Raw genomic sequence first — 115,343 nt, 5'->3', positions numbered from 1 at the left:
TATTCTGTATTGTCAATATTCTCGACAATTCCGGTTAAGTATCCTTCTGCAGAGTAAGAAAATTGATAAATACGATTTTGTGAAGACAAACTGTATACACATTGACTGGCATAGCCTTCGCTATTTAATGTATATACTAAAGTGGGATAGTCAGTGGTAACTGTTACCTGATTATCAGAGTAGCTCAAGTTTACTTCGTTGCTGATTTCTTCTTCGAAATAACGTTGTTTTATAATATGTTGAATCAGGCGCTCACCATCGAACATAAATTTCTCTGTCTTATCTACAGGGTTTGAATCGTTCTTGACGGATTCATTGAAAATCATAGCCCATTGCCCTTTATTCTCTACTGTGCCCTTTTCGTCATCATCCGAACAACTGAATATCAGTATTGCCAGCAATAAAATAGCTATTTTTTTCATCCTTTCTTATTTTAATCGTAATCCGTTACTACTAAAACGTCTACTTGCCGGACTTATTACGCTTTTCTCTATTTTGAATTGCGCTTTTGTGGTCTCTTCGGTTTCTTCATCCTTTGGTGGATAACTTCCGTCAATAACACCGATGGCTACTTTTAACATTCTTTCGTTAGGATCACCGAATGGTAAAAATTCACTATAATTAGTAACTCCATCAATAGTAGTTTCACTGATTTTAAGATCTGTTGCAGGGGAGATAGCTCCTCCGGCATCGTGGTTGGAATCATAGACAGTGCATACTACCGGGTTGATTGACCACAGAAATTCTTCATTAATGAATTGTTCTGTTGCTACATTTTGTCCTTTAGTGACACCACCGATGGTTACGACAGGATAACTGTCTTTCAGTGAAAGACTCCTAATTAACATTTCCGGTGCTCCGGCTGTTGTACTGCTTGTAATAGCAAACAGAGCGGGCAGGTCTAAATTAACACCGCTCTTTAATATCTCACTATCAAAGTTGATGGTAGCATCCTTGTCTCTGTTTTTATTATTATATTCCAGATAGGCCATCGGCTTATTTAATCGTGCCTCTGAAGTCAGAATTGTACCTAATAACTGAACACAATCCAATGAACCACCGGTGTTGTAACGTAGGTCAAGTATAACATATTTCACGCCAGCTGTCTTGAACTCTTGTGAGATTTGTCGCAGTTCGTTATTGTATTTGTCCGGATCACTATTGGTTCCGGCTGTGAAGCTATTGTACATGAGATACCCTACTTTAATATCTCTATTGTTTTCTTTTACCGTAAGTATTTTGGTCTTATGCACTGGATTATCCTCAACGGATCGTGCCGCAGGTAGTTTTAATGTTATGTCATTAGGTACTACCTTGTATACAAATTCTTCTTCTCCTTCTTCCCCTTCTTCCGGCTCAACAGGAACTTCTTTCCATACTCCCATCACCAAATCCCGGGCTTGGGTTCCTTGCAGTAATTGAGTCTCGTATTTCTTGCTGATGTAAGAAGTATCGACTTTCATAATCCAGTTTCCACGTTCCAGTCCGGCTGCTTCTGCCGGTGAACCGGGGATGACGTAAGTAATTAATGCATTATATGCTGTATCGATATCCGCACTTCGAACCAGTGAATAATCAAATCCATAGGTAGGCAGCGGAGTCTCCATCACAGAGTCCACAAACGAATAGCTGTCGTTTTTTGATTTTACTTTAGATAAAAACGAGGCAGGTTCCAGAAACAGATTCACATCATCGTAGGAAGGTAGATCTTGATACCACAGATAGTTCTGCTGCATGATGTCGTACATCCATGTATCCAGTGCGGTCTGATGGGCATACTCCGGCCAGCGGTCGACACCACAGGAGAAAAAGCCACTGATAAATACGATGCTCAGGGCAGGTATGAGGATTATCTTTCTTAATTTCGTCATCATAAAAAGCTTTTTACTGTGCAAATGTAGGAAATACTTTGCTTATCTACCACATTTATGGTATAAAAATGCCTTCAATATGTGATTGGCTGTTAGAGATTCTTGCCTTATCTTTGTAGCATAGAATTTTTTAATAGGTATTAGCTTACATATAGAACGTTATTAATAGACGAATCATTATTCATGGATATAGCTGCATTATTATCAGGAGGTGTCGACAGTTCGGTTGTTGTACATCTCCTTTGTGAGCAAGGATATAAGCCCACTCTTTTTTATATTAAGATAGGCATGGACGGAGCGGAATATATGGACTGTTCGGCAGAGGAAGATATTGAATTATCTACTGCTACGGCACGTAAGTACGGTCTGTCTTTGGAGGTAGTGGATTTGCATCAGGAGTATTGGGAGAATGTAGCGGCCTATGCCATTGATAAAATCCGGCAGGGGCTGACGCCTAATCCGGATGTGATGTGTAATAAGCTTATCAAATTCGGTTGCTTTGAACAGCGTGTAGGGAAAGACTTCGACTTTACGGCAACCGGTCATTATGCCACCACCTTGCAACGCAACGGTAAAACTTGGTTGGGCACAGCGAAAGACCCTGTGAAAGACCAGACGGACTTTCTCGCACAGATTGATTACCTGCAAGTTTCCAAACTCATGTTTCCCATTGGAGGTTTGATGAAGCAGGAAGTGCGTGAGATTGCCAATAAAGCCGGATTGCCGAGTGCCAGAAGGAAAGATAGTCAGGGTATCTGTTTTCTCGGGAAGATAAACTACAATGATTTTGTCCGTCGCTTTTTAGGAGAAAAGGAAGGGGCGATTATTGAATTGGAAACCGAAAAGAAATTGGGTACACATCGCGGCTATTGGTTTCATACAATCGGCCAGCGCAAAGGGCTTGGATTGAGTGGTGGACCCTGGTTCGTAGTCAAGAAGGATATTGAAGAAAATACAATTTATGTGTCCCGCGGTTACGGTGTGGAAACACAGTACGGCAATGAATTCCGGATGCATGATTTCCATTTCATTACTGATAATCCCTGGAAAGGGCAGGAGAAGGAGATAGACATCACTTTCAAGATTCGTCACACTCCCGACTTTACCAAAGGAAAACTGATACAGGAAGGGGAGAAGCAATTCCACATTTTGTCCTCTGAAAAGCTGCAAGGCATTGCTCCGGGGCAGTTTGGGGTGATTTATGATGAAGAGGCGAAAGTTTGTGTGGGAAGCGGAGAAATTATCTGTTAAATAGTTCCCTTAGAGGGGTAGAGGTTAGTGAATAGCGGTGTCAGATATAGTATTCGGCTAAATCCACAATCCCTGCCCTCATCGCATATTTAGTAGCCTCGTGCACATTATTCACTCCCAATTTGCGAAAGATATTCTTACGATGGCTGTTGATCGTATGGAAACTAAGATTTTTCTCTGCGGCAATCTCTTTCGTTGTTTTCCCTAATGCAATTTCTTTTAGGATATTCTTTTCTGTCTGCGTCAGCAAATGGTCGTCCATGCTTGACGCTGCCAGCGGAGAAGAAGTTCCCGAAAGCAGCAGATTGCTGACATGATTGCAAATATACCGTTGTTTGCGGGTGGCGCATTGAATGGCAGTCATGATTTCTTCTTTTGAGTTATCTTTCATCACTACCCCGAAAGCCATGCTGCTGAATAATACTTGGCGGAGAAAGTTCAGGCTTAGTTCGTCAGAGAATAGAATCCAGTCGGCTTCCTTGAATCTTTCCTGCAGGACAATCAATTCATCTGCCCCCGCAAAATTGAACAAGGTGTAATCCAGGATAATCACTGCTTGCGGATACAATCGTAGCTGCTGAATCAGTTCAGCCTTGTTGTCAGCTTCTAAAAGGAGGGATACCTCCTTTTGTTTACTCAACAGGAACATCATTCCTGCCTTACTGATATCCTGATTGTCTGCAATGATAAATTCTCTCATAAGCCATACTGAATAAAAAAACTCCGCTACAAATGTACGCATTTTGCGCGATTTGTAGCGGAGTTATGATAAGATTCTTGTATCCGGATTACCAGGAACGTCCCTTGAAGATATTTGACTGGTCAAGCGGAACGATATTTCCGTTCAATGTCAGGTTGTTGTTGCTGAAGTTCGGGCTGATACTAACCGAAGCTGTATTGTTTCCACTGCTCATATTAATAAATACTTGAGCGGAGATGCCGATACCCTGAACACTGAATGAACAGTTCACATTTCCTTTTTTGTCGATATTCATCTTCATATCCGAAGAATTACCATCTACTGTCACACCACCGATTCCGTTAGGACCTGGGTAAGGAGTGTTGAAAGCAGTCTGTACGGTAGCTCTGTTGCCGTTCATCAGGACGAAGTTGGTGTTTGAAGTAACAAAAGCACTCATACCGTTGCGGAAGACAACCTGATTAGCTTCCAATACAAATTGCTTGTTTTTCAAAGCCTGTACAGCTTGTTGATAGGCTGCCATGTCCTGCACCTCTTCTTCGGCACGGAGTTTCGCTCTCTCTGCATCTCTTTGAGCTTTTCTTTCTGCGCGGCGTGCTGCTGCGTTACTTTCTTGTGCATACATCATTGTGCTTGCACTCACTAATACTAATGCTACTAATGCAATAAACTTTTTCATAACTTTTTTTTGTTTAGGTTTAATATGTTGTTCGTTTATTGCAAAAACAAAGTGTATGCCAGATTGTTCACGAACGTCGTGCAATTTTATATCCGATGGCTGCCACGGTGATACTCATTAAGGGACTGATAATGTTGAAAAAACAATAAGGGAGATACACAAGTGTGGGTACACTCAAGATAGTGGCTTGAGTCATTCCACAGCTGTTCCACGGGATCAATACGGATGTAACGGTTACTGCATCTTCCGTGGTACGGCTTAGTAAGCAACTTTCATACCCTTTCTTGGCATAAATATCGCGAAACATATTTCCCGTCAGAATAATACTGATATATTGATCGGCAGTGGTCAGATTAAGAAACAGACCGGAACAAACCGTCGCACTGACCACGCTGACTGTTTTCTTCATAAAGCGCACAAAGATGGAAGTGATACTTCCCACCATGCCGCTTGCTGTCATTGCTCCGCCGAAACACATGGCACATAGTATCAACCAAATCGTATTCATCATTCCTGACATGCCACGTGTGGCAATTAAATCTGTCAGAACGGCATTATCCGTGTGTAAATTTGTCTCTCCGTAGATAGTCATCATTAGTCCTTTAAACAGTGAATCGAATCCGGAAGCGGCAATTCCTGAAATTTCTTCCAACAAATCCGGCTGAAAGATCAAAGCAAAAACAGCAGCCAGCAGGGTAGACAGGAACAGCGTAACGATAGACGGCACTTTCTTCGCTATCAATATCCCGGTTGCTACGGGAACTATCAGTAGCCACGGAGTGATATGAAACTTTTCATTCAGAGCTGTTGCCACTTCTGCGATGTGTTGTGTATTGTTGGCATCATGAGAGAATCCTGCTACGGTGAAAATAATTAGCGTAATGACAAGAGATGGAACCGTAGTAATCATCATATAACGGATGTGACGGAACAAGGGAGTGTCTGTGATAGAAGAGGCCAGGATGGTGGTTTCGGATAAAGGAGATATTTTATCTCCGAAGTATGCTCCTGAAATAATGGCTCCGGCAATCCAGCCGTCTTCGAAACCTTGTGCTTTTCCGATACCCATCAGGGCGATACCGATGGTAGCAATGGTAGTCCACGAACTTCCGGTCATAACAGAAATCAATGCGCAGATGATGCAGGTAGATGCCAGGAAGAAACTGGGATGGATAATTTGCATCCCGTAGTAGATTAGCGTAGGCACTACTCCACTAATCATCCAGATCCCGCTCAACGCACCGATTATCAATAGAATAATAATGGCTGTTGCCACTCCGGCAATATTGTTGGTGATGGCGAGCTCATAATCTTTCCAGGGAATTTTATAGAACACCATACCGATAAGGATACAAATAGCTGTAGTGGTGAGTAGTGACACTTGGCTTCCGCCGCTTAGGGCATCACTGCCAAATGTGCGGATAGTGGCAAACAATAATAACACCAGTACAATGATCGGTATCAATGATACAATGGGAGAGGGGGCTTTCTTCATGTTGATTCTTATAACCTTTTATTTGTTTTCCGGCTACTGTTTTGTTTATAGCCGCGCAAAGATACAACAAAAAAGAATGAAATCTTTTGCTTCAAAACGTCAGGCAATAAAAATTATTATAAGTTTGTATTTGATTGGAATATGTATAAGACCGGCTCAATTAGCGAAAGTCTTACGCCTTATCCACCAGTAACGGATGAAAAGTACCCCTGTCAGGATGAGGGCAATGGATAATCCGGTATAGAAAACAGAAATGAACGTTTCGGGCAGAAGATGGAAGCTACGTATGGTAATTCCCAGAGAAATCATGAAGATCATTGTAATCCAACTTTTCACATCGAAAAAGGAGAACGGGCAATTTTTGTGTTCTTTCTTTTGTTCGATTCGCTGGGTATGTTTATAATAAAGCCTTCTGAACACCAGAACGAAGAATAACAAGAAAACGACGGTAGCTTCTCCTATTTTGAACATCCAATCTTGGGAGGTGTTTAACCAGGTTACAATTCCTATTCGCAGAATATTCGCACCGGCTATAATCCAGACGGTGCCGGCTGTGATAAGTAAGATTTGTCTGTTAACTCCGTATTTCATTGGCTTTTTTATTGTAATAAACGGTTTGACCGTCCGTTTTGTTGACTCACTTCTTGTAGAAAGTCGTAATTAATAAAGAAATTCCGGTTAAAACGACTCCGGTACCGATAACTCCGTGCCAACCATACAGTTGCCAAAAGCTGCCCGCCAGAAATGTTCCCATTGAACCGCCAATAAAGTAAGTAGTCATGAAAACTGTATTGATACGGTTCGAAGCGCGCGGGTCTAGTTCGAAGATACTTGTTTGGTTGCTAAGTTGGATGCATTGCATCCCTATGTCAATGATGATGATTCCGGCAATGATACCAATAAAAGTGTTTTCACCGATGAAGAACAGTAACCAGGCAAAGAGAATCAATCCGCAACCGATAAAGTTAAAGTGGCGTACACCTACTTGCTTTACGTATCTTCCTACGAAAGAAGCAGTCAATGCTCCGGCCACTCCGCAAAGTCCTAGCATACCGATTACGTCGCTGTTGGCGAAGAACGGGGCTTGTCCCATTTTAAAAGCCAGACAGGACCACATGGCGAGGAGGGAACCGAAATTCAGTGCCGCCCGGATCGAATAAATGCGCAGTTGCGGGTATTCTTTCACTAAGGCTAACAGAGATTTCATCAGGCCGCTATACTTTCCCTGAAAGTTGGTCTGAATGTCAGGAAGGACTTTTAATACAACGATTGCGCAGATAAACATCATGCCTGCAGCGATGTGATACATTTCCCGCCAGCCAATCAGTTCACCGATAAATCCGCTGACGACACGTGAAGCCAGAATGCCGGTCAATAGTCCTGATAAGACAATCCCTACATTCCTGCCTTTATTTTCCGGACGGGAGAACTGGGCGGCTATCGGAATGAATATTTGTGGAATCATCGAACAAACTCCCGTGAGGAATGAAGCGATAAGTATCAAATGAAAATTGTGCGTCAGGGCGATAGTCAATAGGGAGAATATCAGAACGGTGAAGTTGACCAGGATGATTTTCTTACGCTGATATAAATCTCCCAGAGGGGTGATAAACAACAATCCTGCCGCATAGCCTATTTGCGTGACCATGGCAATCAGGTTAGTTCTGAACTCTGATATGCCAAGTTCATGGCGTATCATATTTAATAGAGGTTGAATATAATAGATGTTGGCTACCGAGACACCGGCCACAATAGCAAGTGTCCAGAGGATAGATGCCGGTAGTCCACCGTTTTCTTTTAATGGCTGTTTCATGCGGCAAAGATAATAAAATAAGATGTTTATTCGATGAAGAAAGTGGTGGAAACTGTGTTACCTTCTCCGTCTACTGCCGTCAGGGAATGTTTGCCGGGAGCAGGTTGCAGGGAAATTTTGTGGAAATCCTGTGTCTGTGTCTGATAGGTGTCGTCGAGATGCCAGAAGATAGTGGCATTGGGATTGCTGTGTGCCAGTTCCACCGTGATAAAGCCTTTGCTGCCGTCCAATTGCTTGGGCAGCTTGATGTGGGCGTTCATCGGAGGGTAGATGAACTGCATGGGTTGGAAAGAATCTTCTCCGCAGCCGGCTTTGAAAGGTGGCAGCGGTTTATATTCCGGATGATGCTGTTTATAGTACCATTCCCATACGGGCGGCAGGGCAAACCATGATTTCTGAATGGTAGGTTCCGTGTTTGCACAGTTTTCATAGATGCGGTGGCTTTCGTCGGCGGATAGTGTGACGAGATGATGGTAAGGACAAGCCTCTGTCCGTAATCCGACGGGAAGGATCAGTACGGTGTCGGTTTCTTCACAGAAACGTCCTTTCAGATGACCGGATTGACGGCATATTTCTGCATCAACGAAAATTCCTGTGGGACGTTCGAACCAGGGTGAAGATGGGAGATAATTGAATATATCGAATAATACGGGACCGGCTGTCTGTGCACCGACCAATCCGGGTTTTCCTTCTCCGGTTGCATTTCCTACCCATACGCCTACTGCATAGCGGGGAGTCACGCCAACGGCCCAGGCGTCACGGAATCCGTAACTCGTTCCGGTCTTCCATGCGATAGTCTGCATTGAGGGGATTGATTTCCAGTCAATTTCTTCAGGGCGGTTGACTTCTGTTAAGGCGGAAAGGGTGAGCCAGGCCGCTCCTGCAGAAATGACTCCTTCTGAAATAACTCCTTCTAATATATCCTTTCTCGAAGTTGTTTTTCTTGAAATGGTCTTTCCTGAAGTAACTTTTCTTGAACCATCTCTTTCCGAAACTGTCTTTTCTTCTGTTCCCAGTAGTATCTGCACTTCCTTTTCTTGGGGAAGGTCGTTGGAATGACTGTTGGAGAGGCTTCGTCCCATTTGTGCATAAGCATTCGTCACATCCCATAAAGTAGCTTCGGCACCTCCTAAAATGAGTGATAATCCATAATGGGAGGCTGATCGGTTGATAGTCTTGAACCCCATTTGTTGCAGCATGTGATGAAATTTGGGTACTCCATATCTTTGTAACATGGTGACAGCCGGGATATTCAATGAGCGGGCAAGAGCTTCGGAAGCGGGGACGGCTCCTTCAAACTGCAGGCTGAAGTTTTGTGGAGTAAAGCCGTTGATATTAACGGGTACGTCCGGTAACAGCATTTGCGGTAATAGACTTCCCTCCTGTAGCATGGCACCATAGAGAAAGGGTTTTAAAATACTGCCTGTACTTCTGGGAGCTTGAATCACGTCTACTTGATTCCCCCCTTGCTTACGGTCGAAATGTACATTTCCGCAGTATGCTACCACTTGATTGGTGGGAATGTCTATAATTAGGATAGCCAGGTTACGGATATCACTTCGATTAAATTCATTGCTCCACCGTTCCGCCAAACTCTCTATATGGGTTTGTATTCCTTTATCGATGGTTGAGCGGGTATATAATCCGTTTCTTTCTTGATAAAAGCGGGTAACCAGGTGGGGGGCTATTTGAGGAAGAGGATGTGGTTCGTCGGGTAACGGTTCGCTGATAGCCAATTCATAGGTGGACGCATCAATAATCTCTTCTTCAAAAAGTTGTTTTAATAAACGGTTGCGTTTGGAAAGTAGTATTTTTCGTCCTTTGGATAGATGAATCATGGCGGGGGCATTGGGCAGGACGGCCAGCATGGCTGATTCCGCCCATGATAAATCTTCGGCAGAATGACCGAAGTAGCGCCAGGCAGCAGCATCCAGTCCTACTACATTTCCTCCGAATGGTGCATGGGAGACATACATGGATAAGATTTCCTCTTTGGAAGTCCGAAACTCCAAACGGGTAGCCCAGATCATTTCGATGACTTTCTCTCCGATAGTTCTGGGTTTGTTCCGGGCGAGACGGATGGTCTGCATGGTAAGGGTACTGCCTCCGCTTACAACACGTTTATTCTTTAAATTCTGATAGAGTGCTCTTCCGGTAGATAGCGGATTAACTCCCCAATGGTGGTAAAAGTGTTTATCTTCAAAGGTAATAAGACATTGCTTGATTTTTTCAGGTGTTGTCTTTCGGGGAGGAAACCGCCATTGACCATCCGAAGCGATACGTGCTCCCAGTAATTCTTCGTTTCGATCAGTCACAACGGTGGAGTAGGGTACATGAAACAGTTGCCGGGGAAGGCAAAAGATGTATCCTATCATCAAAAGAGCAATGCTTATTGTCATTACTTTCTTAGTAACAGATAATCGTTTGAAGAATTTATATATAGGATTCATTTAAATGTTAAAAGCTATCGACTGACAGTTGTTCTTCCCGCTTTGCTGCGTGCCTGTACGTTTACATCATACATTGCTTCACATTGAACGGCAGGAAGAATAAAGTTACCTGCATAAGTTGCTTGTAGTCTGACAGTGAATACTTTTGTTTCACCACGACGCAAATTGAAATAAGTTAATACCCTGTCATCGCGTATATCCAGATAATTATATTTGCTGACGGATTTACCGGAACCGTCGGCTGCTACGCTTTCCGTTTCGGGGGCAACCATTCTTTCGTTGTATATTTCCCAACCGGACGGTATGATATGCGTCAGTGCCAGATTGGTGTAATCGGAAGTTCCGCTAATATTGGATATGGAGGTGATAGCCATAAAGTCAGTTCCCTGTATAATATCATTGACAGAGATCGGTGTACCGTTCAGGTTGGCATATCTTATATCCATGCGAAGATTGTCGCTGATGGCCGGTAATGTATCGTTCAACAACTGTGTGCGTGTGATAAGGTCTACGCTAAGCGCTCCTTTTCCTTGATTCTTCACAGCAATCATACCGGATTTGGGAGTGGTGGCGATTTCCTTTTCAAACACAGCTTTAGCCGATTTCACGGCAGGTTGTTGTTTGTCGTTCCATGTCCATACGAAATCCAATGTGCCTGACAGCTTTTCAGCCAGACGTCCCATTGCCATAAGAGCAAAAGCGGTGGATTGTGTACTGAACCACTCCTCTTGTGACAGATTCTTTGAAACGACTTTTGCCTGCTGTAAAGCATCCCGTTCCCGGTTCATCAGGATCAGTGTTTCCAGAATCATAGCTTCATCACGGTCGGAGGAACCGTAAATCTGATTCATGGAAGAGTAGGGGCTTACTGTTGTTTCCGCATTATACACCAGTTCTTCAGCCGGTTTCATCTTTCCGGTCAGTGCATAGGTTGCTGCCAGTCTCCATTTAGCCTGAATGGATAATCCTGCCTGTTCTTTCATCCGGTTCATGGCCCCATATTCCGGTGCTCCTGCCAATGCAAGCGTATATAAACGGAAAGCCTGTTGCAATTCCGACTGCCATTGTTGCCAGCCGCTTGCATCCTGCGGCATCCGCCAGTTCTGTGCGGCAGCACGTTGGAAACGCTTCCACTTGTTCAATACGTTCGAATGAACGGCGTATCCTTTTTCTTGTGCCAGTGTCAGGAACATTCCTGCATAAGAACTGATCCATTCGTCGGCAACAGCATTTCCCGGCCAATATACAAATCCGCCATTGGGGAGTTGACGACCATAAATCTGCCGGATAGCTTCCTGTACATTTGTCTTTATCTTTTCGGCTTCTATCTTATCTATTGTTTTGAATTGGCCGACAAACAGAAGAGGCAAAGCCTTGGAAGTCAACTGTTCCGTACAATGGTGCTGATAGTTGTATAAGAAGTCGAACCGGCGGCTGATATCAACCGAAGGTATGCGTGATACTTCCAGCTTTATCTGGTTATTTGCAGAAGAACTGCTTAGATTGTATGAAAGTTCTTTGCTTTGTCCGGCTTCTGCCCATTGACTGTTGCGCAGGGTTACTATCGGATTCGGGTTGCGTACTTCTATTTCAATGGTTTCTTTAGTTTGTTGTCCGCCACCATTGGCTGTCAGATGGATGGTAGCCTTTCCTGTTTTACTACTTGTTTTTAAAGTAAAGGACACAAGCTGGTCACCCGGTTGGCTAAATTTGAGCGACTGTTGGTTAGCCCCTACAATCTGTACTCCTCCACCGGACGCCTGAAGTGATACGGTTACATTCTTCACTTGATTTTCCATCGCAAAGATATTTACCGGAACGGTGATTTCTTCCTGAATACTAAGCACACGGGGCAAGGTGGACAACATCATTAACGGAGTCCGTACGAAAGCCGTTTTTTCCGCATTGCCGTACGCTCCCTCTTGTCCGGCAACTACCATGGCACGTACCGAACCTACATACATCGGAAGTTTCAGCGTATGCGTCTGGCTCTTACCTTTTCCCAGATAGAAAGGACCTATAAACTTGACTACCGGTTTGAAGCGGTTTGCTTTTGCATCGGCAGGTTTTAATGTGGCGTCTCCACCCGTACTGAAAAGTGAACTGTAACTTCCGGCGGAAGCTCCCAATACATTATCATACATATCCCATGTCCGGATGCCGAGTGCTTCGCGTGAATAGAAATCATTCCATGGATCCGGGGTCTTGAAATTGGTAAGATCCAGCAAACCGTCGTCTACAATAGCTAATGTATAAGTCATCGGTTTTCCGGTTTTTTCGCTGACGGTCACATTGAAGTTGGTTTCCGGGCGTAACACTTCCGGCATCTGTATCTGCGGTTGCAACACCGTCTGACTGTTAGTGACAAACACCGGAACAACGCCGTACATACGGATAGGCAGGTCATTGACTGTTTGCGCGTGAGACTGTAACAGACTGATATGCAGATATACATTCGGAGTCATCTCCGGTGTAATCTTGAATGTATATTTCGTATCTCCTCCGTTGGAAACCTCTATCCATTCTTGTCGTAATACGGTAGAACCGTTTTCTATGGATACCAGTGCACGTCCTCCCGCTGCTGCAGGAATGATTGCTGTGGCTGTTTCTCCTATTTCATAAGAATCTTTGTTCAGCGAGAAAGCAAGCATTTTGATACCGCTAGGATCAGTCTTGCTCGAACGTCCCCGCCATTCCGGCCAGTCAACATAAACTGTACCTCCGGTGGCATGTCCACTCTCTTTATCTTTCACGTAAACCAGGTAGCGTCCCCATGACGGATAATCGATACGGAATTTGAAAGATGCTTTTCCGCCTCTTGTCTGTAAATTGCCGCTGGCAACAGGAGTGATGGAACTGTTGTTGATATACGTTCCGAAAGATTCACCACTGTTTTCCCACCACCAACTCCAGCCGATGCGGTATATTTTGTATTCCAGATTAGAACTGTTCACTAACTGTCCCTGCGTGTTTACAGTTACAATATCGAATACATGATCTTTGTCAGTTTCAATATATTTGCCTTTTGGCTGGTTCAGATTGATACCGACATAAGAGGTGAATGGTGAGAATGGAATTGTTTGAGTGTAGATGCTGGCATCTCCTCCCGGTTCGAACACGCGGGTGGTGAAAGTGGCGTTCAGCATACCCGGCGCTTCCGTTGCGGTCGGAACTTTCAGCATGACATTTGCTTTTCCTTCTGCATCCAGTGTGCCGTCAAATATATCTGTTTTGATAGTCGTGAAATCCGTAGCCGGATTGTTAAAGATATATTGTCCGTAATTCTTAAACTGTGTATTCACTTTCGATAAAGACATTTCTACTTTGGCTTTCAGTTTGGAGGCAGTTGCTCCTGTCAGCCAGGTTGAAGTGAGTGGGGCATAGAAATTCTTGTCCGTGGCTTGAAGCACCTTCGGCAATGCCAGATTTATTTTCAAGCGGTTGGGCTTTATGGTTTCGATACGCAGACCTTTGTGGAAGGTGGTTCCTCCCACCTTAATATACGCATTCCAAAGTCCGGTCGGGTCTGTTGCCTGTGTCGGAACGTCGAATGTATAGAATCCGTTCATTCCTTGTGTTGAAATCATTTTTGTGTAGAACTGTCCTCTCGGATTGTAAATCTCCAGTGCTACGGGATGCTTGTCGGGGATTCTCTTTTCGCGGTCTTCCAATATAAAGGAAATGTGCAGCGTGTCTCCCGGGCGCCATACTCCTCTTTCGCCATATATAAATCCTTTCAGTCCCTTTTGAATATCTTTTCCTCCCACGTCGAATCTGCTGACGGACTGTTCTTCACCGTCCACAACGCGGACGTACGCTTTTTGCTTGTCCGATTCTGCCACGATAATGAAAGGCACACCGTTCGGAGTGATTTCAACGAATCCTTCTCCATTGGTTTCTCCTTTCCCTATGGGTTGTAACTGGAAATTATACGCTGTTACCTGTGCTTTCCCTATCGGTTTTGTATCCAAAATATTACTAACGGCAATCCACAGTTTATTCAGTGAGTTCCGTTTTACAATCATTCCCAGGTTGGAAGCAAAAACGTTGCAGGCAGCTGCCCGGTCTGAATCCATATAATAAGACGGATGGCAGGGGTTGTCGCGTTCCGTCCATCGGTACACACTCCAGTCCATTGTTCCGCCATTGTAATAATAGTAGGCTTCGGGGGTATTCCAGATTGCTTCATCTTCTTCGGACAAAACACTTCCACTTACTTTGGTCAGCCCGTCGGAGGTGCTGCTGTCGGCGAATTTCATATCCTGATTCTCGCCTCCTCCACAAGGATAAGCGGAGTATTCCTGACGAAATGAAAGTATGACACGATAGATGGCACCCGGTTCCTGGTGGATTAATCCGGCAAGGTCTATCGAGTAATCTCCCCAATGATGAATGTCTTTGGAAGCATCTTTGGCAAGCCATAATGTTTTCTTGTAAACCAGTCTTCCAGAACGGCGTAGCTCATTGCCCGAGGCCAGTGAATTGGTTTGCATAAACATCAATACATTGTTCTCGAAAATGCGGATCACGCTCAAATCCACAGCGTATAGGTTGACAGCCCTGAAAGGAATAATCAAACTTTTCGAATCGGGCAGGATAGCGGCGGTAGTAGACATTTCCACTTGTGGTTTCAGACTTACTTCACTGAATGAGATCGTATGAGAAGTTCCCAATGCTTTACCTTGACTGTCTTTGACTCCTTCATGGATATTCAACGTAAGTTTGTTCTGTGTGTTTGCTTCGAAATATATAAAAACTCTGTTCTCACTGATTTGGAAGATCGATGAGGAGATTTCCGGGATCTCAATCAGTCCTTTTAAATCTTGAGTAGTGGATAAGGGAGCGGAGAAAACAATCTCGATTCCATTTTCCGGTTGGTCGATGCGTTCGGCAGACATAAAACGAAAACAATCTTTCGCTGGTATCAGCACTTCTTCACTTTGTTTACGGTCGATGCCGGCTGCGTTGCCGTTGGCTGTGATAGTCAAGGGGTAATCATCTGCTTCTCTGGGGATTTGTCTGATACTAAACAAATACCGGGTATGATTGTCGGTTGCGGTGACTTCCACCGGATAACTCTTTTTTCCGTCACTGGCAGTCAGCATCTTTTCTACCTCTTCCTTTTTCACTACGTCGCTGAAACGTATCTCTCCTTTAATATTTATTTCATTCGGTTGGGTAGCTGTAATCGGCAATGATTCCAGTTGCAGGGTGAAGTTACGTTCCTGTACACGGAATGAGAAGTTGAACTCTTTCAGCTTTTTGTCCACTTCGATGAAGTCTCCGAGCCGGAAAGTTCCTTCGTAAAGTGTTCCCGGTTTCAGCGCTCCTTCTTCGGGCACAAATTCAATGGTATTGTTGCTAACCCAATATGCTTTTCCTTTTAATGAAGGTGAGAAACTGAACGGATTGCTTTTTAACTCATTGTTCATATCCACCATGGGTTGGTCGTGGGTCAGTTCTATACGTATGGTCGAATTTTGCGAGATGACTCCTCCCGTATACGCATTTACATACGGTGCATAATCGGCAGAAGGAATGATGTCTTTTTGAGTGCGTGTGCATGAATATAGGCCCACAGTCATCATGATAAGTAAGAATAGTCCGGTAGCACTGATGCTACGTGTAGTCTTTGTTTGTCCCATAGTGAGAAGTTTTTTATAGTTCAACAAACAAATATACAGTTTTTATGCTAAATCCTTTGTTATTCTGATTATTTTTGCAAGTTCTTAATCAATTTATTTATGGGGAAAAAGAAAGAATACAAAGAGGCCAATCGGCGATTTTTGAAAAAACTATCTTTTCAGGAAGGTGTTTTCGCGTTGCCGTGTGGAATCTATTACAAAGTTTTGGAAACTGGCGAAAGTACGATTTCTCCGGGTGCACGGAGCATTGTTACCGTGCATTACAAAGGAAGTCTGATTGATGGCCAGGTGTTTGATAATTCTTATGAGCGTACTTGTCCCGATGCCCTACGTCTTAGTGATGTAATAGAAGGGTGGCAGGTGGCACTTCAGAAAATGCATGTTGGTGATAAATGGATTATTTATATTCCTTATGCAATGGGATACGGTATCAAATCTTTTGATTCTATTCCTGCCTACTCGACATTGATCTTCGAAGTGGAATTGCTTGGTGTTGCATAGAGCATAAAGATGAGCTATACACAATCAGATACATGGATATTTTTCTTTTAGCTTTTTCATAAAAGACTTGCTTACTTGTAAAAGTTCCATCTCATTAAATGGAGGAAGCAATATGCAATTGTTGTCTTCAATCGAAACCAGATAGCTTATATTGATAATGTGTGACTGGCTAATCTGGATAAGATAGGGATGCAGACTCAATATCTTTTGTGAGTTTGTATTTCTTTTGAGTGCCAGGGTATGATTATTATTTAATACAGCTTCCCATAGTTTACTCTTGGAGTTATACCGGAAATAGCCAATCTGTTCTAAATGGATTAGTTGCAAGTTTCCAGTAATGGTAGTATATAAAAAGATCTTTTCTTCTTGATGTTTTTCTGTGTTGGTGTGATTACAATTGTCAATATTCATATTCTATTTATCTTAGTATTCGATTAATCTGTTGATGATGCCAACGTCGTAGTTTTATTTTGCATCAAAAGTAACGGATTGCTTTTAGCTATAAAAATAAAAAGTGTCTCATTTCTGAAATGAGACACTTTTTACTATTAAAAATTGTGCTTTTAAAAAAGGAAATTATTGTTCTACTCTTTGATTCTCAATGAATTTACTGGGTGATACACCATACTTTTCTGAAAAGTTACGATAGAAAGTTGCCCGGGAGGTGAAACCGCATGCAAACATCAGTTCTTTTACATTACTCTTTGGATTTTCGGCGGCTAACTGTCTGAAATATTCCAGTCGAAGATAATTAATGTATTCCCGGAAACCTGTAAAGCCCTGACTTTTGATTGCTGCTGAAATATCATGTTCCTGTTTATTCAGGGACTTGGCTAAAAGTTCTATATTATACCGTTGATCGGTATAGGGATGCTGTTCCTGAAGATAGGCTTCAATCGTTGAGAAGAGCGGGAGAGTAGGAGATGGCTTTCCAGCTTGTAGCATTATAGTGCTTTCCGTATTCTTTGCATTATGAATCATGTTTATATGGTTTGAAAACGGATTCTCATAACGTAAATATTGTATGGAGAATAAGACCGTAAAAACGATTGCCATAATGCCGAACAGATTGAAAACAAATTCATTGATATTTAGAGTGAACAAAATGTATATCCCTAAAAATACGAATAGAAAACCGATGAATAGATACATGTTATTATTTATCCTGCGGTAGGTCTTGTTATTCATCATCGGATAAATAAGAAGAACGAGTGGGGTAAAAACGGATAACAGGAATATGCAAGCCCTAAGCTTGACATCTATTTGATGGATATTCGGAATAATTTCATCTATGGAGTGGATGGGAGTGATATTCCCATTGAAACCTAAATAACTGATTCCTACAGTTATCGTAATGATGGGTAATAATAGAAAAGTAAATATTCTGAAATGGTTCAGATAGCCCGGTGATAAAGAAGCGATAGGGAACAGGGCTACAATATTTGCTAAAGCATACCATTTGAGCATTTTCTCAATGTTGAGCAATTCTGTGAAGTTGTATTCCGGAGTGTCTGTGACAATTGTCAGCCATCCGATATTTTCCCATGAAAACATAATACCGATGCCAGTTGCTATAATTCCCCAATATAATTTCGGATAATTGTCTTTAGCACGTATAATAAGGATGATTCCTATAATTAACGCAATCAGATCAAGTGTAAGCTCAATAGATAGATGTGTAATTCCCATTTTTTTGACGTGTTTCTATTCCTTGCCAGTCAGTGTGTAAATGTTTCCCGTACAAAGGTAGGCAAAATAGAAATATCAGGCAATAAAAAAGATATGGCTTTGGAGAAACTTAGTTGTGCGGCGATATGCTATATTTCTTTCGCTGAATCATTTTCGGCCAATTCTTTGATCTCTTTATTCAAAAATACAGAAAGCACAGTTCTTACTACAACCACTCCACCCAGGATTGCCAATTCGTCCAACGTTGGATCAACCACAGTTTTTAGTATGTCGGAAGCAATTAGAAATTCCAATCCAAGCAAAAGGTAAGTGCCAAAATCCGCCCTCAACTGCCGTATATTGTTAACCGTATATGTTCCGTTGAATCGTTTTATTTCATTGCGTAAAAAGGCGATGAAGCAGACTAATACTCCGTAAGTGACAATTAGCAGACTAATAACACTGATAATAGTGGCAAGTGTATTTAAGAATGTGAGTAGCATTGTTGTATAATGTTTTAGTATCTGTTATGTAAACAGGCGAAGTCATACAAAAGTTCTCGAATTAGCTACATTATTTGCTCTTACAGGTTTATATTTGTATATTCAAGTTAAAAGCTACCTATTTGTCCAGTTTAAATAGTGTCTGGAGGGTATTCAAAGTGGGTTGAAAGTGGATGTAAATCAAACACTGATTGGTACAAAGGAGAAAGAAAAGATGATATGGTTTATATGAAGTAATACATTTCTGAATAAATTTATCCATATCAAATTATTACAAATAAAAAGAACTCCTGTAATCTTAACGATTACAGGAGTTCTTTATCTATATAAAGTAACCTGAATTACTTACCTAAAGCCTGAGCAACATCAACCGCACAAGCTACTGTACATCCTACCATCGGGTTGTTACCAATTCCTAGGAATCCCATCATTTCTACGTGAGCAGGAACTGATGAAGAACCAGCGAACTGTGCATCAGAGTGCATACGACCCATCGTATCCGTCATACCATAAGAAGCAGGACCGGCAGCCATGTTATCCGGGTGAAGAGTACGACCTGTACCACCACCAGAAGCAACAGAGAAATAAGGTTTGCCAGCAAGAACACGTTCTTTCTTGTAAGTACCAGCAACTGGGTGTTGGAAACGAGTCGGGTTAGTAGAGTTACCTGTGATAGATACGTCTACACCTTCTTTCCACATGATAGCTACACCTTCGCGAACGTCGTCAGCACCATAACATTTTACTTTTGCACGAGGGCCGTCAGAGTAAGCGATTTCGCGAACAACTTTCAGTTCACCTGTGAAATAATCGAATTGAGTCTGAACATAAGTAAAGCCGTTGATACGAGAGATGATCTGAGCAGCGTCTTTTCCAAGACCGTTCAGGATGCAACGCAACGGTTCTTTACGTACTTTGTCTGCTTTTGCAGCGATTTTGATAGCACCTTCAGCAGCAGCGAAAGATTCGTGACCTGCCAGGAAAGCGAAACATTTAGTTTCTTCGCGCAGCAACATAGCAGCGAGGTTACCATGGCCGATACCAACCTTACGGTCGTCAGCTACAGAACCCGGGATGCAGAAAGCTTGCAGACCGATACCGATAGCTTCAGCAGCTTCAGCAGCGTTTGTGCAACCTTTCTTGATAGCGATTGCACTACCTACCACATACGCCCATTTTGCATTTTCAAAACAGATAGGTTGAGTTTCTTCACACGTTTTATAAGGATCAAGTCCATGAGCTTCACAGATAGCGTTAGCTTCTTCGATATCTTTGATGCCGTTAGCGTTCAAGGCAGCGATAATCTGTTTGATACGACGGTCTTGGCTTTCGAATTTTACTTCTCTAATCATAGTTTCTTTCCTCCTTATATTATTCGTGACGTGGATCAATAGATTTAACTGCTCCCTGTTCTGCTGTTACGCGTCCATAAGTACCTGTAACTTTCTTCAAAGCTTCGTTAGCATCAGTACCTTTCTTGATTTCGTCCATGAACTTACCCATGTGTACGAATTCGTATCCGCAGATTTCGTCGTTCTTGTCCAAGAAGATTTGTTTGATATAACCTTCTGCCATTTCAAGGTAACGAGGACCTTTAGCCAAAGTACCATAAAGAGTACCTACCTGGCTACGCAGACCTTTACCCAAGTCTTCCAAACCTGCACCGATAATCAAACCACCTTCAGAGAAAGCTGATTGAGTACGTCCGTATACGATTTGCAAGAAAAGTTCGCGCATTGCAGTATTGATAGCGTCGCAAACAAGGTCAGTGTTTAATGCTTCAAGAACTGTTTTACCCGGAAGGATTTCAGAAGCCATAGCAGCTGAGTGAGTCATACCAGAGCAACCGATTGTCTCGATCAAGGCTTCCTGGATGATACCTTCTTTAACGTTCAGTGTCAGTTTACAAGCACCTTGTTGAGGAGCGCACCAACCGATACCGTGTGTCAAACCAGAAATATCAACGATTTCTTTAGATTTTACCCATTTGCCTTCTTCGGGTATGGGAGCCGGTCCATGGTTAGGACCCTTCTTTACAACACACATGTGTTCCACTTCGTGTGAATAAGTCATAATTAGCTCTTTTTTTAAGTGATATAATTAAAAATACGTAGTCACGATTCTCTAAATCGCCCACAAAGGTAGTCGATTTATTTGTTTCTGCAAATCGCCTTTTATTACTTTTTTGTGAAAAGTGACAAATCTGTTTACGTTTTTTTGTCGTTTGTAAAGTCGGGATTGCATTTGTGAAAGATTGAGACCGGGAGAACTATCTATTCTTTGCTTTGTTGTTATTAGAAAAAGAAAATTTATGGAACTGAATCAAGTAGATATACATTATTTAATAGCGGCAATTTGCGTTATTTCATCTGCACTTATTTTTTATACGATAGGTGTTTGGGGAGAACGTCTTCAAAGGAAATTAAAGTTTTGGCATCTCATTTTCTTTCTTCTCGGGTTGTTGGCTGATACGGTGGGTACAAGCCTGATGGAGCATATTGCCGAACTGACTCATCTGCATGACGAAATGCATACGGTGACAGGGGCAATTGCTATTCTTCTGATGTTTGTACATGCGTTATGGGCGATATGGACCTATGTGAAGGGAACGCCTATAGAAAAGAGACATTTTAATCGTTTCAGCATTGTAGTTTGGTGCATTTGGCTTATACCTTATTTAATAGGGGTTTATTTGGGGATGCGATTACACGTATAGGATTAGGCAGCAGATAAATAGGGGAGAGGGATTATTCCGCTAAAAGCTTACGTTATTTAGTTCAAAAGGATACAAAAATGAGGGTGTTCGGAGAGGGGTGTACAAAGCGCTGAAACGCCCACCAGTAAAGGGGGAAAAGCCAATGAAAACCAGTAGAGTAGAGAAGAGAAGAGTAAAGAAGAGTAAGTAAAAGTATTATTTCTGTTATAAACAACAGCAATAATACTGGGCAGAGAAGATGGCTTTGGATGCTGCCGTTGTCGGTTCGGATCACTTCGTCGGTACCGTTTCTGTTCCCGTGTCCCTCATGAACTGTTCGTCCGGCAGATGACCGACTTTTGTCTGGTAGGTTGTTGATGCTCGCCCGGTAGGTAACGGACATTCACACGGTAGATAACCTACGTTTGTACGTTAGGTAAATTCTATATTATTTCACGGGCTACCGTTTCAATACTTGTTTGCTAAAGTATCATTTGCTTCAAAACCGTACCGGAAGGAATGAAACGGATTGATAATTGTTTTTAGTAAGATTGTAGGCGTATCATTATTAGATATGGGATTAAAGTTGTAACTTTGTTGCTTCAAATATTAAATGAAGATATGATCGAAGTTTTAGAGTCTGCTTTACAGAAGGCTGCGGGTGAAGGAATGGATGAATTTATCCAAGCGTTTACAGATAAATATAAAGAGATTGTCGGTGGCGAACTAACTGCCGAAACAATGCCTCTGCTGACAGGAGAACAACATTCTTTGCTGGCATATCAGATTTTTCGTGATGAAATAATGGTTGGTGGATTTTGCCAATTAATTCAGAATGGCTATGGTGGCTATATCTTTGATAATCCGTTTGCGAAAGTGATGCGTTTGTGGGGAGCGGAAGAATTCTCTAAATTAGTTTATAAGGCTAAGAAAATCTTTGATTCCAACCGGAAAGACTTGGAAAAGGAACGGACGAATGATGAATTTATGGCTATGTATGAGCAATATGAAGCTTTTGATGAATTGGAAGAGACTTATTTGGAGACAGAAGAGCAAGTAACAGCATTGATTGCGAGTTACGTAGATGAACATTTGGAACTTTTTGCAAAAATAATAAAGTAAAGGATGCAGTATTTTTTAAGTACTTGCATTTATTAATTATGAATTAGAATTTATATCTTTGCAAAATCTAAAAAATATGTTTATGAAACAGATGAAATTTTTCTTGGTGGCTTTGATGGCTGTGGTTATGGGTGTGTCGGTTACTTCATGTATGAATGGAGATGATAATAGTGGACCACGAACTTTGAGTGTCATTGCAAAACTGGATTCTTATGGTAGTAATTTTAAAATGATAGATGGGACTAAGTTGGTTCCTACTGATCCGACTAGCATTATGCTTTTGAATTCAGGAATGTACATTGTTAATGGTCAGTATAATGTAGAAGATGTGAATGTTAATGCAGCTTCTATAACTTTTACATTGACTTCAACTCCTACCAATATTGATGGACCGAGCGTAACTTCTACACCGGATGATGCCGATGCAACAATGTATGCTTTGAATTATGAGAATACATATTATCCTTATTTCTTTGATAAGAATACATTAATTCTTCCTGCAATGTTTCATTTTAAAAACTCATCAGTATCAACTGAATTAGAAGCAGAGTTGAAGAAACATAAATTTATTCTTTCATATGATGCGGAAAAAGTCGCTGAAGGTGGTGAAACATTAGATTTGTATGTGAATCATATTATTACTGAAGATAAAGATGAAACTCGTACATCTTACACAGTAAGCTATCAGGCTTATGATTTGTCATCAGTATTACATCAATTTACAAATCTGAAAAAGATTATAGTGCATGCTCAAGTAAATACTTCGTCTAATAAATTGGATAATTCTAGTACAAGAGAAGAGAAATTTGAAATAGATTATTCAAAGATTTCACAATAACATTGAACTACAAAGAACTATTTAACATAGCAATGAAATTGATTTCCTCTCCGGCCAAGGCCTGGGAGGAAATTTCTATGGAAGAGGATAGGCGAAAAGTATATATAGCTTTTGTCTATCCTATGATTGGTTTATGCGGTCTGTCCGTATTCGTCGGTTCGTTATTGACGAATGGATGGGGAGGTCCGCAAAGTTTCCAGATAGCTATGACCAATTGTTGTGCCGTAGCTGTAGCCCTGTTCGGTGGCTATTTTCTGGCAGCTTATGCCATTAATGAAATGGGAACAAGAATGTTTGGTATGCATAGTAATATGCCGTTGACACAACAGTTTGCAGGATATGCATTGGTTGTGCCTTTCCTGCTTCAGATAGTAACCGGACTGTTACCTGATTTTAGAATTATTGCTTGGTTGCTGCAGTTCTACATCGTCTATGTGGTATGGGAGGGAGTTCCTGTACTGATGGGAGTAGAAGAAAAACAACGATTAAAATACACCCTTTTGTCGTCTGTATTGTTAATACTATGTCCGGCGGTGATACAGATCGTGTTTAATAGACTGACGGCTATACTTAATTAATGAGTAAAGATGAAACAACCTCCTGTAAATATAAAGAATAAACGGGCTACGTTTGATTACGAGTTGATAGATACCTACACAGCAGGTATCGTATTGACCGGTACGGAAATAAAATCCATTCGTTTGGGAAAAGCCAGTCTGGTAGATACGTTTTGCTATTTTACGAAAGGCGAATTGTGGGTGAAGAATATGCACATCGCCGAATATTTCTATGGATCGTACAATAATCATACGGCACGTAGAGAGAGGAAGTTGTTGCTTAATAAAAAAGAATTGGAAAAACTTCAGCGGGAGATGAAAAATCCCGGCTTTACGATTGTCCCTGTACGCTTGTTTATCAATGAGAAAGGTTTGGCGAAACTGGTCATAGCTTTGGCGAAAGGTAAGAAAGAGTATGATAAACGGGAATCCATTAAGGAGAAAGACGACCGTAGAGATATGGCAAGAATGTTCAAGCGGTAAGTAAAAAACGCTATAAGATAAAACGCCGGACTACGAGAGGTCTGGCAGATGTTGGCAGAGTGGTAATTAGGTATTAATGTGATAGGGTAATGAAAAAGACAATTTCTCAGATCGTATCCGAACGCATCCTTATTCTGGATGGGGCAATGGGTACAATGATTCAACAATATAATCTCAAAGAAGAAGATTTTCGTGGTGAACGTTTTGCGCATATTCCCGGACAGCTGAAAGGGAATAATGACTTGTTGTGTCTGACACGTCCCGACGTGATTCAGGATATTCATCGTAAATACCTGGAAGTGGGTGCGGATATCATCGAGACCAATACATTTAGCTCAACCACAGTTTCTATGGCTGATTATCACGTAGAAGAATACGTACGTGAGATGAATCTTGCAGCCGTAAAATTGGCTCGTGACCTTGCTGACGAGTATACAGCCAAGAATCCAGATAAACCACGTTTTGTGGCCGGCTCCGTAGGACCTACCAATAAAACCTGTTCTATGAGCCCGGACGTGAACAACCCGGCTTATCGTGCTTTGAGTTACGACGAACTGGCTGCATCCTATCAGCAACAAATGGAAGCAATGCTCGAAGGTGGGGTAGACGCCATTCTGATTGAGACAATCTTTGATACCCTAAATGCCAAAGCTGCAATTTTTGCTGCCGAACAAGCCATGAAAATGACAGGCATAGAAGTGCCGATCATGTTATCTGTAACAGTGTCTGATATTGGCGGACGAACATTGTCCGGACAAACATTGGATGCATTTCTGGCTTCTGTGCAACATGCCAATATATTTTCAGTCGGTTTGAATTGCTCATTCGGTGCCCGTCAGTTGAAGCCGTTCCTGGAACAGCTGGCATCCCGTGCACCTTATTATATTAGTGCCTATCCGAATGCCGGGTTACCGAATAATCTGGGTAAGTATGACCAGACACCTGCGGATATGGCTCATGAAGTGAGAGAATATATTGAAGAAGGATTAATCAATATTATTGGTGGCTGTTGTGGTACGACAGATGCTTATATTGCTGAATATCCCGCCCTTGTAGAAGGAGCTAAACCACACGTTCCTGCCTCTGCGCCGGATTGTATGTGGCTCTCCGGACTTGAACTGTTGGAGGTGAAGCCGGAAATAAACTTTGTGAATGTCGGCGAACGTTGCAACGTAGCCGGTTCGCGCAAGTTCCTTCGTCTCATCAATGAAAAAAAATACGATGAGGCTCTTTCTATCGCCCGCCAACAAGTGGAGGACGGTGCTTTAGTGGTCGATGTCAATATGGATGACGGATTGCTGGATGCAAAGACAGAGATGACTATTTTCCTGAATCTTATCATGTCCGAACCGGAAATAGCCCGTGTTCCGATTATGATCGATTCTTCCAAATGGGAAGTTATTGAAGCCGGACTGAAGTGTCTTCAGGGCAAATCAATCGTCAATTCTATTTCTTTGAAAGAGGGAGAGGAAGTTTTCCTTGAACATGCCCGAATCATCCGGCAATATGGAGCCGCTGCTGTGGTCATGGCGTTCGACGAGAAAGGACAGGCAGATACAGCCGCCCGTAAAATCGAAGTTTGCCAACGGGCTTACCGTCTTTTGGTTGACAAAATTGGTTTTAATCCTCACGATATTATTTTTGACCCCAATGTGCTTGCTGTAGCTACGGGGATTGAAGAACATAATAACTATGCTGTAGATTTTATTGAAGCTACCGCTTGGATAAAGAAAAATCTCCCTGGTGCACACATCAGCGGAGGAGTCAGCAACCTCTCTTTCTCTTTCCGTGGCAACAATTATATCCGTGAGGCCATGCATGCAGTGTTCCTTTATCACGCCATCCAACAAGGAATGGACATGGGGATTGTGAATCCGGGAACTTCCGTATTGTACACTGATATTCCGGCTGATGTCTTGGAAAAGATAGAAGATGTTGTCTTAAACCGTCGTCCGGATGCGGCGGAACGGCTTATCGAATTAGCGGAATCTCTGAAAGCAAACATGAGCGAAACTGCCGGACAACCGGCTGTCAAGCAAGATGCCTGGAGAGAAGGAACTGTTCAGGAACGTTTGAAGTATGCCTTGATGAAAGGAATCGGAGATTTTCTGGAACAGGACTTGGCAGAGGCATTGCCTCTTTATGATAAAGCAGTTGATGTAATTGAAGGACCGCTGATGGATGGAATGAACCATGTTGGTGAACTGTTTGGTGCCGGTAAGATGTTTCTTCCCCAGGTTGTGAAGACTGCCCGCACCATGAAGAAAGCCGTAGCTATCTTGCAACCGATCATTGAATCGGAAAAAGTGGAAGGAAGTGCTTCGGCAGGTAAAGTGCTACTGGCAACTGTAAAGGGGGATGTGCACGACATCGGAAAAAACATTGTAGCTGTAGTGATGGCCTGCAATGGTTATGATATTGTAGATTTAGGAGTAATGGTTCCTGCAGAAACCATCGTTCAGCGTGCTATTGAAGAAAAGGTAGATATGATCGGGTTGAGTGGACTGATTACTCCATCTTTGGAAGAAATGGCTCACGTGGCTGTTGAACTTGAAAAAGCAGGTTTGGATATTCCTCTTTTGATTGGTGGAGCCACTACATCGAAGATGCATACGGCATTAAAGATTGCTCCTGTTTATCATGCTCCGGTAGTACACCTGAAAGATGCTTCCCAAAATGCAAGTGTCGCTTCCAAATTGCTCAACCCGCAGGCAAAAGCCGAGCTGGTGAATGAATTGGAAACAGAATATGAAGCACTCCGTGAAAAGAGTGGGCTGATGAAGCGTGAAACTGTTTCGTTGGAAGAAGCACAGAAAAATAAGTTGAACCTGTTTTAAACATTGTCACAATGAAAAAGATTTTCTCTTTCTTATGTCTGATTGTAGCAGTCACTGCTATGACCTCCTGTTCTTCTGCAAAAGAAGAAAAAGGAACATCCGGAACCGGAAATGCTGTGTTGGATAATATTTTCGAGCGCAAAAGTGTGCGTGCTTATCTGAATAAAGGAGTAGAGAAAGAGAAAATCGACTTGATGCTTCGTGCCGGAATGGCTGCTCCTACGGGTAGGGATATCCGTCCATGGGAATTTGTGGTAGTATCTGATCGTGCCAAACTAGATTCAATGGCAGCAGCACTTCCTTATGCCAAAATGCTGACGCAGGCCCGTAACGCCATCATCGTCTGTGGAGATTCAGTACGCTCGTCATATTGGTATTTAGATTGTTCTGCAGCAGCACAGAATATTTTGTTGGCTGCTGAAAGTCTGGGATTGGGTGCTGTATGGACAGCGGCCTATCCTTATGAAGACCGTATGCAAGTAGTGCGTAAATATACTAACCTGCCCGATAATATTCTTCCGCTTTGTGTCATTCCTTTTGGCTATCCGGCTACAAAAGAGAACCCGAAACAGAAATTTGACGAGAAAAAGATACATTATAATCAGTATTAGTAAACAAAAGTTTTGTCTTTTCAATAATTTCCTTACATTTGCGTCTAAATTGATTAAAATCTGATACGCAAATGTTTGGAATAGACGACCCTTTTATTATTCTGCCTTACCTGCTTTCGGTGGTATGTGTGATTTTTGCTGCCTGGTTTGGGCTGAAATATTGGAATAAGGACGACGAAAAAGACGAAACCCGATGAATACATTTACTCTTGGACTAATTGTGGTAGCTTATCTGCTGTCACTGGCCTACCTCGGCTTTTTGGGATATAAGAAAACAACGAATACCAGTGACTATTTGGTAGGCGGACGTCAGATGAATCCTATCGTAATGGCACTTTCTTATGGTGCTACGTTTATTTCTGCATCTGCTATTGTAGGTTTTGGAGGAGTGGCGGCTGCTTTTGGAATGGGTATTCAGTGGCTCTGTTTCCTCAATATGTTTGTTGGGGTGGTTATAGCTTTTATCTTTTTCGGTTTGCGTACCCGGCGTATGGGGGCGAAGTTGAATGTGAGTACTTTCCCTCAATTATTAGGCCGTCATTTCCGTTCCCGTAATATACAGGTATTTATTGCTGCTGTTATTTTCATCGGAATGCCGCTTTATGCAGCGGTTGTAATGAAAGGTGGAGCCGTATTCATCGAACAAATCTTTCAGATTGATTTCAATGTTTCCTTATTGATATTTACCTTGGTTATTGCTGCTTATGTCATAGCAGGGGGAATGAAAGGAGTAATGTATACAGATGCTTTGCAAGGAGTTATCATGTTTGGCTGTATGTTATTTCTGTTGTTTTCTTTGTATCAGGTGCTTGATATGAACTTTATCGAAGCTAATAAAGAATTGACTGCCATTGCTCCGCTAGTTCCGGAAAAGTTTAAAGCGCTAGGACATCAAGGATGGACTGCAATGCCCATCACAGGTTCTCCACAATGGTATTCGCTGGTAACTTCTCTCATTTTAGGAGTAGGAATCGGCTGTCTTGCACAGCCGCAGTTAGTGGTTCGCTTTATGACCGTGGAGAGTAGCAAGCAGTTGAACCGCGGTGTATTTATCGGTTGTTTCTTTCTGATTATAACAGTAGGGGCTATCTATCATGCTGGAGCCTTGAGTAATCTTTTCTTCCTGAAAACAGAAGGAGCGGTTGCTACCGAAGTTGTGCAGGATATTGATAAGATAATTCCATATTTTATTAATAAAGCGATGCCCGACTGGTTTGCCGCACTCTTTATGTTGTGCATCCTTTCAGCTAGTATGTCTACGTTAAGTTCGCAGTTCCATACGATGGGTGCTTCGGTAGGCTCTGATATTTACGGAACTTATAAACCCCGTTCACGGAATAAACTTACCAATGTGATCCGTCTGGGCGTATTATTCTCTATCCTGGTCAGCTATATTATTTGTTATATGTTGCCTCATGATATTATAGCCCGCGGAACTTCTATCTTTATGGGAATTTGTGCAGCCGCTTTTCTTCCGGCCTATTTCTGTGCTTTATATTGGAAGAAAGCTACTAAACAAGGTGTCATGGCAAGTCTTTGGGTGGGAACAATCGGCAGTCTGTTTGCTCTTGTGTTTCTTCATCAGAAAGAATCTGAAGCATTAGGTATCTGTAAAGCGTTATTCGGACGGGATGTGTTGATTACCACTTATCCTTTCCCTGTGATTGACCCGATATTATTTGCCTTACCATTATCTGTATTGGCTATTGTCGTAATCAGTCTGATGACCTATAGGAAATAAGTATTAGGTATTACACCTAATACTTAATACTTTATCTCATGCTTTTATTTTCTTTTTGTAGGATTCGTAGCGCGACATAATATCTCGAACGAAATTGTAAGTCTCGATGCCACGGAAATATCCGTTTTTGCAGACAGGATCGTTGAAGTATTCTTGATTGCTTTTAAGCAAGATGAAGTTTTCTACATTATCTTTCCATACTAATTTGTTTTTCCCGTATTTTTCGGCTAGTGCCATTGCGTCATATATATGTCCCAAACCGGCATTGTAAGATGCCAGAATAAAATTGAGCCGTTCCTGCTTATCGGGAATCATGCTGAAACTCCGGTCGGTGGCAGTAATATATTTGATAGCCGCTTTCACACTTTCCTCCGGATTCTGCTCTTTGCCGGGAGGTACTCCCATTGCACGTGCTGTGGCAGGCATTAACTGCATGAGTCCTTTGGCACCTGCCCAAGATACAGCGGTAGTGTCAAAATTGGATTCTGTATACGCTAATGATGCAAGCATACGCCAGTCCCAACCGATGTCTTTGGAATACTTTTTGAATAAATGGTCATAATGAGATATCTTTCCTTCTTTTAAGGAGAGGATAGGAGAGTGCGGCATCATTTTACTATTCTCAAAATAACGTTTCATACTGGCTGTGTAAGCAGGAGAAGTCATGTTTTCCTGATGCCATTGGGTAGCGGCGGCTGCGAGCTCGGGGCTGTCTTTTCGTACCGCCCACGAAGAACGTTGATCGAAACTGATGGACAGGCCGATATTTAAATTGGGATAATAGGTCTTATTAAGTCTGGCTAAATCATTGTCGGCCACCGTATACAGAATTTTTCCTTGCGCTACTTGCGTAATCAAGTCCTCAATAGTGATACTGTCATTGGTGACTTCATGAATCCGGATACCTCCTCCTAATTCACTATTCAGATTGACGAGGCGGTCATAATATTTCCCTGGTTTTACGTATATATCTTTTCCTACCAGTTCGGTTACATCTTTCAACGGCTTCTGTTTTCCTCTTCCTTGCTGAACAATTACCTGGTGAGTAATTACATCTTCGCCACAATAAAGAAGACTGTCTTTCCACTCTTTGGTGATTGGCAGATTATAGGCAATCATGTCTCCTTCACCTGCCAATAATTTTTGGATCATTTCGTCGACGCTGTTGGCTACTTCAATCCTAAGTTTTAGTCCCAGGCTTTTGGCAAACTGTTCACTAAGTTCATATTGGAACCCCATTTCTTGTCCCCGGTAAATGAAATAGGAAGTAGAGCTATATAATGTCAATACAACGAGTTCGCCACTATCTTTTATTTGTGGAAGATCACGCGCTGTCTCATCCATCTTGTTATGATGCTTATTCCGGCATCCGAGCATACAACAAAATAGAATAAGAAATAAAGGAATACTCAGTGTCTTGACATTCATTTCTTAATTTTTAATTTTCAATTTTTAATTCTTAAGGTGCTTCTTGATGTACATAGTCAGTATATCAATAGCTACCCTATTACTGCCTCCTTCCGGTACAATAAGGTCGGCATATCGTTTGCAAGGTTCGATAAATTGCAGGTGCATAGGTTTTAAAACCCGTGTATAGCGTTCCATTACAGCTTCGGCAGTACGTCCGCGCTCAATGACATCTCTCTGAATGACACGAATCAGGCGTTCGTCGGGATCGGCATCAACAAATATTTTGAGGTCCATCATATTGCGCAGCTTTTTATCACATAAGGCAAGGATTCCTTCAATGATAACCACCTCACGAGGTTCGATATGAATGGTTTCGGGCTGGCGCGTGCATGTGAGATAAGAATAGGTGGGCTGTTCGATACTCTTCCCTTCTTTCAGCGTCATGACATGCTTGGATAGCAGACTCCATTCAAAAGCATCCGGATGGTCAAAATTGATATTCTGGCGTTCTTCAACCGGGACATGACTACTGTCTTTGTAGTATGAATCCTGTGGTAAGAGTACTACTTCTCCTGCGGGGAGGCTTTCTATAATTTTCCGTACGACGGTGGTCTTTCCGGAGCCCGTTCCGCCTGCTATTCCTATAATTAACATCTCTTTAAATGTATATTTGAACCAAATAGAGTATTTTTGCATTACTATTAATGTGGTAAACGCATTAACAAGACAAATATAGAAACAATTCATTAAAATAACAACGTAATGGTAAAACACATTGTATTATTTAAGTTAAAAGACGAAGTTCCTGCTGAAGAGAAACTGGAAGTCATGACTAAATTCAAGGAAGCGATAGAAGCTCTTCCTGCTAAAATTTCTGTAATTCGCAAAGTGGAGGTCGGATTGAATATGAATCCTGGTGAAACATGGAATATTGCGCTTTACAGTGAGTTTGATACACTAGAAGATGTTAAATTCTACGCAACACATCCCGATCACGTAGCTGCCGGAAAGATTCTGGCTGAAACGAAGGAGAGTCGTGCGTGCGTAGACTATGAATTATAAACCCCAAAAATAAAGATGAGAAAAATAATTTCTTTCCTGCTTTTAAGCTTTGTTGTATATGCATTGCAAGCGCAGATCAAAGATCCGGTAAAGTTTAAAACAGAGCTGACAGCTCTCTCCGATACGGAGGCAGAGGTGGTGTTTACAGCTACCATGGATAAAGGTTGGCATGTTTATTCTACCGATCTGGGAGATGGCGGCCCTATTTCCGCAACATTCAATGTTGATAATAAATCGGGTGTCGAGCTTGTAGGCAAACTGAAGCCTGTAGGCAAAGAAGTATCTACTTTCGATAAATTGTTCGAAATGAAGGTACGCTATTTCGAGAATACAGCAAAGTTTGTGCAGAAAGTAAAATTCACGGGTGGAGCTTACGCAATCGAAGGTTATCTGGAATATGGAGCTTGTGATGACGAGAGTTGTCTGCCTCCTACTCAGGTGCCGTTTAAGTATTCCGGAGTAGCAAAAGCCGGAAATGCCGCTGCAACAAAAACAGAGCAACCGGAACAAAAGGTAGTGGATAAGCAAAAAGAAGAACCCGTTCCTGCTGTTACGAAAGATTCTTCTGCGATGATGGAACTGGTGCCTGCAACTACAACCGAAGTTGCTACGGATATTCAGCCTGCTGTTGCATCGGGTGATCTTTGGAAACCGGTAATCAGTGATTTACAAGCTTTAGGAGAAGAACATGGTCAGGAAGATATGTCCTGGATATATATTTTCATTACTGGTTTTCTGGGTGGATTATTGGCATTGTTTACCCCTTGTGTATGGCCGATTATTCCGATGACAGTCAGTTTCTTCTTAAAACGTAGTAAAGACAAAAAGAAAGGAATTCGTGATGCGTGGACATACGGTGCATCTATTGTAGTGATTTATGTGGCATTGGGCTTGGCTATTACTTTGATTTTCGGAGCCAGTGCATTAAACGCTTTATCTACCAATGCTATTTTCAACATTCTCTTCTTCCTGATGCTGGTGATTTTTGCTGCTTCATTCTTTGGAGCGTTTGAAATCAGGCTGCCGTCGAAGTGGGGAAATGCAGTAGATAGCAAAGCTGAATCTACGACCGGATTGCTAAGTATTTTCCTGATGGCTTTCACGCTTTCATTGGTATCTTTCTCTTGTACAGGTCCGATTATCGGCTTCTTGCTGGTACAGGTATCTACAACAGGAAGCGTAGTTGCTCCGGCAATCGGTATGTTAGGATTTGCCATCGCTTTGGCATTGCCGTTCACACTCTTCGCCCTGTTCCCGTCTTGGCTGAAATCGATGCCAAAATCCGGCGGATGGATGAATGTTATCAAGGTTACGCTGGGTTTCCTCGAATTAGCATTTGCACTTAAATTCTTGTCAGTTGCTGATTTGGCTTATGGTTGGAGATTGCTTGACCGCGAAACATTCCTGGCTTTATGGATTGTCATCTTTGCTTTGCTTGGATTCTACCTGTTGGGCAAGATCAAATTCCCGCACGATGACGATGATAATAAGGTGGGAGTAACCCGCTTCTTTATGGCGTTAATCTCTTTAGCATTTGCCGTATATATGGTTCCCGGTTTGTGGGGAGCACCATTGAAAGCCGTATCTGCATTTGCTCCGCCTATGCAGACGCAAGATTTCAATCTGCATAAGAATGATGTACACGCGAAATTCGATGACTATGATTTAGGAATGGAATATGCCCGTCTGAACGGAAAACCGGTTATGCTCGACTTTACCGGATATGGTTGCGTAAACTGCCGTAAGATGGAAGCAGCGGTATGGACTGACCCGAAAGTGAGTGATTTGATTAATAACGACTACGTATTGATTACACTTTATGTAGATAATAAAACTCCGTTGACTGAACCTGTGAAGATTATCGAAAACGGTACAGAACGTACTTTGCGTACTGTCGGTGATAAATGGAGCTATCTGCAACGTGTGAAATTCGGAGCTAATGCCCAGCCTTTCTATGTATTGCTGGACAATCAGGGTAAACCGTTGAATAAGTCGTATGCTTATAACGAAGATATTCCTAAGTATATTGAATTCTTACAGACCGGATTGGAGAATTATAAGAAAGGAAAATAACGATTTCTCCGATAATGACCAATCTTGGACAATGAATAAAAAAGCGGTTTCATCTTTTCGATGAGGCCGCTTTTTGAATAGAATAAATTGAAATTTTAGCGAAAATTACATGGGTACTTCTATTAATAGAAGTTGGGTTCCTTTTAATATATGTATCGGGAATTCTTTTGTATCCCAAACACCGATACCATCACGTTTGGACAGCCGTTCTTCCGCCACTGTGATTTCTCCTTCAAGTACGAAGATATATACTCCGTTACCTTCCTGATGCATCTTATATTCGATTGTTTTTTCCGTATCGAAACTTCCCATAGAGAACCATGCATCTTGTTTGATAGAAGCTGGAGTCTTCCCGTTCGGAGACAGGATTAGCGCCAGTTCATTTGGTTTCAGGAGCGGACGAATATCGAAGTTGTTATACTCCGGTTTGGTGTTTTCAACTCGTGGAAATACCCATATCTGCAGGAATTCCAGTTGTTCTTTATCACTGCCATTGTATTCACTGTGATAAATGCCGCTGCCTGTACTCATAACCTGAATATCACCCGGAGTGATGGTTTTTGTGTTTTGTACACTGTCACCATGTTTCAGGTAACCTTTCAGAGGGATGGAAATCACTTCCATATTTTTATGCGGATGTGTATCGAATCCCATAGACGGGTCTACACTGTCATCGTTCAGCACTCGTAATGCTCCGAAATGAATTCTTTCCGGATTATAATAGTTGGCAAAACTGAATGTGTGATGGGTCTTGAGCCAGCCGTGATTGAAATAGCCTCTTGATGAAGCTCTGTCGATTACTTTTTTCATAATCTTCCTTTCTTTTTTAATAGAACTTTGGTGTGCGTCTTATTTGCACTTTACTATTACTAATAACAATGGAAAGGTAGATAAAGTTCTTAACGGGAGATTTAATAAGAAGGGAGCTTTATTTTTTTATTTCAGAAAAAATACATACGTTTGTAACATCATAACAATACCTTTGTGCCCAAAAATAAAGAAAATATGTACGCAACAGACACTCTAATGGATGAACGGGAAGTGGTTCTCCGTCTGATAGACGGAGATGAAGAGGCCTTTTGCGAACTTTATGCCGCTTATAAGAATCGTTTGCTCTACTTCGCCCTGAAATTCGTCAAGTCGCATGAATTTGCGGAGGATATATTTCAGGATGCGTTTACGGTAGTTTGGCAAACCCGTCGTTTCATCAATCCCGAAGCCTCTTTTTCTTCCTATCTTTATACTATTGTACGTAATCGTATTTTGAATCAGTTGCGGGATATGGCTAATGAAGATCAGCTGAAAGAGCAGATTCTTTCTCAAGCGATCGATTCAGCGAACGAAACGAATAATCATATTCTGCTCAATGATTTGAAAGAGATTATTGCCCGTGCATTGGAGCAATTAACGCCCCGCCAGCGTGAGGTATTTAAAATGAGCCGTGAACTACAGATGTCTCATAAAGAAATAGCCGAAGCATTGGGCGTTTCAGTTCATACAGTGCAAGAACATATTTCTCTTTCTCTAAAAGTGATTCGTTCCTATTTGACTAAATATTCAAGTACATCAGCCGATGTACTTTTGATTCTATTGTGCTTGAATTTATAATAAATGTTAATCACACCCTAGCTCTTTCTTACTTTTGTGTATTACTTATACAAAGGGAAGGAAATTAATATCCTTATATTGAATATATGATGAAAGATACTAAAACAGAAAAAGATAAATTGCATCGTTACCTGGATGATCTTTATACCCGGGATGATGCTTCACAGTTGTTGCAAAGTATTAAGGATTCAGAAAACCAAGATATATTGAACGAACTGGCAGCAGAGGTTTGGGAAGAATCCGGGAACCTGCAACCTGGTAATGATTTGGAGCGGGAAAAATATAAGAGAGAGGCACGCCAATTACTGAAGCGTATTGAACACAAAAAACGTACATGGTTCCGCCGGGCTTCTGTGGTGGCAGTCAGTACAGCGGCTGTAATAGCCATTATCATAGGGAGTGTCAACTTTTTCCGGTATATGAATGAACAACAGGTCACATTGGCTGAAATTACCACTTCCTTTGGTGAGAAAAGACAAGTGACTTTGCCGGACGGGACTCTTTTGGTTCTGAACTCTTGTTCGCAAGTGCGTTATCCGGATCGTTTTGTTGGAGATCTCCGTGAAGTGGAACTTGAAGGAGAGGGATATTTCCGTGTTGCCCGTAATGAAAAGATGCCATTTGTTGTGAGGACGAAGCGACTGGATGTTCAGGTGTTAGGTACCCGGTTTGATGTAAAATCCTATTCAACAGATGAAATAGTGTCTGTGAGTGTGGAGAGTGGTAAGGTGCAGGTCGATTTGCCGGAAGCGATGATGAGGTTGACTGCTAAAGAACAGGTGCTTATCAATACTGTTTCCGGAGAATATAGTAAGAAAACAGAGGATAGGGGAGTGGCTGTCTGGATGAAAGGTGGGTTACGCTTTTACAGTACACCTATCCGCGATGTGGCAAAAGAACTGGAACGGGTATATAATTGCCGGATTACTTTTGCTCCCGGTCAGGATTTCAACAACTTGATTACCGGCGAACATGATAACAAGAGTCTGGAAGCGGTACTTAAATCCATTGAATTTATCAGCGGTGATATCAAATATAAGAAAGAGGGCATCAATGTACTTCTTTATAAAGAATGAGATGAATAATAGATAATGTTCAACCTTTTAAAAAATAATAGATGAAAACAGCTCCTTCATGAACCTCCCCAAAATGATAGAAGCACTCCAAAGGAATGCCTCTATCCGCAATCCGGACGGATATTCATAAGCTTCGACCCAAATGAATAACGTATCGCGCATTGCTTGTTTTTAATAACTTTAGTCAATTACTAAAACGCACAAATTTATGAATAATCTTCTTATTTGTAAAGGGATAAGTAAAAATAGCTGTTCGTTTTTAGCTTTTTTACTATTCACCTTCATTTTAATAGCTCCGGCTGCTGCTCAGACATTGAAAGAGCATGATATTACGCTTCGTGTGCAAAACGAGCCGGTAGAGAGTGTTTTCAATAAAATCAGCAAACAGACTAATTTTAAGTTTCTCTATGATCAGGAGACGGTGAACAAGGCTCCGAGAGTTTCTTTCGACATTAAAAATGCTTCATTAAAACAGATTCTGGGAGAAATTACTTCCCAGGCCAAGCTTTATTTCAATAGGACCGATCATACAATTGCTGTCAGCAAACAGCCGCTTAAGAAAGAAGAAACTGCTCAACGTGCACGCACTATCCAGGGAATAGTTGCAGATGATAAAGGAGAACCGGTGATTGGTGCCAGTGTGCAGATTAAGGGAGAAGGCAGTGGTACGATTACCGATATTGACGGACGTTATTCATTAATGAATGTACCGGAGTCTGCAACATTGACTATTTCTTATATTGGATATAAAACGGTAAATATCTCTGCAAAGGATAAAAATACGGCGAAAATCACGTTGGTAGAAGATAGTAAGATGATTGATGAGGTAGTAGTGGTGGGATATGGAGTTCAGAGAAAAAGAGACGTCTCTACTTCTATTTCTTCCGTGAAAGCTGAACAAATTGCGGATGTTTCTGCTTCAGACTTTCGTCAGGCGTTGGCAGGTAAGATGCCGGGGGTACAGGTTACACAGCCAAGTGGTGATCCGGAGGGAAGTGTAAGTATCCGTGTTCGTGGTATCAGTACGGTTAATGCCGGTAGTGATCCTCTTTATATTATTGATGGCGTGCCGGTGGAACGTGGATTTGCCAATCTGAATAATAATGATGTCGAATCTGTGGAAGTTTTGAAAGATGCTTCGTCGGCAGCTATTTATGGTAGTCGCGGTTCCAACGGTGTAATTATTATCACGACCAAGCAGGGACAGTCGGAAAAGATGAAAGTGCAGTATGATGGATATTATGGTATCCAGAGTGTTTCGAAGAAACTTTCAATGATGAATGCATATCAGTTTGCCGAATTTGCAAAGGATGGTCATGACAACGCTTATCTGGATGCTAATCCCGGAGGTTCACCGGATGACCCGAATGGAATGCGCCCGAATTCATGGGAACGTATTCCTACCGAACTCTTTCCCTATCTGAATGGTGATAAGGGGTTGACGGATACGGATTGGCAAGATGCTATTTTTCGTACTGCTGCTACTACCAGCCACAATGTTTCTATTTCCGGCAGAGGAAAGACAGTCGGCTATTTCATTTCAGCCAACTATTATGATAAAGAAGGTATTATAATTAATTCCGACTTTAAGAAATATAGTATGCGTATGAATTTGGACGGGAAATATAAAAGACTGAAATTCGGTCTGAATTTCTCTCCTTCCTATTCTACTTCCAATCGGGTAGATGCTTCCGGATCTAATGGTATTGTGCAATCGGCATTGATGATGCCTCCGGTATGGCCGGTGTATAATGCGGATGGCAGCTATAATTATCAGGGAAATGGCTATTGGAGAATTGGGAATGACTATCAGCATAATGCCGTATTGAACCCGGTAGCCATGGCAAACTTACAATCGGATGTCGTAGACCGTATGGCGATTGTCGGAAAAGTTTTTGCTGAATTGGAGTTGTATAAGGGGCTTACTTATAACATTTCTTTTGGTGGCGATTATTATGGTTCGCATAATGACCAATATCGTTCTTCGGAACTTCCTTTATTGGGACAAAAGTATTATGATGTAAAGTCAAATCCGACAGCCTACAGTTCATCAGGTTTTTATTTCAACTGGTTGGTGGAGAATAAAATCAATTATAACACAACGATTAAAGATGCTCATTCTATCAATGTGGTCTTAGTACAGTCGGCTCAAAAAGAGACATATAAAGGAGATAATGTGACGGCGACCGATTTCCCGAACGACTATATACAAACAATTTCCGGAGGTACGGTGACGAAAGGTGCATCTGATAAAACCCAATGGACGATTGCTTCTTATCTGGCGCGTATGCAGTATAGCTATAAAGGTAAATATATGGCTTCGGCAGCTATTCGTGCAGACGGTTCTTCCCGTTTTGGCAAGAATAACCGGTGGGGATATTTTCCTTCAGCTTCTTTGGCGTGGAGAATAAGCGGAGAAGACTTCTTTATGAAGGCTAAGTGTCTGTCGTTTGTTGATGATTTGAAGTTAAGAGCGAGTTATGGAGTGACCGGTAACTTCCAGATTGGCAATTATGATCATTTGTCTCTGATGGCTTCCGATAACTATATACTCGGTACAGGCAATGGGCAGTTGGTGAATGGATATAAACCTAGTACCATAAAGAATGAGGATTTGAGTTGGGAAAAGAATGCGATGGTGAATGTGGGTGTTGATTTGCAGATGTTCAAAGGATTGCTGGGATTAACTGTGGATTATTATAATACCAATACCTCTAATATGTTGTTGAATGTACCAGTTCCCCACCTGACCGGATATAGCACTGCATTGATGAATATCGGTAAAGTGAATAATAGGGGATGGGAAGTTGCTTTGACCTCACAGAAGAATATAACTAAAGATTTCGGTTATTCGTTTAATGCTAATTATGCCACTAATACGAACGAAGTGAAGGCACTCGGTCCGGGTAATGCTCCTATCATATCTACCGGTAGCGTAGATCATGCTTATTACATAACGAAAGTCGGTGAACCCATCGGATGTTATTATCTGTTGGTGCAGGATGGAATTTTCTCCAATGAAGAAGAATTAAAAAAGTATCCTCATTTCAGCAATACCCAGCCGGGAGATTTCCGCTTTGTGGATGTAGACGGGGATGGAGTGATGGATTTGGATAAAGATCGTACAATCGTGGGTAACTATATGCCCGATTTTACCTATGGGTTTGGTGGTAAAGTCTGGTTTAAGGGATTTGACCTTGATTTTAATTTTCAAGGAGTATATGGCAATGAGATTCTGAATCTGAATCGTCGTTACATTGATAATCTGGAAGGTAATACCAATGGCACCACTATAGCCTTGAATCGTTGGAAAAGTCCGGAAGATCCGGGAAACGGTCAGGTGAACCGTGCCAATCGTAAGTCAAAGGGTTATAATGGTCGTACTTCAACTTGGCATCTTGAAGATGGTTCTTATCTGCGACTGCAGAATGTGACACTAGGATATACTTTGCCGAAGAACTTGACTCAATGCTTTTTCGTGGAAAAATTAAGAGTTTACGTTTCCGGACAAAATTTATGGACTTCGACTAATTATAGCGGATATAATCCGGAAGTAAATGCACGTCCGAGTAATTCTCTTTCACCGGGTGAGGATTATGGAACTTATCCATTAGCTAAAACATTCTTGTTTGGGCTAAACATAACACTTTAATCATCCTTTAAAATACACGTTATATGAAAAAATATAAACTAATACTATTCCTATCAACTGCCTTGTTATCAGTTGCTTGTACAGATAGTTTCTTCGATTTGGAACCGAGTAGCAGTGTGCCTACCGACAAGGTATATAAGACAGCGGAAGATTTTAATGTAGCTGTGATAGGATGTTACTCCAAATTGCAGACACAAGTTTCCTATTTTACAGAGTGTTGCGAATATCGGAGTGATAATTTGACATTGAGTGCGCCCACTGCCGGAACACAAGATCGTTATGATATCGATCAGTTTGCAGATAAAGCCTCTAACGGAATTTTGGAAGATGCCTGGGCGAACTTTAATAATGGAGTCTATCGTTGCAATCTTGTATTAGATAGAATTGATGAGGCCAACTTCGACGCAACTCTGAAAAAACAATATAAAGGCGAAGCTCTTTTTATCCGTGCCCTTACTTATTTTAATATGTATCGTTTATGGGGAGGGATACCGATGACTAATAAAGTGGTGACGGTGGCTGAAGCTCTTAAAATCGGGCGCAGTTCCGATCAACAGGTTTATGATTTTCTTGTCGGTGATTTGAATCAGGTTATTAATGAAAATATGTTGCCGTCTTCTTATATAAGTGCCGATATGGGACGAGTGACTTCCGGTGCTGCAATGGCATTGCTCGGCAAGATTTACCTGACTTTCCATAAATGGACGGAGGCTCGCAATGTGCTATCTCAACTAGTGGGTCGGTATTCTTTAATGACTACCCCCGAACAGGTGTTTGACGTGAACAATAAAATGAACGATGAGATTATTTTTGCTGTTCGCTTTAATAAGGATGTTGAAGGAGAAGGACATGGATATTGGTTCTCTATTATTAATCTGACTGATGATACCAATCAGACAAAGTCTCTGAAAGAGTGCTACAAAGATGGGGATAAGCGCAAGAATCTGATTACCTATGTAAAGGTGGAAGATAAAGTATGCGTGATGAATAAATTTAAGGATGTCAAAAGTGCGACCTATAATACAGTCGGTAATGACCAGATTATTCTCCGTTATGCCGATGTGCTGTTAATGTACGCTGAAGCTTTGAATGAAATCAGTTATAGTAATTTGCAGAATTCAGAAGCTATGGTTGCTTTGAATGCTGTGCATACTCGTGCCGGATTGTCTCCGCTTCAGATAACAGAGCTGCCCGATCAGGATAGCTTCCGTAAAGCGATTATGTTGGAACGTCAACAGGAGTTTCCTTATGAAGGACAGCGTTGGTTTGATTTGGTACGTATGGGAGGTGCTAAGGAGGCTATGAAAGCAGAAGGACATATTATTCAGGACTATCAATTCCTGTATCCTATTCCAAAAACAGAGTTGGAAAGAATAAACAACACAGAACTGTTGTGGCAGAATACGGGATATTAATAGGATTAAACTAAAAGAAATCAAACGATGAAAAAAATACTATATAGCTTGTTGTTTATTTTCACGGTAGTCTTTACTGCTTGTGAAGAAGATCTGCCAAAGGCAAGTTTCGATTTATATGAACTGAAGTCACTAACGGCAACAGCCGGAGATATGAATGTGACTCTTTCCTGGGAAGCATACGAGAATGCCCGTCCGAATGAATATTTGATTCTTTGGACTTCCGGATCATCAGAAGCGGAAGGAGGCGAGATGACTGTGGATGCAAAAACAATGACTGCCACTATCAATAATCTGGTGAACGATGTTGCTTACACTTTTTCTGTGCAACCTCGTTATGCGGGAGGATTGGCCAGTAAAACTACTGCTGCCTGTACACCGAAGAATGCAAGATATCCGATTTCTGATCTGACGGCAGCAGCCGGCAATGAAAGAGTGCGTTTGAGATGGACGAAACCTGCAAGTGAACGTTTCACTCGCTATCAGGTTACCGTGAATCCCGGTAATCAGATTATCAATCTGGATGATACTTCATTGGAAGAATACATCGTTGATGGTTTGACTAACGATCAGGAATATACATTCAATGTAGTCTGTGTTTATCCTACAGGCAATTCTATTGCGGTGGAAACTTCTGCTACTCCCGGATTGATCTATCCTATTCTCGCTAGTACGGAACTGGTTGTGTGGGAGCCTTCTACCTTTGCTTATAACGATATGTATTTCATGGCTGGTGAAGTGAAATCGGTAAGTTGGGATTTTGGTGATGGTACGACATCGGGAGAAAACAATCCGGTGCATGCTTTTACTACTACCGGTACTTATACAGTGGCTGTAACGGTGACTTATGTTAATAATACCACCGAGTCGGGCAGTCTGACTGTCACGGTCGGCAATTATAAATGGAATTCTGTCGATTTGAACTTCGGTGGACTTACCGGATATGTAAAGACCTCCAATCCGGTGTTCTCTCCGGATGGAAAAACAATGTATATCCCGACATCTACTCCTGCGGGTCATTTATTTGCTATTGACGTAGTGAGCGGTGAATTCAAGTGGGTGTTTGCTATCAGTCAGATAACTTATGGCGGAGGTGCGTTGGTGGCTCCTGATGGTACAATCTATCAGTGTGTAAGAAATGCCACTATTAATAATGTATATGCTATTAATCCGAACGGAACTCAAAAGTGGGCAGTAAAATTGGATGCTGCGATAGGAGCTTTCCCTGCATTGTCGGCCGATGGTGTTCTTTACTGTCTCACCAATAAGAGTACGTTGTATGCGCTGGATGCATCCAGTGGTGCTATTAAATGGCAACAATCGCTTGACGGAGCAACCGGTAGTGCTGTGGCTATTGATAAAGCCGGAAATGTTTATGCAGGTACAAGTGCAGCCATTTATTCTTTTAAACCGAATAAAGAGCAGAATTGGAAATTGGAAGAAGTGAATGTGACAGAACAGGCTACGTTTGCTTTGAAGGATCAGGTACTTTATGCGACTTTGAAAAACGGAGGACTCGTTGCTGTTGATATGACAAACGGAACAAAGAAATGGACGTATCCGACTACAAAAGGAGATGCTTATTTCCCGATTGCTGATAAAAATGGCAATGTCTATTTTACTGAAAAAGGATCGCAGACTGTTCATGCAGTAAATGCCAGCGGATCTAAAATCTGGGAGAAAAATGTGGGTAACAATTTGAACTACAGTGGAGGTGCTTTGAGTACGGATGGTATTCTTTATATAGGTACCCAATCGAATAACAAAGTGCTGGGACTTGACATCACTAATGGAAACATTGTTTTTGAAGAGACTGTGGGACAACAGGTCATGGCAGCTGTTAGCATTGGTCCGGACAGACGGCTTTATTGCGGAACGATCGGATCTAATAATATCGGTTCGATAAAGGCTTTTGCTGTCAATAAGACATTAGCAACAGACTCCTGGAGTATTCGTGGTGGTGATATTCAAGGTACAAACCGTCAAAAGTAAGCGATAATGAGAGTTCCTGTTTTTATCTTATTTATGGCGATGACAATGGGTTTATATGCACAGAAATATAAAGTAGGTACGACTACAGCTTTGTGGAAAGTACCTGCTTCCACAGACTTTTCTCAAGCTCGGTCTGTGGGGGTAGAGTATGTGGAAGTAGCATTTAACCAGTGTTATAGAGGAGTTCCGGCAGATGAAGTTGTTCCTCGTATCCGGGATATGAAAGCAAAAATTGATAGTGCCGGTATCAAGGTCTGGTCTATACATCTTCCTTTCTCACGCATGTTGGACATATCGGTGCTGGATGAAAAGAAAAGGAAAGAAAATGTAGATTTTATGGCGGAGATGATTGGACAGTGTGCTCAATTTCAGCCGAAATGTTTGGTATTGCATCCTAGTTCTGAGCCTATTACTGACAGTATTCGGGCACAAAGAATAACTAACGCTTCCAGGTCTATCGCTTATCTGAAAAAATATGCGGATCAAATAGGAGCACAGTTGTGCATCGAAAATCTGCCGAGAACTTGCCTGGGTAATACTCCTGAAGAGCTTTTGGAGATGATCAAAGATATTCCGGGTGTGAAGGTTTGTTTTGATACCAATCATTATACTAAAGGGACGACAGGGCATTTTGTAGAAACTGTTGGTGAACGTATAGGTACTATACACGCTTCGGACTTTGATTTTGTCAACGAGTGTCATTGGCTTCCTACACAAGGTGACATTCAATGGGGAAAGTTAATGCATGCACTCGAAGGAATCGGCTATGAAGGGGTTTTCATGTATGAAGCTACCAAAGACCATGAAAACGACAATACGCGTCCGACACCGGAACGGGTGGTTGAGACTTTCAATAAAATAATTAATGACTATAAAAATCAGAAATAAGATGGATATAATAAGAAAAATACAATATTTACTGTTTTGTCTTTTGGCAATAGGTTTTGTTGCTTGTGATGATGATGACAACAACAGTACCGAAACTGGTCATGAAGGAATTCTTACGCAATTGGCAGAGGAAGTAGATGCCACTGCACAACAGTTGTGGAGTTCTTCTCCTTTGATTGTCAATACCGGACGTACCACTACTTTGACCAAGATCCAGGGATATGCGGATAAGTGTAAAGATGATTATTTCATCAGTTATCTGAATGGCTTCGATCAGGCAAGTACGAGTATGGAAAAGTGTGATCCGATTATCTATTTTTATCGGAGTGCATTTGATCGTGTAATGGATGGAATTAAAAACTCAAAAGTAGAAAATGGTACGGCAGCGATCTGGTTACTCTATAATATGGGGTATGTGGTAAAAACTCCGTCAGGATGTTTTGCTATTGACATTTCTCATCGTTGGGCGAAAGAGCTGGCACCTTATATTGATTTTCTCTGTGTTACACACAAGCACTCCGATCATTATAGTAATGATCTTATCCAGGCTATGTTTGATTTAGGTAAACCGGTGTTATCCAACTATTTGAAAGACACGACATATCCTTATACTGCAAAGGGGGATAAAGATTATGAAATTGGAAAATTCAAGATTAAAACCTGTATCACTGACCATAACAATGCCGGGTTATCTAATTTTGTGACTGTGTTTTCAATCGATTGTGGGGAAGATACCGGTAATTTCGTTTTTATGCATGTAGGAGACTCTAACTATAAACCGGAACAATATACGAATCTGGCTTCTCATGTGAATGTTTTGATACCGCGTTATGCTCCCAATGCTCTGACCGAAAATAATATTCTGGGTTCAGGTGCGGGACAGGTGGAGCCCGATTATGTCTTGTTATCACATATCTTGGAACTGGCTCATGCAGGTGTTGATGAATCAAGATGGTCATTGGATATGGCACTCGAACGGGCTTCGAAGATTAACTGTGAACAGACTTATGTACCAATGTGGGGAGAAAAACTAGTCTGGAAAAACAATAAACTGAATTAAAATTCTTAATGCTTGAACTTATGAAACGGATATGTAACTTCATACTTCTTCTGTGTTTGGTGCAACTGGCTGTTGCTCAAAATAGAATAGCTGAAATCAGAGAAAATCTGCTGGGAAATCATCCAGATAAAATATTGGTTGTATCCCACCGGGCTGACTGGCGTAATGCCCCGGAAAACTCATTGCAAGGTATACAGAATTGCATTGATATGGGTGTCGATATGGTGGAGATCGATTTGAAACGAACCAAAGACGGACATTTAGTAGTGATGCATGATAAAACGATCAATCGTACCATGTCTGGAAAAGGACTGGTGGAAGATTATACATTGGCCGAATTGAAAGCAATGCGTCTTAAAAATGGAGTAGCTTGTAAGACAAGACATCAGATTCCTACATTGGAAGAAGTGATGTTGCTCTGCAAAGGTAAGATCATGGTAAATATTGATAAGGGGTATGATTATTTTCAGGAAGCTTATATTGTACTCGAAAAGACGGGAACGGTTGACCAGTGTGTTATCAAAGCCGGCCTTCCTTATGAACAAGTGAAAGCCGAAAACGGTGCTGTATTGGATAAAGTGATTTTTATGCCTATTGTACAGTTGCATAAAAAAGGAGCCGAAGCTATTATTGACAGTTACAAGATTCACATGAAGCCTGCTGCTTATGAGTTAGTGTTTGATAATGATAGTCCTGAGGTGCTTAACCTGATAAAAAAAGTGCGTGATACGGGTTCTAAGTTGTTTATAAACTCTCTTTGGCCCGAATTATGTGGTGGTCATGATGACGACCGTGCAGTAGAACTTCATCAACCGGATGAAAGCTGGGGATGGATCATTAATCAGGGAGCCAAATTAATTCAAACTGACCGTCCTGCCCTCTTATTGGAGTATCTGCGCAAAAAGAAACTTCACGACTAAATAGACTTTTTCATGTTGAAACAACTTATAAACTTTTACAAGGTCTCTTCACCGAGACCTTGTAACGGGGAAGCTTTGTCTTCATCCGGCTCACAACATCTTCATTCCGATGCCCGTCGTCTGAAATACCTGAAATGGTCTACTTTTCTTTCAGCCACTTTCGGTTACGGCATGTACTATGTTTGTCGTCTTAGCCTGAATGTCGTGAAGAAGCCCATCGTAGATGAAGGAATTTTCTCCGAAACAGAACTGGGAATTATCGGTTCGGTATTGTTCTTTACTTACGCCCTTGGAAAATTTACGAATGGTTTTCTGGCCGACCGTAGCAATATCAACCGCTTTATGACTACCGGTTTACTGGTAACTGCTTTAGTGAACCTGTGCCTGGGTTTTACCCATTCTTTTATTCTGTTTGCTCTCCTTTGGGGGATTAGTGGCTGGTTTCAGTCTATGGGTGCTGCTTCTTGTGTAGTGGGACTTTCCCGTTGGTTCACGGACAAAGAACGAGGTTCCTATTACGGATTTTGGTCTGCCAGCCACAATATCGGTGAGGCGTTGACCTTCCTAATTGTTGCGTCTATCGTTAGTGTATTGGGGTGGAGATACGGTTTCTTCGGTGCCGGTATTGTTGGTTTGCTTGGTGCTTTAATTGTGTGGAAGTTCTTCCATGACACTCCCGAGAGTCAGGGCTTTCCTCCTGTAAATGTTCCCAAACAGAAAGAGGAGATGAGTGTGGTGGAAACGACAGACTTTAATAAAGCCCAACGCCAGGTATTGATGATGCCTGCCATCTGGATACTGGCTCTTTCGAGTGCTTTTATGTATATCAGTCGCTATGCTATCAATAGCTGGGGTGTTTTTTATCTAGAAGCGCAAAAAGGATATTCCACGTTGGATGCCAGCTTCATTATTTCCATTTGTCCAGTCTGTGGTATCGTAGGTACCATATTTTCGGGTGTTATTTCTGACAAGTTATTTGGCGGTTGTCGAAATGTTCCCGCCCTGATTTTCGGATTGATGAATGTTCTTGCACTTAGCCTGTTCTTGTTGGTTCCCGGCGTACACTTCTGGATAGATGTGTTGGCCATGGTTCTTTTCGGTTTGGGTATCGGAGTTCTCATTTGTTTTTTAGGTGGCCTGATGGCAGTCGATATTGCTCCTCGCAATGCGTCGGGAGCAGCATTGGGGGTAGTCGGCATTGCCAGTTATATTGGGGCCGGATTACAGGATGTAATGAGTGGTGTTCTGATAGAGGGGCAGAAGACGGTTCAGAATGGAGTCGATGTTTATGATTTCACTTATATCAATTGGTTCTGGATAGGAGCGGCTCTGCTGTCGGTATTCTTTGCATTATTGGTTTGGAATGCAAAATCAAAAGAGTCAGATTAGTTTCAGGTATATTAGGTTAGATTGAAAAACACTTGTTTCCAAAAGAGGATAACAAGTGTTTATTTTCAATGGTATCGGTTTTTATTTCGGGAAGTTCGTAGCTACGATTCTTCCCGAAATGTTTTATCATATTTACCTCGTCTCTACCAGCCAACGATTGATATTGCGAGTTTCCGCACTAAATTCCACTCCGATTTTTATTATTTCCCGATGGTCTTTCTGATAAGGAATCAGATATCCTTTCTCGTCAATTTGCTTCATCGCTTCTTCTGCTGTTCCATTTAATTTGAACTCAAACACATAGACATATTTCGGCGTTTTAACCATAGCATCGGCACGTCCACGGGTGCTGCGCACTTCCGCTTCCGTGAATTGTCCCATCAATTTGAATACGAGATAGAAGATAACCTGATAGTGGCGTTCAGTCTGGTCATTCAATTCATACGGAATATCGGCAAAGAAAGCTTCCAGACGGGTGAGGAAAGATTCGTAATCACCTTTCTCCAATTCATCAATGAATTTTCCAATATAAAATCCCTGATCATTGTTCTTCATCGGAGTGTAGAATGGCACAAGAAAGTTAATGAATCCGTAACGTACCTCATCGTTAGGAAAGTCAAGTAAATAATTATTAAACCGTCTGTCGTAATCCTTAATAGTCAAATATCCACTTTGATAAATCAGCGGTACGGGATTATTAGCATCCATTCTGTATTCTGCAAAAGAAGATGTAGGTGCTTCTATGCCATTTAATAAAGTACGGAGATCATACTCACTTTTTTGCAGTAGTTCAACCAAAAATGTCGGTGTGCCAGTCTGGAACCAATAGCTACCCAACTCCAGTTTGCTGAAAGCATTCAACACACTGAACGGATTGAATACTCCTGCACCATCCGGATGAAAATGATAGCCGTCATAGTTGCGTTCCATTGCTGTGACTACCTCTTCTGGAGTCTGATGATTTTTGTGCCCGAAAACTTCAATTTCGGGTTCGAAAGTACTCTTTAGTTCTTCACGGGTGATGCCGCAAAGTGTGGCGTAAGAATAGTCGAGACTAATATCATTCAACTGATTCAAATCGCTGAATACGCTGACTTGTGAGAACTTCGTAACTCCGGTCAGGAAAACAAAACGGAGATATGCGTCGGCGCTTTTTAGTACTCCATAAAAGGCTTTTAATGTCTGACGATAGTCTTCGAATAATTTCGGACGGGTAATAGCCTGCAAAAGCGGTTTGTCGTATTCGTCCACCAATACGACGACACCTTTTCCTGTTTTCAAGGAAGCTTGTTCGATTACATAACTAAAGCGCTCCTCAGGGCTACGGTCTTTTTTCTCATTGCCGTAAATAGCTTCCCATTTTTCTAAATATTGGTTTAGCATTGCAATTAAATCTGCTGCCGTTTCATATTTTTTGGCATTCAGATCAAGATGTAAAACAGGATGTTGTTCCCATTTCGTCTCCAGTTGTTCAATAGCCAAACCATCGAATAGCTCTTTTTTTCCTTGAAAATAAGCATCGAATGTAGAAATTAATAAGCTTTTACCAAAGCGACGCGGCCTGCTTAGAAAATATGGCTTTCCTAGGTTAGCCATACGCCATATAAGTGCTGTTTTATCCACATAAAGATAATTATCCTTCCGTATCCCTTCGAATGTCTGTATTCCAATAGGAAGTTTACGCATCAAGTTGTCCATATCCGATGATTTTAGAGTTTCTTAGGCAAAGATACAATATGCAAATGAGAATTTAGGCAGAAGACGAACATAATCTTTTCAGAATAAATTCAGTATTGTGCCTTTCTTTTGCCGGAGATAATTTGTTATCTTTGTAACTTTAACCCGAAAATCAATGAGTAGAATATTATTAAATACTAAGACTTGGCTATTATTTGTGCTGTTGCTTGGAATATCACTTTCTGCATGGGCACAAAGTGACGATTTTAATACATGGACTAAATTCAAGGTAAACCATAAGATAGATTCCCGGTTTTCAGTTTCAGGTGATTTGGAATTGCGCATGAAAGATGATGTGAGTAAATTGGATCGTTGGGGGCTGACTGTTGGCGGAAGTTACCGACCCTATTCATTTTTGAATCTGGGGGTTGGCTATGAAACCCATCTTCGGAATTTGGGTGACTCGGACTGGAAGTTCAGGCATCGCTATCATATAACTGCTACTGTCAGTTTTCGTTATCAATGGTTGAAAGTAGCTGTAAGGGAAAGATTTCAGCAGACTTTTGATCGTGGCAACTCTGAAACTCGTTTGCGTTCCCGCTTGAAATTATCTTATGCTCCTACAAAAGGAATTGTTTCTCCCTATTTCTCTGTTGAAATCTATCAGAGTTTGGATGACGTTTCTTTTTGGAGAGCCGATCGTATGCGTTATCGTCCCGGAGTAGAAATAGCTTTGGCCAAACGTTGGTCGTTGGATGCATTCTATTGTTATCAATATGCATCTTCGCAAGGCAGACACATTGCCGGAATAGAAGTGGGATATTCTTTCTGAAATTAGCAGGCTCTTAATATAATAATGTGAGAGTTTAATTCTTTGTTCCTGACTAGTCGTTTGTAACTTGTTGATTGTTTGCGTTATAGATGAAAATGTGAAATTTTCCTATAGAAACTATACTCCGACTTAATATAATTATATACTTTTGCTTTCAAGACATCAAAATGATATCTTGAAATTGATGATTCCTCAGTACAACAGACGTGTTGTTCAGTATCCCATAACCGAAAGCGAATACTTCCTCTTATGCTATTCTTTCTGTTCAATCAAAAGTTTCTATTGGAAAATTAAAAAATAAATATGATGAAACTATTTTATAACCTACAAAGGGGCGTGGGTTTACTTGTTTTTTGTACTATCTTGCTTAGTGCTTGTGTGAACCATATTTCGGAGGAAGAGGAGGATAGTGTTAATAATGGAGATATTCCATTGAAATTTATTGCCGATATTCGTGAATCAGTTGGTACCCGTATGGCAAATAATAACTTTGCTGAAGGGGATGAAGTCGGTCTGTTTGCTCTTGCCGGAACCACTACAATGCAAGAAGAACGTTATGTGGATAATCTTCATTTCATACGTTCATCCAATGGTGAGTTTGAATCTAACGAGTCGGTATACTATCCGGATGATGGAGTTACATTGAATTTAATCAGTTATTATCCTTATCAAAAGAGTGGCGTGGGGATAGGGGAGAGCACCATGCAGGTGGCGGTTTCAACGACTCAAAATATTCCTGACGATTATTCACATTCTGATTTCCTAATTGCTTCTAAAGAAGAGGTCTTAGCCAGTAAGGAGGCGGTCGCTCTGACCTATAATCATCAGTTTTTTCGTCTGAAAATTGTTCTTATTCCTGGAGAGGGGGAGAATTTGGAAGATATGTTATCCGTTAAGCCTACGCTTTCGGTGAGTGGCTTTTATACTAAAACAAGTTATGATTTTCAGAAAAAGACTTTCTCTGGTTATTCCGAAGAGAAAGATATTATTCCTGCAGGAGAATGGGAGATAAAAGACGGACGACTGATAGGAAAGGAATTTATTTTGATACCGCAGGAGGCGACTCCGGGATACCAATACATAACGTTGGAAGCTGCAGGAAAGCTATATATAAGCCCATTACCATCTACTTTACAATTAAAAAGTGGAAAGCAGCGCGAATTGGAAATAAAGTTTGTATCAGCCGAAGATGTATTAATGAGCAAAGTGAATGGGGAAATCGGAGATTGGGACGGAACCGAAATAGATCATACAGAATCAGTCACGCTTCATAAATACATAGATGTTTCGAAGTTAACTTTTGAAAAGTCGAATGTGTATAAAGTGTTACATTCGGGAAAGCAAGTAGCTGAAATATGTAAGGAGTATCTTGTTACTCCGGAATTTTCTTCGCAGGCAATCGTTGCCTATCCGATGAAAAAAGATGGTAGTGTGGACTTATCTCAAGGTGTTGTAGCACAGTTGCTAGGGAAATCCGGAAAAGTGAATGGAGGAAGCGTATCATGGAATATGGAAGATTACTCATTGGCCTATGTTGACGGAATTTTGCCGATTCGTAATAATGTATATGTGATGGCAAACGGAACCGTTTCTTTATCTGTTACGACAGCAGATGACGTACTATCTGTTTTGGCTTTGGAAGATATCGTTCGTGATGTACGTGGAGGAATCATTCATAATTATCCGTTAGTGAAGATTGGAACACAATATTGGATGCGGGATAATCTGGAGGCATCTTCGTATGTTGGCGGTGAAGCACTTCCCAGACTGGATGCAGTGACAGCGAATGTTGTCGGATATCTGCAATCTACTACGGAACACTATTTTTATACAGCTAATGTAGTACTTTCTAATAAAATTCTGCCTGCTCATTGGAGTATACCGGATTGGAAAGACTGGAACATTTTAAAAGACTATCTGAATGGAGAGGCTTCTTTGCTGAAATCAGGTACTTGGTTACCTTTGAAAGCGGGAGAACAGGTACAGCCTGCAACTAATTTATCCGGTTTTAATGGAATACCTGTAGGAATGTATGTGGGGGCTTTTCAAACTGATTACGAGAAAAAACATCTGGCATATTGGACACTGGATAATGCAAATGCCGCTATCGATATCAAGGTTTTCTATCTGAAAAGTGATACGGATATCATTGAAGAATCTAATGCAGGTGTTGATACAAAAGCCTTTGCCATTCGTTGCATCAGAAAGTAAATCGACGAAAAAGGCTTCTCTTTTCCATAAATTGCTTATATTTGGGAAGTAAAACTAACTAAAAGAGAGAACTATGAAGAAGATAATAAATCCCTGGAAAGGTTTGGAAGGGTACAACTGCTTTGGTTGTGCTTCCAATAATGAAGCCGGATTAAAAATGGAATTTTACGAAGATGGTGACGAAGTGGTAAGCATTTGGAAACCACGTCCCGAATATCAAGGCTGGATTGATACCTTGCATGGCGGTATTCAAGCTGTCTTGATGGATGAAATCTGTGCCTGGGTTATACTTCGTAAACTACAAACCACGGGGGTGACGTCGAAGATGGAAACTCGTTACCGAAAATCGATTGATACCAAAGATTCTCATATCGTATTACGCGCGTCTATTAAAGAGGTAAAGCGGAACATCGTTATTGTTGAAGCAAAGTTATATAATAAGGATGGAGAAGTCTGTACAGAATCAGTTTGTACTTACTTTACTTTCTCGAAAGAAAAGTCGAAAGATGAAATGCATTTTTCGAAATGTGATGTAGAATCGGAAGAGATATTACCATTAATTTGAAATAAAAACTTAAGTTTTTGTGATAAATGTTTGGTAGTATCAAACAAATACTTTACTTTTGTCGCAGTTAATAAAAGAAATATGAAATATACAGCTACACATCATCATCATCATTTTCCTAACGAATAATCGGTGGGCGTGGATGATATTGTGTATAACTATATAAACGATAACGAAGGCTTACCGAATGCGGTAAGCCTTTTTTGTTTTTCAACGCAGATTGTATTTGTAATTAATAATTAGTAATTAAATAAAGTCATGTTAAGAATCGCAGTACAAGCCAAAGGACGTCTCTTCGAAGAGACAATGGCACTTTTAGAAGAGTCAGATATCAAGTTAAGCACTACTAAACGTACCTTGTTGGTACAGTCTTCTAACTTTCCTATCGAAGTTCTATTTCTTCGTGATGATGATATTCCGCAAACGGTAGCTACCGGGGTAGCTGATTTGGGAATTGTTGGTGAGAACGAGTTTATGGAAAAGGAGGAAGATGCGGAAATTGTCAAACGTCTGGGATTCAGCAAATGTCGTCTGTCACTGGCTATGCCGAAGGATATTGAATATCCCGGTTTGTCATGGTTTGAAGGCAAGAAGATTGCTACCTCTTATCCGGTTATTCTTCGTAACTTCCTGAAAAAAAATAGCGTAAATGCCGAAATACATGTGATAACCGGTTCGGTAGAGGTGTCTCCGGGTATTGGATTGGCTGATGCCATTTTTGATATTGTAAGTTCCGGTTCTACTTTGGTCAGCAACCGCTTGAAAGAAGTGGAAGTTGTAATGAAGTCGGAAGCATTGTTGATTGGCAACAAGAACATGAGCGAAGAGAAAAAAGAAGTGCTCGAAGAATTGCTGTTCCGTATGAACGCAGTAAAAACAGCTGAAGATAAAAAATATGTATTGATGAATGCTCCAAAAGACAAACTGGAAGAAATCATAGCTGTATTGCCCGGTATGAAGAGTCCTACAGTGATGCCATTGGCACAGGAAGGCTGGTGTTCTGTTCATACAGTACTTGATGAAAAACGTTTTTGGGAAATTATCGGAAAATTGAAAGGACTGGGAGCAGAAGGTATTTTGGTACTGCCGATTGAAAAGATGATTGTATAAATAGATAGGAACGAAAATTCGTTCCTGATAAAATATGAACCATGAAATTGATTAAATATCCCTCAAAAGAGCAATGGACAGAACTTTTGAAACGTCCGGCACTAAATACGGAAAGTTTGTTCGATACTGTTCGTTCTATTATAAATAAGGTAAGGACAGAAGGCGATAAAGCAGTATTGGAATATGAGGCTGCTTTTGATAAAGTAACCTTGTCCGCACTTGCTGTGACTCCTGAAGAGGTTCAAGCCGCCGGGACATTAGTAAACGATGAACTAAAGGCTGCCATTTCTTTAGCTAAACAAAACATTGAAACATTCCACTCTTCCCAGCGTTTTGTCGGGAAGAAGGTAGAGACAATGAATGGGGTAACTTGCTGGCAAAAATCAGTGGGAATCGAAAAGGTCGGCTTATATATTCCGGGTGGAACAGCACCGCTTTTCTCAACTGTATTAATGTTGGCTGTTCCGGCTAAAATTGCAGGATGCAAGGAAATCGTACTTTGTACGCCTCCCGATAAAAATGGAAATATTCATCCGGCTATCCTTTTTGCTGCGCAATTGGCAGGTGTCAGCAAAATATTCAAGGCTGGTGGTGTGCAGGCTATTGCCGCTATGGCCTATGGAACGGAGAGTGTCCCCAAAGTATATAAGATATTTGGCCCCGGCAATCAATATGTGACAGCTGCCAAACAGTTGGTAAGCCTGCGTGATGTAGCTATTGATATGCCTGCCGGTCCTTCAGAAGTGGAAGTCTTGGCTGATGCATCTGCCAATCCGGTTTTTGTAGCAGCAGATCTTTTGTCACAGGCAGAACACGGAATAGATAGCCAGGCTATATTGATTACCACTTCCGAGAAACTTCAAACAGAGGTGATGGAAGAAGTGGAGCGTCAATTAGCAGAACTTCCCCGTCGTGAAATTGCGGCGAAATCACTGGAGAATAGTAAATTGATTTTAGTGAAGGATCTGGATGAAGCATTGGAACTGACTAACGCGTATGCTCCGGAACATCTAATCATAGAAACGGAGAACTATATGGAAGTGGCCGAACGTGTGATAAATGCAGGTTCTGTCTTCTTAGGTTCATTAACTCCCGAGAGTGCCGGCGACTATGCTTCCGGAACGAATCACACCCTGCCGACCAACGGTTATGCCAAAGCCTATAGCGGTGTAAGTCTGGATAGTTTTATCCGTAAGATTACATTTCAGGAAATCCTCCCGGAAGGAATAAAAGCTATCGGTCCTGCTATTGAAGAGATGGCGGCTAATGAACAGCTGGATGCACATAAAAATGCCGTCACAGTTCGTCTCAAAGCAATTCAAAATTCATAATTTAAAACTTAAAGAAGTGAAAACGTTACAAGAACTAACCCGACCGAATATCTGGAAATTAAAACCCTACTCTTCGGCACGAGATGAATATAAAGGAGTTACAGCCTCTGTTTTCCTGGATGCAAACGAAAACCCTTACAATACGCCTCATAATCGCTATCCGGATCCTATGCAGTGCGAACTGAAGACGTTGTTGTCGAAAATCAAAAAAGTATCTCCCAAGCATATTTTTCTTGGAAACGGTAGCGATGAAGCCATCGACTTGGTTTTTCGTGCATTCTGCGAACCGGGAAAAGATAATGTCGTAGCCATCGACCCTACTTATGGTATGTATCAGGTTTGTGCCGATGTGAACGATGTGGAATACCGGAAAGTATTACTGGATGATGACTTCCAGTTCTCTGCCGATAAACTGCTGTCGGCTACCGACGAACACACCAAATTGATTTTCCTTTGCTCGCCTAATAATCCAACAGGAAATGACTTGCTCCGTTCTGAAATTGTAAAGGTACTTTGTCAGTTCGAAGGATTGGTGATGTTGGATGAGGCTTACAATGATTTTTCCCAGGCTCCGTCTTTCCTCGAAGAGCTGGATAAATATCCCAACCTTGTCGTATTCCAAACATTCTCCAAGGCTTGGGGATGTGCTGCAATTCGCTTGGGAATGGCTTTTGCTTCCAAAGAAATTATAGACATTCTTAGTAAAATCAAATATCCCTATAATGTCAATCAGTTGACTCAACAACAAGCTATTTCTATGTTGCATAAGCACTATGAGATAGAACGTTGGGTGAAAACGTTGAAGGAAGAGCGTGATTATCTGGAAGCGGAATTTGAAAAACTTCCATGTACCATTAAACTGTTCCCGTCCGATGCGAATTTCTTTTTGGCAAAAGTGACGGATGCCGTGAAAATCTATAATTATTTGGTAGGGGAAGGAATAATAGTGCGTAATCGCCATAACATTTCACTTTGCTGCAACTGTTTGCGTGTGACTGTCGGTACTCGTGTCGAAAATAATACCCTATTGGCAGCTCTTAAAAACTATCAAGGATAATTTATGAAGAAGAAAGTATTATTTATAGATAGAGACGGCACGTTGGTGATCGAACCTCCTGTAGATTACCAACTCGACTCATTGGAAAAACTGGAATTCTATCCGAAAGTATTCCGTAATTTGGGCTTTATCCGCAGTAAGCTCGATTTTGAATTTGTGATGGTCACTAACCAGGATGGATTGGGTACACCTTCTTTTCCGGAAGAAACATTCTGGCCTGCCCATAACTTGATGCTTAAAACATTGGAAGGGGAGGGGATTACTTTTGATGAGATTCTGATAGACCGTAGTTTTCCTGAAGATAATGCGCCCACCCGCAAACCGCGTACCGGAATGTTGACGAAGTATCTGGATAATCCGGAATACGATCTTGCCGGAAGTTTTGTAATAGGCGATCGTCCCACAGATGTGGAACTTGCCAAAAATATCGGTTGCCGGGCAATTTATTTGCAAGACTCGACCGAAGCTCTGAAAGAAAAAGGATTAGAAGAAGTCTGTGTTCTTGCAACTACTGATTGGGATCGGATAGCCGAATTCCTTTTTGCCGGAGAACGGAAAGCGGAAGTACGTCGTACTACAAAAGAAACAGATATTTATGTTGCTTTGAATCTTGATGGAAATGGAACTTGTGACATTTTTACCGGTCTTGGCTTTTTCGATCACATGCTTGAGCAGATTGGAAAACATTCTGGCATGGACTTAACCATCCGTGTTAAAGGAGATTTGGAAGTAGATGAACATCATACGATCGAAGACACTGCTATCGCACTGGGCGAATGTATCTATCAGGCTTTAGGTAGCAAACGAGGGATTGAACGTTATGGCTATGCCTTACCGATGGATGATTGTCTTTGTCAGGTTTGTCTGGACTTCGGTGGTCGTCCCTGGTTAGTTTGGGATGCTGAATTCAAGCGTGAGAAGATAGGAGAGATGCCGACGGAAATGTTCCTTCATTTCTTTAAGTCACTAAGTGACGCGGCAAAGATGAATTTGAACATCAAAGCGGAAGGACAGAATGAACATCATAAGATAGAAGGAATTTTTAAAGCCCTTGCCCGTGCTTTGAAAATGGCAATTAAAAGAGATATCTATCATTTTGAACTTCCATCTAGTAAGGGTGTGCTTTAATGTTTTTTAGAATCATATCCATATTGCTTATGCAAAAGCAAATCCCACTATGCTTATTGGCGATAGTCTTATCCGTCTCTCTTTTCGGTCAAAATCTGAAAGCGGATAAGATTATTCTGTCTGATAGTGATTTGACAAATTTGTATCAAATAGATTCGGGCGTATATCGTTCGGAGCAACCTTCAAAAGAGGGCTTTAAAGCTTTAGAAAAGTATGGTATTGGAGAAGTACTTAATCTACGAAACAGACATAGTGATGATGACGAAGCAAAAGGAACAAGTATAAAACTTCACCGGGTAAAAACTAAAGCACATTCGATTAGTGAAAAGCAATTGATACAGGCATTACGCATTATTAAAAATCGTAAAGCGCCTATTGTTTTCCATTGTCACCACGGCTCTGACCGTACAGGGGCTGTTTGTGCGTTTTATCGTATCATTTTTCAGAATGTTTCAAAAGAAGATGCAATCCATGAAATGACTGAAGGAGGCTATGGCTTTCATCGAATTTATAAGAATATTATTAGAAGAATCAAGGAAGCAAATGTGGAGCAAATAAGAAAAGAAGTAATGGAAGGTGGAGAGTTATAATATGCCATATCTTTACCATCGCTCTGTCACAGCTGTGCCACCGTATTGTCACAACCATGCCATCATGCTGGCACAGTTGTGCCAATGCGGTGGCACAAGCCTATTGATAGGACGTCCTTACAAGGCCTCTATTTCTTTAAGCCACATGGCTGAACTGGCATCGCTCGGCATTCTCCAATCTCCTCTCGGGCTGATAGAAATACTTCCTACTTTAGGACCGTCCGGCAAGCAAGAACGCTTGAACTGTTGATTAAAGAAACGACGGAAGAAGGTAGAAAGCCATTTCTTGATGGTTTTTTCATCATACATATCTTTGAATGCAATATTTGCCAGATAGAATATCTTGGAAGGCCGGAAACCGAAACGTAAGAAATAATATAGGAAGAAGTCATGTAGTTCATAAGGACCCACCAAATCTTCTGTTTTCTGTTTAATTTCTCCGTTTTCATCTGCCGGAATCAGTTCCGGACTGATGGGAGTATCTACAATATCGAGTAAAGTCGCTTTCGAATTTTCATCCATGCCATTTACTGCCACCCATTGTACCAAGTATTTTACGAGAGTTTTAGGGACACTCGCATTCACTCCATACATGGACATATGATCGCCATTATATGTTGCCCATCCTAGTGCAAGTTCTGATAAATCTCCTGTACCAATAACCATTCCCCAAGTCTGGTTCGCCACATCCATCAATATTTGTGTACGTTCGCGTGCTTGAGAATTTTCGTATGTGACATCGTGTACATTAATATTATGGTCTATATCCTTAAAATGTTGAATGCAAGCATCTTTGATACTGATTTCACGAATAGAGATACCCAGCGATTTCATTAGATCGATGGCATTATGATAAGTACGGTCGGTCGTTCCGAATCCTGGCATCGTAATGCCGAGAATATCCTTTCTGGACAATCCCAACTTATCAAAAGTCTTCACACATACAAGTAATGCCAATGTTGAATCCAACCCGCCAGAGATACCGATTACAGCAGTTTTAGCTCCTGTATGGACAAGCCTTTGTGCCAATCCCGCTACCTGTATGGAGAACACTTCTTCACAATGTTCATTTAGCTCTATTCCTTGCGGTACAAAAGGATGAGAATTAAACTTCCGGGTTAAGGTTAGCTCTTTGCTGTTGACAAATTCAGTCGCAATAGAAACCGCCTTTTTATCCCCTAAGTTTGCTTGATTAGCTGCAAAGGTTGTATTTATCCTGCGTTCTGCCCGGATACGTTCCACATCAATTTCGCTGATAATCAGCTGTTCTTTCATGCTGAAACGTTCGCTGTGTGCAAGCAGTGAACCGTTTTCATAAATGAACCCGTTACCGGCAAAAACTACATCGGTAGTAGATTCTCCAAAGCCACAAGACGAGAATACATATCCGGCAATACAACGTGCAGATTGTTGGCTGATGAGAGAACAAAGATAATTATTCTTTCCAATACCTTCATTATCAGCAGACATATTGAAAAGAATTTCTGCACCTTGCAGTGCTAATGAAGAACTCGGAGGTATAGTAGACCAAAGGTCCTCGCATATCTCGATGCCAAAAGTCGTATCTGAAGTCTCAAAAAGCAGATTAGAACCTATCGGAACGATTTGTCCACAGAGACGTACATTATTTGTTGTCAACTGAAGCGCCGAGGTAAACCAACGTTGTTCGTAGAATTCTTTATAATTCGGGAGATAGGTTTTAGCGGTAACTCCTAACACTTTTCCTTTTTGAATCACTGCAGCTGCATTAATCACTGTCGAGTTGACCACCACAGGCATGCCAACAATAGAAATAATGTCTAATTGGCGGGTGTTATTCAGGATTTGCATCAGTCCCATTTCTGCTTCTTCCAGTAAAAGTTGTTGTCCGAATAAGTCACCGCAAGTATATCCGGTAATACTCATTTCCGGAAAAATAATGATCTGCACTCCTTTTCCTTCGGCTACTGCAATCAGACTTTCTATCTTCTCTACATTGAATTTGCAGTCGGCCACTTTTACGTGTGGCACAGCTGCGGCTACTTTTACAAATCCGTAGTTCATCTTATACCTTATTTATATATAATGGGTGCAAAAATAGGAAATAGTTTTGAATAATTATCTTTTCTGTGTTGAATCCTCTCAATAAGCTATTTGGTATGAGTTACGATATTGTTGTTTAAACAATTAAAACAGCTATTAAAATGAACGTTAATATTTAATTATCCTTGAAATATACTATGGATTTACTTCTTTAATGGACTATATGTACTTAAATATGTAGCAAAAAGACATTAGTGGAAATATGGTATAAAATATGCGACATATAGTTTCATTTATTTAAATATAATATATATCTTTGTAGACAAAATAAAACGATATTGAAGTACACCTAAACAGAACAAGTGATATTAGTGTTTAATTTATAACTTAAGAGAGCAGATGGTCAAACCTTTAATTCACACAGCAACAACACGAAAAGTCTATTTGGATATTTGGCGCAATATTAAGAATTTGCCAAGTTAGTCTATTCCTATTCTATATTTATAGATAATAATAGCCTATCCCGGGTCGGTGCAGAATATGCTTAAAACCGATTTTGGGGGAAGGGGTGTATTGTTATTTCCTACGCAAAGATAAGCGTATTCCTCATTGTAGATAAATCTATAAAAATAAATCAATTTCATTAATTTTAATTCAAGTATCAAAGATGAGAAAATCAATTCTCTTGTTTGTACTCTTTACTCTGACAAGTATCCCCCTGTTGCTTTTTGCGCAGGGTGGATATCAGGTAACCGGACATATTATCTCGGCGGAAGATAATCAGCCGATGATTGGTGTGTCTGTTTTGGAGAAGGGTACGACGAACGGAGTAATTACCGATATGAATGGTAATTACAGTATCACAGTGACGAAGTCTCCTGCTACTTTGCAGTTCTCTTATGTCGGTATGAAAACGATAGATAAGCAGGTGACTGCTTCTACTCGTATAAATTTGACAATGGAAAACGATGCACAGATGGTGGAAGAAGTGGTAGTTGTCGCGTATGGTGTACGTAAGAAAGGAACAATCGCAGGTTCTGTATCTACGGTAAAAGCTGAAAAGATGGAAGATGTTCCTGCTCCGAGTTTCGACCAGGCACTGCAAGGACAGGCGCCAGGATTAATGGTGCTTTCTGATTCTGGTGAACCCAGTAAGGCAGCCACTTTTCGTATTCGCGGAACAAATTCAATTAATTCGGGAAAAGATCCTCTTTTTATATTGGATGGAGTAGCTATTTCAAGTTCGGATTTCAATACAATTAGTCCTAATGATATTGAAAGTATTTCAGTATTAAAAGATGCTTCTTCTACTTCTATTTATGGGGCACGTGCTTCCAATGGTGTGGTCGTTATTACATCCAAGCGCGGGCGTATGGGGGAAGCGGCTAAGGTTACTTTCCGTACACAGCTCGGATTTTCTCAACTAGCCTCAAAAGATTGGGATCAGATGAATACGGATGAACGCATTCAATTTGAGAAAGAAGTTGGACTGGATAAAGGACAAGATTATGAAAAGTTGAGTAAGACAAATATCAACTGGCTGGATAAAGTGTACAATGATACTGCCCCTTTGCAGAATTACGAGTTATCTGTAAACGGAGGCACGGAGAAATTGAATTATTATGTTTCAGGAAGTTATTACGATCAAGATGGCATTGCAGTAGGGTCTACATTCGAACGTGTCGGTTTTCGCGCCAATGTAGAGGCAAAAGCTAATAAATGGTTGAAGATAGGAACAAATTCAATGTTTGCCTATCAGGAAGTTGAACAGAGTGATGATGGAGAGTATGCGTTATGGGCTCCTATTTCCGCGTCTTTTTTTATGTTGCCTTACTGGAACCCTTATAAGGAAGATGGAAGTCTGGCACTTCAGGATGACGGGAGTTGGAAGGGAACGACAGAAAATCCGTTGGCATGGATGGCAAATAATCCGTTGTCGAATAAGAAATACAAACTTTTATCCACTTTTTATGCCGAGGTTACTCCGGTAAAGAATCTGACAATCCGTTCACAGCTAAGTGCTGATTATGGTCATACTACCTCTTTTTATCAAAGTTTCCCCAGTTACAAGCCAAATAATAATTATGGAGGTGCGCAGCGTAGCTCGTTTGATATGCTTAACCTGATGATTACAAATACGGCAAACTACCGTTTTATGTTGAATGATGTTCATTCATTCAATTTTATGGTTGGTCAGGAAGGTGAAAACTATCATTATGAAGGTTTCCAGTTAACTACTCGGGGACAGACAAATGATATTTTGACAAACTTAGCTTCAGGCTCAACTGCTTCATCATGGTCAGATCCTGTCACAGAATATTCTTTTCTCTCTTTCTTTGCCCGGGGCGAATACAATTATGATGACCGTTACTATGCTGATTTCTCGATTCGTGGGGATGGATCTTCACGTTTTGGTACCGATAACCATTGGGGAGCTTTCTGGTCAGTCGGTTTTATGTGGAACCTTCGTAAGGAGAAGTTCATGCAAAAATATGATTGGCTTACTAATGCGCAAATTGCGGTTAATACAGGTACATCCGGTAATTCTTCTATTAATAACTATGAGCATCTGGCTTTAGTTTCCGGTGGATATAAGTATGATAACGAATCAGGTATTGCAATTTCCCAGTTAGGAAATGAAGAATTGAGTTGGGAGTCTACATGGGCTACTAATGTGGCGTTGCATTTAGGTTTTATTGATCGTATCAATTTGGATGTGGAGTTTTATAATAAGAAAACGACCAATATGTTGATGGCGGTTCCTATTTCTTATACATCTACCGGTTTTGGGACCCGTTGGGATAATGTGGGAGCCATGCGGAATCGTGGTGTAGAAATTAATGTCGGCGCAGATGTACTCCGCATCAAAGACTTTAAATGGAATGTGAATGCCAATGTATCCTATAATAAAAATGAAATAACCGAGCTCTATAATGGGGTGACAGAATATGTAGCTTCCGATACCGGTAGAATGGTTGCGGTAGGTCATCCGTTAGGAGAATTTTATCTGAACCGTTATGCGGGAGTTAATCCGATTAATGGAGATGCTTTATGGTATACCAAAGACGGTGAAATTACTATGGAATATAATGAAAGCGACAAGGTGATGCTGGGCAAAACACATGAAGCTCCCTGGCAAGGTGGTTTTGGTACTACACTTTCCTGGAAGGGATTTTCACTTTCCGCACAGTTCACATGGGTGGCTGATCGCTGGATGCTTAATAACGACAGAGTCTTTCAGGAGAGTAACGGACTGTTCAGTGCCTATAACCAGTCAAAACGTATGCTTTACGACCGATGGAAAAAACCGGGAGATGTGACTGATATTCCCCGTTATGGAGTAACTCCCCAACTGGATTCACGATTCCTTGAAGATGCATCTTTCCTGCGTCTAAAGAATTTGATGCTCAGCTATACGTTCCCACAGAAATGGTTGAAGCGGACTAGCTTTTTGAATAGTGCCCGTATTTATGCGCAGGGACAGAATTTGTTGACATTTACAAATTTCACGGGTATGGATCCGGAGTCTACGTCCAATGTGTACAAGGCCCAATATCCGATGTCACGTCAGTTCACATTCGGACTGGAAGTTTCATTCTAAAATAAATCAGTGATGATAAGAAAAATAAAATTATATATAGCTTTGGTTGCGGTATTGCTTTCGGCATCTTCCTGTCTTGACAAATATCCGCAAGATGCTATTCCGCAAGATGATGCTATTAAGACAGTGAGCGATGTGCGTCAAGCTTTGATCGGTATTTATGCGCAGTTTAAAAACAGCAGCCTATATAGCGGTTACTTGACCTTGTTACCTGATATTCAGACAGATCAGGTTTACGCTGTTAAAGGATATACGAATGTCTATGGTGATGTATGGCGTAATGAGATATTAGCTATCAATAAACAGGTGGAATATGTGTATGGTGGTTTGTATGCCGTTATCGGACGTTGTAATTTCGTTCTTGATAACATGGCTGCCGTAGAAGCGGCTACTTCCGATGACGAACAACTGGATAAGTTGGATAACTACAAGGGACATATTTATTTTGCCCGTGCGCTGGCTTATTCGGAACTGCTGAAGTGTTTCTGTAAAGCTTATGACAGTGATGAAGAGGCTGCCAATGAACTGGGAGTTGTATTACAGTCCAGTTACGTTAATCCGGGACCTGTAAAACGTGCTTCTTTAAAAGATTCCTATCAGTTTGTTTTGGATGATTTGGCTAAAGCTGCTGAATATCTGGCTGCGGATGATGATGATACTGCGGTTATCTATAATTCTGCATATTTCACGGTTGGTACAGTCAATGCTTTGTATGCTCGTATGTACCTGTATATGCAGAAGTGGGAGAAGGCCGTTGAGTATGCCACTAAAGTGATAGATAGTAAGAAGTATGCATTAGCTGATGCTACAAAGAACAGTTATTCGGTTACTTACAATGATTTTGCGTATATGTGGCAGTATGATAATTCTACTGAAATCATCTGGAAAGTAATGTTTGAGGTAAATTCCTATGGAGGCGCATTGGGTACCGTATTCCTCAATTATGATTATACATCTTATAAACCGGATTATGTACCGGCTAAATGGGTATTGGATGCCTATGCTAATGCTGATTTACGCTACAATGCCTATTTTGGTTCGGTAACAACCGGCTTCTCCCATGCGTTAACCTGGCCGCTTTTGATCAAATATATGGGTAATCAGGATTTTATAAGCCAAAGAGTATTATGTGTTTCCATGCCGAAGCCGTTTCGGTTGGCAGAGCAATATTTAATTCGTGCAGAGGCTTATTGCCGGATGGGAACAGCTTATTATGGAAAAGCCGGAATTGATATTTCTACTTTACGTATGGCTCGTTATTCTTCCTACGGTGGTTCTACCACACTAACAGAAGAGAACTGGTTTAAGACTGTCAGTGAAGAACGTATGAAAGAACTCTTTATGGAAGGTTTCCGCCTTAATGACTTGAAACGTTGGCATGAGGGATTTGAACGTAAAGAACAAACCTCGACTGTCTCTCCGGGCAATACGCTGAAGTTAGAGAAAGACGATCCGCGTTTTGTATGGCCTATCCCGCAACATGAGTTGGATGCTCCAGGTGTGGATTTAATGCCTAATGAAAGCAATAAATAATGTATAAAGATAATATAGAGAAACAATGAAACTATTAATAACAGGGATCGTAGCACTGATAACGCTGGCTGTCGGATTCTGGGGATGTAATGATCTCTCCCGAACGACTTACAGCGGTTCCGACTACGTGATGTTCTCCGATACATTATCTATGTATCCGGTGCAGGACAGCGAGAAATGGTTTGAAATTCCGGTAGTAGCTACAAATATATGCGATTATGACCGTTCTTTTGGCGTAGAAGTAGACGATAAGGCTAGTAATGCAATTGAAAAAAAGCAATATGTGGTTGAATCAAATACGGTAACCATTAAAGCAGGGGAACGGGTAGCAAAGTTTCGGATGAAGGGTATTTATGAGAACATTGATAAAACGGATTCTTTGTCGGTTACGTTCAATTTGCTTGCCAAAGATGAAAATGTATGGGATTTGTACGGTACCCGTACTCGTGTTCAAATGCAAAAAGCATGTCCTTTCGAACTTAGTACATTTGAAGGCTATTGTCTATTGACTTCCTCTTTCTTTAGTGCATATATGACGAATACGGAACATCGGTTATTACAAGCGGAAAGAGACAAGACTGAAGATAATACTATAATATTACATGATTTCTTCTATAAGAATTATGATCTTAAAATTAAGTATGATCCTTCCGATCCGTTGAAACCATTTGTAGAGTTTGATGATCAAATTATAGGTAGTACGGCAGAAGCCTTCGGAACCATTTACGGTAATGGAAAGCTGATGTGTACTCAGCCTGTTGCGTACGATTCTTATTATAATGTATGCCAGAAATTTGTATTCTTATATAGCACTATTTATGTGGTGGGTAAAGGTACGGTAGGTACTTATGTGAATATTCTGGAGTGGATTAGTGATGAAGAAGCGGAGCAGTATAAAAAAGAGGAAGGACTCTAAACTATAATCGGAAATAAATATGAAAGATATAATAAAATATTATTTGCAATTGATTGTGTTGATGTTCTGTCTCTTCACGTCTGCTTGTAGTGATGATGATGAGACTGTAACACCTGTGTTTCCGGATTTGCAGAAAATAGAATGTGCAGTCGGAGATACCAAGACACTGACTTTTGAAGCTACTGATAACTGGATATTGATTTCGTCGTCGTTGTGGTGCTATTTTGAACAAGATGGTGAACAGACCTTCACTTGTTCAGGTGGTGTTGGCGAACAGACTGTCACCATTCATATTAGTGATGATGCTACGGAACTGATGAAATCCTATAAGGCGGAGTTGACAATGACGATGGCGGGAAGTCGGCAGGTAATAGCAGAAGTGACACGTCCGTCTACAGGTTATGAGTTGCATGCATTCGATGCTGAACAAACTATAGAATATACAGCGGAAAATCCTTATGTGCAAGATTATGGTGGTAAAGCATACTTTTGGGTTAGCTCAAACGCTGATTGGATTGTAGAAAGTTCGGAGAGCTTAGATTTAAGTAAAACGAATATTTCTGGAGAAGCAGGTAATAATGTGAAAATTACTCCGCTTTTGAAACAAGGTACTGAAAATCGTAAAACAGCTTGGACACAGGAACTTATTTTTAAGAATAGGAAAGGGGAAGTAATTTCAAAATTACCGGTTCATTACGATGGAATTCCTGCCGATAAAATAGAATTTAGCAATGATAATATTTATTCGAATAAGATTAAAGCTTCTGTAGATGGCGAATCATATACATTTAAGAATCAGTCTTATGAGGCTGAAGGAGTACCTTTAACAGTCATCGCCAGAAATGATGAGTATACTTATGTTTGTGTAGAATATACATCAACTATGGGACCAGAGACAGGTTGGAATGAAGAATGGAGTTTTAAGTTACTTACAGGCTTTAAAAATTGGTTGTGGATAGAGGATGATAGTGAAGGGAATTTGATGATCGCAGCAAAAAGTAATGATGGTGCTTCTCGTAGCGCATATTTGATGGTATTTCCAAATTTGGTATATGCTGAAGTCGAAAATGATTTTGAAAATAAAGTATTTTCGAAGGAAGGCATTGTAGGAGAATATAGTAATTATATTGGAGCACTTATAGAACAAGATGCATTTGTTGCTACTTCAGGACTTTCAATTATGGACTCATATACATTTAGACCGTTATATGATGGTGCTGGAAATGCAATACAGGCAGAACCCTATGCTGGCGAAATGACAGAGAATGAATTGATTGAAAAGTATGGTACTTCTAATGTTTATACAGTCTATTCGTTCACTTTAGGAATGTCTTATACTCAAATATTTGTTTTACCTAATGGATATACTGGATCTAACTTGCAAGCTACTACTATATTGAACGGAAAAAATACTGCATGGTCTGGAATTAGCTTAGAACCAGGACAGAATTCATCTGGACAAATGGGAATCAATATTTATGGTATGAATTCAGAAGCAAATGGAGATGAAATGTGTATAACGATTAAGAATGGAACAGAGCCATATGCTGTATTATTAATTGAGACACGCTATAGTGACTGATAGAGAAATATATTAATATGAAAACGAAGATATTATTTATAAGAATGTTTGTCCTTTCCTGTATGCTGTTTACTTTAGGGTTTACAGTAGGAAGTTGCTCTGACGACGACGATGCTGTACTTCAGGCAGGATATGGATATGCTCAGTTCAAACTCTATAAGAGCTGTTTGGCAGAAACGAAAGTGACGCGTGCTAGTACGAATGAACTGAACTATTTGCGTGATGCGCAAAAAATGAAGATTGTGCTCATCAACCAGGAAGACGGTACTGAAGTTGTGCAGACTGTAGGTCTTGAGGCAATGGGAGACGATAGTGAATTTGGTCTGCGAAGTGAAAAACTTCAGTTGATGGCAGGTACTTATCAGATTGTCGGGTTCTATCTATATAAGGCAGATGGGACTACACAGGATTTGAAACAAATTCTTTCCGGAGAACCGGATGAAAAGACGATTATTACTGTAATCAATGGCGGATTAGCTGTACAAGATATACATGTGAAAGTAGTTAAGCGGGGTATGGTGAAATTTACTGTGACCAAGAATTTTCTACCATCCACTCGTGCTGCATTAGGAGAGGATTATCTTTTCTCTGATATCAAGTATATTAATGTAACAGTGCAGGAGCAATTTACGAAAAAAGATACGACTTTTTCTAATGTTGCCGTAGAATATACAGAGAAACTGGATGGCAATGGAACGAAAATTTCCGTAGCCGTCAGTGATTCAATTTTTCGACTTTCTGCGGGTAAGTATAAAGTCAAGAATTATACGACTATAAAGAAGAATAAAGGTTCTTTGGAATATGGAGAGGTGAATGGGGCTGATTTTGAAGTTTCGGATAATGTGACTACAGAAGTTAAGATTCCGGTTAATTTCAGCAAAACTACTGGTAGTATCAAAGATTATCTTGTTTTGAAAGAAATTTGGGAAGCCTTGGGAGGTCCGGCAATACCTGAAAAGAACCAAAAAGGATGGCGTTATTCAGGTGTTACATATCCTTTAGGAACTAACTGGAACTTTGATAAGGATATTGATTTATGGGGCGATCAACCAGGTGTCGAATTGGATGCCAAAGGACGTGTCGTGGGACTTTCTATCGGAGCATTTGCTCCTGAAGGCGATATTCCCGAATCCTTAGGAGACTTGACGGAACTTAGAACTCTGTCATTAGGTAACCATTCCGATCAGGTAGGTGATAATATCATTGAGGAAACAATGGGACTTGAACTGACGGAAGCGCAGAAGAATTCTGTACGGAGCGATTTCTATAATAAGTTTGTAAAGAATGATATTGCATTGTACTTTTCTGAACCTATACAAGCTGCCTTGAAATGGCAGAAAGAGGGAATACCTACAACTTTCTCACCATCTGTTGTAAACGATAAGGCGAGTCGTCCTTCTTTAAAAGATGTACCGGCTAACCGATTGACCAATGGAATACATAAAATTCCAGTTACCATTGGAAATCTAAAGAACTTGCAATACTTATATATTGCCAACGGTAAATTTGAGGGATTTGAAGAAGGGACTGATCTTGGCAAATTGGAAAACTTGACAGACCTTGAAATTTACAATTGTCCGTCTATGAAGAAACTTCCGGAAGAGCTGCAACAATTACCCAACCTTCAATCATTCAATTTAGCGAGCAATCCGAATTTGGGAGATTTTCATGAGGATTTAGGTGAGTTTGTGGCTAGCGAAAATATAAGCAAAACGTTACAGATCTTCTATTTAACTTTCAATAACCTGACTGTTTTACCGGATATGTCGATGGTGAAAAAACTAGGTAAACTGGATTGTGCGTACAACAAAATTAAAACGATTGAGAAAGCATTTGGTAGAGATGTGAACTTGGTGCAATTATCAATGGACCATAATCTGATTGAAGAATTGCCACGTGATGAAAACGGTAGCTTCTGTGGATATGCCGATGTGGAGTCATTCTCTTTTGCTTATAATAAATTGAAAAAGTTCCCGAATATATTTAGCTCACAATCTGTATATGTTATGTCTTCGGTTAATTTTTCATTCAATGAGATAGATGGATTTGAAGGTGAAGAAGACGGCACATTCAAGGGCGTGAATGCCAATACGATTGCCATAGGCGGTAATAAACTGAAGAAATTCCCGACTATACTATTCAAAACCAATTCACAAGTGTCTGCTTTAGGATTGAATGGTAACGGTATAGAAGAGATTCCGAAGGGTACATTTAGTGCTTCAAAATATTCGTATATGATGAAAACGCTTGACTTGACTTATAATAAGCTGTCAAAGTTACCGGATGATTTTAATGGTAGAAATATGCCTTTCCTTTATGGAGTGGATGTAAGTAACAATCGTTTTACGGAAGTTCCTACCGGACCGATGGATGCAGCTACATTAACAGTGTATGCTGTCCGTAGTCAGCGCGATGAGAATGGTAACCGTTTGTTAAGAAAATGGCCGTCTAATATATCTTTATGTCCAAGTTTGCGACAGTTCTGCATAGGTGGAAATGATTTGCGAAAGATTACTGATACGATTTCATCGTATATTATAGTCTTTGAGATAAAGGATAATCCGAATATCTCTCTTAATCTTTCCAATGTCTGCAATATGATTAAGGCGGGAGCATATCTACTTATTTATGACCCGGAGCAGGATATTCGCGGATGTGATTATGTGAAATAAGAAACGGATAAATAATAAAAAAGAATCTATATGAAACCATTGTTTAAAATATATTTATACCTCTTTGCAGGTTTGCTCTTTATTGCAGCTTGTAATGATTCGGATGAAGAGGGGATTACTGGTTTCACCATTGATACCCAAGAAGTCACATTAGGTGCTATAGGAGGAATGGAGCCGGTTAAAGTGGCTTCAGGCACCAAATGGGTAGCAAAGGTAAACCAACCTTGGGTGAAGGTGATGCCTGCTAACGGTGTAGGAAGTACTAATTGCGAAATTGTAGTAGATTCTACACTTTCTAATGATGTGCGGCACGCTGTCGTGACATTTGTGCCGGAAGGACAACCGAAACAGGAATTGAAGATACATCAGACCGGATATGGAAAAATGATCGGACTGGATAAATATGAAGTCGAAGTTGCCAACATGGCCAACGATGATAAAAGGTATTTTGATATATCCGTGACTACGAATGTAAAGTTCAAAGTGGAGTATTCACAGGCGATAGGATCTTGGGTTACTACTAATAATAGAACACCTGATGTTTTTTTGGATTATGGAGCTCGTCCCCGTACTCTTAAAATGCGATTCAAATGGGACATGAATACTGACCCGCAAGAGAGAATAGCTTCTATAAAATTCCTTCCGGTAAACGCGGAAGATGAATTGGAAAAAGAAGTGACATTGACTGTAAAGCAGGAAGCTGCACCTGAAATAACAGATGATAGACGAGGTGATTCTATTGCTATTGTCATTGCAAGTACAAAGATGCGCTCAATGATGAATTGGGATGCCAGCGAACGTCTTGACTACTGGTTAGGGGTGACAGTTTGGGAAAGAACAGATAAAGACGTAACACCCGAAAAAATTGGACGTGTACGTTCTGTTGAATTCAGATTGCTGAATACAAAAGAAGTGTTGCCTGTTGAAATCGGTAAAATTAAGTATCTGGAGACATTGGTTATCTATGGCAATACGAACACTAGTTTACTTCCTTCTCCTTATCGTATAGGAAATGCATTGGCTGAATTAAAGTATCTGAAAAATCTGACAATAAGTGCATTGGGCATTACAACTATTGATAAAAATGAATTAAAAGAACCTTGCAAGGTTTTAAGGACTTTGGATGTAAGCGGCAATAATTTTACGAGTATTCCGTATGATTTGACTCCTACTAATTATCCGGAACTACTTAACTTAAGTTTAACGGGGAATCGTCGATATAGTTCAATTACTGATTTGAGTACTGAAACGCGCGACAATCCAGGGTTACGTATAGATGCTTCTTCTTCTTCATTTAAGAATTTATTGAAGTGGGAAAAGCTGAAATCTTTGTCATTATCATATAATTTGATTTATGGTCAACTACCAACATTTATTAATAGCTATAATGGTAGTCTTGAATATGGTGTATCTGCTTACACAGATGAGGATATCCTGAAAAACGATACATTAATGAGTGCTAGCGATGAGGTTAAAGCAAAACTAAAAACAATTCCGAAAATTTTGCCTAATGCCGAATTGTTCTCTATTAACTTGAATTTCTTGACTGGTGATGATTTGCCGGATTGGTTACTCTATCACCCACGTTTTGCACGTTTTGATCCATTCACCTTGATTTATACGCAAGATTCAGGTAAAGATATGAAGGGCAATATTCCTGGCTTTAAGAATGAACCGTCAAACTTGGAATGGTTCTATGAACGTTATCCGAAAGCCAGACCTACATTAACCGATAATTGATTTTTTTAATTATGAAAAGAATATATTTAGTTCTAATAGCTACTATAGCAATCACTTTTGTATCCTGTTCCGATCAGGAGATAGATACAGTGAAACCTGATGCCGGACAAGTAGCTCCTATCATTGATTTACCTGAAGGAGCTACTCAAGGTAGAATATTGGTGAAATTTAAACCGGAAGCGGCATCCTTTTTGGATGCTGCTACCACCCGCTCTGTCGGGGCTGCTTTGACTCGTTCAGGAATTTCGGATATGGATGCCGTTCTGCAGCGAATCGGCACTTCTAAACTGGAACGTATTTTTCCGGTGGACAATCGTACGGAAGAGCGTACTCGCAAGGCGGGATTGAATCTTTGGTATATTATCCATTTTGATAAAGATACGGATTTGGAGCAGGTAGCCAAAGACTTGTCACAAGTAGCAGACGTGGCAAAAGTCCAGTTCACCCGCGCTATTCAGCGTTCTTATGATCCGAATGTGCGGGCAACTGTACTCACCAAGCAGGCAATGACCCGTGTGGTGCATACAACTCGTGCTGTGAATACCGATGCGAACGATCCTTTTTTTAATCTACAATGGGGATGTAAGAATGATGGTTCTATTCTTCAGAATGGAGAAAAAAATGATAAAGGAGATAATGTAGTACCTGCTGTAATGGGTGTTGATGTAAATTGTGGGGAAGCCTGGAAGCTTTGTACGGGTAATCCTTCCATTGTTGTTGCTGTGCTTGATGAAGGTGTGATGTACGACCATCCTGACTTGGAAGGAAATATATGGGTGAATGAGGATGAAACATTTGCTTCAAAGGAAGATGCTGATGGAAATGGTTATGCCGGTGACCGCTATGGCTACAACTTCACAGATGATAAAGGCTATATCTCTTATGACGACCCGAATGATACCGGACATGGGACTCATGTGGCCGGGATTATCAGTGCAGTGAGGAATAATGGTGAAGGTATTAGTGGCATTGCAGGAGGGGATAAAGCCAATAATAGAGGTGGTGTAAAAATCATGAGTTGTCAGGTCTTTTCCGGTTCTAAAGGATGTGACTTGTATCAGGAAGCGAAAGCTGTGAAATATGCAGCAGATAACGGTGCCGTTATTTTGCAGTGTAGTTGGGGATATAATTCGGGGCTTTCCAATCCTATTAGTGGGTATACCCCGGGGTTTACTTCTGATAAAGATTGGGTCGATGCTGCTCCGTTGGAAAAAGAAGCCTTCGATTATTTTCTTCATAATGCCGGTTCGCCAAACGATGTCATAGACGGAGGTATCATTGTATTTGCCGCAGGTAATGAATATGCAGCTATGGCCGGATATCCGGGAGCTTATCCTGATTATATATCTGTAGCCGCTTTGGCTGCCGACGGGACTCCTTCCTGTTACTCCAACTATGCGATGGGCGTTTCTATTGCAGCTCCGGGTGGTGACAGTGATTATCATCAGAGCTCGAAAGGAAAAATATATTCCACATTACCTCCTTCTGCCAATGAAGATGGTGGGGAAAATTCTCATTACGGATATATGGAAGGAACATCGCAGGCTTGTCCACATATTTCGGGAGTAGCGGCATTGGGACTTTCTTATGCAGCTGAATTACATCGTCATTTCCGTGCAGATGAATTCCGTAAAATGATATTGGAGTCTGTCAATCCGGTGGAACCCTATTTTAAAGAAACGAAAGTTTATTGGTACACAAATGCTTCGTTCGGACAAATAGCTGCCGGACAAATGGAGCCTGCCGCTTATGCGGGCAATATGGGAACAGGGTTGATTGATGCCTATAAGCTGTTGAAAGCAGTTGAAGGAGGTGGTGTGGAGATGACTGTACCTAATATGTATGTGGCCGTCGAAGCTACAAGTAAAATCAATTATTCCCGTTATTTCAAAAATGGAGAGAATATGACCTTTACCTGTACAGTTGATGATAACTCAATTGCTACCCTTACGACAGAGAACAACATTACTTTCACTTTGAAAGGCTTGAAAGTTGGTTCTACAAAAGCTACAGTCAAGGCGAGTGACGGCACCAAGCAAGATTTTTTCATCACTGTTCGTAAGAACGATAGTTGGATGTAAACTCTATTATGAAACGATATCTTGCCGAAACCATCGAACTTGGGCTGTTCCTTCTTATTTACCTGTTTCCTGTGCATAGCTTTGCGCAGGAAACAGTCGAACAAGTCTTGCAGTTTGAACATACAGTAATGAATATAGGAACTTTATCAGAAGACGATGATCCGGCAATGTATCATTTTAAATATCATAATGTAAGCAAGAAGCCTATATACCTTTCCAAGTTAACTACTTCCTGTGGTTGTACGGTAGCCAAATATGATAAAAAGGTAGTGCAACCGGGAGAGCAGGGAGAAATCATATTGGTCTTTCATCCAATGGATCAGGCTGGTGATTTGTATAGGGAAGCGTTTGTTTATACCGATCTTTCGAAGGAGCATCCTACAGCTAAGTTGGCACTCGTCGGTAAGGTATTGCCTACCGCTGACCGATGGAGGGACTATCCTGTATATATAGGGAACACATTACGGCTGAAAAGAAAGGATTGGCAAGTCAGGATACTTTCCCGAGAAGGGAGGCAAGTGGAAAGATTTGTATGCGTTAATACAGGGAAACAGCCTTTGAGGTTATCAGCCTTGTTGTTACCGGAATACATTCACTTCCATACAGAACCGGAAATTATTTCTCCGGGAATAGAAGCTGATATGGTTCTTTCTATTGATAAGGGCTTACTACCTCAAAAGAATGAAATTACATTTCATTTTATGTTGGATGGTATTCCTGTCCGGCCTTGCGAAAGGAGAATACAGGTGAAACTATTGTTACAATAATAATTATTATAAAATATGTATATGAAAAATATATTCAAAATGATGTTACTGCTCACTATGGCATTATTTATGTCATGTGGAGACGACGATGAAGTGAAGCTTCCTGATACGAAGGATGTAAATTATGCGAATATTGCAGGGACTTGGCGATTGAGTGAATGGAATGGAGAAAAGATAGACGGTGATACACGATACTATTATATCAAGTTTGACCGGAAAGAGAAAGACGGAAAACGTTCTTATACCATTTATACAAACCTCAACAGTGCTACGTCCCAGCAAATTCCCGGCTCCTTTACTCTGAATAAAGAGGAGGATTACGGAGATGTTATTAGCGGTACTTATTATTACCAGCTTGATACGGACGATGAATGGGAATATTCATATATCGTTTCGGGGTTAACTGATATTTCAATGGTATGGACTGCTAAAGAGGATATGGGGGAAATAAAAGTTTATACTCGATGTGAGGATATACCATCAGATATCTTAACCGGAACACGAACTTCATTCTAATCTTGATACTTTTAGTATCTTTTATAATAAAACCGTTTAAGTCAGTTTCTTGCACTTAAACGGTTTTGTTTTTGTATTAATCTTCAGTAGTACAGATTATATATAAAAAAACGAAGATTTATTTGGAAATAATATTGAAACTCTTTATCTTTGCATTGAATTTATAATTGTAATGAATACAACTTTGAAAGAAAGGGAAGATAATGAAGCCATACGATCGATTATTAGAACATAATATCAAGCCGTCCATGCAGCGTATCGCTATCATGGAATATCTGATGGATAATCCGATTCATCCATCAGCTGATGATATATATACTGCACTATCTCCCTCGATGCCGACACTTTCAAAAACTACGGTTTATAATACATTGAAATTGTTTTCGGAGCAAGGAGCAGCCTTGATGCTTACAATTGATGAGAAGAATACGAACTTTGACGCAGATACTTCCGTACATTCTCATTTTTTGTGCAAGCGTTGTGGACACATTTATGATCTGAAATGCCCGGAAGCCATAAAGAAAGTGGAGAATATAGACATGGATGGTCACCAGGTATCAGAAGTTCATTATTATTATAAAGGTATTTGCAAGAATTGCTTAAGTAAAGATAAAGAAACACGTATTGACTAATTAATTTAAAATTGAGAAGAAAATGAAAAAATTTAGATGTACTGTATGCGGTTACGTTCATGAAGGTGACGCAGCTCCTGAAAAATGCCCATTGTGTAAAGCTCCTGCCAGCAAATTCGTAGAAGTTGTTGAGGTAGAAGGTGGCGCATTGTCTTTTGCTGACGAACACGTTATTGGTGTGGCAAAAGGTTGTGACGAAGAAATGATTAAGGACCTGAACAATCACTTCATGGGAGAATGTACTGAAGTTGGTATGTATTTGGCTATGAGCCGTCAGGCAGACCGTGAAGGTTATCCTGAAGTAGCTGAAGCTTTCAAACGTTACGCTTGGGAAGAAGCTGAACATGCTGCTAAGTTTGCGGAATTGTTGGGCGACTGCGTATGGGATACTAAAACGAACCTGCAGAAACGTAAAGATGCTGAACAAGGTGCATGCGAAGACAAAAAACGTATCGCAACTCGTGCTAAAGCTCTGAATCTGGATGCTATCCATGACACTGTACACGAAATGTGCAAAGACGAAGCTCGTCACGGTAAAGGTTTTGAAGGATTGTACAACCGTTATTTCGGTGATAAGAAATAATTAAGCCTAATAAACTCTTAAAAGGTCTGTATTCTGCAACGAATACAGACCTTTTTTATTTATATTTGTCTATCAATTTTTAAATACCACAGTTATGAGAAAAGTACAACTATTGTTAGTTTGTTTAATGCTTTCGGTGGCTGCTTTTGCTGCTGACAAAGTGATTAAATTGCCGAAGCCTAATTTAAACCGTACCGGTGCGGTGATGAAGGCATTGTCTGAACGACATTCAACTCGCGAGTATGCTTCTAAATCATTGAGTCTGTCGGATCTGTCTGATTTGTTATGGGCTGCTAATGGGATAAACCGTAAGGAATCCGGAATGAGAACAGCTCCGTCGGCGTTGAATAAGCAGGATGTGGATGTATATGTAGTATTACCTGAAGGAAGTTATCTGTATGATGCTAAAAATCATCAGTTGACTCTGGTTGCTGAAGGAGATCATCGTGGAGCAGTAGCCGGTGGACAGGCATTTGTGAAAACAGCTCCGGTGTCCTTGGTGTTAATCAGTGATCTTTCCAGATTTGGAGATGCGAAGAGTGCACGCAGCCAGTTGATGGGGGCTATGGATTCCGGCATCGTTTCTCAAAATATTTCAATATTCTGTTCCGCTGCTAACATAGCAACAGTGCCACGCGCTTCGATGGACAATGAACAATTGAAGAAAGTTTTGAAATTGAAAGATAGCCAAATGCCAATGATGAATCATCCTGTGGGATACTTCAAATAAGGATTGGCAAGATATACAAAAGAGTGACGGTATCCTGCAAGGATACCGTCACTCTTTTCCTATTATAGCGTTACTATCCCGACCGGATAGCGTCACTATATTTTCTTCTTTACTTCAAGAGAAATTCATCAATCGCTTTTTTGTAAGTTGCCTTGTCAGCAGCTCCACGGAAAAGCTGTGGATCTCCTTTCATGGGAATGAATACAAACAATGGAATACTTGTTGCATTAAATAAAGCTGCCAGTTCTTTTTGTTTATCTACATTGACTTTGTAGATGACAATTTTTCCGGCATATTCCTTTGCCAATTCTTTCATGATAGGAGCTGTCTGGCGACATGGTCCGCACCAATCTGCATATAAGTCGATGATGGCGGGCTTATTACCTTTATAATTCCACTCCTTTGATTTCTCATAATCGAAGACGTCTTTCAGAAACATTTCTTTGTCCATTACGACGACTTCACCGTTACCTGTTACCTCTTTTTTACCTTGATTAGTTTCCCTACTGTCATTGAATGCGTATACAATTACGCTTGCCATGACGAGGGCTACCATTACTAATACTTTCTTCATTCGTTATTATTATCTTTTTATGTATAATGCTTCTCGATAACCCCTTGCAGTTCGCTACTATGGATTACGCCGGAATGTCTCCAGACAGCCTCTCCATTCTTGAACAGTATAAAGGTCGGTACAGCTTGTATGCGATATTTAGTAGCCAGGTCTTCATGCTGGTCAACGTCTATCTTTGCAATACGTGCTTTATCTCCCACAATAAGTTTTAGTTCTTCTAAAACCGGTTTCATTGCTTTGCAAGGTCCACACCATTCTGCAAAGAAATCAACTAAAACGGGCACTGGTGACTGTATTAAATCTTCAAATTTTTCCATAATCTTTTCTTTCTTAGAGTTAAAAAGCAGTCTTTGAAGACCGCAAATATAATTTCTATTTTATTATATAACGAGAAAAAGCTGATTTTGTTCATGAAATAGTAATCATAGAGTCATCATCTTGTAATGTGAAAGAGGGAATTTTGCGTATCTAAAAATAATGGAACTATGAAATTTTTATTTATTGTTCAAGGTGAGGGGAGAGGGCATTTTACACAGGCAATCACTCTCGAAGAAATGTTATTGCGCAATGGGCATGAAGTAGTGGAAGTCTTAGTCGGGAAAAGCTCGACACGTACTTTGCCGGGATTTTTCAATCGGAGTATTCATGCACCGGTGAAGCGATTCATTAGTCCGAACTTTCTGCCTACGGCAGATAATAAACGGGCGAACCTGACGAAAAGCTTTGCATACAATTTATTAAGATTACCGGAGTATCTTCGTAGCATGTATTATATAAATCAGCGGATCAGGGAGACAGGGGCGGAAGTTGTCATCAACTTCTACGAGCTTTTAACCGGACTTACCTATGCACTCTTCCGTCCCTCCGTTCCGTATATTTGTGTTGGGCATCAGTATCTGTTTTTACATCGTGATTTCGAGTTTCCGGATAAAAATTCGTGCCAGTTATGGATGCTGCGTTTCTTTACCCGGATGACCGCTCTAAGATCTTCGAAGAAACTGGCTTTGTCTTTCCTGGAAATGGAACAGGATGATATGAATCAAATAGTGACCGTTCCTCCATTGATTCGTCAGGAAGTGACCGCTATCCGTCCGGAAAAGGGTGATTATATTCATGGATATATGGTTAATTCCGGGTTTGCTGATAGCGTGGAGAGTTTTCATGCGAAACATCCGGAAGTTCCTTTAACTTTTTTCTGGGATAGATCGGATGCTGAAGAGGTGACACGGATTGACGAAACATTGAGTTTCCATCAAATAGATGATGTGAAGTTTCTTAATGCTATGGCGGGTTGTAAGGCTTATGCCAGTACGGCAGGCTTCGAGTCTATTTGCGAAGCAATGTATCTTGGAAAACCTGTATTAATGGTTCCGGCACATATTGAACAAGACTGCAATGCCTATGATGCAATGAAAGCGGGGGCAGGAATAATCAGTGATTCCTTTGATTTGCAGCCGTTGCTTCGTTTTGCAGGAGAATATACTCCGAACCGTCATTTCGTTTATTGGGTTCGTAGCTGTGAACGTCGGATGATCCGTGAACTGGAGAAACTGGCAGCTTCACATTCAGAAATAACTTCAATACCAACATTCACTAATTATTTACCAATATGAAACTAAACAGAACGGATTATGTGCTTGAACGCGCATCAGATGGTGGCTACTATGCCTGGTTGACTGTAAATATGCAATGTAATGCTTATGGGGAATCTCCTGAAGAAGCAGTTCAGAATTTACAGAATATAATGAATGAGATGATTGACGAGATGTATATGGTGGAAGAGTTTATATAAATTGAAAATAGAGAATTAAAAATTGAGAAATAAAAGTTATGCCATCTGGCATTATATTTCTCAATTTTTAATTCTCAACTCTCAACTTACTCAATGCTAAGTTCGTCGATGATATGAGAGGCTCCTGCGTATTTATCGATGATAAACAAGGTATAGCGGATGTCAACACAAGCGGCTCGCTGCGATGAAGGACGGAAAGCAATGTCTCCTGTTAAGCCTTCAAAGTTGCGGTCGAAAGCAGTTCCAACCAACTGACCTTTGCTGTTAAATACCGGACTACCGGAGTTTCCTCCTGTATTGTCGGTGTTTACGATAAAGCAGACAGGCATTTCACCGTTTTTGCCATAACGTCCATAATCCTGGGATTTATATAACTCTTTTAGCTTTTGAGGCACTACGAATTCCCAGTTTCCCTGATCTTCTTTTTCCATCACACCTTTGAGGGTGGTATGAGCATCATATACCACACCGTCAGCCGGTTCATAAGAAAGTACCTGGCCGTATGTCAATCGTAAAGTAGAGTTCGCATCCGGATAAATCGGCGTTCCTTTTTCCTGTCTCATGTCCATCATGCCTTTCACCCATACTTTATGAGCTGCGTCATAGTTCTGATTGGCTTCTTTCATGGCAATGGCTGTTTTCAGAATTCCGTCGGTAACAGAATATTTGAATAATACCATCCAGTCATATCCTATTTTATACAAACTTGGTTTCTTGATAAACTTCTCAAAGTTTTTAGGATTGCCGAAAATGGAATGTTCGAAACAGGCATCAACGAAGGCGTCAATACTTCCCTTGAAACGAGAATTGATGATTTCGAAGATGTTGATTCGTTGTTCTGCAGGAATGTAGTTGGCATAAGTCTTCAGCATTTCTTTCGCTACCATCCGTTCCACGTCGGGGAAAGGGACAGAAGCAAAATACTTATCACCTTCTTTCTTCAGTTTTAGTTTTGCTTCTTTTATCTGCTCTTTATCTTTCGATTTCAGAGCGGTAACCAATTCTGTCGTGGAAGGGATACGCATAAAATCAAGGGCGGTGACCAATGCTTCATTGATAGCCTGCTGATGATATAGCGCATCGCGTCGGTGAGATACAATAGAGCGAATCTCATCAAAGGCTTTCTGATACGAATCATCTCCCTTCTCACGGCCGCGGGCTAATAGTTCTTCTTGCTGTGCACGTTTGGTATCCAGTACATTGAGGCGTATCAGTCCTTCATTCATGCCGATTGCATTTTTCCAATAATTGGCCGAAGAAGCATATTTGCTTGCATAATGAATACGCACTGCCGGATCTTTCAGCATTTGCTCCATAAGTACTTTCTGACGGGCTCCGCGTACATGCTGGCGCATGAAATTGGTCGTTTGCATCCGTTCTTCCACTTCGTCGGCAATCATATACCGCCAGTTACGTCCGGGGAATCCCATGACAAAGGTGAAATCTCCTTCCTGAACTCCGGCGAGGCTGATCTTCAGATGTTTTTTCACTTGCAGAGGAACGTTGTCTTTAGAATATTCTGCCGGTTTTCCATTCTTGTCCGCGTAAATACGGAAGAGAGAAAAGTCGCCTGTGTGACGAGGCCACATCCAGTTGTCGGTATCAGCTCCGAATTTACCGATGGAAGAAGGAGGAGCCCCTACCATACGAATATCACTGTATACTGTTTTGATGAACAGATAATATTTGTTTCCTCCATAAAAAGCCTTGAGCTCCAACTTTGTTGCAGGAGTTATTTCTATATTCTCGGCTTTGGCAAAACGTTCTGCTACGTTGCCAAGATAACTTGGAGATAGATAATTAACACCATCCGGGTCCGGATCTTTTTTCAGTTGTTCGTTGACGTAATCCGTCACATCGAGAATCCGGTCGATAAAAGTGACGGTCAATCCCGGAGTAGGGAGTTCCGCATCACGGTTCATAGCCCAGAAACCATCTGTCAGATAGTCATGTTCTACATTACTATGTTGCTGGATAGCTCCATAACCACAGTGATGGTTAGTCAGTACCAGTCCTTCGGAAGAGATAACTTCTCCCGTACATCCTCCTCCGAAGTGTACAACAGCGTCTTTTAGAGAAAGGCCATTTGCGTTGTATACTTCCTCTATCGGAATTTCGAGGCCAAGTTCGCGCATGGCAACAGCGTTCTGTGCTTTCAGATCGGTTAGCATCCACATGCCTTCGTCGGCGTGGATGCTAAGAGTTGCCAGTGAAAATAGGACAAATAGGATTTGTTTTCTCATTTATTCTACGATTGTCATTTCATTGATTAGGTGTCCGCAGTTTCCTAACTTTTCCAAAATGAACAGGACATAACGGATATCCAGGTTAATACAACGTTGCAGGTTGTTGTCGAAGTTGATGTCACCGCTTAATGATTCCCAGTTGCCATCAAAAGCGCAACCGATCAGTTCTCCGTTTTCATTCAGTACCGGGCTGCCGGAGTTACCACCGGTGATGTCGTTGGTTGACAGGAAGCAGACAGGCATATCACCATTTGGCAAAGCATAACGGCCATAATCTTTCTTTTCGATGAGTTCTTTCAGTTTGGCAGGTACAACGAATTCACGGTCTTCCGGATTTTCTTTTTCAAGAATACCTTTGGTGGTCGTATAGTAGTTGTAGTGTACACCGTCTTTCGGATCATAAGGTTTCACGTTACCATAGGTCAGACGAATGGTAAAGTTTGCATCCGGATAAGAAGGTACAGGCAACTTCATTTCCCCCAGACCACGGATATAAGTTTTGTGCAGCAAAGCTAGTTCCTGATCCATATCCTTGAGCTGGGAAGCCAGTGTATCCATCAAGTCGTATTTAGACTGGCAGTATTGTAGTGCCAGATCATTGTCAATCGCTTTCACTGAAGGCTTCTTTGTAAACTTCTCGAAGTTTGCCCGGTTGGCAAAAATAGAGTTGTCATACATATCATCAACGAATTTGTTATAATCGCCTTTATATTTCTGCTCAATAACCTTATAAATAGAAGGACGTTGGTTTGCCGGAATCATTTCAGCATATAAGGGGAACAAGGCTTTCGCTACCTTGCGGTCTACTTCATGATCGTAATCTTTGTTATGGATGCTTTCGTAAGTGCTTTCCAAGGCTTTCATGCGTGCTTCGATTACAGAATCGTTTTTCTCAAGTAATGCTTCGCGTGTTTTAGTCAACATCACATTGCCAAATTCGATAGCTCCGAAGAAAGTCTCTCTCAAACAGGTGTACTGATAGTTGAGAGGAGTTGTCTTAGCTACCAGGTCATCAATGTTCTTCACTACCGCTGCATATTCAGCATTGTTTTGTGCTTTTGCAAACTCTGCGAATTTGGCTTCTTGTGCAGCTTTTGTTCCCAATACATCATTATCGATGATGGCCTTATTCATGCCGATGGAGTTTTTCCAATAGTTGCTGGAACCTGCATATTTGTTAGCATACTGAATACGGATTTTGTCACTGGCATTCATTACCTCTTTCAGGACAGCCAAACGTGCACCACGAATACGGATACGTGGATCGTTTTCCGATTCCATACGTTCTTTTACTTCTGATACAGTCAGGTAGCGGCTCGTACTTCCGGGGAATCCCATAATCATTGCATAATCTCCTTCTTTCAATCCTTTGATAGAGATAGACAAATGTTTCTTGGTTTTCAGTGGGACGTTGCTCTCGCTGTATTCTGCCGGTTCACCATTTGCATCTGCATAAATACGGAACATGGAAAAGTCGCCGGTATGACGCGGCCACATCCAGTTGTCTGTTTCACCACCAAACTTACCGATAGAAGAGGGTGGAGCGGCTACCATACGTACATCCGGATATATTTTCTTATAGAAAAGATAGAATTTATTTCCGGCATAGAACGGAAGAGCTTGCGGAACAATTCCCTTTTTGTCTGCCAGGTCACTTTTAAAATAAAGATCATGAGCCAGCTTTTGAAGGAATATATTGCTGAATGATTCGGATTCGGTGATTTCTTTCGCCGCAATCTTGGCATTGACAATATCCGTAATATCTTCGATACGTTCGATAAATGTGAATTGCAATCCCGGAGTAGGGAGTTCTTTGTCTCTGGAAGTAGCCCAGAAACCATCAGTCAGATAATCGTGCTCAACACTACTATGTTGCTGGATGGAGGCGTAGCCACAATGGTGATTGGTCAGAATCAAACCTTCGGGTGAGATAATTTCTCCGGTACATCCGCCTCCGAATATACCTACGGCATCTTTAAGAGAAATTCCATTCGGATTATATAGGTCCTGTGCTTCCAGTTTTAATCCTTGTTTTTTCATCATGTCTATGGAGTGTTGCTGTTGCATCAGTTGCAATAGCCACATACCCTCATCCGCTTTAACGGAACATACAAAAAGCGCAGCCAGCGCTAATAGATAAAGTCTTAGTCTGTTCATTATTTAATGATAAAATTAAAATATATGATTGGTTAGTATTCAATTTTCAAATCTCCGTTCTTCAGTGCTTCCATGATATTAGCAGGCGGACGTTGATTCATCAGTTCGTTTTTCATAAAGTCCATATAAGGAGCTACATGCTTAAAGAACTGGTAATAGCCTTTGCATAAGTAATTCAATCCCGGTTCGCCTTCTGCCGTTTGGCTGAAACGATTTTTCGGGCATTCTCCGTTGCAGGCAAACAGGAACTCACATTCCTTGCATTGAGTAGGGAGAGACTGATATTTCATGTTCCCGAAATTGTGCTGACGCTCGCTATGCATCATTTCCACCAGAGTTTTACTATAAATGTTACCTAATTTATATTCGGGAAATACAAAATGGTCGCATGAATAAACATCTCCGTTGAATTCCATCACGCCGGCATGACCGCAGGTCTTTGCCATTGTGCATATACCAGGCTGTTCGCCCATCCAGTTCGCCAAAGTCGAATCGAATATTTGTACATAGTACTTGCCTACATCTTCTTTCACCCATTCGTCGAAAAGAGCACAAAGGAAGTTGCCCCATTGCTCCGGAGTGATCGAAAAATCGGCAAGGGTTCCGGCTTTATTTTCTGCAAGAGAAGCGAGGTGACGACCGTCCTCATGTGAGAGAATACGTTCAACGATAGGAGCGAACTGGATATACTGACAACCGATTTCTTTGAAGAAACGATAAAAGTCTAGTGGATAGTCGGCATTGAAGTCATTAATAACTGCCATCGCATTCCATTCCACCCCATGTTTTTTCAAAAGATTGATGCCTTGCATCACTTTCACAAAAGAGGGTTTTCCCATTTTATTTTTGCGATACTCGTCATGAAACTCCTGGGGACCATCGATAGAGACTCCTACCAGCCAATTATTTTCACGGAAGAACTCGCACCATTCGTCGGTGAGCATGGTTCCGTTGGTTTGGATGCAGTTGTCGATCGTTCGTCCGCGGGCATACTTTTTTTGTAGTTCCATCGCCTTTTTATAGAAGGAGAGCGGTCGCATCAGCGTTTCTCCTCCGTGCCAGGTGAAAAGCACCTGCGGCATGGTTTGTGAGTTAATGTACTCGTCGATAAATTTTTCCAGAAGTTCATCGCTCATTACGTGTTTCAGATTGTCTTTGTATAGGTTGGCCTTTTCCAAATAATAGCAATAATCGCATGCTAGATTACATACGGCACCTACAGGCTTTACCATTACATAAAGCGGTTTGGCAAAAGGGGCAAATGTTGATGTTTTCATGACTGCAAAATTAGATAAACTAAATGAAAAAAATAGCCTTACACCTATGTTTATAAGGATTATTAAAGAAAAGAGTCTTACAAGATTTAAATATTGATAAAATGTTTCTTTGAATTCTGAATCAGTTGTACCTTTGTACCCAGAATTTAATGAATAGATGAACGTGAATAAAATTTTGCCTTTTTTGCTTTTGCTTCCGTTTTTGGCTTCCTGCACCAGTAAGTACAAGATTGAAGGAACCTCTTCAGTGAATAGTCTGGATGGAAAGATGTTGTATCTTAAGTCCCTTCGTGATGGAGAGTGGGTGAAGCTGGATTCAGCTGAAGTAGTGCATGGTCTGTTCTCAATGAAAGGGAAAATAGATTCCGTACAGATGGTGACACTTTATATGGATGAAGAAAGCATTATGCCGATTGTGCTGGAAAGTGGGAAGATAACAGTAACCATTAGCAACACGGACCTCAAGGCAGTCGGAACATCTTTAAATAATGCACTGTATGAGTTTATCAGCAAAAGAAACCAATTGGAAGAAAGCATTGGTGAACTGGAGCAGAAGGAAACCCGTATGGTACTGGATGGAGGCGATCTGGATGAGATTCACGGTCAGTTGGTGGTGGAAGGAGACTCACTGATGAAAGCGATGAATCAGTATGTGAAAACGTTCATCTCCGATAATTACGAAAATGTGCTGGGACCCAGTGTGTTTATGATGCTCTGCAGCTCTTTGCCCTATCCCATTATGACTCCGCAGATTGATGATATAATCAAGGATGCTCCTTATTCTTTTAAAGATAATAAACTGGTTAGAGAGTTCCTGTCTAAAGCAAGAGAAAACATGAAGTTGATAGAAGAACATCAACGATTGGAACAAAATGCTTCAACAAATAAGTAATACTTGAGTTTTTTGTGTATTTTTGCACAAAACTCAAGTAAAGTGAAAACGACTACTGTTTCGGTATACGCCGCTTTCTTTTTTATTTTAGTCTTATCGGTTTCTTGTCATAGAGATTCGGAGGCCCCCGATGCGGCATTCCAGAGGATTGAAATGTGCATGGAATCTCTTCCGGATACAGCTCTGTATCTATTAAAGTCAATACCTCATATTGAAAAATTGCGTGGAAAGTTGCAGGCGGATTATGCACTTTTATTGACGCAGGCGATGGATCAGAACTATGTGAAGTTTACTTCTGACTCATTGATTGCACTGGCGCTGAATTACTATACTGTAGAGCATGGTGACTCAGTTACGCGTGCTAAAGCACAGTATTATTATGGAAGAGTGCTGCGTGAATTGGGCAAAGATGAAGAGGCTTTGACGTTTTTATCTTCGGCAAAAGAAATGTTCGGGAATATTCAATGTTGTAAGATGTTTGCAATGGCTACTGATGAGATAGGGATGATTAACCGGAAAAAGAAATTGTATCAGGAGTCGTTGAAGAATTTTCGGGAGTCATATACGATCTATGAAGAGTTGAAAGATTCTTTGAGTCTTGTCAGAGCCGGGCAAAATATAGGCCGGGCTTATTTGTTTCAGAATAAATGGGATAGCTGCTATTTCTATTATACTTACGCTTTAGAACTAGCCAGGGAAAAGCAATATCCGTCTGAAGTTTCCATTTTACATGAGTTGGGGATACTGTACCGTTCCATGGGAGAACTGAAAAAGTCAGAACGCTATTTTCTTGCTGCTTATGAAAAAGAAACGGATGAAGAAAGGAAATACGTGGAGTGTATGTCTCTCGGCTATTTGTATATACAGATGGGCGATGTAGAGAATGCCCGGAAATATTTTAAGATGAGTATCAATTCTTCTAAAGAATATACCCGTATTGATGCATATAACAATTTATACTTTCTTGAAAAAGATATTGATAATTTTGAAGAAGCGATTATCTACCATGAAAAAGCGGACTCTATCGTGAATGTATTGGATGAAGTCGATTCGCAGGAGTTGATAACAGAACTGCAAAAGCAATACGAGAACGAGAAACTCCGGAATGATAATCTACAACTGAAAGTGGACCGTACAGTTTTTATATTTTGCGGTACGGTTATTTTCCTGATTGTGGCCTTCTATATGTGTTATTACTACTACAAAAGTAAAAATCACAGGAAGAAGATTGCCGAAATCGAATCCCAGATTAGAGATAATGAAGAGGAGATAAAGCGATATCAGCAGGAGATGGAAGAAATCCAGGAGTTGAAAGATCAAGTACTGGAAGAGAACCGCATACTGGAAGAAAATCGAATGAAGGTGGGCGAGTTGAATGGAAAGATTGTACTTCTAAGTATGCAGAACAAAAACTTATCGGGACTATTGAAAGAACTGGGAGGAGAATTAACTGTCGGACCCTCTTCTGAACAGTACATATCCGCTTTTCGTCTGCTGCTTGCTATCAAAGAGGGAACATTAAGAGGTAAATTGTCTAATGGAGAACGCTATAAATTGTTTAGCCTGTTTGATTTACTCTATTCTAATTACGTTACCCGGTTGCTTGACAAAACTCCTTTATTAACTAAACATGATCTTGAGATCTGTTGCTTTCTTAAATTTGGACTGACCAATGAAGAACTGGCGCGTATTTTTCAGACCTCTTCCGATTCTGTTACCAAAGCAAAAGGAAGGCTGAAAGGTCGATTAGGCATTTCTCCACAAGAAGATTTGAATGTGTTTTTAAGGGATTTTTGATAAATAAAAAATGAATTGTCCGGGTCATTAATAGAACGCTAATCTGTATTTGATTGAAATGTAAGTGTTTACGAAAAATCAGGCGCACTGATTTTGTCCGGGTGACTTTTTTTGTGTTTTCGGATGCATGCTGTACTTTTGACACAACAAAAACCAAATAGCTATATGAAAAATCCTAATGAATTATCTGCCGCCTCTTCTTTGAGAGGTGACGAATTGCAGTTAATAGAACAAAAAGCCAGCATTGTTGTCGGAATAGCAAATTCTCGCACCAGGTTACGGATAGGAATTCTATTAAGTAAATATTCAGAGTATCAGGTGGATTATATATCCTCCGAGAGTGAGATCGGTAAACTGATTGAAGAAGCCGACTTGATTATTGGTGCAGGGATTACCGCTTACGAAGGGGTATTGCGCCGAAAGCCGGTGATTGTAGTGGGTGATTATGGCTTGGGAGGTCTGGTTACTCCGGATACATTCCGCAAGCATTATAACAATCGGTTTAGAGGGAAGATTAATGGTGTCAGAAATGAATCTTTCTCATTAGAGAATTTAGAAAAGGAAATTTATAAAAGTTTTAATTTGACTTTTCAAGAATTACAAATGATGTCAAACCAAACTATAACCTTGCAAAACATCTAAATATCTGAATTTCTTAATTTAATAGTTTGATGCATAAAACTGGTTAGGAATATGGGGGTGCGTGAGCATCCCCATATTTATATAAGATTATGTACTGACTATCGGTCTTGATCTTCGTTTTTCACCATTCCCTTGTATTGTTCCGGCAGGGCGCTTTCAACCGCAGCGTAGGCCTCTGCCATGGTTGCCTTGATATTTTCCATTCCTTTCCCTTTGGGAGGAATAGGCTCGTGAATAGTCAGAATCATGCGATGACGGTGTATCCATTTGCCTGTGCGTGGCAGAATCTCGAATGAGCCGTCAATGGTGACGGGTACAACCGCCAACTGTAAATCATCAGCCAACTGGAAAGCGCCTTTCTTAAAGTATCCCATGTGTCCTGTAAATGTACGCGCTCCTTCAGGAAAGACTACGAGAGAAACCCCATCTTTCAATGAGTCTTTTGCCTGCCGGATTGTTTCCAATACTTTTTTAGGACCAGATCTGTCTACAAAGATATGTCCTGCACTTTCACAGGCTTTTCCTACAAACGGCAGTTTGCGCAGGCTTTTTTTCATCATCCACTTAAAGTTTCTTCCGATGAAGCCGTAAATAAGGAAAATATCAAATGAACCCTGATGGTTAGGGACGAAAATATAGGAAGTCTTGTCATGCAACTTTTCACGTCCCTCAATCTTCACGGGAATCAATAGAAACAGACAAATTAATTGTGACCAAATCTTCCCCGGATAATATCCCCAGATGTGGGCTCCTCCCAAGAGAGAACCTACAATAGTGACGATTGCCGTGAGGATGGTCAACACTAATAAAATAGGCAAAGCGATGCAAATCTGATAAATATAATACAGTATCTTCATAGGGTTGGATTTTTATCCTGCAAATATACATGATTATTGGTAAAAAAGAGAGGCAGATGTGATATAATCTTTTTGATTGTGTTATTTTTGCCTCTTGTCATTAGAGATAGTTACAAAATTATGATACGTATATTACATACTGCCGACTGGCATCTGGGACAAACCTTTTTTGGTTATGATCGCACGGAAGAACATGGAGTATTCCTGAATTGGCTGGCAGAAGAAATTCGTCAGAAAGAGATTGATGCATTGATTATAGCCGGAGATGTTTTTGATGTTTCCAACCCTTCCGCAGCATCCCAAAGCATGTATTATCAGTTTATTTATCGGGTGACAGCAGAGAATCCGTATTTGCAGATTGTCATTGTTGCCGGCAACCATGATTCGGCAGCACGCCTGGAGGCTCCTTTGCCTCTGTTGCAAGCTATGCGGACGGAAGTCAGAGGGGTAGTTCGCAAGCTCGAAGGCGGAGAAATCGATTATGACCATTTGACTGTGGAACTGAAGAACCGGAGAGGGGAAGTGGAATTGCTTTGCATGGCAGTTCCTTTTCTGCGTCAGGGAGATTATCCGGCCGTGCAAACGGAAGGCAATCCGTATGCGGAGGGAGTTCGCGAACTTTATGCACAACTTTTGCAAAGGCTATGGAAGCGAAGGACGGAGAATCAGGCGATTCTTGCCATCGGTCATTTGCAGGCTACAGGATCGGAAATTGCAGAGAAGGATTATAGCGAGCGTACCGTGATTGGTGGGCTGGAGTGCGTATCTCCGGAAACTTTTTCCGAACAGATAGCTTATACGGCATTGGGACATATACATAAAGCGCAGCGAGTGTCCGGAAGAGAGAATGTGCGGTATGCCGGAAGTCCCATTCCGATGTCTTTTGCCGAGAAACATTATCATCATGGAGTCGTGATGGTGACTTTCGACGGAGGTTGTGCGGTGGACATTGAACGGTTGGAATGCCCGAAATTAATACCTTTGTTGAGTGTCCCGAACGGAGAACCTGTTTCACCGGAAGCCGTCTTGGAAGCCTTGAAGGAACTACCCGAGACAGAAGCCGTAGCCCCATATCTGGAAGTAAAGGTATTGTTGGAGGAACCGGAACCCATGCTTCGGCAGGAGATTGAAGATGCACTGGCAGATAAAAACTATCGGTTGGCGCGTATTGTTTCTACCTATCGCACTGAAACTGGAAATACGACGAAAGAAAATGAAAACTGGAAGAGGGGGTTGCAGGAAATGTCTCCCTTGCAGATTGCACAGTCTGCCTTTGAGAAGATTTATCAGGTGGAAATGCCTGTAGAACTGACAGGTTTGTTTGAAGAGGCCTATTTGGCTGCTACCCGTAAAGAAGAGGAGGAAGAAGAATGAAAATACTAGCTATACGATTGAAGAATCTGACCTCGATAGAAGGAACGGTAGAAGTGGATTTTATGGCAGAACCATTACATTCTGCAGGTATCTTTGCCATTTCAGGACCTACCGGTGCAGGTAAGTCTACTTTATTAGATGCCTTATGCCTGGCATTGTATGATAAGGCTCCCCGCTTTGCAACTTCAGTGGAAAATGTGAACCTGGCAGATGTGGGAGACAATCAGATTAATCAGTCTGATGTTAGAAATTTGCTGCGTCGGGGGACAAGTGACGGTTATGCGGAAGTCGATTTTTTAGGTATTGACGGACGGCGTTACCGTTCTCGTTGGTCGGTGAGGCGGACAAGAAACAAGATAAACGGTTCTTTGCAGCCACAAACGCTGGAAGTGAAAGAACTGGATACGGAGAAAGAATTTCAAGGTACCAAGAAAGAGTTGTTGATTCAGTTGGTGGAGTTGGTTGGCCTGACGTATGAACAGTTCACCCGTACAGTATTATTGGCACAAAATGATTTTGCTACATTTCTGAAATCAAAAGGGGCGGCAAAAGCAGAATTACTGGAGAAGTTGACAGGAACCGGCGTGTATTCCCGGATTTCTCAAGAGGTCTATGCCCGGAATAAGGCGGCACAAGAGGAGGTGACCTTGATTCAGAATCGAATGAATGTGATCGAATTGATGCCGGAAGAAGAGCTGCTTGCTCTGCAAAAAGAGAAAGAACTATCAATTGAAAAGCGCGCGGCAGGGATTAAACTGCTGGCAGAACAGAATGAACAACTGAATGTGGTTCGTTCATTAAAAATACAGGAAGAACTTTGGAAGAAAAAGCAGCAGGAAGAACAGGAGGAACAGGCCAGGGAGAAAGTATTGCAGGGTGCATTGGCTTCCCAAGAGGAAGGATTGGTGCATTTTAAGGCACAATGGGAGGCCATACAGCCAGACTTGAAGAAAGCACGTCAATTGGATGTACAGATACAGTCTCAACAAAGCAGCTATATACAGTCGCAGCAGATTTTACAAGCGGCTAACAGGCAGGTGGCGGAGCAGGAACAAAAAATGCGAGTGGCTGCGGAACAATTACAGGTGTCTTATTCTTCTCTGAACCGCTTATTAAGCCATGTAGGGATAGAAGAAGCACTGCAACTTGAACAGGTGGAAGAGATTCTACGGCAAGAAGAAAGTAAACTGGCTGCCGCTACCAGTACGAATGAGGAACGTTTGTTGCGCTTAAATTCTTTCGGATATCCGTTATTGGCCGAAGAACAGGTGAAGTTGCAAAAAGAGTTGACTCGTCAGCAGAATATCCGGCAATTAACGGAAACGCAGACGAAAGCAAAGACGGAAATAGAAAGACTGGAGAAAGAAGTGGCCAATTGTCTGAAACAATTGACGGAGCAAGAAACCGCATTGAAAGTTACTCAACGTCTTTACGAAAATGCACGTATGGCAGTGGGAAAAGACGTGAAAGCATTGCGCCGGCAATTACAGGAAGGGGAGGCTTGTCCGGTTTGCGGTAGCACAGCGCATCCTTATCATCAGGAACAGGAGGTGGTAGATACTCTTTTCCGGAGTATAGAGCAGGAGTATAATGTAGCATCAACCAACTATCAGCAGATGAATAACCGGAGCATTGCTCTGCAACGTGATTTGGCGCATCAAAAAACGGTGGACGGACAGATCGCGGAACAGTTGGCAGCATTATATAAAGCAGGGATTGAAGCCGGAAACGAAGAGCAAATACAACGTCGTTTGGCGGAACTGGCAATACGTATTTTGGAATATCGCAATCTTTATGCAGAATGGCAGCGCAGCGATGAAGAAATTAAAAAGATGCGTGCACATTGTGAAGCCCTCCGTGAGAATGTTTCTCTCTGTCGTTTGGCTATGCAGAAAGTATCGTCTGCCAAAGAACAGCTGGTAATCTTACAGAATGCTGCTTCGGCCGAACTAAAGAGATTTGAAGTGATAGAGAAAGCGCTGAATGTGCTTCGTCAGGAACGTTCTCAGCTATTGAAAGGAAAAAGCGCGGATGAAGCGGAAGCTGCCGTAGCAAAAAGAGAGAAAGAACTGAATCTCGCTTTGGAGAAAGCACGTAAAGAAGTAGAGGCGGTACACAACCGGCTTTCCGGTTTGCAAGGAGAGATGAAGCAAATTGCACTGGCTATAGGAGAGTTGCAAGAACAGTATAAAAAGATAGAGTCTCCCGAACTGCTTCCTGAAATAATAAAGAAGCAACAGGAAGAAAACCTGAATATAGAACGTGCCCTTTCTACTATGGAAGCCTGCCTGCTACAACAAGCAAAGAATAAACTGACTGTGGAACAGATTGCGAAGGAACTGGCAGAGAAACAAACTGTTGCCGAACGTTGGGCAAAATTGAATAAACTGATTGGCAGTGCGGATGGAGCGAAATTTAAAGTGATTGCTCAAAGTTATACTTTGAATTTGTTGCTGCTTCATGCCAATCAACATTTATCCTATCTCTCTAAACGCTATAAGCTGCAACAGGTACCCGATACGTTGGCACTTCAGGTAATAGATTGCGATATGTGTGATGAAATACGGACCGTGTACTCTCTTTCAGGAGGTGAATCGTTCCTGATTTCTTTGGCACTGGCTTTAGGTTTGTCTTCCTTGTCAAGTAATAATCTGAAAGTTGAATCTCTTTTTATTGATGAAGGTTTCGGTTCTTTGGATGCGGAAAGTTTGCGTACAGCGATGGAAGCATTGGAACAATTACAGATGCAGGGGCGGAAAATAGGAGTAATCTCTCATGTGCAGGAGATGAGTGAACGGATTTCTGTTCAGGTGCAGGTACATAAGAAAGTGAATGGAAAAAGTGTGCTTACCGTGGTGGGGTAAGCACACTCCTTACTACTTAGTATGAATTATTCAGGTTGGATTCTTTTACATTAATTCGTTCAGTTCGCTTAAATTCTTTTTGATTTCGTGGATACGATTTAAGAACTTCTTGCGGTAAATCCATAAGATCAATCCCAGTCCTCCGCCCCATAACAGGATGAAGAAAGCAATCATGCCCATTCCATATTGCCACACTTGCCAGTAGATAAATGAAAGTATAGCCAGGACTAGGAGAAAGGCAATAGCAATCAATCGTTCCCTGATGGTCCATCGATGGATACGGTTCACGCGGCTGATTACTTCTACCAAAGGCATCTCGTCTATTTGTGTCCGTTGGAGGAAACGGGTGGTGACGATATCCCAGCAAAGGGCAGGAATCCATGCGAAAATGATAATGATATAGATCGGGTTCAATCTGTTATGTAACAGTACCTCCGCTAAAAATAAGATCAGTATCGGCAGAGAAATCAGAATAAGCTTGATGTTCAGTCTGGCAATGGCATGGATACCTTTGTCCGCATGCCTTATCAGCTTTTCAAGCTCTTCTTCTTTGATGAACTCTTTATCTTTCAAGTGTTCATCCAGGGCATTCCAAGATTTTTTCAGTTCTTCCAGTTCCATATATCTTATTCCTCCTTTTTCATTCTTTTAAGTTTGTCTTTGATGCGACTTAGTTTGGTCGCTACATTGGTAACCGTCAGTCCGGTGATTTCTGCTATTTCCTCGTAACTTTTGTCTTCGAGATAAAGCAGGATAATTGATTTGTCGAGTTGTCCCAGTTGGTTAATCATCTGATAAAGCTGTTTCAACATTTCGTTGATCGGGTCGTGTGCTTCTATGGCCCAGTCGGTATCTCTGGTGAGGCTGACTATTTCTGGCACATTCTTTTCTTTACGATAGAAGCTGATACAGGTGTTGAGGGCAATACGGTAAATCCAGGTGGAAACCTTACATTCTTTTCTGAATTTGGGATAGGCTTTCCAAAGGTTCAATACCACATCCTGATACAGATCATTGAGAGGAGCATTGGGATTGGCATACAGATAGCATACCTTGTAGATCACCCGTTCATATTCGCGGATCACCGACAAAAACTCTTGTTCAATAGGGGCGCTAACCTCTGCTGTTTGTTCTCTCATGGAATCTATGATTACTTTTCTGGTTAGTTAGTCGTGAGAAAAGGAGAAAAATCACAGGGGAATAAGGACTATTGGAGATTAGCTGCCAGAAACTTACACATTTCTTCGATACTTTTTCCCCGACGGCGGGCATAATCTTCCAATTGGTCTTCTCCAATCTTTCCGACGGAGAAGTATTCGGAAGCCGGATGTGAAAACATAAGTCCGCAAACAGAAGCGTGCGGGTACATAGCTCCGTTTTCGGTCAGCGAAATGCCTATCTGCTTCATGTCCAACAGTTCATCCAACAGGAAGTTGACGGATTGATCCGGTAAAGACGGGTAACCGACAGCAGGGCGAATGCCTTGATACTTTTCGACCAGTAAGTCCGCTATGCCTAAATTCTCGTCTTTGGCATATCCCCACGCTTCTTTGCGCACATATTCATGCATCTTTTCTGTTGCTGCTTCTGCCAGTCGGTCGGAGAGGGTTTGGACAAGCAGGTGTTTATAAGGGTCCTGTTCGTACAATCCTTCCATGTCCGCATCAATGGAAGAGGCAAAAGCACCGATGGTATCCGGGATGCCGGAAGAGATCGGGCGGATAAAGTCACTGAGACAAAGAAAAGGACTACCGTCTCTTTTCGGCGTTTGCTGGCGCAGTAAAGGAAAAGTGATGAACCGGTCTTTTTCTTTCTCAATAATCAGGTTATCCCCGTCAGAGTTTGCCTTGCAAAGCTTGAAGATGGTCTTTACTTCATAATCCCGGTCAAGCAGATCGAGCATCCGGTTGGCCTCTTTGAATAGCTGCATTGCTTCGGAAGCTTTATTACGTTCTTCTTCCGGGAAAGTTGTCAGCCACGAAGCACGGCAGGCATCACATCCGTGAATGTTGGCGATGGCTGCAAAACGTGGCTGGAACCCCCATGCATGGAAAAAGTAAATCCAGTTGATGTAGGGAGTGACTGTATGTATTTTATAAGATAAAATGGTACTCATAGGCTTGTTGAAGGCGAGCTGCTGTTTATCTGAATCTTAATTCCTGTCCGCGATAAGTCTCGTCTATTTCTCCGTTGTTATATAACAGATGTCCGTTTACAAATGTTTTCTCTACTTTCCAGTCGAATGTGTGTCCCTCTAATGGGCTCCATTTACATTTGCTTAGAATACAATCGGTTGTTACAGTCCATTCGCTTCCGGGACGGACTAATACCAGGTCAGCCTGATAGCCTTTGCGAATGAATCCTCTGTTTTGTATCTCATACATCTGCGCAGGAGCATGAGCCATCTTTTCTACTACTTTTTCGATAGTAAACACTCCTTTTTCTGTCAACTCCAACATGCTGACGAGTGAGAACTGAATCATCGGCATTCCGGACATTGCTTTTAAGGCACCGCCTTCTTTTTCGCTAAGTAAATGTGGGGCATGATCTGTGGCAATAGCATCAATCAAACCGCTATTGACAGCCTCTCGCAAAGCTTTCCGGTCTTGCGCTGTCTTAATGGCAGGGTTGCATTTGATGCGGGCACCCAGTGTCTGATAGTCCTCTTCCGTAAAGAGCAGATGAGAAACACAGGCTTCTGCCGTGATCTTTTTTTGTACCAAAGGTACATTAGAAAACAGGCTCAACTCTTTAGCTGTGGAAATATGCATGATGTGCAGGCGGGCGTTTGTCTCACGTGCCAACTGCACTGCCAGTTCGGATGAACGATAGCAAGCTTCTTCCGAACGAAGGAGCGGATGAAGAGCCAAAGGTACGTCGTCTCCGTATTCTTTCTTATATTTATCCGTGTTTTCTTTGATAATTCCCTGATCTTCGCAATGAGCAGCGATGAGCAGATCGGTTCCACCGAATATATTACGCAGACTGGCCATCCGGTCTACCAGCATATTGCCGGTGCTTGAACCCATAAATAACTTCACTCCACAAACCCGGTGTTTATCCAGTTGTGCAAACTGGGTATAGTTATTATTCGTTGCTCCGAAATAGCAGGAATAGTTGACTGCTGACTTTTCACCCAACAGAACAAATTTTTCCTCCAAAGCCTCCAATGTGGTAGTTTGCGGATTGGTATTGGGCATATCCATGATAGAGGTGACACCTCCTGCTGCCGCAGCACGACTTTCTGTGGTGATATCTGCCTTATGAGTCAGTCCGGGATCGCGGAAATGCACATGTTCGTCGATGGCACCCGGCAAAAGATAACACCCGGTTGCGTCTATTATCTCGTCGCAGGGGGCAGTTGCGTTTTCTTCACCAACCAATATTTCGGCTATCTTTTCATTCTCGATTACTACTGAACCCAGAACTTTTCTTCCTTCGTTGATAACAACGGCGTTTTGAATCAGTGTACGTTTCATTTCTTTTGTGGGAATTTATGGAACCAACTATTTACTTTTAATTTTATCACACCAAATATGGCTTCTCCAAAGATGCTGCTATTCATTTTAGAAGTCCCTAATTCACGATTAATAAAGATAACGGGAACCTCGATAATTTTGAAACCACACTTATAAGCAGTGAATTTCATTTCAATCTGAAAGGCATATCCTTTGAAGCGAATATGATCTAAATCGATTGTTTCCAACACCTGGCGGCGGTAGCAAACAAATCCGGCAGTGGTGTCATGTACAGGTATTCCGGTGATAAACCGCACATATTTAGAGGCAAAGTATGACATCAATACCCGTCCCATCGGCCAATTCACTACATTCACTCCGCTGACATAACGGGAACCGATGGATACATCTCCTCCTTGTTCCGAACAAGCCTGATACAAACGGGGTAAATCATTCGGATTATGACTGAAGTCTGCATCCATTTCAAAAATATACTCGTATGCGTGTTCCAGTGCCCATTTAAATCCGGTAATGTAGGCAGTACCCAGTCCCAGTTTTCCTTTACGTTCTATCATAAAAAGCTGTTCGGGAAATTCTTGTTGCAGTTTTCTTACGATGGCTGCCGTTCCGTCCGGAGAGCCGTCTTCTATGACCAGAATATGGAATACTTGGGGAAGGCCGAAAACGGCACGGATGATATTTTCTATGTTCTCCCGTTCATTATAGGTGGGGATAATTACAATGCTATCCGATGTCTGCATATAGATACTATAAAATTTAGAAACAAAAGTAGTTCTTTTTCCTTTAGTTATAGCTGAACTAAGGAAAATTTAACGTGTTTCATGCCCCATTCGGAATAAGACGGCAGATACCTTATTATAATACTTCTGTTCTTTGGGTGTATACTCCCAATCTTTTTTGTAATTTTGCGGGGAAATTTTATAGGTATGACAATAACTGAGTTGCAACAACAATATGCTGCCCATCCCAATATGGCAGTAATGAAGCGCTTGTTGAAGGACACTTCCGTTCAGACTGTTTTTTGCGGAGGACTGTGTGCATCCGCCGCTTCTCTTTTTTCTTCTGTACTGGTGCAAGAGGGTGGTTGCCCGTTTGTATTTATTTTAGGTGATCTTGAAGAAGCCGGATATTTCTATCACGACTTGACGCAGATATTGGGTACGGAAAGAGTATTGTTCTTTCCATCTTCATTCCGTCGCTCCATCAAGTATGGACAAAAAGATGCGGCCAATGAGATTTTGCGTACAGAAGTACTTAGCCGCTTGCAAAAGGGGGAAGAGGGATTATGTATCGTTACGTACCCGGATGCATTGGCGGAGAAAGTGGTGTCGCGCAAGGAATTGAGTAATAAAACGCTGAAGCTGAATGTAGGAGAGAAAGTGGATACCACTTTCATCACCGATGTGTTGCATAGTTATGGTTTTGAATATGTAGACTACGTATATGAGCCGGGACAATATGCTGTTCGCGGTAGTATTATCGACGTTTTCTCTTTTGCTTCGGAATATCCTTATCGCATCGATTTCTTTGGTGATGAAGTGGAAAGTGTTCGTACCTTTGAAGTGGAGTCTCAATTATCCCGTGAGAAGAAAGATGGAGTGTCTATCGTTCCCGATTTGGCGGTGACAGGAGATGTAACGACTTCTTTTCTGGATTTTATCCCGAAAGAGACTACCTTGGCGATGCGCGATTTTCTTTGGTTGCGCGAGCGAATCCAGGTGGTACACGATGAGGCGCTGACTCCACAGGCAATAGCCGTTCAGGAGGCCGAAGAGAATGGTGGCATTACATTGGAAGGGAAATTGATAGACGGCAGCGAGTTTACTGTACGGGCACTCGATTTCCGCCGGTTGGAATTTGGTAATAAACCGACCGGAACGCCCAATGCCAGCGTTACTTTCAATACATCTGCCCAGCCTATCTTTCATAAGAATTTCGATCTGGTAGCTTCTTCTTTTAAGGATTATCTGGAAAAAGGCTATTCGCTTTATATCTGCAGTGACAGCATGAAGCAAACAGATCGTATCAAAGCTATTTTTGAAGATCGGGGTGATAAGATTAATTTTACTCCCGTAGAACGTACCATTCACGAAGGTTTTGTAGATAACACACTGCGGCTCTGTATCTTCACAGACCATCAGTTGTTTGATCGTTTTCATAAATATAATCTGAAAAGTGATAAAGCCCGTTCGGGAAAAGTGGCACTATCCTTGAAAGAACTGAATCAGTTCACTCCGGGAGACTATGTGGTGCATACGGATCATGGTATCGGACGTTTTTCCGGCTTGGTACGTATTCCGAATGGTGACACTACGCAAGAGGTTTTGAAACTGGTGTTTCAAAATGAAGATGTGGTGTTCGTCTCTATTCATTCCCTGCATAAGGTTTCCAAATATAAAGGTAAAGAAGGAGAGGCTCCCCGGCTTAACAAATTAGGTACAGGTGCATGGGAGAAACTGAAAGAACGTACGAAGAGTAAAATCAAGGACATTGCCCGCGATTTGATAAAATTGTATTCGCAGCGTCGTCAGGAAAAAGGTTTCTCTTACAGTCCCGATAGTTTCTTGCAGCGTGAGCTGGAAGCATCCTTTATTTATGAAGATACACCGGATCAGAGTAAGGCGACGATTGATGTCAAGGCAGATATGGAAAGTGACCGCCCGATGGACCGTCTAGTCTGTGGCGATGTAGGATTTGGAAAAACAGAAGTTGCGATTCGTGCGGCTTTCAAAGCTGTTGCCGATAATAAACAAGTAGCCGTTCTGGTTCCGACAACAGTACTTGCTTACCAGCATTTTCAGACTTTCCGTGAACGTCTGAAAGGCTTGCCGTGTCGGGTGGAATATTTAAGCCGCGCACGTACTGCCGCACAGACCAAAGCTGTATTGAAGGGATTGAAAGATGGAGATGTCGGTATTCTGATAGGTACCCACCGTATCTTGGGAAAAGATGTCCAGTTTAAAGACTTGGGATTGTTGATTGTGGACGAAGAACAGAAATTCGGTGTCTCTGTCAAAGAAAAGCTGCGCCAGTTGAAAGTGAATGTGGATACACTGACTATGACTGCTACTCCAATTCCCCGTACCCTTCAATTTTCATTGATGGGTGCACGCGACTTGAGTGTGATTTCTACTCCGCCACCCAACCGCTATCCGATTCAGACCGAAGTGCATACTTTTAATGAAGAAGTGATAACGGATGCCATCAATTTTGAGATGAGCCGCAACGGTCAAGTCTTCTTTGTCAATAACCGGATTGCGAACTTGCCGGAATTGAAAGCGATGATCGAACGTCATATCCCGGATTGCCGTGTAGCGATTGGACATGGACAGATGGAACCGACAGAGCTGGAGAAGATTATTCTGGATTTTGTCAACTACGACTATGATGTACTCTTGGCAACTACAATCATCGAAAGTGGTATTGATATTCCGAATGCCAACACTATCATTATCAATCAGGCGCAAAACTTTGGATTGAGTGATCTCCATCAGATGCGTGGACGGGTAGGGCGTAGTAATAAAAAAGCTTTTTGTTATCTGCTGGCTCCTCCGTTAGGTAGTTTGACAGCCGAAGGAAGGCGACGTCTTCAAGCAATTGAAAACTTTAGTGATTTGGGAAGTGGCATTCATATCGCCATGCAGGATTTGGATATTCGTGGAGCCGGAAATCTGCTTGGAGCCGAACAAAGCGGATTTGTTGCCGATTTGGGATATGAGACATATCAGAAAATTCTTACTGAAGCTGTCCATGAGTTAAAGACAGACGAGTTTGCAGAACTGTATGCGGATGAAATCAAGGGCGAAGGACAAATTAGTGGAGAAGAGTTTGTAGACGAGTGTCAGGTAGAAAGCGACCTCGAACTATTGTTGCCTGCCAACTACGTAACAGGCAGCAGCGAACGTATGTTGCTCTATCGCGAACTGGATGGACTGACATTGGACAAAGATGTGGAAGCTTTCCGTGCTCGTCTGGAAGACCGCTTCGGACCGGTTCCCCGGGAAACGGAAGAACTACTCCGTATTGTGCCTCTACGCCGTCTTGCAGCCCGTTTGGGTGCAGAGAAAATCTTCCTGAAAGGTGGGCGGATGACCTTGTTTTTTGTTTCCAATCCGGATAGTCCGTTCTATCAAAGTAAGGCTTTTGGTAAAGTGATAGACTATATGATGAAATATACTCGTCGTTGTGATTTGCGTGAACAGAACGGCAGACGGAGTATGCTGATTAAGGATGTTACTAATGTGGAAACGGCGGTCAGTGTGTTGCAGGAGATTGTGGCTTTGCAATGATAAGTGGACTCTGATAATTGGTGTTTTTTAATGAGATTCAAAAGAATAAGTTTGTTTTATTACATAAGTCTGTTTATCTTTGAACTCATAATAATTTAGGTATTACAGATATGGCTGCAAAATATGAACCACAGGAAAATGAGATGCCGGAACAGGTTAATGAACCGATAGCTGCTTATCAAAGGACAGCTTCTGATATGAGTCTTTATATCCCTACGGAATATGAAAGAGAGATTATCATGCGTTCGGAAAAGGATTATGAAGAAGGTCGGTTGTATACTCAAGAAGAGGTCGATAAGCAGGTGAAACAATGGCTAGATTAAAGATTGTGTGGACAGAAACTGCTACAATTGTTTTGCGGCGGATTTTGACTTTCTATCGTGTAAGAAACGGAAATTCCAAATATAGTCGTTCTATCTATACAATGATAAACGATGTTCTGAAGTTAGTTGCCAAATATCCATATATATACAAAGCTACTTCTGTGCCTAATATACGTGTTTTTCATTGTGATTACTTTAAGGTATATTATAGAGTGCTTGAAGAATATATTCTTGTGGAAGCTATTTTTGATACTCGCCAAGATCCTGATAAAGCCCCTTTTTAAGAATTTATCTTTTCTTTCCGTATAACTTGTCTATCAAATCTGAACGTCCGATACGTCTCAACTCATTGATGATGTTTTTTCGTTCTTCCGGTTTGTACCAGAAAAAGAATTGGCGTTGTGCAAGTTTCTCCCGTTGGGTTTTGGCACTGAATATCGGTTCTAGCGTGTATGGATGGAATCCGCTATACCAGGCTTCGGTAGCCACTGTCATCGGAGTAGGAGTGAAGTCCTGCACTTGTTCCAGGTGGAAGTCCAGACGTTTGGTGATAACGGCAAGTTCCGCCATGTCTTCTTCATTGCATCCGGGATGCGAAGAGATAAAATACGGAATCAGTTGTTGACGCAGATTTTCTTCCCGGTTGATGCGGTCGAATATCTTTTTGAATGTTTCAAATTGCTCAAAAGAAGGTTTGCGCATTACGGATAATACCCGGTCACTGGTATGCTCCGGAGCTACTTTTAACCGGCCACTCACATGATTGACTATCAATTCACGGGTATATTCGGCAGTGCTACGGTTGATAGCTTCATCTTTGCTTTGATGAAGTAACAGGTCATAGCGTACACCGCTACCGATAAACGATTTTTTGATTCCGGGCAAGGTATCCACGGCATGGTAAATATCCAGTAAAGGGCGGTGATCGGTATTCAAATTCGGACAAACTTTCGGGTGAATACATGACGGTCGTTTGCATTTTTTGCAAATAGCTTCATCTTTCCCTTTCATCTGATACATATTAGCGGAAGGACCTCCCAAATCACTTAAATATCCCTTGAAATCGGGTAACTGAATAACTTCTTTTACCTCTTTCAGTATAGACTCTTTGCTTCGGCTGACAATAAACTTTCCCTGATGGGCGGAAATGGTACAGAATGCACAGCCGCCGAAACATCCCCGGTGAATGTTGATGGAAAATTTAATCATATCGTATGCCGGAATCCGTTTCCCTTTGTATTTTGGATGAGGCAGGCGGGTATATGGTAAATCAAACGAATGATCGAGGTCTTTCTGGCTCATCGGAGGATAGGGAGGATTGACTACGACTATCTTATTCCCTACTGCTTGTGTGATTCGTGAAGCCGAATATTTGTTGGATTCTTCTTCGATATGTCGGAAGTTACTAGCCTGTTTCTTTTTATCTGCCAAACATTCTTCGTGTGAATAAAGTTGAAGGTCATCTTCGGCAGATGTCCATTCTGTTGCACGACAAAGATAGGCTGTCTGGGGCACAGATCCGATAATTGTTCTAAATTTGCTGCTTGTCAGTACAGGTTCTTCAGTGGTGAGCAGGCTTTTCATATTTTTCACCAGGTCTGCAAGAGGCTTTTCTCCCATTCCGTAGATGAGCAGATCTGCTCCGCTGTCGCACAAAATACTCTTTTGTACTTTGTCCTGCCAATAATCGTAATGACTCAATCGCCTTAAGCTAGCTTCGATTCCTCCAATGACTACCGGAACATCCGGAAAAAGTTTCTTTAGTATCTGGCTGTAAACTGTAGAAGGATAGTCCGGGCGCATATCCGGTCGGCCGTCCGGAGTATAAGCATCTTCACTGCGTAGGCGTTTGTTGGCGGTATATTTATTAACCATTGAGTCCATGCATCCGCCGGAAATACCGAAGAATAGCCGTGGACGTCCCAACTTCTTGAAGTCGCGTAGGTCGTCACGCCAGTTAGGTTGGGGAACGATGGCTATTTTCAAACCTTCCGCTTCGAGAATGCGTCCGATAACGGCAGCACCAAAAGAAGGATGATCCACATAAGCATCAGCACTGAATAGAACGACATCCAATTCATTCCATCCGCGAAGTTCAACTTCTTTTTTGGTAGTGGGTAACCAGTCGGTCAATCGATATTCTTTCATGCTGCAAAGATACGGATAATAAAAAACATCCCAATGATTTTTTTATTCATTGAGATGTTTAACTTCAATCATCAGGATGTTTTCTTCCAATCATTGGAGTGTTTTCTTAAAACTTCCCGTTGATTGTGAACTGTAATGTCATTTGTTCTCCGTCATAGATTTCACGGAAGCCGATACCTTGCTCGGACAGATATTCCTTTAGATCCTGAAACGCATCAGCATGGTTCATGATAATCTCTATCGTTTCACCCGGAGTGGCAGTGCACATCGCTTTTATTGCAGGAATCAGCGGACTGTATGCTGTTATTCCGCAGGTATCTACCGTAATCATTATTCCTCCTCTTCTTCCGCTTCCGGACTGGAGAGCCAGGTAAGATAAAGCTTGATGAGCTGTTGCAAGCCGAATGCCTTCATATTATTGTGATAAATCACGTCAATACAAAGGTCCAACAAGTCTTTACTGTCTTCCTCCTGACTAGCGATAAGGGAGCGGATATTAAGTTTCAACTTATCCAGAACTGCTTCATCTACAATACCGGTACTGTCGATAAGATGACGGAACAGAGCATATTTCTCAATTGTTCTCAAGTTTTCATTAGATACTTCTATGCTGCGTGTACCGCTGGGATTTGCTTGTATAGTATACATTGTTTTTTAGTTTTAAAGGTTATTATAGTAGCAAAGATAGAATTTAAAATGAGAAACGGATTAAAAAAAAGGATATTTTTTATTTTTGAGTAAAGAATCCCAGAATGCCTGCCATAATGGTTGCCCGGTCTGCTTCGGACTGGATACTTTCAAAAGGAAAGCCCAATACAAAAGTACGGTAGTTTCCTTTGTAGGCAATACCTGCACTCTGATTGCCGGGTGCATACGTAAATACGGGGAAAGCAGTATCTACGGGAACAATACAATCGGCAGCAGGTACAGCATAACTGCTTTCATTAGGCAGACGTGGGATTGTAATAGTACGGCCCAATCCTTTAATCTGATTCGAACTCTTATCCGTCAGGCTACCTTGATAACCATATTTCAGTATTTTCTCCGTAAACTCCCGGTTTCCTTGTGTTCCACTCATATCACTTCCTACATAAGCACCACTGACAAACAGGTTACCTCCCGCTTGGCAATAACTGGTCATAATCCGTTGCATAGCCGAAGAGAATGTCTTGTAATATGCTTTACTTGCAGGATCTTCTTTTTCCAGTCCCAAAATATAATCTACCACCGGATAATCTTCTAATGTAACCAATCCGTTCTCTACTGCTTCGTCGCTGCATGATACGAAACTATATTTTCCGGCTGCCTGAATTGCTTTTCCGTGAATAAAAGGATAGTCGAACGTGTTTCCTGCAATTTTCATTCCTTCTAATTCGTTTCCGCTATGTCCCAGACTTCCTTTTCCTTCTTTACCGGCTTGTGTACGGTCGAAGCCGGTTTGTGCTCCGCAAAATGAAATATTCGATATATACGGAACGCCGGGATCTTGCATTAGATCGAATCCAGCTTTATCAGAAGTGTTAACGACCGCCGGACCGCTGATTCTGTCAAAGCCATTGATGATGATTACTTTTCCCTGTTCACGTTTGGCTTTATAGGCAGAAAGGATTTCAGAAGGAAAACTTTCCCCACCCCGGTTTACAGCAGTTACTTTGAATGAATAAACAAGTCCCGGTTCTATTTTAACGGTGTGGGACGTTTTGCTGACTAAAGTGCCATTGTCAAAACCTCCATAACCGATGCGGGTATATACAATGTATTCCCGTGGTCGTGCAGTCGGTTCTTGCGGATCGTCTTCGCCTTTCCATGAAAGTTCTAATGTATTCTTTTTCTTTCCAAATTGAATGGCGAAATTGCTCACAGGCAGAGGCTGAACAATGTATTCTTTATCGTGCTGGTTGGTAATGAACTGCAAAATTCCTTTGTAGATGGCACGTCCCACTGTAAATTTAAAGTTCGGATCATGTCCTAACTGCATATCTGCGAAGTTCTGGTGGGAGAGTAGTTCAATAATCGTAGAAGGCGTAGCCGGAAGACGTGTTTCGCTATAATTCCGGTTCCACATGCTGCGGCGTGTCCACGGCAAGCTGTAGCTTGAATAAATATCTTTCTGAATCTGTGTCAGCAGAATGTCTGCCAGATCACGTGAGGCATACCGGTCTGTTCCTGCATTCAGTTTGCCATTATTGAAATCGGTGGTGTAAATGCCGAGTGATCCGATCAGTTCGTCTGTTTTGCTGCATCCGGCGTCACTGTGCAATGCCATCGTCATTTCCAAAGGTACGCCCAGACCCGACTGTTGTGGGTTATAGACGGAACTGCCCGATAAATAATTGATAACGTTAGAGCGTGTGTTGATATCGTCTGTATAGTCGTTTTCACCTTTTCGTCCGGCATATACTTCGTATGGCATTCCCGCCCATTGAGCAGAGTAGCGTGCTCCTTCCAAGTAACGCGGTAGCCCGCTGATTTTTCCTCCACGGGCAATGTTTCCCATTCCCCCTCCAAAACGTACTGCATCGGCGCATACAACCCCATGTTCGCTGCTCTCGTTACTAAGTACCACCATGCCGTAGTCGTTGCTCCCTTTATCGAATTCAAAAGTTCCGAGGTAAACCCATGTGCCTCCACCTATTTTCTGATTAACTTTAAATTCGGTTACTCCTCCGTTATGGAATACCAGATATTTGGCGTCGCTTACACTGTTGGGCAATGTTTGGTAGGAAACATAAACAGCATACTTGCCTGTTGCCGGCAGAGTAGGCACCCATTCGGCAAATACCTGGTCTTTATTCTTCTTTTTCTTTCTCTCTGTCGGAATAAAACGACAGGTTCCGTCAGTGAAAGGATTTTCTCCATCTTTATAGATTGTTTTCTTCTGAGCAAATCCTTTTACCGGAGCATTTGCCCAATTAATCTTTTTACCCCCCATTTCCAAATAAAGGGAAGCATTGGGGGTATCATTATCTACAATGATTTCATTCTTTTGTGTATCTCGTTCGCGGGGAGTATAGACAATCGCTCCTGCATTTTCCAGCATTGGAATTACATAAGGAAGGACAAAAGATTGAGTGAACATGTCTTCTGTGGTGCAGAATAATCGGGGACGTTGCCATCCCCATTCGTTTTTATCATTTTTGAAATAGTTGCCGTGGCTTTGCCAGATTGCAATGTGGCGGTCTTGTAGTCCGCGTGAGATTTCATTAGGACGTGAAGTGTTTTTCACCCAGGGAGCTCCTTTATAATCTACATTTAAGGATAACCGCTCCTTATCCTTTTTCTTATTCCGGTAGAAATTAGGTACCAAATCTTCAATGGGTTTCCCATCCGCATAAATGGTGAGTTGGTAATAATGAACGGGACCCGGAAGCAATTCTTTAACTTGATTATAAATGTTTTCTACAGTTTCCGGACGGAAAGGCTGGTAGGCGAAACTCTCCGATGCATAGATTGCAATCGTCTTACGGTCGTAATTAATATCGAAGCTATTCAGTTTAGGAGTGCTGATTTTGGCTGTTGCGGTATATTGGTTGAAGTAATCCGTCAGCCGCTCTTTTACATTTCTTTCAATATCCTGCGCAAAAAGAAAAGTTGCACAGAATGTAAGGCCTAGAAAAAATACTATTATTTTCTTCATACTTGTTGCTTTTTTGCTAAATGCAGATTATCACGGATTATCGCAGATTGTTTTATTCTATTTTTCTTTGCGAAAATCTGCGTTAATCCGCGTTTAATTCTCCCCGCAAAAATAAACAAAAAAGAGCGAGAAGTATCGAAACTTCCCACTCTTCTTTCATTGTTTTATATTCTCTTAATTAAGAATGATTACTCTTATAATGGAACATATTCTACAAATGCTTCCATTGCTTCGTAAGAAGCCAATCCCAATTGATCGTACAAAGTAGCTGTACCACGGTTACGATCTTCGCTACGTTGCCAGAACAAACGTTCGTCGTTACCCAGGAACGGAGCACTTTCCATTTGCGACTGATGTTTCAGGATAGAGTTACGTTTTGCACGAAGTTCTTCCGGACTGATAGGCACTGCCATTTCAATATTCTCGATTTCCCATTCAGCCCACGCACCACGGTACATCCAGATACGACAGTCTTTTAGCCATTTGGCACCTTCTTCTTTTTCAAGATCGACAGCAGCAAATACAGCGTCTGTACATACACGGTGAGTTCCATGTGGGTCGGCTAAATCACCAGCAACAAAAATCTGGTGAGGTTTTATTTCACGGAGCAAGTTGCGTACAATTTCTACGTCTGCTTCACTGATTGGGTTTTTCTGAATCTTACCTGTTTCATAGAATGGCAGATCGAGGAAGTGGCAACGTTCCAGCGGTATATTATTATAAGTACAAGCTGTACGGGCTTCACCACGACGAATCAGACCTTTGATAGTCAGAATATCACGACTGTCCATATCACCGTCTTTCTTCTCCTTCAGGAAATTGCGTATTTCTATATATTTTTCATTGATAACCAAATCTTCGCTATTATTGAAGAGCTGATTGAATCCATTGATAAAATGCATGAAACGAACTACTTCTTCGTCACCTACGGCGATATTACCGGAAGTTTCGTAAGCTACGTGTACTTCGTGCTTTTGTTCTACCAAACGGCGAAGCGTACCACCCATTGAAATAACATCATCATCCGGATGCGGAGAGAAGATGACCACACGTTTCGGATACGGTTTTGCGCGTTCCGGACGATAGGTATCATCAGCATTAGGCTTACCGCCCGGCCATCCGGTAATGGTGTGCTGCAAATCATTGAAGATTTTGATATTTACATTGTACGCAGAACCGTAAAGTGCTAGAAGTTCACTCAAACCGTTTTCGTTATAGTCTTTATTTGTCAACTTCAAAATCGGTTTGCCGGTCAACTGACACAACCAAACGATTGCACTGCGGATTAATTTATCATTCCATTCGCAAGAAGTGACTAACCATGGACGTTGGATACGTGTCAGGTTCATAGCGGCTGAAAGATCAAGAGCTACATGTGCATTATTGTGAGTTTGCAGATAAGAAGCAGGAATTGTGTCAGTGATCGGACCTTCCACACACTCTTTAATCATAGCTGCTTTGTTTTCACCCCATGCAAGCAGATAAACTTTCTTTGCGCCAAGAATAGTAGCTACTCCCATTGTAATGGAGCTGATCGGCGTATTATCCAGCGTTCCGAAAATCTTGGATGCCTCGTTTCGTGATGCATTATCTAACAAAATCAGACGAGTGGTAGAATTCAGTCGGGAACCCGGTTCGTTGAACGCAATGTTACCTACACGACCAATCCCTAACAAAGCAATATCAATACCTCCGAAGCTTTCAATGCGTTGTTCATACAGACGGCAATATTCGAAGATGGTATCTTTGGCAATGCTTCCATCGGGAGTGAATATATTCTGCTTGTCAATGTCGATGTGATCCAGCAGCATACTCTTCAAAGCATTGAAGTTACTGTTGATTGCATCGGGAGACAACGGATAATACTCATACATATTAAATACGATCACATTGCGGAAGCTAAGTCCCTCTTCCTTATGCATACGGATAAGCTCGGTATATACGTGGCTGGGTGAATCTCCTCCGGGAAGAGCCAATACACAGAAACGTCCTGCCTTTTGTTTCTCGCGGATGGTTTGTGCTATTTCGCGCGCAATATAGTTAGCACCTTCTTCTACGGATTCGTAGATGTCCGTAGGGATTTTTTCGAGTCTTGTCAAGACTGATTTTTCAAATGCATTCTCCGGTCTGTAGTATCTGGGGGAGACCCGGTGGAGACTGATTTGAGAACTAAGATTTGTTTTCATAAAGTTGTTAATTAAGTTATGTAAGATTAGCGTCCTTACGACTGTATTTTCACGACAAAGATACAAAAGAAGTCTATATAATTAACTACCGAGTTCTAGGTATTGTTGCTGCAAGAATCTGTTTTTAACATTTGTTATTTTGCCAATGTTACAGATGGAATTCGTCTGCATCTTTCCATACCGGGAACTTCTCTCTGAATTGGTTGAGAGTGTTCAGATTAAGACTCACAGTAGCTATTCCTTCCTTTTCATCTGGAAATGAGCCGATTTCTTCTCCGAAAGCAGAATAAACTCTACTTCCTCCATTATATGTAAGCTGATATCCGTCTATACCCACCCTGTTGACACCGCATACATAGCATTGATTTTCCAAAGCACGCGCCCGGAGCAGAGTGTCCCAAACCAGACGGCGGGGGATAGGCCAGTTGGCTACATATATTAAAAGGTCGTACTCGTTGTTTACGTTCCGGCTCCATACAGGAAAACGGAGATCATAGCAAACCAACAGGCAGATATTCCATCCACGATAGGGGATGATAAGTCGTTTGTCACCGACCGAAAAATGTTCGGCTTCCCTTCCCATACGAAACAGGTGACGTTTGTCATAATAGAATTCTTCTCCTTCCGGTGTCAGGAAGAAGGCCCGATTATAGAACTGGTCGTTTTCAGTTGCTATATAACTTCCACAAATGGCTAGCTGAAATTGGGCAGCCCATTGTTTGAGTATTGTAATGGTTGCTCCGGAGTTCGGCTCTGCCAGCATTTTACTCTGCATGCTGAATCCGGTGGAAAACATCTCCGGTAAAACAACAATCTCCGTTATTCCACGAAGACTTTGCAGCTTTTCGTGGAGCAAACGGAGATTTTCTTGTTTATTTTCCCAAACAATATCGGTTTGTATGATAGAAATACGGATAGACTCCATGATAACTAAGTATTAAGTAATAAGTATTAAGTATTAAGTATTAAGCCGTGCGGATAAGTATATCAAAAGCTACGATTAATACTTAATACCTAATACTTAAATCATATTTCTCCAAGAGCAAAATTCTCCGGATGTTTTCCTTTGAAATCCTTGAAATAAAGTTTGATTTCTCTCATGTCCTTATTAATATCTCCTGACGGCATGATAGCTTTCGTTGCCGAAATCGTTTTCTTGCTGTAATCAATACCAATCAGGACGATAGGAACCTGTGCTTTCAAAGCTATAAAATAAAAACCTTTTTTCCAGTTTGGATTCGCTTTGCGGGTTCCTTCGGGAGTGATAGCCAAATTAAACTTTTTATATTTAGCAAAATTATGAACCATCTGATCTACTAGCGAAGTTTTTCGGCTACGGTTGACGGGAATTCCGCCAACTGCTTTGAAAAAAACTCCAAGTGGAAAGAAAAACCATTCTTTTTTCATCATGAAACTTGTCTTACGGCCTATAGCACCATAAAATAGTTTTCCAATAAATAAATCAAGGTTTGTTGTGTGTGGAGCGGCACATATCACGCATTTATCATAATTAGGCACCGTAACGTTTGTCTTCCATCCTAACAGGCGGTAATAGATAAAGCTATAAATTGCTTTTTTCATTCTGTTGTTAGTTCAATTTCCCTATAGCTTCAATAATCTCGTTTACCTTTGCATTAAAATCAGCACGGAATTTCTTATAAAAACCTTTCACGTTGCCCGGTTCTGTGTGGCTGATGCGAGTGACAAACTCATCCTGCATCTTCAGTACCTCTGCCATCAGTTCATCTGCTTTTACCTTGTCTGTGCCAGGGATAAACATACTGTTGATTAAACACTCGGTGAATAATTCTCCTGCGATATAGTTTACGTTCTTTTTGAGTTCTCTTCTACTTGCCATAATCTTTACATTTAATGGTGAATAATAAAAATACTTGCGGTAAAGATAGGCACTTTCTTTGATTCTAGCGAATAATATAGGGAAAAACATTATTCAGGCCTTCATCTTCTTAACTCTATCTCTTCATTTAAATAATTTCACAGGCTATTATTGATGGAATAACGGTTTGATTGTGATCCTGAATAGTATTTATATGATTTACTTGTTAATCTGCGTTTCAATAAATTCCTATTTAGTTCATTTCGGATCACTAATGAGTAATTTATTTAGTTCAACAGTTGATAGGGTAAGTCACTTACTTAACCAATGTTGGTTATGTATGAGCCAAATGTTATTTTTAGTGAAGCGGTAGCCCGAGAAATAATATAGAATTTACCTAACGGACAAACGTACGTTATCTACCGTGTGAATATCCGTTACCCACCGGACGAGCATCAACAACCTGCCGGACGAGAGTCGGTCATCTGCCGGACGAACAACTCATGAGGGACACGGGAATAGAAACGGCACCGACAAAGTGATCCGGACCGACAGCGGTAGCAACCAAAGCCATTTTCTCTGCCCTATATTATTGCTATTATTTATAACAGAAATAATACTTTTCTCTTCTCTACTTTACTCTACTGGTTTTCGTTGGCTTTTCCCCCTTTACTGGCAGGCGTTTCAGCGCTTTGTACAGCCCTCTTTGGATACCCTCGTTTTTGTATCGGTTTCACTTGTTTTCTCACCGAAGTACAAGAATAACTTTCACGTGAATGACGGTGTTTCTCTTATTTTTCTTTTTTATAATAGCTGCAATCATAAAGTAGGTTATTTTTGTTCTTTCTCTTAATTTATTGTATAATCTAAAATAACTAATGATGCAAAAAATTAATAAAAATGGATTTAGCCAATGTGCCGGAGCGTACATTGAGCGTTTGCGGAAAGAAGGGCGATATTCTACCGCTCATGTTTATAAGAATGCTCTTTTTTCTTTTAGTAAGTTTTGTGGAACATTGAACATATCGTTCAGGCAAGTCACGCGAGAATGTTTACGTTGCTATGGACAGCATCTTTACGAGTCCGGATTAAAGCTCAATACGATTTCTACTTATATGCGTATGCTTCGTAGTATCTACAATCGGGGAGTAGAAGCGGGAAGTGCCCCTTATGTTCCCCGGTTGTTTCATGATGTTTATACAGGCGTGGATATCCGGCAAAAGAAAGCATTGTCTGTGACCGAGTTACACAAACTTCTATATGAGGATCCGAAATCCGAACGTTTGCGTCGTACGCAGACGATTGCCGCTTTAATGTTTCAGTTTTGTGGAATGTCATTCGCAGATTTGGCGCATTTAGAGAAGTCGGCTTTAGACCGGAATGTGCTTCAATATAATCGTATCAAGACTAAAACACCAATGAGCCTGGAAATTCTCGAAAGTGCAAAGGAGATGATGAATCAGCTTCGAAGCAATAAACCTGCTCTTCCTGATTGTCCCGACTATTTATTCGATATTTTACATAGTGATAAGAAGCGAAAAGATGAAAAAGCATATAAGGAATATCAGTCTGCTCTTCGTAGATTTAATAATTGTTTGAAGGATTTGGCGAGAGCGTTGCGCTTAAATTCGCCTGTCACTTCATATACTTTCCGACATTCTTGGGCCACTACTGCCAAATACCGCGGAGTTTCTATTGAAATGATAAGTGAATCGTTGGGGCACAAATCTATTAAAACCACACAAATATATCTGAAAGGCTTTGGATTAAGAGAACGTACAGAAGTAAATAGAAAGAATTTATCTTACGTTAGAGATTGCAATGCAGGCAGGTGATATATAGACAAAACTTTAATAATCAGCATTTAAATGTATCTGTTACTTCTTAGGTAACGGAATCAAATATGACGCAAAGATAGACAAAAATATAAATAGCAAACAAATATTCTCCCATTTTTTTTCGTTTTATCTGATGCATACGGCAAAAAAAAATCCGAACATGAAATAATTATATCTTCATGCCCAATGATTTATATGTCCTGTTTTAAAAAGAATTTTCCCCTTCGCTAAAGGCAAAAGCTCTTCTCTCACTGTAATTGTCGATGTTTTTCTCTGTTCTCATTCCGGTTGGTCTCGATTGTGTGTTTACTGTTACCTAAGAAGTAACAGAATTATATAAGGTAAAAATAGTGGATTAATCAAAAAAGTTTTGAGAATATCTCTATTTAAAAGTATAACATACAAATAAAGATGAAACAAACTAAAGCGGCTTTTAGGAATAAGCCATTTATTTCGTTAAAAGGTAGTATTCTATTTCTGATACTCATTCCGATGAGCGGTCTGATTCATGCGCAATATTCCATGGGAACAACGGGGCAGTTGATGATACCTACCGCTGAAATGCAAGAGACCGGTACATTTACGGGAGGAGTCAATTTCTTACCAGAACAGGTTACTCCATCGGTTTTCAGTTTCCCTACCATGAACTATTTTGTAGATATGACTCTTTTCTCTTTTATCGAATTCACTTATCGGATGACATTACTCAAAATGACAACCGGCACAGGCAGAACGGGTTATCATAATCAGGACCGTTCTAATACGATTCGCATTCGTCCAATAAAAGAAAGCCGCTATTTTCCGGCTGTTGTGATTGGTGGAGATGATCTTTTGACTGAGAAGAAGACTCCATATTGGGGAGCTTATTATGGTGTGTTGACAAAGACTATCGGATTTCGTTCAGGAGATCAATTGGCTGTCACAGCCGGATGGTATATTCATCAAGGCGATTGCCGGGTATTTAATAAAGGACCTTTCGGAGGTGTCCGTTACACGCCTTCTTTTTGCAAAGAATTGAAATTGATGGTGGAATATGATACGCATGGATGGAATATGGGGGCTGCCATGCGCTTTTGGAAGCATTTGTCCGTCAATGTGTTTACTCGTGAATTTACGTGTGTTTCCGCTGGTCTGCGGTATGAATGTACATTAATACATTAAAAGAAGATGAAAAGGATTGTTAGTGTGACTGCTGTTTTTCTCTGTGGTATTTCTTTGTTACAGGCACAGCCAGTTCGTGTGAGTGAGACACT

Annotated in this window: 92 protein-coding genes and 1 pseudogene (2 of these 93 only partly in view); 56 read left to right on the top strand and 37 right to left on the bottom strand. The window is 41.3% G+C overall.

Annotated features, from left to right (window positions below; translation table 11 throughout):
* Both KSX81_RS27810 and KSX81_RS27805 read right to left on the bottom strand, forming a co-directional pair.
* Positions 1 to 422, bottom strand: the 5' portion of a protein-coding gene (locus KSX81_RS27810; protein ID WP_004305923.1) for a DUF4595 domain-containing protein. It extends 373 nt beyond the left edge of the window; the window shows 422 of its 795 coding nt (coding positions 1–422); its start codon is at positions 420 to 422; the stop codon falls past the left edge of the window.
* 6 nt (positions 423 to 428) lie between these two features.
* Positions 429 to 1,874, bottom strand: a complete 1,446-nt coding sequence (locus KSX81_RS27805; protein WP_004305925.1) for a S41 family peptidase — start codon at positions 1,872 to 1,874, stop codon at positions 429 to 431.
* Positions 1,875 to 2,054: 180 nt separating this feature from the next.
* Here KSX81_RS27805 and mnmA point away from each other — a divergent pair, with 180 nt between their 5' ends.
* Positions 2,055 to 3,122, top strand: coding sequence for a tRNA 2-thiouridine(34) synthase MnmA (gene mnmA / locus KSX81_RS27800; RefSeq protein ID WP_118419143.1), 1,068 nt, complete (start codon positions 2,055 to 2,057; stop codon positions 3,120 to 3,122).
* A gap of 40 nt (positions 3,123 to 3,162) precedes the next feature.
* On the opposite strand, the gene KSX81_RS27795 is transcribed toward mnmA, so the two are convergent.
* The 7 genes from KSX81_RS27795 to KSX81_RS27765 all read right to left on the bottom strand — a co-directional run bounded on the left by KSX81_RS27795 (position 3,163) and on the right by KSX81_RS27765 (position 15,904).
* Positions 3,163 to 3,822, bottom strand: coding sequence for a LuxR C-terminal-related transcriptional regulator (locus KSX81_RS27795; protein WP_004319560.1), 660 nt, complete (start codon positions 3,820 to 3,822; stop codon positions 3,163 to 3,165).
* Positions 3,823 to 3,910: 88 nt separating this feature from the next.
* Positions 3,911 to 4,501, bottom strand: a complete 591-nt coding sequence (locus tag KSX81_RS27790) for a DUF4251 domain-containing protein (RefSeq protein ID WP_004305931.1) — start codon at positions 4,499 to 4,501, stop codon at positions 3,911 to 3,913.
* Between the two features lie 67 nt (positions 4,502 to 4,568).
* Positions 4,569 to 5,996 carry a Na+/H+ antiporter NhaC gene (nhaC, locus tag KSX81_RS27785; RefSeq protein ID WP_004296953.1) on the bottom strand — a complete coding sequence of 476 codons (1,428 nt, stop codon included), beginning with the start codon at positions 5,994 to 5,996 and terminating at the stop codon, positions 4,569 to 4,571.
* Between the two features lie 156 nt (positions 5,997 to 6,152).
* Positions 6,153 to 6,587 carry a hypothetical protein gene (locus KSX81_RS27780; protein WP_004305936.1) on the bottom strand — a complete coding sequence of 145 codons (435 nt, stop codon included), beginning with the start codon at positions 6,585 to 6,587 and terminating at the stop codon, positions 6,153 to 6,155.
* Positions 6,588 to 6,633: 46 nt separating this feature from the next.
* The gene (locus KSX81_RS27775; RefSeq protein ID WP_217725638.1) at positions 6,634 to 7,809 is read right to left on the bottom strand and encodes an MFS transporter; all 1,176 of its coding nucleotides are present in this window, start codon (positions 7,807 to 7,809) and stop codon (positions 6,634 to 6,636) included.
* Between the two features lie 26 nt (positions 7,810 to 7,835).
* A complete protein-coding gene (pbpC, locus tag KSX81_RS27770) occupies positions 7,836 to 10,259 on the bottom strand; it encodes a penicillin-binding protein 1C (RefSeq protein WP_217725637.1) in 2,424 nt (807 codons plus the stop codon).
* 14 nt (positions 10,260 to 10,273) lie between these two features.
* A complete protein-coding gene (locus tag KSX81_RS27765) occupies positions 10,274 to 15,904 on the bottom strand; it encodes an alpha-2-macroglobulin family protein (protein ID WP_217725636.1) in 5,631 nt (1,876 codons plus the stop codon).
* Between the two features lie 99 nt (positions 15,905 to 16,003).
* On the opposite strand from KSX81_RS27765, the gene KSX81_RS27760 reads away from it, so the two are divergent.
* Entirely contained in the window at positions 16,004 to 16,405 is a 402-nt protein-coding gene (locus tag KSX81_RS27760) for an FKBP-type peptidyl-prolyl cis-trans isomerase (RefSeq protein ID WP_004296948.1), read from the top strand.
* Between the two features lie 24 nt (positions 16,406 to 16,429).
* Here KSX81_RS27760 and KSX81_RS27755 read toward each other — a convergent pair whose 3' ends face one another.
* The 5 genes from KSX81_RS27755 to KSX81_RS27735 form a co-directional block, all read right to left on the bottom strand.
* Positions 16,430 to 16,816 carry a LytTR family transcriptional regulator DNA-binding domain-containing protein gene (locus KSX81_RS27755; RefSeq protein ID WP_217725635.1) on the bottom strand — a complete coding sequence of 129 codons (387 nt, stop codon included), beginning with the start codon at positions 16,814 to 16,816 and terminating at the stop codon, positions 16,430 to 16,432.
* 165 nt (positions 16,817 to 16,981) lie between these two features.
* Positions 16,982 to 18,094, bottom strand: a complete 1,113-nt coding sequence (locus KSX81_RS27750; RefSeq protein WP_004325522.1) for an AraC family transcriptional regulator — start codon at positions 18,092 to 18,094, stop codon at positions 16,982 to 16,984.
* A 128-nt stretch (positions 18,095 to 18,222) separates the two neighbouring features.
* Positions 18,223 to 18,576: a DUF1622 domain-containing protein gene (locus KSX81_RS27745; protein ID WP_004296944.1), complete on the bottom strand. Its 354-nt coding sequence runs from the start codon at positions 18,574 to 18,576 to the stop codon at positions 18,223 to 18,225.
* Between the two features lie 341 nt (positions 18,577 to 18,917).
* Positions 18,918 to 19,928: a GGGtGRT protein gene (locus KSX81_RS27740; RefSeq protein WP_004325523.1), complete on the bottom strand. Its 1,011-nt coding sequence runs from the start codon at positions 19,926 to 19,928 to the stop codon at positions 18,918 to 18,920.
* A 19-nt stretch (positions 19,929 to 19,947) separates the two neighbouring features.
* The gene (locus tag KSX81_RS27735; protein ID WP_004296942.1) at positions 19,948 to 20,649 is read right to left on the bottom strand and encodes an iron-sulfur cluster assembly scaffold protein; all 702 of its coding nucleotides are present in this window, start codon (positions 20,647 to 20,649) and stop codon (positions 19,948 to 19,950) included.
* A 238-nt stretch (positions 20,650 to 20,887) separates the two neighbouring features.
* On the opposite strand from KSX81_RS27735, the gene KSX81_RS27730 reads away from it, so the two are divergent.
* From KSX81_RS27730 to KSX81_RS27690, 9 genes are all read left to right on the top strand, one after another.
* Positions 20,888 to 21,292, top strand: a complete 405-nt coding sequence (locus KSX81_RS27730; RefSeq protein WP_004296941.1) for an HsmA family protein — start codon at positions 20,888 to 20,890, stop codon at positions 21,290 to 21,292.
* A 600-nt stretch (positions 21,293 to 21,892) separates the two neighbouring features.
* Positions 21,893 to 22,393, top strand: coding sequence for a DMP19 family protein (locus KSX81_RS27725; protein ID WP_004296938.1), 501 nt, complete (start codon positions 21,893 to 21,895; stop codon positions 22,391 to 22,393).
* 82 nt (positions 22,394 to 22,475) lie between these two features.
* A complete protein-coding gene (locus KSX81_RS27720) occupies positions 22,476 to 23,231 on the top strand; it encodes a hypothetical protein (protein ID WP_004319551.1) in 756 nt (251 codons plus the stop codon).
* Between the two features lie 32 nt (positions 23,232 to 23,263).
* Positions 23,264 to 23,809, top strand: coding sequence for a Yip1 family protein (locus KSX81_RS27715; protein WP_004296936.1), 546 nt, complete (start codon positions 23,264 to 23,266; stop codon positions 23,807 to 23,809).
* 9 nt (positions 23,810 to 23,818) lie between these two features.
* On the top strand, positions 23,819 to 24,271 hold the full coding sequence (smpB, locus tag KSX81_RS27710; RefSeq protein WP_004296935.1) for an SsrA-binding protein: 453 nt from the start codon (positions 23,819 to 23,821) through the stop codon (positions 24,269 to 24,271).
* Between the two features lie 89 nt (positions 24,272 to 24,360).
* Positions 24,361 to 27,108, top strand: a complete 2,748-nt coding sequence (gene metH / locus KSX81_RS27705; protein WP_004296934.1) for a methionine synthase — start codon at positions 24,361 to 24,363, stop codon at positions 27,106 to 27,108.
* A gap of 11 nt (positions 27,109 to 27,119) precedes the next feature.
* On the top strand, positions 27,120 to 27,719 hold the full coding sequence (locus KSX81_RS27700; RefSeq protein WP_004296933.1) for a nitroreductase family protein: 600 nt from the start codon (positions 27,120 to 27,122) through the stop codon (positions 27,717 to 27,719).
* A gap of 71 nt (positions 27,720 to 27,790) precedes the next feature.
* On the top strand, positions 27,791 to 27,916 hold the full coding sequence (locus KSX81_RS27695) for a symporter small accessory protein (protein ID WP_004296931.1): 126 nt from the start codon (positions 27,791 to 27,793) through the stop codon (positions 27,914 to 27,916).
* Positions 27,913 to 29,460: a sodium:solute symporter family protein gene (locus KSX81_RS27690; RefSeq protein WP_004296930.1), complete on the top strand. Its 1,548-nt coding sequence runs from the start codon at positions 27,913 to 27,915 to the stop codon at positions 29,458 to 29,460. Before KSX81_RS27695 ends, KSX81_RS27690 begins: the two co-directional genes overlap by 4 nt.
* A gap of 36 nt (positions 29,461 to 29,496) precedes the next feature.
* Here the strand turns inward: KSX81_RS27690 and KSX81_RS27685 are convergent, their stop codons facing one another.
* Together KSX81_RS27685 and udk are read right to left on the bottom strand one after the other, a co-directional pair.
* Positions 29,497 to 30,888, bottom strand: a complete 1,392-nt coding sequence (locus KSX81_RS27685; RefSeq protein WP_004305959.1) for a transglycosylase SLT domain-containing protein — start codon at positions 30,886 to 30,888, stop codon at positions 29,497 to 29,499.
* 24 nt (positions 30,889 to 30,912) lie between these two features.
* Entirely contained in the window at positions 30,913 to 31,524 is a 612-nt protein-coding gene (gene udk, locus KSX81_RS27680) for a uridine kinase (RefSeq protein WP_008648370.1), read from the bottom strand.
* A 108-nt stretch (positions 31,525 to 31,632) separates the two neighbouring features.
* Here udk and KSX81_RS27675 point away from each other — a divergent pair, with 108 nt between their 5' ends.
* Complete coding sequence (locus KSX81_RS27675) at positions 31,633 to 31,932, top strand: Dabb family protein (protein WP_004296927.1); 300 nt, start codon at positions 31,633 to 31,635, stop codon at positions 31,930 to 31,932.
* Between the two features lie 15 nt (positions 31,933 to 31,947).
* Positions 31,948 to 34,005 carry a protein-disulfide reductase DsbD family protein gene (locus KSX81_RS27670; RefSeq protein WP_004296926.1) on the top strand — a complete coding sequence of 686 codons (2,058 nt, stop codon included), beginning with the start codon at positions 31,948 to 31,950 and terminating at the stop codon, positions 34,003 to 34,005.
* Positions 34,006 to 34,110: 105 nt separating this feature from the next.
* Here the strand turns inward: KSX81_RS27670 and KSX81_RS27665 are convergent, their stop codons facing one another.
* Entirely contained in the window at positions 34,111 to 34,815 is a 705-nt protein-coding gene (locus tag KSX81_RS27665; RefSeq protein ID WP_004296925.1) for a pirin family protein, read from the bottom strand.
* 195 nt (positions 34,816 to 35,010) lie between these two features.
* Between KSX81_RS27665 and KSX81_RS27660 the strand changes: the two genes are divergently transcribed.
* The 9 genes from KSX81_RS27660 (at position 35,011) to KSX81_RS27620 (ending at position 48,005) form a co-directional block, all read left to right on the top strand.
* On the top strand, positions 35,011 to 35,613 hold the full coding sequence (locus KSX81_RS27660; RefSeq protein WP_004319547.1) for an RNA polymerase sigma-70 factor: 603 nt from the start codon (positions 35,011 to 35,013) through the stop codon (positions 35,611 to 35,613).
* 86 nt (positions 35,614 to 35,699) lie between these two features.
* Positions 35,700 to 36,689, top strand: a complete 990-nt coding sequence (locus tag KSX81_RS27655) for a FecR family protein (protein ID WP_004296923.1) — start codon at positions 35,700 to 35,702, stop codon at positions 36,687 to 36,689.
* 208 nt (positions 36,690 to 36,897) lie between these two features.
* Positions 36,898 to 40,341 (top strand): TonB-dependent receptor, encoded by a 3,444-nt coding sequence (locus KSX81_RS27650; protein ID WP_004296921.1) that lies wholly within the window; start codon positions 36,898 to 36,900, stop codon positions 40,339 to 40,341.
* Between the two features lie 23 nt (positions 40,342 to 40,364).
* Positions 40,365 to 41,756: a RagB/SusD family nutrient uptake outer membrane protein gene (locus KSX81_RS27645; RefSeq protein ID WP_004296920.1), complete on the top strand. Its 1,392-nt coding sequence runs from the start codon at positions 40,365 to 40,367 to the stop codon at positions 41,754 to 41,756.
* A gap of 27 nt (positions 41,757 to 41,783) precedes the next feature.
* Complete coding sequence (locus KSX81_RS27640) at positions 41,784 to 43,748, top strand: PQQ-binding-like beta-propeller repeat protein (RefSeq protein ID WP_004296919.1); 1,965 nt, start codon at positions 41,784 to 41,786, stop codon at positions 43,746 to 43,748.
* Positions 43,749 to 43,754: 6 nt separating this feature from the next.
* The gene (locus KSX81_RS27635; protein WP_004296918.1) at positions 43,755 to 44,636 is read left to right on the top strand and encodes a sugar phosphate isomerase/epimerase family protein; all 882 of its coding nucleotides are present in this window, start codon (positions 43,755 to 43,757) and stop codon (positions 44,634 to 44,636) included.
* A gap of 1 nt (position 44,637) precedes the next feature.
* Positions 44,638 to 45,696, top strand: a complete 1,059-nt coding sequence (locus KSX81_RS27630) for an MBL fold metallo-hydrolase (RefSeq protein WP_004319543.1) — start codon at positions 44,638 to 44,640, stop codon at positions 45,694 to 45,696.
* Between the two features lie 20 nt (positions 45,697 to 45,716).
* The gene (locus KSX81_RS27625; protein ID WP_004319541.1) at positions 45,717 to 46,616 is read left to right on the top strand and encodes a glycerophosphodiester phosphodiesterase family protein; all 900 of its coding nucleotides are present in this window, start codon (positions 45,717 to 45,719) and stop codon (positions 46,614 to 46,616) included.
* A gap of 12 nt (positions 46,617 to 46,628) precedes the next feature.
* The gene (locus KSX81_RS27620) at positions 46,629 to 48,005 is read left to right on the top strand and encodes an MFS transporter (protein WP_004319539.1); all 1,377 of its coding nucleotides are present in this window, start codon (positions 46,629 to 46,631) and stop codon (positions 48,003 to 48,005) included.
* Between the two features lie 132 nt (positions 48,006 to 48,137).
* Here KSX81_RS27620 and KSX81_RS27615 read toward each other — a convergent pair whose 3' ends face one another.
* Complete coding sequence (locus KSX81_RS27615; RefSeq protein WP_004296913.1) at positions 48,138 to 49,703, bottom strand: ATP-binding protein; 1,566 nt, start codon at positions 49,701 to 49,703, stop codon at positions 48,138 to 48,140.
* Positions 49,704 to 49,857: 154 nt separating this feature from the next.
* Here KSX81_RS27615 and KSX81_RS27610 point away from each other — a divergent pair, with 154 nt between their 5' ends.
* From KSX81_RS27610 to KSX81_RS27575, 8 genes are all read left to right on the top strand, one after another.
* Positions 49,858 to 50,514 (top strand): DUF2490 domain-containing protein, encoded by a 657-nt coding sequence (locus tag KSX81_RS27610; RefSeq protein WP_004296912.1) that lies wholly within the window; start codon positions 49,858 to 49,860, stop codon positions 50,512 to 50,514.
* 306 nt (positions 50,515 to 50,820) lie between these two features.
* On the top strand, positions 50,821 to 52,725 hold the full coding sequence (locus KSX81_RS27605; protein WP_032843764.1) for a fimbrillin family protein: 1,905 nt from the start codon (positions 50,821 to 50,823) through the stop codon (positions 52,723 to 52,725).
* Positions 52,726 to 52,798: 73 nt separating this feature from the next.
* On the top strand, positions 52,799 to 53,290 hold the full coding sequence (locus KSX81_RS27600; RefSeq protein WP_004296910.1) for a PaaI family thioesterase: 492 nt from the start codon (positions 52,799 to 52,801) through the stop codon (positions 53,288 to 53,290).
* 258 nt (positions 53,291 to 53,548) lie between these two features.
* On the top strand, positions 53,549 to 54,400 hold the full coding sequence (hisG, locus tag KSX81_RS27595) for an ATP phosphoribosyltransferase (protein ID WP_004296908.1): 852 nt from the start codon (positions 53,549 to 53,551) through the stop codon (positions 54,398 to 54,400).
* 41 nt (positions 54,401 to 54,441) lie between these two features.
* A complete protein-coding gene (hisD, locus tag KSX81_RS27590; RefSeq protein ID WP_004296907.1) occupies positions 54,442 to 55,731 on the top strand; it encodes a histidinol dehydrogenase in 1,290 nt (429 codons plus the stop codon).
* A complete protein-coding gene (hisC, locus tag KSX81_RS27585) occupies positions 55,691 to 56,788 on the top strand; it encodes a histidinol-phosphate transaminase (RefSeq protein WP_004296906.1) in 1,098 nt (365 codons plus the stop codon). The genes hisD and hisC overlap by 41 nt, the downstream gene beginning before the upstream one ends.
* Positions 56,789 to 56,791: 3 nt before the next feature.
* On the top strand, positions 56,792 to 57,916 hold the full coding sequence (gene hisB / locus KSX81_RS27580; RefSeq protein WP_004296905.1) for a bifunctional histidinol-phosphatase/imidazoleglycerol-phosphate dehydratase HisB: 1,125 nt from the start codon (positions 56,792 to 56,794) through the stop codon (positions 57,914 to 57,916).
* Positions 57,917 to 57,945: 29 nt separating this feature from the next.
* Entirely contained in the window at positions 57,946 to 58,506 is a 561-nt protein-coding gene (locus tag KSX81_RS27575) for a dual specificity protein phosphatase family protein (protein WP_032852123.1), read from the top strand.
* A 117-nt stretch (positions 58,507 to 58,623) separates the two neighbouring features.
* Here KSX81_RS27575 and KSX81_RS27570 read toward each other — a convergent pair whose 3' ends face one another.
* A complete protein-coding gene (locus KSX81_RS27570; protein ID WP_004296903.1) occupies positions 58,624 to 60,549 on the bottom strand; it encodes an NAD(+) synthase in 1,926 nt (641 codons plus the stop codon).
* A 646-nt stretch (positions 60,550 to 61,195) separates the two neighbouring features.
* On the opposite strand from KSX81_RS27570, the gene KSX81_RS27565 reads away from it, so the two are divergent.
* From KSX81_RS27565 to KSX81_RS27510, 12 genes are all read left to right on the top strand, one after another.
* Positions 61,196 to 64,129 (top strand): SusC/RagA family TonB-linked outer membrane protein, encoded by a 2,934-nt coding sequence (locus tag KSX81_RS27565; RefSeq protein WP_004296901.1) that lies wholly within the window; start codon positions 61,196 to 61,198, stop codon positions 64,127 to 64,129.
* Between the two features lie 12 nt (positions 64,130 to 64,141).
* A complete protein-coding gene (locus KSX81_RS27560; RefSeq protein WP_004296900.1) occupies positions 64,142 to 65,662 on the top strand; it encodes a RagB/SusD family nutrient uptake outer membrane protein in 1,521 nt (506 codons plus the stop codon).
* A gap of 25 nt (positions 65,663 to 65,687) precedes the next feature.
* Complete coding sequence (locus KSX81_RS27555) at positions 65,688 to 66,578, top strand: DUF4984 domain-containing protein (RefSeq protein ID WP_004296899.1); 891 nt, start codon at positions 65,688 to 65,690, stop codon at positions 66,576 to 66,578.
* Between the two features lie 19 nt (positions 66,579 to 66,597).
* Positions 66,598 to 68,160: a DUF5003 domain-containing protein gene (locus tag KSX81_RS27550; protein WP_004296898.1), complete on the top strand. Its 1,563-nt coding sequence runs from the start codon at positions 66,598 to 66,600 to the stop codon at positions 68,158 to 68,160.
* Positions 68,161 to 68,177: 17 nt separating this feature from the next.
* Entirely contained in the window at positions 68,178 to 70,832 is a 2,655-nt protein-coding gene (locus KSX81_RS27545) for a DUF4458 domain-containing protein (protein ID WP_004296897.1), read from the top strand.
* A gap of 30 nt (positions 70,833 to 70,862) precedes the next feature.
* Positions 70,863 to 72,572, top strand: a complete 1,710-nt coding sequence (locus tag KSX81_RS27540) for a BACON domain-containing protein (RefSeq protein WP_004319524.1) — start codon at positions 70,863 to 70,865, stop codon at positions 72,570 to 72,572.
* Between the two features lie 11 nt (positions 72,573 to 72,583).
* Positions 72,584 to 74,653, top strand: coding sequence for a S8 family peptidase (locus tag KSX81_RS27535; protein WP_004297328.1), 2,070 nt, complete (start codon positions 72,584 to 72,586; stop codon positions 74,651 to 74,653).
* 8 nt (positions 74,654 to 74,661) lie between these two features.
* Positions 74,662 to 75,420 carry a DUF1573 domain-containing protein gene (locus KSX81_RS27530; RefSeq protein ID WP_004297329.1) on the top strand — a complete coding sequence of 253 codons (759 nt, stop codon included), beginning with the start codon at positions 74,662 to 74,664 and terminating at the stop codon, positions 75,418 to 75,420.
* A gap of 21 nt (positions 75,421 to 75,441) precedes the next feature.
* Positions 75,442 to 75,936, top strand: coding sequence for a lipocalin family protein (locus tag KSX81_RS27525; RefSeq protein WP_224440799.1), 495 nt, complete (start codon positions 75,442 to 75,444; stop codon positions 75,934 to 75,936).
* Positions 75,937 to 76,139: 203 nt separating this feature from the next.
* Positions 76,140 to 76,568, top strand: coding sequence for a Fur family transcriptional regulator (locus KSX81_RS27520; protein ID WP_004297332.1), 429 nt, complete (start codon positions 76,140 to 76,142; stop codon positions 76,566 to 76,568).
* 22 nt (positions 76,569 to 76,590) lie between these two features.
* Positions 76,591 to 77,151, top strand: coding sequence for an NADH peroxidase (locus tag KSX81_RS27515; protein ID WP_004297333.1), 561 nt, complete (start codon positions 76,591 to 76,593; stop codon positions 77,149 to 77,151).
* A 94-nt stretch (positions 77,152 to 77,245) separates the two neighbouring features.
* Positions 77,246 to 77,881, top strand: a complete 636-nt coding sequence (locus KSX81_RS27510) for a SagB/ThcOx family dehydrogenase (protein ID WP_004306006.1) — start codon at positions 77,246 to 77,248, stop codon at positions 77,879 to 77,881.
* A gap of 109 nt (positions 77,882 to 77,990) precedes the next feature.
* Here KSX81_RS27510 and KSX81_RS27505 read toward each other — a convergent pair whose 3' ends face one another.
* On the bottom strand, positions 77,991 to 78,455 hold the full coding sequence (locus KSX81_RS27505) for a thioredoxin domain-containing protein (protein WP_004306007.1): 465 nt from the start codon (positions 78,453 to 78,455) through the stop codon (positions 77,991 to 77,993).
* A gap of 17 nt (positions 78,456 to 78,472) precedes the next feature.
* Positions 78,473 to 78,772, bottom strand: a complete 300-nt coding sequence (gene trxA, locus KSX81_RS27500) for a thioredoxin (protein ID WP_004306008.1) — start codon at positions 78,770 to 78,772, stop codon at positions 78,473 to 78,475.
* 168 nt (positions 78,773 to 78,940) lie between these two features.
* Between trxA and KSX81_RS27495 the strand changes: the two genes are divergently transcribed.
* Both KSX81_RS27495 and KSX81_RS27490 read left to right on the top strand, forming a co-directional pair.
* Complete coding sequence (locus KSX81_RS27495) at positions 78,941 to 80,068, top strand: glycosyltransferase family protein (protein WP_004297338.1); 1,128 nt, start codon at positions 78,941 to 78,943, stop codon at positions 80,066 to 80,068.
* Positions 80,065 to 80,247 (top strand): type II toxin-antitoxin system HicB family antitoxin, encoded by a 183-nt coding sequence (locus KSX81_RS27490; RefSeq protein ID WP_004297339.1) that lies wholly within the window; start codon positions 80,065 to 80,067, stop codon positions 80,245 to 80,247. The genes KSX81_RS27495 and KSX81_RS27490 overlap by 4 nt, the downstream gene beginning before the upstream one ends.
* A gap of 86 nt (positions 80,248 to 80,333) precedes the next feature.
* Here the strand turns inward: KSX81_RS27490 and KSX81_RS27485 are convergent, their stop codons facing one another.
* From KSX81_RS27485 to KSX81_RS27475, 3 genes are read right to left on the bottom strand one after another with little or no spacing between them, the layout of a single operon-like run.
* A complete protein-coding gene (locus tag KSX81_RS27485) occupies positions 80,334 to 82,490 on the bottom strand; it encodes a S46 family peptidase (protein WP_004325553.1) in 2,157 nt (718 codons plus the stop codon).
* A complete protein-coding gene (locus KSX81_RS27480; protein ID WP_004306012.1) occupies positions 82,491 to 84,650 on the bottom strand; it encodes a S46 family peptidase in 2,160 nt (719 codons plus the stop codon).
* A gap of 32 nt (positions 84,651 to 84,682) precedes the next feature.
* Positions 84,683 to 85,927 (bottom strand): anaerobic sulfatase-maturation protein, encoded by a 1,245-nt coding sequence (locus KSX81_RS27475; RefSeq protein ID WP_004297342.1) that lies wholly within the window; start codon positions 85,925 to 85,927, stop codon positions 84,683 to 84,685.
* Between the two features lie 157 nt (positions 85,928 to 86,084).
* Between KSX81_RS27475 and KSX81_RS27470 the strand changes: the two genes are divergently transcribed.
* From KSX81_RS27470 to KSX81_RS27460, 3 genes are all read left to right on the top strand, one after another.
* Positions 86,085 to 86,819, top strand: coding sequence for a DUF4369 domain-containing protein (locus KSX81_RS27470; protein WP_004306014.1), 735 nt, complete (start codon positions 86,085 to 86,087; stop codon positions 86,817 to 86,819).
* 42 nt (positions 86,820 to 86,861) lie between these two features.
* On the top strand, positions 86,862 to 88,616 hold the full coding sequence (locus tag KSX81_RS27465; protein WP_032848791.1) for a hypothetical protein: 1,755 nt from the start codon (positions 86,862 to 86,864) through the stop codon (positions 88,614 to 88,616).
* A 165-nt stretch (positions 88,617 to 88,781) separates the two neighbouring features.
* Positions 88,782 to 89,258: a hypothetical protein gene (locus KSX81_RS27460; protein ID WP_004306016.1), complete on the top strand. Its 477-nt coding sequence runs from the start codon at positions 88,782 to 88,784 to the stop codon at positions 89,256 to 89,258.
* Between the two features lie 98 nt (positions 89,259 to 89,356).
* Here the strand turns inward: KSX81_RS27460 and KSX81_RS27455 are convergent, their stop codons facing one another.
* Positions 89,357 to 90,115 (bottom strand): lysophospholipid acyltransferase family protein, encoded by a 759-nt coding sequence (locus tag KSX81_RS27455; RefSeq protein ID WP_004297350.1) that lies wholly within the window; start codon positions 90,113 to 90,115, stop codon positions 89,357 to 89,359.
* A gap of 120 nt (positions 90,116 to 90,235) precedes the next feature.
* Here KSX81_RS27455 and KSX81_RS27450 point away from each other — a divergent pair, with 120 nt between their 5' ends.
* The 3 genes and pseudogenes from KSX81_RS27450 to KSX81_RS29165 all read left to right on the top strand — a co-directional run.
* Positions 90,236 to 91,489 carry an exonuclease SbcCD subunit D gene (locus KSX81_RS27450; protein WP_032848579.1) on the top strand — a complete coding sequence of 418 codons (1,254 nt, stop codon included), beginning with the start codon at positions 90,236 to 90,238 and terminating at the stop codon, positions 91,487 to 91,489.
* Complete coding sequence (locus KSX81_RS27445; protein WP_004325556.1) at positions 91,486 to 94,353, top strand: AAA family ATPase; 2,868 nt, start codon at positions 91,486 to 91,488, stop codon at positions 94,351 to 94,353. The genes KSX81_RS27450 and KSX81_RS27445 overlap by 4 nt, the downstream gene beginning before the upstream one ends.
* A gap of 509 nt (positions 94,354 to 94,862) precedes the next feature.
* Positions 94,863 to 94,907, top strand: a pseudogene (locus tag KSX81_RS29165) (hypothetical protein); the annotation flags it as partial.
* Positions 94,908 to 94,979: 72 nt separating this feature from the next.
* Here the strand turns inward: KSX81_RS29165 and KSX81_RS27435 are convergent.
* From KSX81_RS27435 to KSX81_RS27420, 4 genes are all read right to left on the bottom strand, one after another.
* Positions 94,980 to 95,492, bottom strand: coding sequence for an RNA polymerase sigma factor (locus KSX81_RS27435; protein WP_004297355.1), 513 nt, complete (start codon positions 95,490 to 95,492; stop codon positions 94,980 to 94,982).
* A gap of 68 nt (positions 95,493 to 95,560) precedes the next feature.
* Positions 95,561 to 96,469 (bottom strand): vitamin B12 dependent-methionine synthase activation domain-containing protein, encoded by a 909-nt coding sequence (locus tag KSX81_RS27430; protein ID WP_004297356.1) that lies wholly within the window; start codon positions 96,467 to 96,469, stop codon positions 95,561 to 95,563.
* A 25-nt stretch (positions 96,470 to 96,494) separates the two neighbouring features.
* Complete coding sequence (locus tag KSX81_RS27425; protein WP_004325557.1) at positions 96,495 to 97,832, bottom strand: dihydroorotase; 1,338 nt, start codon at positions 97,830 to 97,832, stop codon at positions 96,495 to 96,497.
* Positions 97,829 to 98,572, bottom strand: a complete 744-nt coding sequence (locus KSX81_RS27420; RefSeq protein WP_004306020.1) for a polyprenol monophosphomannose synthase — start codon at positions 98,570 to 98,572, stop codon at positions 97,829 to 97,831. The genes KSX81_RS27425 and KSX81_RS27420 overlap by 4 nt, the downstream gene beginning before the upstream one ends.
* A gap of 186 nt (positions 98,573 to 98,758) precedes the next feature.
* On the opposite strand from KSX81_RS27420, the gene mfd reads away from it, so the two are divergent.
* The 3 genes from mfd (at position 98,759) to KSX81_RS27405 (ending at position 102,728) form a co-directional block, all read left to right on the top strand.
* Positions 98,759 to 102,121 (top strand): transcription-repair coupling factor, encoded by a 3,363-nt coding sequence (mfd, locus tag KSX81_RS27415; RefSeq protein WP_004319506.1) that lies wholly within the window; start codon positions 98,759 to 98,761, stop codon positions 102,119 to 102,121.
* Positions 102,122 to 102,231: 110 nt separating this feature from the next.
* Positions 102,232 to 102,444, top strand: coding sequence for a hypothetical protein (locus KSX81_RS27410; protein ID WP_004297361.1), 213 nt, complete (start codon positions 102,232 to 102,234; stop codon positions 102,442 to 102,444).
* Positions 102,432 to 102,728 (top strand): type II toxin-antitoxin system RelE/ParE family toxin, encoded by a 297-nt coding sequence (locus tag KSX81_RS27405; protein WP_004297362.1) that lies wholly within the window; start codon positions 102,432 to 102,434, stop codon positions 102,726 to 102,728. The genes KSX81_RS27410 and KSX81_RS27405 overlap by 13 nt, the downstream gene beginning before the upstream one ends.
* Before the next feature lie 4 nt (positions 102,729 to 102,732).
* Here the strand turns inward: KSX81_RS27405 and KSX81_RS27400 are convergent, their stop codons facing one another.
* The 8 genes from KSX81_RS27400 to KSX81_RS27365 form a co-directional block, all read right to left on the bottom strand.
* The gene (locus tag KSX81_RS27400) at positions 102,733 to 104,592 is read right to left on the bottom strand and encodes a YgiQ family radical SAM protein (protein ID WP_004297363.1); all 1,860 of its coding nucleotides are present in this window, start codon (positions 104,590 to 104,592) and stop codon (positions 102,733 to 102,735) included.
* Positions 104,593 to 104,698: 106 nt separating this feature from the next.
* Positions 104,699 to 104,923, bottom strand: coding sequence for a sulfurtransferase TusA family protein (locus tag KSX81_RS27395; protein WP_004297364.1), 225 nt, complete (start codon positions 104,921 to 104,923; stop codon positions 104,699 to 104,701).
* Complete coding sequence (locus tag KSX81_RS27390; RefSeq protein WP_004297365.1) at positions 104,923 to 105,240, bottom strand: hypothetical protein; 318 nt, start codon at positions 105,238 to 105,240, stop codon at positions 104,923 to 104,925. The genes KSX81_RS27395 and KSX81_RS27390 overlap by 1 nt, the downstream gene beginning before the upstream one ends.
* Before the next feature lie 79 nt (positions 105,241 to 105,319).
* Positions 105,320 to 108,229 carry a xanthan lyase gene (locus KSX81_RS27385; protein WP_004319503.1) on the bottom strand — a complete coding sequence of 970 codons (2,910 nt, stop codon included), beginning with the start codon at positions 108,227 to 108,229 and terminating at the stop codon, positions 105,320 to 105,322.
* Between the two features lie 194 nt (positions 108,230 to 108,423).
* Positions 108,424 to 110,415 carry a glucosamine-6-phosphate deaminase gene (locus KSX81_RS27380; protein WP_004297369.1) on the bottom strand — a complete coding sequence of 664 codons (1,992 nt, stop codon included), beginning with the start codon at positions 110,413 to 110,415 and terminating at the stop codon, positions 108,424 to 108,426.
* Between the two features lie 148 nt (positions 110,416 to 110,563).
* Complete coding sequence (locus KSX81_RS27375; RefSeq protein ID WP_004297370.1) at positions 110,564 to 111,340, bottom strand: amidohydrolase; 777 nt, start codon at positions 111,338 to 111,340, stop codon at positions 110,564 to 110,566.
* 101 nt (positions 111,341 to 111,441) lie between these two features.
* Positions 111,442 to 111,996 (bottom strand): 1-acyl-sn-glycerol-3-phosphate acyltransferase, encoded by a 555-nt coding sequence (locus tag KSX81_RS27370; RefSeq protein WP_004297371.1) that lies wholly within the window; start codon positions 111,994 to 111,996, stop codon positions 111,442 to 111,444.
* 7 nt (positions 111,997 to 112,003) lie between these two features.
* Positions 112,004 to 112,273, bottom strand: coding sequence for a hypothetical protein (locus KSX81_RS27365; RefSeq protein WP_004306027.1), 270 nt, complete (start codon positions 112,271 to 112,273; stop codon positions 112,004 to 112,006).
* Positions 112,274 to 113,133: 860 nt separating this feature from the next.
* Here KSX81_RS27365 and KSX81_RS27360 point away from each other — a divergent pair.
* From KSX81_RS27360 to KSX81_RS27350, 3 genes are all read left to right on the top strand, one after another.
* On the top strand, positions 113,134 to 114,087 hold the full coding sequence (locus tag KSX81_RS27360) for a tyrosine-type DNA invertase cluster 3b (RefSeq protein ID WP_004312018.1): 954 nt from the start codon (positions 113,134 to 113,136) through the stop codon (positions 114,085 to 114,087).
* A gap of 414 nt (positions 114,088 to 114,501) precedes the next feature.
* The gene (locus tag KSX81_RS27355; protein WP_004297375.1) at positions 114,502 to 115,251 is read left to right on the top strand and encodes a YjbH domain-containing protein; all 750 of its coding nucleotides are present in this window, start codon (positions 114,502 to 114,504) and stop codon (positions 115,249 to 115,251) included.
* Positions 115,252 to 115,257: 6 nt separating this feature from the next.
* Positions 115,258 to 115,343, top strand: partial view of a hypothetical protein gene (locus KSX81_RS27350; RefSeq protein ID WP_004297376.1) — the 5' end (the start) only. The gene runs 1,132 nt beyond the window's last position; 86 of the gene's 1,218 nt are visible here — the first part of the coding sequence; the start codon lies at positions 115,258 to 115,260; its stop codon lies off the right edge, out of view.

Origin of the sequence: Bacteroides sp. MSK.18.37, from assembly GCF_019129155.2 — a bacterium.
Lineage (GTDB): Bacteria > Bacteroidota > Bacteroidia > Bacteroidales > Bacteroidaceae > Bacteroides > Bacteroides ovatus.
This window is presented reverse-complemented; position numbering and strand designations above follow the sequence as displayed.

What these genes read in the sequence shown, in the direction of transcription:
- KSX81_RS27410 (WP_004297361.1), top strand. Translation starts at nt 102,232, where the DNA reads ATGGCTGCAAAATATGAACCACAGGAAAATGAGATGCCGGAACAGGTT.
- KSX81_RS27530 (WP_004297329.1), top strand. Translation starts at nt 74,662, where the DNA reads ATGAAACGATATCTTGCCGAAACCATCGAACTTGGGCTGTTCCTTCTT.
- KSX81_RS27425 (WP_004325557.1), bottom strand. Translation starts at nt 97,832, where the DNA reads ATGAAACGTACACTGATTCAAAACGCCGTTGTTATCAACGAAGGAAGA.
- KSX81_RS27450 (WP_032848579.1), top strand. Translation starts at nt 90,236, where the DNA reads ATGATACGTATATTACATACTGCCGACTGGCATCTGGGACAAACCTTT.
- KSX81_RS27430 (WP_004297356.1), bottom strand. Translation starts at nt 96,469, where the DNA reads ATGAGTACCATTTTATCTTATAAAATACATACAGTCACTCCCTACATC.
- KSX81_RS27395 (WP_004297364.1), bottom strand. Translation starts at nt 104,923, where the DNA reads ATGATTACGGTAGATACCTGCGGAATAACAGCATACAGTCCGCTGATT.
- KSX81_RS27720 (WP_004319551.1), top strand. Translation starts at nt 22,476, where the DNA reads ATGAAACAGATGAAATTTTTCTTGGTGGCTTTGATGGCTGTGGTTATG.
- KSX81_RS27570 (WP_004296903.1), bottom strand. Translation starts at nt 60,549, where the DNA reads ATGAACTACGGATTTGTAAAAGTAGCCGCAGCTGTGCCACACGTAAAA.
- KSX81_RS27460 (WP_004306016.1), top strand. Translation starts at nt 88,782, where the DNA reads ATGAAAAATCCTAATGAATTATCTGCCGCCTCTTCTTTGAGAGGTGAC.
- KSX81_RS27575 (WP_032852123.1), top strand. Translation starts at nt 57,946, where the DNA reads ATGCAAAAGCAAATCCCACTATGCTTATTGGCGATAGTCTTATCCGTC.
- KSX81_RS27635 (WP_004296918.1), top strand. Translation starts at nt 43,755, where the DNA reads ATGAGAGTTCCTGTTTTTATCTTATTTATGGCGATGACAATGGGTTTA.
- KSX81_RS27445 (WP_004325556.1), top strand. Translation starts at nt 91,486, where the DNA reads ATGAAAATACTAGCTATACGATTGAAGAATCTGACCTCGATAGAAGGA.
- hisC (WP_004296906.1), top strand. Translation starts at nt 55,691, where the DNA reads ATGCCGTCACAGTTCGTCTCAAAGCAATTCAAAATTCATAATTTAAAA.
- KSX81_RS27370 (WP_004297371.1), bottom strand. Translation starts at nt 111,996, where the DNA reads ATGAAAAAAGCAATTTATAGCTTTATCTATTACCGCCTGTTAGGATGG.
- KSX81_RS27515 (WP_004297333.1), top strand. Translation starts at nt 76,591, where the DNA reads ATGAAAAAATTTAGATGTACTGTATGCGGTTACGTTCATGAAGGTGAC.
- KSX81_RS27665 (WP_004296925.1), bottom strand. Translation starts at nt 34,815, where the DNA reads ATGAAAAAAGTAATCGACAGAGCTTCATCAAGAGGCTATTTCAATCAC.
- KSX81_RS27475 (WP_004297342.1), bottom strand. Translation starts at nt 85,927, where the DNA reads ATGAAAACATCAACATTTGCCCCTTTTGCCAAACCGCTTTATGTAATG.
- KSX81_RS27765 (WP_217725636.1), bottom strand. Translation starts at nt 15,904, where the DNA reads ATGGGACAAACAAAGACTACACGTAGCATCAGTGCTACCGGACTATTC.
- KSX81_RS27480 (WP_004306012.1), bottom strand. Translation starts at nt 84,650, where the DNA reads ATGAACAGACTAAGACTTTATCTATTAGCGCTGGCTGCGCTTTTTGTA.
- KSX81_RS27510 (WP_004306006.1), top strand. Translation starts at nt 77,246, where the DNA reads ATGAGAAAAGTACAACTATTGTTAGTTTGTTTAATGCTTTCGGTGGCT.
- KSX81_RS27560 (WP_004296900.1), top strand. Translation starts at nt 64,142, where the DNA reads ATGATAAGAAAAATAAAATTATATATAGCTTTGGTTGCGGTATTGCTT.
- KSX81_RS27670 (WP_004296926.1), top strand. Translation starts at nt 31,948, where the DNA reads ATGAGAAAAATAATTTCTTTCCTGCTTTTAAGCTTTGTTGTATATGCA.
- KSX81_RS27605 (WP_032843764.1), top strand. Translation starts at nt 50,821, where the DNA reads ATGAAACTATTTTATAACCTACAAAGGGGCGTGGGTTTACTTGTTTTT.
- trxA (WP_004306008.1), bottom strand. Translation starts at nt 78,772, where the DNA reads ATGGAAAAATTTGAAGATTTAATACAGTCACCAGTGCCCGTTTTAGTT.
- hisB (WP_004296905.1), top strand. Translation starts at nt 56,792, where the DNA reads ATGAAGAAGAAAGTATTATTTATAGATAGAGACGGCACGTTGGTGATC.
- KSX81_RS27405 (WP_004297362.1), top strand. Translation starts at nt 102,432, where the DNA reads ATGGCTAGATTAAAGATTGTGTGGACAGAAACTGCTACAATTGTTTTG.
- KSX81_RS27355 (WP_004297375.1), top strand. Translation starts at nt 114,502, where the DNA reads ATGAAACAAACTAAAGCGGCTTTTAGGAATAAGCCATTTATTTCGTTA.
- KSX81_RS27730 (WP_004296941.1), top strand. Translation starts at nt 20,888, where the DNA reads ATGGAACTGAATCAAGTAGATATACATTATTTAATAGCGGCAATTTGC.
- KSX81_RS27540 (WP_004319524.1), top strand. Translation starts at nt 70,863, where the DNA reads ATGAAACCATTGTTTAAAATATATTTATACCTCTTTGCAGGTTTGCTC.
- KSX81_RS27615 (WP_004296913.1), bottom strand. Translation starts at nt 49,703, where the DNA reads ATGGACAACTTGATGCGTAAACTTCCTATTGGAATACAGACATTCGAA.
- pbpC (WP_217725637.1), bottom strand. Translation starts at nt 10,259, where the DNA reads ATGAATCCTATATATAAATTCTTCAAACGATTATCTGTTACTAAGAAA.
- KSX81_RS27690 (WP_004296930.1), top strand. Translation starts at nt 27,913, where the DNA reads ATGAATACATTTACTCTTGGACTAATTGTGGTAGCTTATCTGCTGTCA.
- KSX81_RS27470 (WP_004306014.1), top strand. Translation starts at nt 86,085, where the DNA reads ATGAACGTGAATAAAATTTTGCCTTTTTTGCTTTTGCTTCCGTTTTTG.
- KSX81_RS27555 (WP_004296899.1), top strand. Translation starts at nt 65,688, where the DNA reads ATGAAACTATTAATAACAGGGATCGTAGCACTGATAACGCTGGCTGTC.
- nhaC (WP_004296953.1), bottom strand. Translation starts at nt 5,996, where the DNA reads ATGAAGAAAGCCCCCTCTCCCATTGTATCATTGATACCGATCATTGTA.
- KSX81_RS27390 (WP_004297365.1), bottom strand. Translation starts at nt 105,240, where the DNA reads ATGTATACTATACAAGCAAATCCCAGCGGTACACGCAGCATAGAAGTA.
- KSX81_RS27645 (WP_004296920.1), top strand. Translation starts at nt 40,365, where the DNA reads ATGAAAAAATATAAACTAATACTATTCCTATCAACTGCCTTGTTATCA.
- KSX81_RS27795 (WP_004319560.1), bottom strand. Translation starts at nt 3,822, where the DNA reads ATGAGAGAATTTATCATTGCAGACAATCAGGATATCAGTAAGGCAGGA.
- KSX81_RS27550 (WP_004296898.1), top strand. Translation starts at nt 66,598, where the DNA reads ATGAAAGATATAATAAAATATTATTTGCAATTGATTGTGTTGATGTTC.
- KSX81_RS27620 (WP_004319539.1), top strand. Translation starts at nt 46,629, where the DNA reads ATGTTGAAACAACTTATAAACTTTTACAAGGTCTCTTCACCGAGACCT.
- KSX81_RS27775 (WP_217725638.1), bottom strand. Translation starts at nt 7,809, where the DNA reads ATGAAACAGCCATTAAAAGAAAACGGTGGACTACCGGCATCTATCCTC.
- KSX81_RS27360 (WP_004312018.1), top strand. Translation starts at nt 113,134, where the DNA reads ATGCAAAAAATTAATAAAAATGGATTTAGCCAATGTGCCGGAGCGTAC.
- KSX81_RS27805 (WP_004305925.1), bottom strand. Translation starts at nt 1,874, where the DNA reads ATGATGACGAAATTAAGAAAGATAATCCTCATACCTGCCCTGAGCATC.
- KSX81_RS27385 (WP_004319503.1), bottom strand. Translation starts at nt 108,229, where the DNA reads ATGAAGAAAATAATAGTATTTTTTCTAGGCCTTACATTCTGTGCAACT.
- KSX81_RS27545 (WP_004296897.1), top strand. Translation starts at nt 68,178, where the DNA reads ATGAAAACGAAGATATTATTTATAAGAATGTTTGTCCTTTCCTGTATG.
- KSX81_RS27750 (WP_004325522.1), bottom strand. Translation starts at nt 18,094, where the DNA reads ATGGGAATTACACATCTATCTATTGAGCTTACACTTGATCTGATTGCG.
- metH (WP_004296934.1), top strand. Translation starts at nt 24,361, where the DNA reads ATGAAAAAGACAATTTCTCAGATCGTATCCGAACGCATCCTTATTCTG.
- KSX81_RS27740 (WP_004325523.1), bottom strand. Translation starts at nt 19,928, where the DNA reads ATGATTAGAGAAGTAAAATTCGAAAGCCAAGACCGTCGTATCAAACAG.
- KSX81_RS27455 (WP_004297350.1), bottom strand. Translation starts at nt 90,115, where the DNA reads ATGAAGATACTGTATTATATTTATCAGATTTGCATCGCTTTGCCTATT.
- KSX81_RS27640 (WP_004296919.1), top strand. Translation starts at nt 41,784, where the DNA reads ATGAAAAAAATACTATATAGCTTGTTGTTTATTTTCACGGTAGTCTTT.
- KSX81_RS27725 (WP_004296938.1), top strand. Translation starts at nt 21,893, where the DNA reads ATGATCGAAGTTTTAGAGTCTGCTTTACAGAAGGCTGCGGGTGAAGGA.
- KSX81_RS27610 (WP_004296912.1), top strand. Translation starts at nt 49,858, where the DNA reads ATGAGTAGAATATTATTAAATACTAAGACTTGGCTATTATTTGTGCTG.
- KSX81_RS27675 (WP_004296927.1), top strand. Translation starts at nt 31,633, where the DNA reads ATGGTAAAACACATTGTATTATTTAAGTTAAAAGACGAAGTTCCTGCT.
- KSX81_RS27790 (WP_004305931.1), bottom strand. Translation starts at nt 4,501, where the DNA reads ATGAAAAAGTTTATTGCATTAGTAGCATTAGTATTAGTGAGTGCAAGC.
- KSX81_RS27420 (WP_004306020.1), bottom strand. Translation starts at nt 98,572, where the DNA reads ATGCAGACATCGGATAGCATTGTAATTATCCCCACCTATAATGAACGG.
- KSX81_RS27630 (WP_004319543.1), top strand. Translation starts at nt 44,638, where the DNA reads ATGGATATAATAAGAAAAATACAATATTTACTGTTTTGTCTTTTGGCA.
- KSX81_RS27525 (WP_224440799.1), top strand. Translation starts at nt 75,442, where the DNA reads ATGAAAAATATATTCAAAATGATGTTACTGCTCACTATGGCATTATTT.
- KSX81_RS27565 (WP_004296901.1), top strand. Translation starts at nt 61,196, where the DNA reads ATGAGAAAATCAATTCTCTTGTTTGTACTCTTTACTCTGACAAGTATC.
- KSX81_RS27760 (WP_004296948.1), top strand. Translation starts at nt 16,004, where the DNA reads ATGGGGAAAAAGAAAGAATACAAAGAGGCCAATCGGCGATTTTTGAAA.
- KSX81_RS27435 (WP_004297355.1), bottom strand. Translation starts at nt 95,492, where the DNA reads ATGAGAGAACAAACAGCAGAGGTTAGCGCCCCTATTGAACAAGAGTTT.
- KSX81_RS27600 (WP_004296910.1), top strand. Translation starts at nt 52,799, where the DNA reads ATGAAGAAGATAATAAATCCCTGGAAAGGTTTGGAAGGGTACAACTGC.
- KSX81_RS27495 (WP_004297338.1), top strand. Translation starts at nt 78,941, where the DNA reads ATGAAATTTTTATTTATTGTTCAAGGTGAGGGGAGAGGGCATTTTACA.
- KSX81_RS27520 (WP_004297332.1), top strand. Translation starts at nt 76,140, where the DNA reads ATGAAGCCATACGATCGATTATTAGAACATAATATCAAGCCGTCCATG.
- KSX81_RS27735 (WP_004296942.1), bottom strand. Translation starts at nt 20,649, where the DNA reads ATGACTTATTCACACGAAGTGGAACACATGTGTGTTGTAAAGAAGGGT.
- KSX81_RS27700 (WP_004296933.1), top strand. Translation starts at nt 27,120, where the DNA reads ATGAAAAAGATTTTCTCTTTCTTATGTCTGATTGTAGCAGTCACTGCT.
- KSX81_RS27695 (WP_004296931.1), top strand. Translation starts at nt 27,791, where the DNA reads ATGTTTGGAATAGACGACCCTTTTATTATTCTGCCTTACCTGCTTTCG.
- KSX81_RS27505 (WP_004306007.1), bottom strand. Translation starts at nt 78,455, where the DNA reads ATGAAGAAAGTATTAGTAATGGTAGCCCTCGTCATGGCAAGCGTAATT.
- KSX81_RS27755 (WP_217725635.1), bottom strand. Translation starts at nt 16,816, where the DNA reads ATGAATATTGACAATTGTAATCACACCAACACAGAAAAACATCAAGAA.
- smpB (WP_004296935.1), top strand. Translation starts at nt 23,819, where the DNA reads ATGAAACAACCTCCTGTAAATATAAAGAATAAACGGGCTACGTTTGAT.
- KSX81_RS27625 (WP_004319541.1), top strand. Translation starts at nt 45,717, where the DNA reads ATGAAACGGATATGTAACTTCATACTTCTTCTGTGTTTGGTGCAACTG.
- mnmA (WP_118419143.1), top strand. Translation starts at nt 2,055, where the DNA reads ATGGATATAGCTGCATTATTATCAGGAGGTGTCGACAGTTCGGTTGTT.
- hisG (WP_004296908.1), top strand. Translation starts at nt 53,549, where the DNA reads ATGTTAAGAATCGCAGTACAAGCCAAAGGACGTCTCTTCGAAGAGACA.
- KSX81_RS27655 (WP_004296923.1), top strand. Translation starts at nt 35,700, where the DNA reads ATGATGAAAGATACTAAAACAGAAAAAGATAAATTGCATCGTTACCTG.
- KSX81_RS27535 (WP_004297328.1), top strand. Translation starts at nt 72,584, where the DNA reads ATGAAAAGAATATATTTAGTTCTAATAGCTACTATAGCAATCACTTTT.
- KSX81_RS27375 (WP_004297370.1), bottom strand. Translation starts at nt 111,340, where the DNA reads ATGGAGTCTATCCGTATTTCTATCATACAAACCGATATTGTTTGGGAA.
- KSX81_RS27485 (WP_004325553.1), bottom strand. Translation starts at nt 82,490, where the DNA reads ATGAGAAAACAAATCCTATTTGTCCTATTTTCACTGGCAACTCTTAGC.
- KSX81_RS27490 (WP_004297339.1), top strand. Translation starts at nt 80,065, where the DNA reads ATGAAACTAAACAGAACGGATTATGTGCTTGAACGCGCATCAGATGGT.
- KSX81_RS27660 (WP_004319547.1), top strand. Translation starts at nt 35,011, where the DNA reads ATGTACGCAACAGACACTCTAATGGATGAACGGGAAGTGGTTCTCCGT.
- KSX81_RS27745 (WP_004296944.1), bottom strand. Translation starts at nt 18,576, where the DNA reads ATGCTACTCACATTCTTAAATACACTTGCCACTATTATCAGTGTTATT.
- KSX81_RS27780 (WP_004305936.1), bottom strand. Translation starts at nt 6,587, where the DNA reads ATGAAATACGGAGTTAACAGACAAATCTTACTTATCACAGCCGGCACC.
- hisD (WP_004296907.1), top strand. Translation starts at nt 54,442, where the DNA reads ATGAAATTGATTAAATATCCCTCAAAAGAGCAATGGACAGAACTTTTG.
- KSX81_RS27400 (WP_004297363.1), bottom strand. Translation starts at nt 104,592, where the DNA reads ATGAAAGAATATCGATTGACCGACTGGTTACCCACTACCAAAAAAGAA.
- KSX81_RS27685 (WP_004305959.1), bottom strand. Translation starts at nt 30,888, where the DNA reads ATGAATGTCAAGACACTGAGTATTCCTTTATTTCTTATTCTATTTTGT.
- KSX81_RS27365 (WP_004306027.1), bottom strand. Translation starts at nt 112,273, where the DNA reads ATGGCAAGTAGAAGAGAACTCAAAAAGAACGTAAACTATATCGCAGGA.
- KSX81_RS27380 (WP_004297369.1), bottom strand. Translation starts at nt 110,415, where the DNA reads ATGAAAACAAATCTTAGTTCTCAAATCAGTCTCCACCGGGTCTCCCCC.
- KSX81_RS27715 (WP_004296936.1), top strand. Translation starts at nt 23,264, where the DNA reads ATGAAATTGATTTCCTCTCCGGCCAAGGCCTGGGAGGAAATTTCTATG.
- udk (WP_008648370.1), bottom strand. Translation starts at nt 31,524, where the DNA reads ATGTTAATTATAGGAATAGCAGGCGGAACGGGCTCCGGAAAGACCACC.
- mfd (WP_004319506.1), top strand. Translation starts at nt 98,759, where the DNA reads ATGACAATAACTGAGTTGCAACAACAATATGCTGCCCATCCCAATATG.
- KSX81_RS27650 (WP_004296921.1), top strand. Translation starts at nt 36,898, where the DNA reads ATGAATAATCTTCTTATTTGTAAAGGGATAAGTAAAAATAGCTGTTCG.